120 protein-coding genes, 7 tRNA genes, 3 pseudogenes and 1 riboswitch (1 of these 131 running past the window's edge) are annotated in these 115343 nt (G+C 46.9%); of the genes and pseudogenes, 95 read left to right on the top strand and 35 right to left on the bottom strand.

From position 1 onward, the window contains the following. Window positions 1-676, top strand: partial view of a M20 peptidase aminoacylase family protein gene (locus V7728_RS11225; protein WP_007410263.1) — the 3' portion only. It extends 476 nt beyond the left edge of the window; only the last 676 of its 1152 coding nucleotides appear in the window; its start codon lies off the left edge, out of view; the stop codon is at window positions 674-676. Beyond that, the gene (locus tag V7728_RS11230) at window positions 673-2019 is read left to right on the top strand and encodes an MmgE/PrpD family protein (protein ID WP_099566392.1); all 1347 of its coding nucleotides are present in this window, start codon (window positions 673-675) and stop codon (window positions 2017-2019) included. Before V7728_RS11225 ends, V7728_RS11230 begins: the two co-directional genes overlap by 4 nt. Before the next feature lie 103 nt (window positions 2020-2122). Here the strand turns inward: V7728_RS11230 and V7728_RS11235 are convergent, their stop codons facing one another. Continuing rightward, window positions 2123-2806 (bottom strand): ABC transporter ATP-binding protein, encoded by a 684-nt coding sequence (locus V7728_RS11235; RefSeq protein ID WP_099566393.1) that lies wholly within the window; start codon window positions 2804-2806, stop codon window positions 2123-2125. Between the two features lie 14 nt (window positions 2807-2820). Next, window positions 2821-4257, bottom strand: coding sequence for an ABC transporter permease (locus tag V7728_RS11240; protein ID WP_099566394.1), 1437 nt, complete (start codon window positions 4255-4257; stop codon window positions 2821-2823). A 212-nt stretch (window positions 4258-4469) separates the two neighbouring features. Here V7728_RS11240 and V7728_RS11245 point away from each other — a divergent pair, with 212 nt between their 5' ends. The 4 genes from V7728_RS11245 (at window position 4470) to V7728_RS11260 (ending at window position 7977) form a co-directional block, all read left to right on the top strand. Continuing rightward, window positions 4470-5153, top strand: a complete 684-nt coding sequence (locus V7728_RS11245) for a response regulator transcription factor (protein WP_007410267.1) — start codon at window positions 4470-4472, stop codon at window positions 5151-5153. Continuing rightward, window positions 5140-6573: a sensor histidine kinase gene (locus V7728_RS11250; protein ID WP_162992601.1), complete on the top strand. Its 1434-nt coding sequence runs from the start codon at window positions 5140-5142 to the stop codon at window positions 6571-6573. The genes V7728_RS11245 and V7728_RS11250 overlap by 14 nt, the downstream gene beginning before the upstream one ends. Window positions 6574-6725: 152 nt before the next feature. Continuing rightward, window positions 6726-7874, top strand: a complete 1149-nt coding sequence (locus V7728_RS11255) for a Rap family tetratricopeptide repeat protein (RefSeq protein WP_007410270.1) — start codon at window positions 6726-6728, stop codon at window positions 7872-7874. After that, the gene (locus V7728_RS11260) at window positions 7858-7977 is read left to right on the top strand and encodes a PhrC/PhrF family phosphatase-inhibitory pheromone (RefSeq protein ID WP_033575081.1); all 120 of its coding nucleotides are present in this window, start codon (window positions 7858-7860) and stop codon (window positions 7975-7977) included. The genes V7728_RS11255 and V7728_RS11260 overlap by 17 nt, the downstream gene beginning before the upstream one ends. A gap of 148 nt (window positions 7978-8125) precedes the next feature. Here the strand turns inward: V7728_RS11260 and V7728_RS11265 are convergent, their stop codons facing one another. Together V7728_RS11265 and V7728_RS11270 are read right to left on the bottom strand one after the other, a co-directional pair. Continuing rightward, entirely contained in the window at window positions 8126-8236 is a 111-nt protein-coding gene (locus tag V7728_RS11265) for a YjcZ family sporulation protein (RefSeq protein WP_369719092.1), read from the bottom strand. 79 nt (window positions 8237-8315) lie between these two features. Then, window positions 8316-9680 carry an aspartate kinase gene (locus V7728_RS11270; protein WP_020955323.1) on the bottom strand — a complete coding sequence of 455 codons (1365 nt, stop codon included), beginning with the start codon at window positions 9678-9680 and terminating at the stop codon, window positions 8316-8318. Between the two features lie 413 nt (window positions 9681-10093). On the opposite strand from V7728_RS11270, the gene V7728_RS11275 reads away from it, so the two are divergent. Genes V7728_RS11275 through V7728_RS11290 form a run of 4 tightly spaced genes read left to right on the top strand, consistent with a single transcriptional unit; the run spans window position 10094 to window position 13702 of the window. After that, entirely contained in the window at window positions 10094-11047 is a 954-nt protein-coding gene (locus tag V7728_RS11275) for an ABC transporter permease (protein ID WP_059366593.1), read from the top strand. Then, the gene (locus V7728_RS11280; RefSeq protein WP_014416905.1) at window positions 11037-11984 is read left to right on the top strand and encodes an iron chelate uptake ABC transporter family permease subunit; all 948 of its coding nucleotides are present in this window, start codon (window positions 11037-11039) and stop codon (window positions 11982-11984) included. Before V7728_RS11275 ends, V7728_RS11280 begins: the two co-directional genes overlap by 11 nt. Continuing rightward, entirely contained in the window at window positions 11978-12736 is a 759-nt protein-coding gene (locus tag V7728_RS11285; RefSeq protein WP_012116804.1) for an iron ABC transporter ATP-binding protein, read from the top strand. The genes V7728_RS11280 and V7728_RS11285 overlap by 7 nt, the downstream gene beginning before the upstream one ends. A 21-nt stretch (window positions 12737-12757) precedes the next feature. Next, window positions 12758-13702 carry a siderophore ABC transporter substrate-binding protein gene (locus V7728_RS11290; protein WP_095352402.1) on the top strand — a complete coding sequence of 315 codons (945 nt, stop codon included), beginning with the start codon at window positions 12758-12760 and terminating at the stop codon, window positions 13700-13702. 41 nt (window positions 13703-13743) lie between these two features. On the opposite strand, the gene V7728_RS11295 is transcribed toward V7728_RS11290, so the two are convergent. From V7728_RS11295 to V7728_RS11310, 4 genes are all read right to left on the bottom strand, one after another. Then, window positions 13744-15168: an MDR family MFS transporter gene (locus V7728_RS11295; RefSeq protein ID WP_025284231.1), complete on the bottom strand. Its 1425-nt coding sequence runs from the start codon at window positions 15166-15168 to the stop codon at window positions 13744-13746. Between the two features lie 17 nt (window positions 15169-15185). Beyond that, on the bottom strand, window positions 15186-16061 hold the full coding sequence (locus V7728_RS11300) for a TetR/AcrR family transcriptional regulator (protein ID WP_099566395.1): 876 nt from the start codon (window positions 16059-16061) through the stop codon (window positions 15186-15188). Between the two features lie 160 nt (window positions 16062-16221). Further along, the gene (nfsA, locus tag V7728_RS11305) at window positions 16222-16968 is read right to left on the bottom strand and encodes an oxygen-insensitive NADPH nitroreductase (protein ID WP_025284232.1); all 747 of its coding nucleotides are present in this window, start codon (window positions 16966-16968) and stop codon (window positions 16222-16224) included. Between the two features lie 16 nt (window positions 16969-16984). Continuing rightward, window positions 16985-17272: a putative quinol monooxygenase gene (locus V7728_RS11310; protein ID WP_003156323.1), complete on the bottom strand. Its 288-nt coding sequence runs from the start codon at window positions 17270-17272 to the stop codon at window positions 16985-16987. Window positions 17273-17413: 141 nt separating this feature from the next. Between V7728_RS11310 and V7728_RS11315 the strand changes: the two genes are divergently transcribed. Next, window positions 17414-17728 carry an ArsR/SmtB family transcription factor gene (locus tag V7728_RS11315; protein WP_012116810.1) on the top strand — a complete coding sequence of 105 codons (315 nt, stop codon included), beginning with the start codon at window positions 17414-17416 and terminating at the stop codon, window positions 17726-17728. Between the two features lie 27 nt (window positions 17729-17755). On the opposite strand, the gene gabR is transcribed toward V7728_RS11315, so the two are convergent. Further along, a complete protein-coding gene (gene gabR / locus V7728_RS11320; protein ID WP_099566396.1) occupies window positions 17756-19165 on the bottom strand; it encodes a MocR-like transcriptional regulator GabR in 1410 nt (469 codons plus the stop codon). 107 nt (window positions 19166-19272) lie between these two features. On the opposite strand from gabR, the gene gabT reads away from it, so the two are divergent. The 4 genes from gabT (at window position 19273) to gdh (ending at window position 23898) form a co-directional block, all read left to right on the top strand. Next, the gene (gabT, locus tag V7728_RS11325) at window positions 19273-20580 is read left to right on the top strand and encodes a 4-aminobutyrate--2-oxoglutarate transaminase (RefSeq protein WP_023356706.1); all 1308 of its coding nucleotides are present in this window, start codon (window positions 19273-19275) and stop codon (window positions 20578-20580) included. Window positions 20581-20685: 105 nt separating this feature from the next. Continuing rightward, window positions 20686-22074 carry a succinate-semialdehyde dehydrogenase gene (gabD, locus tag V7728_RS11330; protein WP_007410282.1) on the top strand — a complete coding sequence of 463 codons (1389 nt, stop codon included), beginning with the start codon at window positions 20686-20688 and terminating at the stop codon, window positions 22072-22074. A 154-nt stretch (window positions 22075-22228) separates the two neighbouring features. Next, complete coding sequence (locus V7728_RS11335) at window positions 22229-23092, top strand: RhaT/GlcU family sugar-proton symporter (RefSeq protein ID WP_003156317.1); 864 nt, start codon at window positions 22229-22231, stop codon at window positions 23090-23092. A gap of 20 nt (window positions 23093-23112) precedes the next feature. Then, the gene (gdh, locus tag V7728_RS11340; RefSeq protein ID WP_003156315.1) at window positions 23113-23898 is read left to right on the top strand and encodes a glucose 1-dehydrogenase; all 786 of its coding nucleotides are present in this window, start codon (window positions 23113-23115) and stop codon (window positions 23896-23898) included. A 45-nt stretch (window positions 23899-23943) separates the two neighbouring features. Here the strand turns inward: gdh and V7728_RS11345 are convergent, their stop codons facing one another. From V7728_RS11345 to V7728_RS11355, 3 genes are read right to left on the bottom strand one after another with little or no spacing between them, the layout of a single operon-like run. Continuing rightward, on the bottom strand, window positions 23944-24555 hold the full coding sequence (locus tag V7728_RS11345) for a YcnI family copper-binding membrane protein (RefSeq protein WP_099566397.1): 612 nt from the start codon (window positions 24553-24555) through the stop codon (window positions 23944-23946). 12 nt (window positions 24556-24567) lie between these two features. Continuing rightward, window positions 24568-26196: a copper resistance CopC/CopD family protein gene (locus tag V7728_RS11350; protein WP_099567257.1), complete on the bottom strand. Its 1629-nt coding sequence runs from the start codon at window positions 26194-26196 to the stop codon at window positions 24568-24570. 32 nt (window positions 26197-26228) lie between these two features. Beyond that, on the bottom strand, window positions 26229-26801 hold the full coding sequence (locus V7728_RS11355; RefSeq protein ID WP_076425699.1) for a DeoR family transcriptional regulator: 573 nt from the start codon (window positions 26799-26801) through the stop codon (window positions 26229-26231). A gap of 179 nt (window positions 26802-26980) precedes the next feature. Here V7728_RS11355 and V7728_RS11360 point away from each other — a divergent pair, with 179 nt between their 5' ends. The 5 genes from V7728_RS11360 (at window position 26981) to V7728_RS11380 (ending at window position 30983) form a co-directional block, all read left to right on the top strand. Then, the gene (locus V7728_RS11360) at window positions 26981-27322 is read left to right on the top strand and encodes a hypothetical protein (protein ID WP_014416915.1); all 342 of its coding nucleotides are present in this window, start codon (window positions 26981-26983) and stop codon (window positions 27320-27322) included. A 177-nt stretch (window positions 27323-27499) separates the two neighbouring features. Beyond that, window positions 27500-28939, top strand: coding sequence for a PTS mannitol transporter subunit IICB (locus V7728_RS11365; RefSeq protein WP_007609434.1), 1440 nt, complete (start codon window positions 27500-27502; stop codon window positions 28937-28939). Window positions 28940-28964: 25 nt separating this feature from the next. Further along, on the top strand, window positions 28965-29396 hold the full coding sequence (locus tag V7728_RS11370; RefSeq protein WP_012116817.1) for a PTS sugar transporter subunit IIA: 432 nt from the start codon (window positions 28965-28967) through the stop codon (window positions 29394-29396). A 1-nt stretch (window position 29397) separates the two neighbouring features. Next, window positions 29398-30519, top strand: coding sequence for a mannitol-1-phosphate 5-dehydrogenase (locus tag V7728_RS11375; RefSeq protein WP_099566398.1), 1122 nt, complete (start codon window positions 29398-29400; stop codon window positions 30517-30519). 68 nt (window positions 30520-30587) lie between these two features. Continuing rightward, entirely contained in the window at window positions 30588-30983 is a 396-nt protein-coding gene (locus tag V7728_RS11380; RefSeq protein ID WP_003156298.1) for a 3-hydroxyacyl-ACP dehydratase FabZ family protein, read from the top strand. Window positions 30984-31021: 38 nt separating this feature from the next. Here V7728_RS11380 and V7728_RS11385 read toward each other — a convergent pair whose 3' ends face one another. Continuing rightward, complete coding sequence (locus V7728_RS11385) at window positions 31022-31186, bottom strand: hypothetical protein (RefSeq protein WP_003156294.1); 165 nt, start codon at window positions 31184-31186, stop codon at window positions 31022-31024. 127 nt (window positions 31187-31313) lie between these two features. Here V7728_RS11385 and V7728_RS11390 point away from each other — a divergent pair, with 127 nt between their 5' ends. The 9 genes from V7728_RS11390 (at window position 31314) to V7728_RS11430 (ending at window position 38726) form a co-directional block, all read left to right on the top strand. Further along, on the top strand, window positions 31314-32063 hold the full coding sequence (locus tag V7728_RS11390) for a Cof-type HAD-IIB family hydrolase (protein WP_099566399.1): 750 nt from the start codon (window positions 31314-31316) through the stop codon (window positions 32061-32063). Window positions 32064-32270: 207 nt separating this feature from the next. Further along, window positions 32271-33035 carry a 5-oxoprolinase subunit PxpA gene (locus V7728_RS11395; RefSeq protein WP_007410294.1) on the top strand — a complete coding sequence of 255 codons (765 nt, stop codon included), beginning with the start codon at window positions 32271-32273 and terminating at the stop codon, window positions 33033-33035. A gap of 22 nt (window positions 33036-33057) precedes the next feature. Beyond that, the gene (locus V7728_RS11400) at window positions 33058-34272 is read left to right on the top strand and encodes an NRAMP family divalent metal transporter (RefSeq protein ID WP_099566400.1); all 1215 of its coding nucleotides are present in this window, start codon (window positions 33058-33060) and stop codon (window positions 34270-34272) included. Between the two features lie 4 nt (window positions 34273-34276). After that, window positions 34277-35071, top strand: coding sequence for a putative hydro-lyase (locus tag V7728_RS11405; RefSeq protein WP_099566401.1), 795 nt, complete (start codon window positions 34277-34279; stop codon window positions 35069-35071). 29 nt (window positions 35072-35100) lie between these two features. Continuing rightward, window positions 35101-35832, top strand: a complete 732-nt coding sequence (gene pxpB / locus V7728_RS11410) for a 5-oxoprolinase subunit PxpB (protein WP_043021409.1) — start codon at window positions 35101-35103, stop codon at window positions 35830-35832. Between the two features lie 2 nt (window positions 35833-35834). Next, window positions 35835-36842: a biotin-dependent carboxyltransferase family protein gene (locus tag V7728_RS11415; RefSeq protein WP_099567258.1), complete on the top strand. Its 1008-nt coding sequence runs from the start codon at window positions 35835-35837 to the stop codon at window positions 36840-36842. Window positions 36843-36859: 17 nt separating this feature from the next. Beyond that, complete coding sequence (locus V7728_RS11420) at window positions 36860-37609, top strand: IclR family transcriptional regulator (protein ID WP_099566402.1); 750 nt, start codon at window positions 36860-36862, stop codon at window positions 37607-37609. A gap of 64 nt (window positions 37610-37673) precedes the next feature. Next, entirely contained in the window at window positions 37674-38315 is a 642-nt protein-coding gene (locus tag V7728_RS11425) for a GDSL-type esterase/lipase family protein (RefSeq protein ID WP_007609458.1), read from the top strand. Window positions 38316-38510: 195 nt separating this feature from the next. Next, window positions 38511-38726 (top strand): YczI family protein, encoded by a 216-nt coding sequence (locus V7728_RS11430; protein ID WP_369719110.1) that lies wholly within the window; start codon window positions 38511-38513, stop codon window positions 38724-38726. Here V7728_RS11430 and V7728_RS11435 read toward each other — a convergent pair. Further along, the gene (locus V7728_RS11435; protein ID WP_003156282.1) at window positions 38697-39017 is read right to left on the bottom strand and encodes an antibiotic biosynthesis monooxygenase family protein; all 321 of its coding nucleotides are present in this window, start codon (window positions 39015-39017) and stop codon (window positions 38697-38699) included. The two genes, V7728_RS11430 and V7728_RS11435, sit on opposite strands and share 30 nt — an antisense overlap. Window positions 39018-39173: 156 nt before the next feature. Between V7728_RS11435 and V7728_RS11440 the strand changes: the two genes are divergently transcribed. The 9 genes from V7728_RS11440 to V7728_RS11480 all read left to right on the top strand — a co-directional run bounded on the left by V7728_RS11440 (window position 39174) and on the right by V7728_RS11480 (window position 50295). After that, the gene (locus V7728_RS11440) at window positions 39174-41177 is read left to right on the top strand and encodes a penicillin-binding transpeptidase domain-containing protein (RefSeq protein ID WP_099566403.1); all 2004 of its coding nucleotides are present in this window, start codon (window positions 39174-39176) and stop codon (window positions 41175-41177) included. Window positions 41178-41290: 113 nt separating this feature from the next. Then, window positions 41291-42193 carry an aldo/keto reductase gene (locus V7728_RS11445; protein WP_014416927.1) on the top strand — a complete coding sequence of 301 codons (903 nt, stop codon included), beginning with the start codon at window positions 41291-41293 and terminating at the stop codon, window positions 42191-42193. Between the two features lie 299 nt (window positions 42194-42492). Beyond that, the gene (locus tag V7728_RS11450; RefSeq protein ID WP_099566404.1) at window positions 42493-44577 is read left to right on the top strand and encodes a BglG family transcription antiterminator; all 2085 of its coding nucleotides are present in this window, start codon (window positions 42493-42495) and stop codon (window positions 44575-44577) included. 222 nt (window positions 44578-44799) lie between these two features. After that, the gene (locus V7728_RS11455) at window positions 44800-46314 is read left to right on the top strand and encodes a class I adenylate-forming enzyme family protein (protein WP_099566405.1); all 1515 of its coding nucleotides are present in this window, start codon (window positions 44800-44802) and stop codon (window positions 46312-46314) included. Between the two features lie 158 nt (window positions 46315-46472). After that, window positions 46473-47333, top strand: coding sequence for an SDR family oxidoreductase (locus tag V7728_RS11460; protein WP_007410307.1), 861 nt, complete (start codon window positions 46473-46475; stop codon window positions 47331-47333). Window positions 47334-47345: 12 nt separating this feature from the next. Further along, window positions 47346-47849: a D-lyxose/D-mannose family sugar isomerase gene (locus V7728_RS11465; RefSeq protein WP_007410308.1), complete on the top strand. Its 504-nt coding sequence runs from the start codon at window positions 47346-47348 to the stop codon at window positions 47847-47849. A gap of 86 nt (window positions 47850-47935) precedes the next feature. Next, on the top strand, window positions 47936-48559 hold the full coding sequence (locus V7728_RS11470) for a GNAT family N-acetyltransferase (protein WP_099566406.1): 624 nt from the start codon (window positions 47936-47938) through the stop codon (window positions 48557-48559). 6 nt (window positions 48560-48565) lie between these two features. Further along, window positions 48566-48988 (top strand): pyridoxamine 5'-phosphate oxidase family protein, encoded by a 423-nt coding sequence (locus V7728_RS11475; RefSeq protein WP_003156270.1) that lies wholly within the window; start codon window positions 48566-48568, stop codon window positions 48986-48988. Between the two features lie 497 nt (window positions 48989-49485). Further along, window positions 49486-50295, top strand: a complete 810-nt coding sequence (locus V7728_RS11480) for a lipid II flippase Amj family protein (protein WP_012116831.1) — start codon at window positions 49486-49488, stop codon at window positions 50293-50295. Window positions 50296-50332: 37 nt separating this feature from the next. Here V7728_RS11480 and V7728_RS11485 read toward each other — a convergent pair whose 3' ends face one another. Further along, window positions 50333-50623, bottom strand: a complete 291-nt coding sequence (locus tag V7728_RS11485) for a DUF3817 domain-containing protein (protein WP_076425682.1) — start codon at window positions 50621-50623, stop codon at window positions 50333-50335. A 175-nt stretch (window positions 50624-50798) separates the two neighbouring features. Here V7728_RS11485 and V7728_RS11490 point away from each other — a divergent pair, with 175 nt between their 5' ends. The 10 genes from V7728_RS11490 (at window position 50799) to V7728_RS11535 (ending at window position 65250) form a co-directional block, all read left to right on the top strand. Continuing rightward, entirely contained in the window at window positions 50799-51233 is a 435-nt protein-coding gene (locus V7728_RS11490; protein ID WP_007410180.1) for an Lrp/AsnC family transcriptional regulator, read from the top strand. 63 nt (window positions 51234-51296) lie between these two features. Next, entirely contained in the window at window positions 51297-53483 is a 2187-nt protein-coding gene (locus V7728_RS11495; RefSeq protein ID WP_012116832.1) for a DNA topoisomerase III, read from the top strand. A gap of 233 nt (window positions 53484-53716) precedes the next feature. Beyond that, complete coding sequence (locus V7728_RS11500; protein ID WP_099566407.1) at window positions 53717-54802, top strand: lipoprotein YdaJ; 1086 nt, start codon at window positions 53717-53719, stop codon at window positions 54800-54802. Beyond that, window positions 54783-55631, top strand: a complete 849-nt coding sequence (locus tag V7728_RS11505; protein WP_052827063.1) for a diguanylate cyclase domain-containing protein — start codon at window positions 54783-54785, stop codon at window positions 55629-55631. Before V7728_RS11500 ends, V7728_RS11505 begins: the two co-directional genes overlap by 20 nt. After that, window positions 55621-57348 carry a DUF2334 domain-containing protein gene (locus V7728_RS11510; RefSeq protein WP_099566408.1) on the top strand — a complete coding sequence of 576 codons (1728 nt, stop codon included), beginning with the start codon at window positions 55621-55623 and terminating at the stop codon, window positions 57346-57348. The genes V7728_RS11505 and V7728_RS11510 overlap by 11 nt, the downstream gene beginning before the upstream one ends. Next, window positions 57341-58603 carry a glycosyltransferase family 2 protein gene (locus V7728_RS11515; protein ID WP_015239174.1) on the top strand — a complete coding sequence of 421 codons (1263 nt, stop codon included), beginning with the start codon at window positions 57341-57343 and terminating at the stop codon, window positions 58601-58603. The genes V7728_RS11510 and V7728_RS11515 overlap by 8 nt, the downstream gene beginning before the upstream one ends. A gap of 5 nt (window positions 58604-58608) precedes the next feature. Next, window positions 58609-60714, top strand: coding sequence for a cellulose biosynthesis cyclic di-GMP-binding regulatory protein BcsB (locus V7728_RS11520; protein WP_082998990.1), 2106 nt, complete (start codon window positions 58609-58611; stop codon window positions 60712-60714). 134 nt (window positions 60715-60848) lie between these two features. Further along, window positions 60849-60995: riboswitch (cyclic di-AMP (ydaO/yuaA leader) on the top strand. A 156-nt stretch (window positions 60996-61151) separates the two neighbouring features. Then, on the top strand, window positions 61152-62972 hold the full coding sequence (locus tag V7728_RS11525; protein ID WP_072588804.1) for an APC family permease: 1821 nt from the start codon (window positions 61152-61154) through the stop codon (window positions 62970-62972). Window positions 62973-63024: 52 nt separating this feature from the next. Continuing rightward, window positions 63025-63471 carry an NUDIX hydrolase gene (locus V7728_RS11530; protein WP_015239176.1) on the top strand — a complete coding sequence of 149 codons (447 nt, stop codon included), beginning with the start codon at window positions 63025-63027 and terminating at the stop codon, window positions 63469-63471. Window positions 63472-63528: 57 nt separating this feature from the next. Beyond that, a complete protein-coding gene (locus tag V7728_RS11535; RefSeq protein ID WP_014304370.1) occupies window positions 63529-65250 on the top strand; it encodes a pyruvate oxidase in 1722 nt (573 codons plus the stop codon). A 166-nt stretch (window positions 65251-65416) separates the two neighbouring features. Here the strand turns inward: V7728_RS11535 and V7728_RS11540 are convergent, their stop codons facing one another. From V7728_RS11540 to V7728_RS11565, 5 genes are all read right to left on the bottom strand, one after another. Beyond that, complete coding sequence (locus V7728_RS11540; protein ID WP_061581778.1) at window positions 65417-65647, bottom strand: hypothetical protein; 231 nt, start codon at window positions 65645-65647, stop codon at window positions 65417-65419. Window positions 65648-66027: 380 nt separating this feature from the next. Continuing rightward, window positions 66028-66585 carry a hypothetical protein gene (locus V7728_RS11550; RefSeq protein WP_099566411.1) on the bottom strand — a complete coding sequence of 186 codons (558 nt, stop codon included), beginning with the start codon at window positions 66583-66585 and terminating at the stop codon, window positions 66028-66030. A 96-nt stretch (window positions 66586-66681) separates the two neighbouring features. Next, window positions 66682-67260 carry a hypothetical protein gene (locus tag V7728_RS11555; RefSeq protein WP_189318608.1) on the bottom strand — a complete coding sequence of 193 codons (579 nt, stop codon included), beginning with the start codon at window positions 67258-67260 and terminating at the stop codon, window positions 66682-66684. Window positions 67261-67485: 225 nt separating this feature from the next. Further along, entirely contained in the window at window positions 67486-67752 is a 267-nt protein-coding gene (locus tag V7728_RS11560; RefSeq protein ID WP_014416946.1) for a hypothetical protein, read from the bottom strand. Between the two features lie 105 nt (window positions 67753-67857). Further along, complete coding sequence (locus tag V7728_RS11565) at window positions 67858-69135, bottom strand: Nramp family divalent metal transporter (RefSeq protein ID WP_094032124.1); 1278 nt, start codon at window positions 69133-69135, stop codon at window positions 67858-67860. A gap of 654 nt (window positions 69136-69789) precedes the next feature. Here V7728_RS11565 and V7728_RS11570 point away from each other — a divergent pair. After that, window positions 69790-70143, top strand: coding sequence for a hypothetical protein (locus tag V7728_RS11570; RefSeq protein WP_015239180.1), 354 nt, complete (start codon window positions 69790-69792; stop codon window positions 70141-70143). Between the two features lie 58 nt (window positions 70144-70201). Here V7728_RS11570 and V7728_RS11575 read toward each other — a convergent pair. The 3 genes and pseudogenes from V7728_RS11575 to V7728_RS11585 form a co-directional block, all read right to left on the bottom strand. Beyond that, a pseudogene (locus V7728_RS11575) lies at window positions 70202-70417 on the bottom strand (DUF2188 domain-containing protein); the annotation flags it as partial. A 57-nt stretch (window positions 70418-70474) separates the two neighbouring features. Then, on the bottom strand, window positions 70475-70882 hold the full coding sequence (locus V7728_RS11580) for a DUF5360 family protein (RefSeq protein WP_012116851.1): 408 nt from the start codon (window positions 70880-70882) through the stop codon (window positions 70475-70477). After that, window positions 70879-71244, bottom strand: coding sequence for a DMT family transporter (locus tag V7728_RS11585; protein WP_007410206.1), 366 nt, complete (start codon window positions 71242-71244; stop codon window positions 70879-70881). The genes V7728_RS11580 and V7728_RS11585 overlap by 4 nt, the downstream gene beginning before the upstream one ends. A 167-nt stretch (window positions 71245-71411) precedes the next feature. Here V7728_RS11585 and V7728_RS11590 point away from each other — a divergent pair, with 167 nt between their 5' ends. From V7728_RS11590 to V7728_RS11605, 4 genes are all read left to right on the top strand, one after another. Then, window positions 71412-72218: an EcsC family protein gene (locus V7728_RS11590; protein ID WP_015239183.1), complete on the top strand. Its 807-nt coding sequence runs from the start codon at window positions 71412-71414 to the stop codon at window positions 72216-72218. Window positions 72219-72317: 99 nt separating this feature from the next. Next, window positions 72318-72689, top strand: a complete 372-nt coding sequence (gsiB, locus tag V7728_RS11595) for a glucose starvation-inducible protein GsiB (protein WP_015416859.1) — start codon at window positions 72318-72320, stop codon at window positions 72687-72689. Window positions 72690-72822: 133 nt separating this feature from the next. Beyond that, the gene (locus V7728_RS11600; RefSeq protein ID WP_099566413.1) at window positions 72823-73182 is read left to right on the top strand and encodes a cupin domain-containing protein; all 360 of its coding nucleotides are present in this window, start codon (window positions 72823-72825) and stop codon (window positions 73180-73182) included. Next, complete coding sequence (locus V7728_RS11605; protein WP_099566414.1) at window positions 73157-73516, top strand: DUF4937 domain-containing protein; 360 nt, start codon at window positions 73157-73159, stop codon at window positions 73514-73516. Before V7728_RS11600 ends, V7728_RS11605 begins: the two co-directional genes overlap by 26 nt. Window positions 73517-73552: 36 nt before the next feature. On the opposite strand, the gene V7728_RS11610 is transcribed toward V7728_RS11605, so the two are convergent. Continuing rightward, window positions 73553-74374, bottom strand: coding sequence for a manganese catalase family protein (locus V7728_RS11610; protein ID WP_099566415.1), 822 nt, complete (start codon window positions 74372-74374; stop codon window positions 73553-73555). A gap of 84 nt (window positions 74375-74458) precedes the next feature. Next, window positions 74459-75511, bottom strand: coding sequence for a TRAP transporter substrate-binding protein (locus V7728_RS11615; protein ID WP_094031515.1), 1053 nt, complete (start codon window positions 75509-75511; stop codon window positions 74459-74461). 80 nt (window positions 75512-75591) lie between these two features. Here V7728_RS11615 and V7728_RS11620 point away from each other — a divergent pair, with 80 nt between their 5' ends. From V7728_RS11620 to V7728_RS11655, 8 genes are all read left to right on the top strand, one after another. Continuing rightward, the gene (locus V7728_RS11620; protein ID WP_014416956.1) at window positions 75592-77214 is read left to right on the top strand and encodes an ATP-binding protein; all 1623 of its coding nucleotides are present in this window, start codon (window positions 75592-75594) and stop codon (window positions 77212-77214) included. Further along, a complete protein-coding gene (locus V7728_RS11625; RefSeq protein WP_003156219.1) occupies window positions 77189-77860 on the top strand; it encodes a response regulator in 672 nt (223 codons plus the stop codon). Before V7728_RS11620 ends, V7728_RS11625 begins: the two co-directional genes overlap by 26 nt. Window positions 77861-77967: 107 nt before the next feature. Then, window positions 77968-79224 (top strand): C4-dicarboxylate transporter DctP, encoded by a 1257-nt coding sequence (dctP, locus tag V7728_RS11630; protein WP_099566416.1) that lies wholly within the window; start codon window positions 77968-77970, stop codon window positions 79222-79224. A 185-nt stretch (window positions 79225-79409) separates the two neighbouring features. Beyond that, on the top strand, window positions 79410-80459 hold the full coding sequence (locus tag V7728_RS11635) for an AI-2E family transporter (RefSeq protein WP_007410215.1): 1050 nt from the start codon (window positions 79410-79412) through the stop codon (window positions 80457-80459). A gap of 101 nt (window positions 80460-80560) precedes the next feature. Then, window positions 80561-81487 (top strand): ABC transporter ATP-binding protein, encoded by a 927-nt coding sequence (locus V7728_RS11640; protein WP_012116860.1) that lies wholly within the window; start codon window positions 80561-80563, stop codon window positions 81485-81487. Further along, the gene (locus V7728_RS11645) at window positions 81480-82247 is read left to right on the top strand and encodes an ABC transporter permease (RefSeq protein ID WP_007410217.1); all 768 of its coding nucleotides are present in this window, start codon (window positions 81480-81482) and stop codon (window positions 82245-82247) included. Before V7728_RS11640 ends, V7728_RS11645 begins: the two co-directional genes overlap by 8 nt. Window positions 82248-82341: 94 nt before the next feature. Further along, window positions 82342-82677 (top strand): hypothetical protein, encoded by a 336-nt coding sequence (locus V7728_RS11650; RefSeq protein WP_007410218.1) that lies wholly within the window; start codon window positions 82342-82344, stop codon window positions 82675-82677. A 115-nt stretch (window positions 82678-82792) separates the two neighbouring features. Then, entirely contained in the window at window positions 82793-83938 is a 1146-nt protein-coding gene (locus V7728_RS11655; protein WP_094031517.1) for an acyl-CoA dehydrogenase family protein, read from the top strand. Window positions 83939-83963: 25 nt separating this feature from the next. On the opposite strand, the gene fbpB is transcribed toward V7728_RS11655, so the two are convergent. Continuing rightward, window positions 83964-84110, bottom strand: coding sequence for a Fur-regulated basic protein FbpB (gene fbpB / locus V7728_RS11660; protein WP_003156206.1), 147 nt, complete (start codon window positions 84108-84110; stop codon window positions 83964-83966). Continuing rightward, window positions 84097-84276 carry a Fur-regulated basic protein FbpA gene (locus V7728_RS11665; protein ID WP_003156203.1) on the bottom strand — a complete coding sequence of 60 codons (180 nt, stop codon included), beginning with the start codon at window positions 84274-84276 and terminating at the stop codon, window positions 84097-84099. The genes fbpB and V7728_RS11665 overlap by 14 nt, the downstream gene beginning before the upstream one ends. Window positions 84277-84489: 213 nt before the next feature. Between V7728_RS11665 and V7728_RS11670 the strand changes: the two genes are divergently transcribed. Beyond that, window positions 84490-85383 (top strand): cation diffusion facilitator family transporter, encoded by an 894-nt coding sequence (locus V7728_RS11670; protein ID WP_099566417.1) that lies wholly within the window; start codon window positions 84490-84492, stop codon window positions 85381-85383. Here V7728_RS11670 and V7728_RS11675 read toward each other — a convergent pair. Next, window positions 85380-85697 (bottom strand): thioredoxin family protein, encoded by a 318-nt coding sequence (locus V7728_RS11675; RefSeq protein WP_003156200.1) that lies wholly within the window; start codon window positions 85695-85697, stop codon window positions 85380-85382. The two genes, V7728_RS11670 and V7728_RS11675, sit on opposite strands and share 4 nt — an antisense overlap. Before the next feature lie 153 nt (window positions 85698-85850). On the opposite strand from V7728_RS11675, the gene V7728_RS11680 reads away from it, so the two are divergent. The 5 genes from V7728_RS11680 (at window position 85851) to V7728_RS11700 (ending at window position 92250) form a co-directional block, all read left to right on the top strand. Beyond that, on the top strand, window positions 85851-86936 hold the full coding sequence (locus tag V7728_RS11680) for a D-alanine--D-alanine ligase (RefSeq protein ID WP_003156199.1): 1086 nt from the start codon (window positions 85851-85853) through the stop codon (window positions 86934-86936). A 76-nt stretch (window positions 86937-87012) separates the two neighbouring features. Then, the gene (locus V7728_RS11685; protein ID WP_060563115.1) at window positions 87013-88383 is read left to right on the top strand and encodes a UDP-N-acetylmuramoyl-tripeptide--D-alanyl-D-alanine ligase; all 1371 of its coding nucleotides are present in this window, start codon (window positions 87013-87015) and stop codon (window positions 88381-88383) included. Between the two features lie 330 nt (window positions 88384-88713). After that, entirely contained in the window at window positions 88714-90198 is a 1485-nt protein-coding gene (gene cshA, locus V7728_RS11690; RefSeq protein ID WP_015239193.1) for a degradosome RNA helicase CshA, read from the top strand. A 116-nt stretch (window positions 90199-90314) separates the two neighbouring features. Continuing rightward, window positions 90315-90794: a PH domain-containing protein gene (locus tag V7728_RS11695; RefSeq protein ID WP_007410226.1), complete on the top strand. Its 480-nt coding sequence runs from the start codon at window positions 90315-90317 to the stop codon at window positions 90792-90794. After that, window positions 90784-92250, top strand: coding sequence for a PH domain-containing protein (locus tag V7728_RS11700; RefSeq protein WP_099566418.1), 1467 nt, complete (start codon window positions 90784-90786; stop codon window positions 92248-92250). Before V7728_RS11695 ends, V7728_RS11700 begins: the two co-directional genes overlap by 11 nt. On the opposite strand, the gene V7728_RS11705 is transcribed toward V7728_RS11700, so the two are convergent. Then, window positions 92247-92846 carry a rhomboid family intramembrane serine protease gene (locus tag V7728_RS11705; RefSeq protein WP_003156193.1) on the bottom strand — a complete coding sequence of 200 codons (600 nt, stop codon included), beginning with the start codon at window positions 92844-92846 and terminating at the stop codon, window positions 92247-92249. The two genes, V7728_RS11700 and V7728_RS11705, sit on opposite strands and share 4 nt — an antisense overlap. A 92-nt stretch (window positions 92847-92938) precedes the next feature. Here V7728_RS11705 and acpS point away from each other — a divergent pair, with 92 nt between their 5' ends. The 14 genes from acpS (at window position 92939) to V7728_RS11775 (ending at window position 103711) form a co-directional block, all read left to right on the top strand. Beyond that, the gene (acpS, locus tag V7728_RS11710) at window positions 92939-93304 is read left to right on the top strand and encodes a holo-ACP synthase (RefSeq protein ID WP_094031521.1); all 366 of its coding nucleotides are present in this window, start codon (window positions 92939-92941) and stop codon (window positions 93302-93304) included. 164 nt (window positions 93305-93468) lie between these two features. Further along, entirely contained in the window at window positions 93469-94476 is a 1008-nt protein-coding gene (locus V7728_RS11715) for a LolA family protein (RefSeq protein ID WP_007410230.1), read from the top strand. A gap of 116 nt (window positions 94477-94592) precedes the next feature. Continuing rightward, window positions 94593-95762: an alanine racemase gene (gene alr, locus V7728_RS11720; protein ID WP_025284272.1), complete on the top strand. Its 1170-nt coding sequence runs from the start codon at window positions 94593-94595 to the stop codon at window positions 95760-95762. A 119-nt stretch (window positions 95763-95881) separates the two neighbouring features. Then, window positions 95882-96163: a type II toxin-antitoxin system antitoxin EndoAI gene (endB, locus tag V7728_RS11725; protein ID WP_003156188.1), complete on the top strand. Its 282-nt coding sequence runs from the start codon at window positions 95882-95884 to the stop codon at window positions 96161-96163. Window positions 96164-96168: 5 nt separating this feature from the next. Next, the gene (gene ndoA, locus V7728_RS11730) at window positions 96169-96519 is read left to right on the top strand and encodes a type II toxin-antitoxin system endoribonuclease NdoA (RefSeq protein WP_003156187.1); all 351 of its coding nucleotides are present in this window, start codon (window positions 96169-96171) and stop codon (window positions 96517-96519) included. A 117-nt stretch (window positions 96520-96636) separates the two neighbouring features. Then, the gene (locus tag V7728_RS11735; RefSeq protein ID WP_003156182.1) at window positions 96637-97458 is read left to right on the top strand and encodes an STAS domain-containing protein; all 822 of its coding nucleotides are present in this window, start codon (window positions 96637-96639) and stop codon (window positions 97456-97458) included. A gap of 4 nt (window positions 97459-97462) precedes the next feature. Next, the gene (gene rsbS, locus V7728_RS11740) at window positions 97463-97828 is read left to right on the top strand and encodes an RsbT antagonist protein RsbS (protein WP_003156180.1); all 366 of its coding nucleotides are present in this window, start codon (window positions 97463-97465) and stop codon (window positions 97826-97828) included. A gap of 2 nt (window positions 97829-97830) precedes the next feature. After that, on the top strand, window positions 97831-98232 hold the full coding sequence (locus V7728_RS11745; RefSeq protein WP_003156178.1) for an anti-sigma regulatory factor: 402 nt from the start codon (window positions 97831-97833) through the stop codon (window positions 98230-98232). Window positions 98233-98243: 11 nt separating this feature from the next. Continuing rightward, window positions 98244-99251, top strand: coding sequence for a PP2C family protein-serine/threonine phosphatase (locus tag V7728_RS11750; RefSeq protein WP_007410233.1), 1008 nt, complete (start codon window positions 98244-98246; stop codon window positions 99249-99251). Window positions 99252-99314: 63 nt separating this feature from the next. Next, complete coding sequence (rsbV, locus tag V7728_RS11755) at window positions 99315-99644, top strand: anti-sigma factor antagonist RsbV (protein WP_003156176.1); 330 nt, start codon at window positions 99315-99317, stop codon at window positions 99642-99644. Then, on the top strand, window positions 99641-100123 hold the full coding sequence (gene rsbW / locus V7728_RS11760) for an anti-sigma B factor RsbW (protein ID WP_007609591.1): 483 nt from the start codon (window positions 99641-99643) through the stop codon (window positions 100121-100123). The genes rsbV and rsbW overlap by 4 nt, the downstream gene beginning before the upstream one ends. Further along, window positions 100089-100877, top strand: a complete 789-nt coding sequence (sigB, locus tag V7728_RS11765) for an RNA polymerase sigma factor SigB (protein WP_003156171.1) — start codon at window positions 100089-100091, stop codon at window positions 100875-100877. The genes rsbW and sigB overlap by 35 nt, the downstream gene beginning before the upstream one ends. Continuing rightward, entirely contained in the window at window positions 100877-101479 is a 603-nt protein-coding gene (locus tag V7728_RS11770) for a PP2C family serine/threonine-protein phosphatase (RefSeq protein ID WP_007410234.1), read from the top strand. Before sigB ends, V7728_RS11770 begins: the two co-directional genes overlap by 1 nt. A gap of 72 nt (window positions 101480-101551) precedes the next feature. After that, window positions 101552-103711: a Tex family protein gene (locus V7728_RS11775; protein ID WP_099566420.1), complete on the top strand. Its 2160-nt coding sequence runs from the start codon at window positions 101552-101554 to the stop codon at window positions 103709-103711. Between the two features lie 9 nt (window positions 103712-103720). Here the strand turns inward: V7728_RS11775 and cmpA are convergent, their stop codons facing one another. Then, complete coding sequence (cmpA, locus tag V7728_RS11780; protein WP_003156164.1) at window positions 103721-103834, bottom strand: cortex morphogenetic protein CmpA; 114 nt, start codon at window positions 103832-103834, stop codon at window positions 103721-103723. 99 nt (window positions 103835-103933) lie between these two features. Here cmpA and V7728_RS11785 point away from each other — a divergent pair, with 99 nt between their 5' ends. From V7728_RS11785 to V7728_RS11820, 8 genes are all read left to right on the top strand, one after another. Next, entirely contained in the window at window positions 103934-104383 is a 450-nt protein-coding gene (locus tag V7728_RS11785; RefSeq protein WP_060563118.1) for a SprT family protein, read from the top strand. Window positions 104384-104518: 135 nt separating this feature from the next. Then, window positions 104519-104593 (top strand) — tRNA-Asn (locus V7728_RS11790). Window positions 104594-104596: 3 nt separating this feature from the next. Then, window positions 104597-104687: transfer RNA gene (locus tag V7728_RS11795), tRNA-Ser, on the top strand. Between the two features lie 19 nt (window positions 104688-104706). Next, window positions 104707-104781: transfer RNA gene (locus V7728_RS11800), tRNA-Glu, on the top strand. An 11-nt stretch (window positions 104782-104792) separates the two neighbouring features. Continuing rightward, window positions 104793-104867 (top strand) — tRNA-Gln (locus tag V7728_RS11805). A gap of 33 nt (window positions 104868-104900) precedes the next feature. Next, window positions 104901-104976: transfer RNA gene (locus V7728_RS11810), tRNA-Lys, on the top strand. A gap of 8 nt (window positions 104977-104984) precedes the next feature. Continuing rightward, window positions 104985-105066, top strand: a tRNA-Leu gene (locus V7728_RS11815). A 68-nt stretch (window positions 105067-105134) separates the two neighbouring features. Continuing rightward, window positions 105135-105218 (top strand) — tRNA-Leu (locus V7728_RS11820). 645 nt (window positions 105219-105863) lie between these two features. On the opposite strand, the gene V7728_RS11825 is transcribed toward V7728_RS11820, so the two are convergent. The 4 genes and pseudogenes from V7728_RS11825 to V7728_RS11840 form a co-directional block, all read right to left on the bottom strand. After that, the gene (locus tag V7728_RS11825) at window positions 105864-106196 is read right to left on the bottom strand and encodes a hypothetical protein (RefSeq protein ID WP_223252770.1); all 333 of its coding nucleotides are present in this window, start codon (window positions 106194-106196) and stop codon (window positions 105864-105866) included. An 11-nt stretch (window positions 106197-106207) separates the two neighbouring features. Then, window positions 106208-107931: pseudogene (locus V7728_RS11830) on the bottom strand (ribonuclease YeeF family protein). Between the two features lie 557 nt (window positions 107932-108488). Then, entirely contained in the window at window positions 108489-108716 is a 228-nt protein-coding gene (locus V7728_RS11835) for a zinc-binding dehydrogenase (RefSeq protein WP_082187769.1), read from the bottom strand. A 355-nt stretch (window positions 108717-109071) separates the two neighbouring features. Next, window positions 109072-110067: an NADPH:quinone oxidoreductase family protein gene (locus tag V7728_RS11840; protein WP_025284276.1), complete on the bottom strand. Its 996-nt coding sequence runs from the start codon at window positions 110065-110067 to the stop codon at window positions 109072-109074. Between the two features lie 158 nt (window positions 110068-110225). Here V7728_RS11840 and V7728_RS11845 point away from each other — a divergent pair, with 158 nt between their 5' ends. Then, window positions 110226-110819, top strand: coding sequence for a TetR/AcrR family transcriptional regulator (locus V7728_RS11845; protein WP_025284277.1), 594 nt, complete (start codon window positions 110226-110228; stop codon window positions 110817-110819). 579 nt (window positions 110820-111398) lie between these two features. Here V7728_RS11845 and V7728_RS11850 read toward each other — a convergent pair. Further along, window positions 111399-111902, bottom strand: a complete 504-nt coding sequence (locus tag V7728_RS11850) for an RrF2 family transcriptional regulator (RefSeq protein WP_004393007.1) — start codon at window positions 111900-111902, stop codon at window positions 111399-111401. Between the two features lie 196 nt (window positions 111903-112098). On the opposite strand from V7728_RS11850, the gene V7728_RS11855 reads away from it, so the two are divergent. From V7728_RS11855 to V7728_RS11875, 5 genes and pseudogenes are all read left to right on the top strand, one after another. Further along, on the top strand, window positions 112099-112740 hold the full coding sequence (locus tag V7728_RS11855) for an FMN-dependent NADH-azoreductase (protein WP_007409582.1): 642 nt from the start codon (window positions 112099-112101) through the stop codon (window positions 112738-112740). A gap of 8 nt (window positions 112741-112748) precedes the next feature. Further along, window positions 112749-113603 carry an NAD-dependent epimerase/dehydratase family protein gene (locus V7728_RS11860; RefSeq protein ID WP_099566421.1) on the top strand — a complete coding sequence of 285 codons (855 nt, stop codon included), beginning with the start codon at window positions 112749-112751 and terminating at the stop codon, window positions 113601-113603. A gap of 85 nt (window positions 113604-113688) precedes the next feature. Continuing rightward, window positions 113689-114318, top strand: a complete 630-nt coding sequence (locus V7728_RS11865; protein WP_099566422.1) for an FMN-dependent NADH-azoreductase — start codon at window positions 113689-113691, stop codon at window positions 114316-114318. A gap of 48 nt (window positions 114319-114366) precedes the next feature. After that, entirely contained in the window at window positions 114367-114816 is a 450-nt protein-coding gene (locus tag V7728_RS11870) for a GNAT family N-acetyltransferase (RefSeq protein WP_025284279.1), read from the top strand. A gap of 78 nt (window positions 114817-114894) precedes the next feature. After that, window positions 114895-115189: pseudogene (locus tag V7728_RS11875) on the top strand (NAD(P)H-dependent oxidoreductase); the annotation flags it as partial. Window positions 115190-115343 lie beyond the last annotated feature (154 nt).

Raw genomic sequence — 115343 nt, forward strand, 5'->3', positions numbered from 1 at the left:
CATGCATAACAAACCTGACCTCCCCGTCGGCACGGTCGGTCTGAAAGAAGGCCCGCTGATGGCGAGTGTCGACCGCTTTGAAATCACTGTTAAAGGAAAAGGCGGCCACGCCGGAATCCCTGATAACAGCATTGATCCGATTCAGGCGGCAGGGCAGATTATCGGCGGCCTGCAATCGGTTGTCAGCAGAAATATCAGCTCGCTTTATAATGCCGTCGTCAGCATCACAAGAGTTCAAGGCGGCAGCTCTTGGAATGTCATCCCGGACCATGTTGAAATGGAAGGCACCGTCCGGACGTTTCAAAAAGAAGCGCGTGACGCTGTTCCGAAACATATGAAGCGGGTTGCCGAAGGAATCGCAGCCGGATTCGGGGCAGAGGCTGATTTCCGCTGGTATCCTTACCTTCCGTCAGTGATGAACGACGCCCGTTTCATACAGGCGGCGGAACAAACGGCTGAAAGCCTCGGGCTTCAGACCGTTCGGGCAGAACAGTCGCCCGGCGGTGAAGACTTTGCATTATATCAAGAAAAAATCCCCGGCTTCTTCGTCTGGATGGGAACAAACGGAACAGAAGAATGGCACCATCCCGCCTTCACACTCGACGAAAAAGCGCTCCCGGCAGCGGCTGAGTTTTTCGCCCGGCTTGCCGTCAATGTATTGGAGCAGACGGAATGAATACGGAAAATCTGACGGCCGGACTTGCTCAGGCCGTCATGTCGTCTGTGCCGGAAACATCCGCTGAAGCGATGAAAGAAGCGCGCAAAGGACTGCTTGATTTTACAGCGGCAGCTTTTGCGGGGAGACGGGATAAAGGAGTTGAAAAGCTGGTAAAACTGGCCGAAGAAGAAGGCGGGGTGCCGATAGCGCCGCTTATCGGCAGAAATCAAAAAACCACGCCGTCCCAATCCGCGCTCATTAACGGATTCATCGCACATGCGCTTGATTTTGACGACGTTCATTCTGATGTAAGAGGACATCCGAGCGCAGTCATCCTTCCGGCTTTGATTGCAGCCGCATCAGCCGGCCGTATAGACAAAAGCCGTTTTCTCGGTGCTTATGTGACGGGAATTGAAGTGATGGCGCGGCTCGGCGAGTCAGCTGGAAGGCATCATTACGAGAAAGGCTGGCACAATACAGGAACGTTAGGTGCCATTGCGGCCGCATGCGCCGTCGGATTCGCGGAGAATCTGAATCAAACCCAATTGCAGAAAGCAATCGGGTTTGCGGCTGCCCGTTCCGGAGGCATGAGAGTGCAATTCGGGACAGAAATGAAGCCGCTCCACGCCGGACTGGCCGCTCAAGCCGGATTGTTCGCCGTGCAGCTTGCCAAGGCCGGTTTCGGCGGCTCAGTTCATGCGCTCGACGGGGAGAAAGGTTTTTTCGGACTGTACGGCGATCTTGAACGGGCAGAAACCCTGCTTGTAAACGGGTGGGGAACACCTTGGCGGATTGTGAGCCCGGGACTTTGGTTTAAGGTTTATCCGTTTTGCTCGGCGGCTCATCATGCGGCGGACGCCATTCTCAAGCTGAAGGCCGAACATGGTCTCACTTTCGGCCAAACGGAACGGATCGACGTGATTTATCCGCCGGGCGGTGACGCTGCATTGACAGAACGGCGTCCGAAAACAGGCGAAGCGGGAAGATTCAGCGTGGAATATGTGATCACCTTAGCTTTGCACGGTAAGGATTTTTCAGTTGAACATTTCACATCCGAGCCGATTCCGGAATCCCTTCAAAAAGGATTTGAGCGGATTCACCGCAGCTGCGATGATCAAATTCAGCCGGCTGACAACGCCGTTCCGAAGGGCCGTTTTACAATTGTACGGGTCACGGCTTCCAGCGGTCATGTTTATGAAACACGTATCGACTGTCCGAAGGGAGCGCCGGGAAACGGTCTTTCTGAAAAAGACATTGAAGACAAACTCCGGCTCGCTTTACCGGGAGAAGAGAAAAAGGCGGAAGAATTGATCAAAGCAGCCGGACAATCAAATATGGACCGTTATTTACAGCTGATATAAATAAAAAGAGCGGGGGGATGCAGCCCTCGCTCTTTTTACGTTCACTTCTATTGAATAGGGGGATATAGGGTGCGCCCCTGTCTGCGCTGGCAGGGGCGCGGTATCAGGAAACGGCCGTGCCGTTTTCTTTAACCGTGAAACTTCCTCTTGATAAGCGGATGTTGATATCCGAAACTTTGGCAATTTGTTCGTCGTGCGTAACCATGATGACGCATTTGCCGTCTTTATGCGCCAGATCCTGAAAGAGCCGGACGATTTCCTTTGACGTATCCTCGTCGAGATTTCCCGTCGGCTCGTCCGCGCAAATCAAATCCGTGTTACAGCAGAAAGCCCGCGCAATTGAAACGCGCTGCTGCTGTCCGCCGCTTAATGTCAGCACCCGCTGACGGGCCTGCTGTTCGGTGATGCCGACTTTTTTCAGCATGCTGAGCGCGAACGCATCTTTGTTGTTCTCCTTAGAGTCGGTGATCTCCATCGCCGTTGTGACATTCTGGAGCGCCGTCATATACGGGATCAGATGATAAGATTGAAAGACGATAGAGACATATTGATTTCTGAATTTGGTTAATCCGATTTTGGAGATGTCTTTTCCGTTATAAAGGATGCTTCCCTCTTTAGGTGTGTCAAGGCCGCCCGCCAGAGACAGAAACGTTGTTTTCCCCGTTCCGGAGGCGCCGACAATTGTATAAAACTTCCCTTTTTCAAAGCTGATTGTTATATCCTGAAACAGCGGCTGTGATTTCTCTTGGTACCAGTAGCCGGTCTGTTGAAAGGTTAATAGGCTCATTATGCTGCCTCCTCTTACTCCTGCTTGGTCAGGATCGTTTTAGGGTGAAGCCGCATGACTGATACAGACGGCAGTAATGTGGCGATGACGGCAATTGCGACGCCGATCCCGCCAAGAATCAGAAGGTCATTCAGTGAGACGTTTACCTGCATTGTACTGATGACATCCGCGCCGGATGAATGCTGACCGAACAAGCCGCCTCCCCGCGGCATTTCTCCGCCGCCCCAGCCGCTTGTTTGCTGCTGTGAATCATTGGCTGAGCTGACCTGCTGGGAAAGAAGCTGATTTCCGAGCTGATTCGCCACAAGGCTGCCCGTGACGGATGCGATCCCGATGGCAATAACGGCGACAACCAGAATTTCCGTTAAGAATTGTCCGATGAGCTTCCAGCGCTTTTCGCCGATCGCCATCAAGACACCCATTTCATACTTGCGTTCCCTGATCGACATCATCACGATCAACCCGAGAATGACCGCGCCCGCGATGGATACAAGGTATACCACGTTTTTAGAAAATGACGCGACATTTTCAATCGGGCCGGCCATTTGCTGATACACCTGATCATTTGTCGTCAGCGTGTAGGTTTTATCAACTATGGATGTTTTTTTCGCAGCCGCAACGAATGAGTCAATATATTTGGCATCATCCATATAATAAACGGCTGAGCTGATTTTGTTTTTGTAATCAGACCCTTTTAACGCCGCCGCGGCGGTGTAAGGCGTATAGATTTTATTGTCAGGATTTAAGAATGAAAAATGCTGTGCCTGATCGTCTCCTGATGATGTTGTTTTATAGATTCCCACAATTTTAAGCTTCGTTTTCACAGAATCATCCGCTGCTGAGGATACGGTAATGGAGCCGCCGACCTTCAGCTTGTTTTGATCTGCCAGCGTTTCATTAATCACGGCGACTTTTGCGTCCGCATCTGTCTTTGTGATGGCGCGTCCGTCAGTGATTTTTGAGCTCCCGCCTGTGAAATCATCAAGCAATGCCGTAGAGAGCACGCCTTCGATCGAAATATCCGCTGAAATTATCTGTCTTCCGCCGCCTTGAAAACGGCCGTCGCCGGAACTGTTATCGGCTGATTCGCCTGAGCTTTTTATCGCATCAAAGCTTTCTGCATTTGCTGACGCTGTCGTGAGGAAGTTGTAATTTTTAACATGCTGTAAAGATGTAAGCTTCTTGGCATCTGAGACGGAAATCGGCGTTGATTCAAACGTCCTCTTTTCACCGTCTTTTTGCTGCTGCGCCATTTGCTTTTGGCGGTCAGCCTGGAGTGTGACGCTCCCGCCGAGCTGCTGCCTTGCCAGTTCGCTTGATTTCTTTGCTGCTGACTGGATCGTAAGACCGGACAGGACAAAAATGCAAATCACTGAAAACACAACCAGCTGCAAAAATGTTTTTCCCTTTTTTGCCTTCATGCTCCAAAAGGCTCTTTTTATAAAGTTCATGTCTGTTCCTCCGTGTGGGTGTCAGATCTTGTAAAACCGGCCTTCTTTAGCACCGGCCATCCGATATGTATATAGTAGGAGAAATGTATGAAAAAAATATGAACAAACTATTTCCGGATGATGAAATAAAAACTAACAATTGTGAAACCCGAAAACACCCGGGTAAAATGGTGCTATTATAAGAAAAAGCGTGAAGATAAGCGGAGGAACCAATGAAGATATTAATGATAGAAGACAATATAAGCGTATGCACCATGACGGAAATGTTCTTTTTTAAAGAAGGATTTGAAGCCGAATTTGTCCATGACGGAGTGGAAGGCTATCAGCGTTTCACGGAAGAGGACTGGGATTTGGTCATTCTGGACATTATGCTTCCATCAATGGACGGAGTGACGATCTGCCGGAAAATAAGAGAGACGAGCAGTGTGCCGATTATTATGCTGACCGCAAAGGACACGGAGTCTGATCAGGTGATCGGGTTTGAAATGGGAGCCGACGACTATGTCACCAAGCCGTTCAGCCCGCTGACACTAGTAGCGCGGATTAAAGCGGTGATCAGAAGATACCGGGCGACGGGGCAGGCCGTTAAAAGCGACGACTTGATCGAAACGGCGTGTTTTTCAATCAATAAGAAGACGCGGGAAGTGTTTCTGCACGGAAAACCTGTCGAGAATCTGACGCCGAAGGAATTCGATCTGCTCTTTTATCTCGCACAAAACCCGCGCCAGGTTTTTTCGAGAGAGCAGCTGCTTGAGCAGGTGTGGGGCTATCAATTTTACGGCGATGAACGTACGGTTGATGTTCATATTAAACGGCTGCGCAAAAAACTGTCCAGTGAGGAAAAACCGTTTTTATACACGGTGTGGGGGGTAGGATACAAATTTGATGAGGATTAAATACTTATATCAGCTGCTGTTAAGTCATGTCAGCATTTTGATTTTGGCCTTTTTCATCATCATTTCCCTGTTTTCGCACTTTGTGAAAGATTTTGCGTATCAAAATAAAGTGGATGAGCTGTCTTCTTACGCGCAGCAGATCACAAGTGAGCTGAACGGCCGCGATCTTGATCTGCGCCGCCTGTATCCGTATCAGGACATGTTAAAAACGCGCGAGACCAGGTTTATTATTTTTGATGAACATCAGCGGCCTTACTTTTTTCCTGACGATATGCCGCCGCGCGAGAAGCTGAAAAGTAAAGAGTGGCACATGCTGAAGCAAGGGAAAACCGTTCAGATCAGAGCGGAGATGAACCGTTTTAATACAGAAGGTTTAGAAGTATCGCTTGTCGCAAAACCGCTTTTTATCAACGATCAATTTAAAGGCGCGGTGCTGCTCGTGTCTCCCGTCAGAGGGGTCGAGCAGATGATCAGCCAGGTCAACCGCTATATGATTTACGCGATCATCAGCACCCTTATCATCACGATTCTGCTGAGCTGGCTTTTATCTAAATTTCACGTCAAGCGGATTCAGACATTGCGGGATGCGACCGGAAAAGTGGCATCCGGTGATTACGATATTTCGCTCAAGAACAGCGGCGGCGATGAAATCGGCATGCTGGCGTCCGATTTCAACATCATGGCCAAAAATCTGAAGCAATCGAGAGAGCAGATTGACCGCCTTGAAAAACGGAGGCGCCAATTTATCGCCGATGTCTCCCATGAGCTGAGAACGCCTTTGACGACCATTAACGGACTTGTGGAGGGGCTTAACAGCAACACCATCCCGGAAAAAGATAAAGAGAAATGCTTCTCGCTGATCAGCGAAGAAACGAAGCGGATGCTCAGGCTCGTGAAAGAAAACCTGGATTATGAAAAAATCAGATCCCAGCAAATCAAACTGGACAAGCTCAGTCTGCCGCTCATCGAGGTGTTTGAAATTATTAAAGAGCATCTCAATCAGCAGGCGGAGGAAAAACAAAATCAGCTGCGGATTCAAGTGGAGGACGGCGTCAAAGTGTTCGCCGATTATGACAGGCTGATCCAGATTCTCGTCAACATCACGAAAAACAGCATTCAATTTACGCAAAAGGGAGACATCACGCTGCGCGGGTATGAAGGCTATAAAGAAACGGTGATTGAAATCGAAGACACCGGGATCGGCATCTCCAAAGAGGAAATTGAACATATATGGGAGCGGTTTTATAAGGCGGACGTGTCCCGGACGAATACGGCATACGGCGAATACGGACTCGGCCTTTCCATCGTCAGGCAGCTCGTCGAAATGCACAAGGGTACGATAGATATTGACAGCGAAAAAGGAAAAGGCACGACCTTTACAATCCGCCTTCCGCTGAATACGAAAAATGAATCATCTTGAAACCGGCGGTCCCGTCTGGCCGCCGTCTGTTTTATCTCCGCTCGGAAAATTGCGCTCTGCCGAAACAAAGTTTGCGTGTTTTTCGGGATGGAAAGAGACGGAAACGTGATAAAATAACTGGTAAACAGGTCTTGGATGGGGAGGGTGAAGGAATGAAGAGCGGGTTAATTCCTTCTTCAGCAGTCGGGCAGAAAATTAACGAGTGGTATCGATACATCAGAACATTCAGCGTGCCGGATGCGGAGATCTTGAAGGCCGAGATCAAACAAGAGCTTGACCATATGGAGCCTGATTCGAACTTAGTGCTTTATTATTCCCTCATGGAATTTCGCCATCAGCTGATGCTGGATTACTTGGAGCCGCTGGAAAAACTGAAGATAGAAGACCAGCCGACCCTGTCGGAAATTCTTGATAACATTGATAACAGCCAGGCCGGCCTCAAAGGGCTTCTCGATTATTACGTCAACTTTTTCAAAGGCATGTTTGAATTTGATAAAAGAGAATTTATCTCAGCGATTACATATTATAAACAAGCTGAGAAAAAACTGGCCTTCGTATCGGACCACGTGGAACGGGCGGAGTTTTATTTTAAAGTGGCCGAAGCTTATTATCATATGAAACAAACGTATTTTTCTTTGATACATATAAAAAACGCTTATGAAATTTACGTAGAGCAGGACACATATAACGTCCGGATCATTCAATGCCATTTTGTATTCGGCGTCAATTTAATGGATGAAAGGCGCTTTGAACAGGCGGCCAAACATTTTCAGCACGCTCTGCAAATGGCCGAAAAAGAACAAAAAGCGCAGCTTGTCGGGAGGGCGCTGTATAACCTCGGACTGTGCTACTACAATCAGGACCGCATCGGCGAAGCGATTCCGTACTTTGAACGGGCGGTCGATACATTTGAATCACAAAGAATCGTCAATTCTCTTCCTCAAGCATATTTTCTAATCACACTCATTTACTTTAAACTCGGAAAAAAAGAAAAAGCGTCGGAATATCACAAGCGGGGATATGAATATGCTAAAGAAACAGACGATCCCGTTTACACGGTAAAATTCGAATGGCTGCAGGCTCTGTATCAGGCGAAACCGGATGAGGAAACAATCAGCGCGTGTTTCCGTTACCTGGAAGATAAAAATTTATACGCCGATATAGAGGATTTAGCACTAGAAGCAGCTAAATATTACTATGAACAAAATTGCTTTAAAATTTCTTCTGACTATTTTCTGAAAGTCGAAGAGGCAAGGAAACAAATACAAAGGAGTGAGGGTTTGTATGAAATTGAAATCTAAATGGTTTGTTATTTGTTTAGCAGCCGCCGCGATTTTTACAGTGACAGGTGCAGGCCAGACAGATCAGGCTGACTTCCATGTAGCTGAAAGAGGAATGACGTGAGAAGAAAATAGCCTGAACAAAGGAAAAGACTGCATGGGAATGTTCCCGGCAGTCTTTTTTTGCGCGGCCGGACTCGGACAGCGGCGGAAAACAAAAGAAAACGCCGCAGGTCAAAACCCGCAGCGTCCTCATATAGACGGAGTGATGCTTAGAAGCCGCCAACATAGGCAGTACCTACAATAACCAACAGGATAAATAAAACAACGATCAAAGCGAAAGAGCTGATTCCAGAATATCCTGACATGAGCTTCACCTCCATATTGTCTATACCATACAATATGTAAAAGAAGCTGCTTTGTAAGGGATATTAGTGGACAAGAGAAAAAAGAGGCGGTGTCCTATGAGAGTAAGACTCCGGCGAAAAATTCGTCATACAGTGCCCGCACCGCGTGTTTTTCCTGTTCTTCTTTCACTCCGAACATCATGCTGACTTCCGATGACCCTTGATTGATCATCTCGATGTTGACGCCGGCTTCCGACAGTGCTTTGGATGCCCTGGCGGTTGTGCCGACATTATGGCGCATCGCTTCCCCGACGACCATAATCAGCGCCAGATTGTGCCTGACTGTGACTTCATCTGCTTGAAGTTCCTGCTTCAGACGGGTGACGAGCCTGTGTTCCAGTTCTGAGTCCATCTGATTGTGCCGAAGGATGATCGTGATGTCGTCAATGCCGGATGGAACGTGTTCATACGTCAATCCTTCTTCCTCCAAAATGTGAAGGGCTTTGCGGCCGAAACCGATTTCCCGGTTCATTAAATATTTGCTTATGTAAATGCTGCAAAAGCCCGTGTCGCTTGCGATGCCGATGACTGGCCCGTTCGTATTGTCACGGCTGCTGACGACGCGTGTTCCTTTCGCATCCGGATTATTCGTATTCTTAATTTGAACGGGGATGCCGGCCCGAAATGCGGGAATCAGCGCTTCATCATGAAAAACGGAAAATCCGGCATAGGAGAGCTCACGCATTTCCCGATACGTCAGTTCGTTAATTTCTTTCGGATGCCGCACGATTGACGGGTTGACGGAATAGACGGCGTCCACATCAGTAAAGTTTTCGTACAGGTCGGCTTTTAAGCCGCTGGCGAGAATGGAGCCGGTAATATCAGAACCGCTCCGGGAAAACGTCACAATCTCATGCTCCTTCGTGTAACCGAAAAATCCCGGAAAAATGATCAAGCCTTCACGGTTTCTTAGACGGTACAAATGACCATAAGACTCAGGGAGCACCTGCGCGCTTCCGGGTTCATTCGTCACAAACAGCCCCGCTTCTTTCGGACTTACGTATTCCGCTTTCACGCCCTGCCGTCGGAAGTAGGCTGCGATCAGCTTCGCGTTGTTGTCCTCGCCGCTCGCCTTCACCGCATCCATATATTGTTCGGGATTGGTTTTACAGCTGTTTAAAAGAGCGAATAGGTCACTGCGGATTCTTTCTATAATAGAGAAATCCAGGTTCAGCTCACGCGCGATGGCGGCGTACCGTTCAATGACCGTTTCGGCAAGCTCGGGCGCTGCACCTTTTTGCAAATAATGCTCCGCACAGCGGATTAACAGATCCGTCACCTTTGTATCGTCCGAGAAGCGTTTTCCCGGTGCCGATACGACGACGGCTTTCCGCGCGGGATCAGCCGTCACGATTTGAAACACTTTCTCAAGCTGGGCTCCTGACGCAAGAGAGCTGCCTCCGAATTTTACAACTTTCATGATTTACATCCCCTAATATTTAAATTTTCTCACAAATTTAATTTTTATTATCTCTCTTTCAAACATGTAAATCAAGGATTTTTTCTACTTGGGAAGAACATTTGTATTTTCGTGGAGGAATTTTGCCGCTGTTTGTCAGATTTGTTTCCCTCAAGCGTGTCATCATGTGCAAAAAATGATAAGCAGCCAAATGTAGGTTATAGAAAATCCTGCAAATTCTTGATAGACTGATTGTAAGACAATTTAGTGTACGGCCCGCGGATGACCGCTTTTGAAAGCAAAACTGTATTGACTGCGCTTGGAAAGATGATAAGATTATAATTGTCGTTGATAATGATAATCATTACGAGTGGGATATATGGGAGTTGTTTGGCAATCAGTCATACCGTTTGTGATGGGTGCAGGGAGGCAGCATGAAGCTACGTTACTTACTTTTGCTACTGGCGGTTTTGGCGTGTACTTCTATATTTATCGGTGTAGAAGATTTGTCGCCGCTGGATATTTTTCATTTAAATAAAGAACAGGCGGGTACATTGTTTGACAGCCGGCTGCCGCGTTTGGTGAGCATTATCATCGCCGGCATGAGCCTGAGCATCTGCGGATTAATCATGCAGCAGATCAGCCGGAATAAATTTGTATCGCCGACGACTGCGGGAACGATGGATTGGGCAAGGCTCGGAATCTTGATTTCATTAATGCTTTTTACGTCAGCGAGTCCGCTTGTGAAAATGTCTATCGCTTTCGTTTTCGCGTTGGCGGGAAATTTCCTTTTCATGAAAATCCTCGAGAGAATCAAGTTCAATGATGCGATTTTTATTCCTCTCGTCGGTTTAATGCTTGGGAACATCGTCAGCTCAATCGCCACGTTTATCGCATATAAATATGACCTGATCCAAAACCTGTCGTCTTGGCTGCAGGGAGATTTCTCACTGGTCGTCAAAGGCCGGTATGAGCTTTTATATCTGAGTATCCCGCTTTTGATCATCGCTTATGTGTATGCGGATAAATTTACGGTGGCGGGAATGGGAGAGAGCTTTTCCGTCAATCTCGGCCTGAAATACAAACGCGTCGTCAATATCGGTCTGATTATCGTGTCGCTCATCGCTTCACTGGTGATCCTGACCGTCGGGATGCTGCCGTTTCTCGGTTTGATCATTCCCAATATGGTGTCGATTTACAAAGGGGACAACCTGAGGAGCAGCCTGCCTCACACCGCTCTGCTGGGCGCTGTTTTTGTGCTGTTTTGCGACATTTTGGGAAGGGTGATCATCTTCCCGTACGAAATTTCCATCGGCCTGATGGTCGGTGTTATCGGCAGCGGCATCTTCCTGTATATGCTGTTAAGGAGAAAAGCATATGAGTCATAATAAAAAAATTACGCTGCTGGCGGCGCTCGCCATGATATGTATCGGATTCTTCCTGTTCTACGGACTGGGCAATTGGGAATACTCCCTGCCGAGACGATGCTTCAAAGTGCTTGCCATGATGCTCACCGGAGGAGCGATCGCGTTTTCGACGGTCATCTTCCAGACGATTACAAATAACCGCATACTGACACCGGGCATTTTAGGCCTCGATTCCCTGTATATGCTCATTCAGACCGTCATCGTGTTCCTGTTCGGTTCAATGAATATCGTCATGATGAACAAAAATCTTAATTTCGTCATCTCCGTCGGGCTGATGGTGCTCTTGTCACTCGTTTTGTATCAGCTCATGTTTAAAGGCGAGGGGCGGAACGTGTTTTTCCTTCTGCTTGTCGGCGTCGTGTTCGGCACGCTGTTCAACAGTCTGTCATCCTTTATGCAGATGCTGATTGATCCGAATGAGTTCCAGGTTGTTCAGGACAAAATGTTTGCCAGCTTTAACAATATCAACACCGATCTTTTATGGTTTGCCGGTGCTGTCTTTCTTCTGACGGGCATTTATGTCTGGCGGTTCACGCGGTTTTTTGATGTGCTGTCGCTCGGCAGGGAGCACGCCGTCAACCTGGGGATTGATTACGATAAGCTTGTGAAACAGATGCTCATTGTCGTCGCCATTCTTGTGTCTGTCTCTACGGCTCTTGTCGGGCCGATTATGTTTTTAGGACTGCTTGTCGTCAATCTGGCGAGAGAGTTTTTAAAAACCTACAGGCACACGTATTTAATCGCGGGTTCTGTCCTGATCAGCATCGTCGCGCTCGTCGGGGGCCAGTTCGTCGTGGAGAAAGTGTTCACGTTTTCCACGACGCTGAGCGTCATCATTAATTTTGCCGGCGGGATTTATTTTATCTATCTGCTGTTAAAGGAGAATAAATCATGGTAGAGGTCAAAAATGTAAGCAAACAATACGGAGGGAAAACCGTCCTTGAGAAAACGTCTCTATCCATTCAAAAGGGCAGGCTCACCTCATTTATCGGTCCGAACGGCGCGGGAAAAAGCACGCTGCTGTCTATCATGAGCCGGCTGATTAAGACGGATTCCGGGGAAATTACGGTCGACGGGCAAGAGATCGGGGCCTGCAAAAGCAACGATCTGGCAAAAAAAATCAGCATCCTGAAGCAGACGAACCAAATCAATATCAGGCTGACGATTAAAGACCTGGTCAGCTTCGGCAGATTTCCGTATTCCCAGGGGAAACTGACGGATGAAGATTGGGTGCATATCAACCAGGCCCTCAGTTATATGAAGCTGGATGAATTAAAGGATAAATACCTCGATCAGCTCAGCGGAGGCCAGTGCCAGAGGGCGTTTATCGCGATGATCATCGCTCAGGATACGGACTATATTTTTCTCGATGAGCCGCTGAACAATTTAGATATGAAGCATTCCGTTGAAATGATGAAGCTGTTGAAGCGGCTTGTGGAAGACTTCGGAAAAACGGTCGTCGTAGTGATTCACGATATCAACTTCGCATCCGTATATTCAGACCATATCGTCGCACTGAAAAACGGCCGGATCGTCAAAGAAGGGCCTGCGGAGGAGATCATTGAAACCTCCGTGCTTGAAGATATTTATGATATGACCATCCCGATTCAAGAGATTGACAGTCAGCGGATCGGTGTGTACTTTTCTTAAAAACCAGATGAGGTGAAAGTCATGAAAAAATTCGCATTGCTAATCATTGCACTCGTTACGATTTTTGTTGTTTCTGCATGCGGAAACGGGGACAAAACATCAGGCAAATCAAAAGAAACAATCACAATCAAAGATGACCTGAACAAAGAAGGCGTCAAAGTGCCGAAGAATCCGAAAAAAGTCGTCGTATTCAACTTCGGAATGCTGGATACGATGGATGAACTCGGTTTACAGGATCACGTGGCGGGACTTCCGAAACAAAACCTTCCAAAATACTTATCTTCATATAAAAGTGATAAATACGCCAATACCGGCGGTTTAAAAGAACCGGATTTTGAAAAAGTCGCGGATATTGATCCGGATTTAATCATTATCGCCCACAGACAATCTGATTCTTTTAAAGAGTTCTCAAAAATCGCGCCCACGATTTATCTTGATGATGACTATACAAACTACGTTGACAGATTCAAGCACAACACCGAAGTGATTGGCAAAATCTTCAACAAAGAAAATGAAGTGAAAGATAAGCTTGCGAAAATTGACAAATCCATTGCGGATCTGAAGAAAAAGACAAGCAGCACGGATAAAAACGGGTTAGTGGTGATGGCGAACGACGGCAAAATCAGCGCGTTCGGATCTAAATCAAGATACGGCTTCATTCATGATGTGTTCGGCGTCAAACCGGCTGACAAAAACATCGAAGCCTCATTGCACGGACAAAGCATTTCCTATGAATATATCGCCAAAACAAACCCTGATTACATGTTTGTCGTTGACCGCGGAACAGCGATCGGCACAAAATCTTCAACAAAACAAGTGGTTGAAAATGATTATGTAAAATCGGTGAAAGCCGTGAAAAACAACCATGTTGTCTACCTTGATTCAGCTACATGGTATTTATCAGGAGGCGGCCTGGAATCCATGGCGCAAATGGTGAAAGAAGTAAAAGACGGAATCGAGAAGTAAAAAAAGAACCCGGTCACATACGTGATCGGGTTCTTTTTGGTTTACCGCGTAACGGCCTGCTGCTGCTCGGGCTGACGCGGTTTTTTCTTCAATATAAAAGATAGGAGGAAGCCGGCCAGCGCGATGCAGGCGGCTACGACAAATGCCGCATTCATGCCGTGCAGGGCGGCGTTTGCCGGAGTTGTCGCATTTGCGTGCGCGGCCTGGCTGCTCATCACGGAAACTAGCAGCGCCGTACCGATAGAACCGCCGACTTGGCGGACGGTATTGTTCATGGCTGTGCCGTGCGGAATTAAGTGGCGCGGCAGGGCGTTGATTCCCGCTGTCGTCACCGGCATCATAATCATGGCTGTTCCCAAAAGCCGCGCGGTATAAACGACGACAATCCAAATGAGAGACGTCGAGTCCGTCAGATTCATAAACGGCAGGGACGTGAGCAGGATGATGAAGAATCCGGTCATCGCAAGGCCCTTTCCGCCGATTTTGTCAAACACCCGGCCGATAAACGGAGACATCATCCCCATCACAATCGCGCCCGGCAAAAGCATTAATCCGGTATCAAACGCGGATACGCCCCGGACTTTTTGCGTGTAAAGCGGGAGAATAGTTTCCGTTCCGATCAGCAGCGCGAAAACAAGCGTTCCGAGCAGGGTGGTCAGGCTGAAAATCCCGAAAGAAAACACGCGGAATTCCAGCATCGGTTTTTTGAGCTTCATCTGTCTTGCGATAAAGAAAATCAGCGCGACCGCTCCGACAAGCAGCGAAGTCAGCACTTCAGCACTGGTCCACCCTGATGAACCGGCGCTTGAGAAGCCGTAAAGCAGACCGCCGAATCCGAGGGTCGATAAGACCACGGATAAAATATCAATCTGTGTTTCTCGTAATGTCGTGACGTTTTTCATCAGAATAATCGCTAAAAGCAAATCGATGACTGCGATCGGGAAGATGATATAAAACAAAGACCGCCAAGAGAATGCTTCGACCGCCCATCCGGAAAGCGTCGGGCCGATCGCCGGCGCGAACGAAATAACTAAGCCGACCATACCCATGGCGCGGCCGCGCTTTTCCATCGGGAAAATCGTGAGAAATACCGTCTGCATGAGCGGCAGCATAATTCCGGCACCGGCCGCCTGGATAATCCGGGCCGTCAAGAGCACCGGAAAGTTCGGTGCGAATGCGCCGACAATGGTGCCCGCCGTGAAAATACTCATGGCGGAAATCAAGAGGGTGCGGCTTGTGAATTTCTCTATTAAAAACGCGGTAATCGGAATCAAAATCCCGTTCGTCAGCATAAACGATGTTGTCAGCCATTGCGCTTTGTTGGCGTCTATATTGAAGTCATTCATAATGTGCGGCAGCGCCGTGATAAGCAGTGTCTGGTTCAAAATGGCGACGAACGCTCCCGCCAAAAGAATCCCGACAATGACAGAGCGGTTGTATGGTGCAGTTTTAATACTCTTATTCAAGCTGATTCCTTCTTTCTTTATAGTTTGAGCAATGTTTTAATGGCTGCAAGCGGCTGGTGCAGCGGTCCGGCCTGCTCCAAATAACCGATGAGCGCTTTGATGAGAAAATCCCGCGGCTGTTTGTCCGCTGATTCTTTCTCCAGCATAGCCGCCGCGGAAGCGAGTCCTGCGGCGTCATATTTTTCCTCCGGAAGGGCTGAGACGGCTTCTTTCAGTTCCTTCAGGCTTTCAGCCAGCAATACGGTTTTGTCTTTCGGCTCAAATGAGGTAGCGGAGGCGATATAAAGGTCAATCATCTCCTGAGGCAAAGCGGTCTCGGTTGTCCTGTTTTCGACGATGAGATTGAGGTGGCGGATGATAAACTCCGTGAGCGGCTCCAGGGCGAGCGGTTCTTTTTCCAGCTTAATCAGCGTGATGCATTCTCTCAGGAGCCCCTGCAGGACGATCACCAGCTCCCATACATAAGGAATAATGTCTTCGCCGTACGTCTGAATCAGTGAATCGCGATGCCAGCAGATAAAGGTGGAGCGGGCCCTGTGAATATGCCGTTTTACCCGCTCATTAATGGAAGAGGGGCTTCCGTACATCAGCATATTAAAAAACTGCTGATTGCGCCTGAAGCCTTCAAGCTCAGCCATCAGTTTTTTGGCAAACCGTTCCTCAGGGGAGAGGCTTGTTTCTTCATTCAATAATGAAGCGGCGGCTACCATCTGTTTCTGGTTAAAGTCGAGCAGCTCCAACAGCAGGTCTTCCTTTGATTCAAACAGCTTATATAAAGATGCTTTGGAGACTTTGCACTCCTCTGCGATCGCCTGCATCGAAACCGACGAAAAGCTTTTCCCGGAAAAAAGCTTTCTTGCCGCCAGCAGAATATCCGTTTTCTTATCATTCATAAGCCCAGATTCCTTCTTTCGTCACAATAGAAAACCCATCGGTTCACAGAAAACCAATGAGTATATGATGAAAATATTAACAAAAATTTTTACACAGTGTCAACGCTTTTGTTTGAGAAACAGAAAAAACCTGCCGGAGTGTTCCGGCAGGCTGATCCGCTTATTTATCCGTCTTAAACCCTTGTTTTTCAAGCATTTCACGAATGTGAGGATAATAAAGCTGCTTATAGTAGGAGGTGATGCCTTGTGACCAGTTTCTCGTTTCCTGTCCGTCGGTGCGTTTTTTCATGTATTCGGACATCTGCTTGTCATAGGCCTCGATATGTGTTCTTAAATCTTCTTCTTGATACGTTTCATGATGCAGAACGGCTGCTTGCGGCAGACGCGGTTTTTTCGCGGAGCGGTCTGCCGGATGGCCGATGACGAGACCGGAAACCGGGAAAACGTATTTCGGGAGTTTCAGCAATTCAATGAGTTCGTCCGGCTTGCCGCGCACGGCGCCGATCGGCACAGTGCCGAGTCCCATTGATTCAGCCGCAGCCGTTGCCGTACCCAGCGCAATCCCGACATCTACGGCTCCGACTAAGACGGACTCTAAACCGTTCGTGATCTCAAGCGGTGTATCATTATACTCTTCAAGCGCAATTTTGGCACGGTTAAAATCAGCGCAGAATAAAAGGAAAACCGGCGCTTGGTCAATCCACGGCTGGCCGCCCGCCAATTCGGATATTTTTTTCTTCCGTTCCTTATCTTTCACCGCAATAACGGTAAATTGCTGGCCGTTAATGGAAGTCGGCGCTGCCTGAGCGGCTTGGATGATAAGGTCCAGCTGTTCATCCGATACGGGTTCATCTGTGTAGCTGCGGATGGAACGGTGGTCTGTTAATAATTGAAGGACTTCGTTCATGTCATTCATCCTTTCGTTACTCTGACAGTTCTGTGCGGACGACGTCAAGCGGCGCACTCAGCACTTCTTTTGCTTTTGCCACGAATCCTTGGAAATGGTCAGTTGCGTTGTGGAATTTCATCGCTTCTTCATCTTTCCATTGTTCAAGCATGACGAATGTATTTTCCTCACCGACTTTTTCGAAAAGGTCGTATTGCACATTTCCTTCTTCCGCGCGTGAATGCTGAACAAGTGATTGCGCTTCTCCTAAAAATTCCTCGCGTTTATCCGCTTTTACTTTCATGTAAGCCTGTAAGACGATCATGGTTATTCCTCCTGATTGGGTTAATTTGTTATAGTTCGAATATTATCGAACTAACTGTAACATGTTTCGCTGCGAATGGTAAAGGAAAAACCCTCACCGCCTAAATTGTCACCCGCCGATGATCTGTGTTACATTTGACTCATGAACATTCCAAACCATCCTGAAACCGAACGCTTACAGCTGACAAAGGTTCTTCATGCTCTGAGTGATCCGCTCCGCTTAGAGCTGGTCAAACAATTGGCGGAAACAACAGAAAAAACGTGCGGAACCTGCGCTGATGTCCGGGTCGCTAAATCAACGCTGTCCCATCACTTCAAAGTGCTGCGGGAAGCGGGGATCGCCCAGGTGCGCATAGACGGGAAGCACCGCTATTATTCCCTGCGCAAAGATGATTTACAAGCGGCGTTTCCCGGCCTGCTGGAGGCGATTTTGCAGACAGAGCCGGACCGCTGGTAAATAAGTCCCCGAATTCCGGGGGTTTTTTTATGCGCCGAAAACCGCCCGGTAAAGCCTGTAGACGCCTTCTTGAATATCGCTCTCCTTCAGGCGGGCGAACCCCAGGATAAGCTGCGGTTTGTTTGAATCGCCTCCCGCTCTCAGACGGAACCGGCTCATCGCAAACAGATCGAGCTGTTCTGCATCCGCCCGTGCCAATATCTCTTTTTCTGAACGGGCGCAGTCAAACTCAGTGACAAAATGAAGCCCCGCATTGGCGCCCTTTACACTGATTCTTTCACCGAATGTTTCTTCCAAAGCCGAAATGAGGCGTTCCCGCATGTTCTTATAATGCTGCTTCATCTTTTTAATATGTTTCTGATATTCACCTGATTCGATAAATTCTTTCAGCGCGAGCTGGGCAAGCGTGCTGCACGTATGCAGGTCATACGTTCTCTCTTTGAAAGTCCGCAAAAGCCCGGGCGGCAGAACCATATAGCTGATGCGCAGACCTGGGAAAAGGGATTTTGAAAAGGTCCCCATGTAGATGACATTTTGAAACCGGTCAAGGCTTTGAAGCGCCGGTATCGTATCGGCGTCATATTTAAATTCACTGTCATAATCATCTTCAATGATGAAGCGGCCGTTCTGTTCGGCGGCCCAGTTTAAAAGCTGAATCCGCCGGGAAGCCGGCATGATCACGCCTGAGGGGAATTGATGGGAAGGCGTGGTGATCAATACAGAGGGCCGGCGTTTTTCGATTTCGTTCATGGACATGCCTTTTTCATCAAGGCTGATCGTCGCCGTCTTTTTCCCGAGGTTTTGCAGCAGCCGGTACATCCTCATATATCCCGGGTTCTCCATGGCGTAGAGCGCGTCTTTTGGCAACAGTTCCGTCAGCAGCTGCACCAGCAATTGCGTGCCCGCTCCGAGCACGATTTGTTCCGGGCGGCATGTAACGCCCCTTGTCAGGGAAATAAGCCGCGAAATTGTTTCACGGACTTCATATAAACCTTGCGGATGGACGAGTTCTCCGAGTGTATGAAATGAACGGGCGGCTGCTTTCTGCTCACAGCGGAACCAGCTTTTCAGGGGGAAATGCGCCGTATCCACGCTCATATGAGAAAACGAAATCCAGCCGCTTTTATCCGTCTCCCGCTCTTTCAAATTATCAGGCAATGAGAGCGAAGGCGTTTCTTCATGATAAACCGTATCAATTTCCTCCACGAAAAAGCCTTTTCTTTCAACCGCATATAAATAACCTTCTGAAAGCAGCTGCTGATAAGCTGAATTCACTGAATTCACGCTGACCTTCAGCGTCTCGGCAAGCTCCCGTTTAGACGGCACCTTTGTATGAGGCATCAGGCTGCGCTTCAAAACGGCCGCTTTTATGTGCTGATAGATCTGCTGATAGATATAATCCGCCGTTTCCGAATGGTCAATGGAAATCGTCAGCATCCAGACTCTGCCCCTTTCTGATACCATGGATAAATTGATTTTGGTACTTTTCATCATACCAAAAAGAAGTCAGAATGATAAGAAAACAATGCAGGGGGATGGAATCTATGAGTCGAACAGCATCATCGGAAGTGACAACTGCCCAGTGGCAGCAAAAACGGGATCAATTCGTTTCCAAGGGGGTCGGCAACGGAAACCGCAGCATGGCGGTAAAAGGGGAAGGGGCGCTTTTGTACGATTTGGACGGCAGACGATTCATTGATTTTGCCGGAGCGATCGGAACGCTGAATGTCGGCCATTCCCATCCGAAAGTGGTGGAGGCCGTGAAGAAACAGGCGGAGGATCTGATTCACCCGGGATTTAACGTCATGATGTATCCGTCTTATATTGAGCTGGCCGAAAAACTTTGCGCCCTTGCGCCGGGAGATCATGCGAAAAAAGCGATTTTTCTCAATTCGGGGGCGGAAGCGGTGGAAAACGCCGTGAAAATCGCCAGAAAATACACGAAGCGCCAGGCTGTCGTGTCATTTACAAGAGGGTTCCACGGCCGCACGAACATGACGATGAGCATGACGAGCAAGGTGAAGCCTTATAAATTCGGTTTCGGCCCGTTTGCCTCAGAGGTGTATCAGGCGCCGTTTCCTTACTATTATCAAAAGCCGGCCGGCATGAGCGACGAGCAGTATGACGACTTTATCATCAGCGCTTTTGAGGATTTCTTTATCGCCGCAGTTGCACCGGAAACCGTCGCCTGTGTCGTCATGGAGCCGGTTCAGGGAGAAGGCGGCTTCATCATTCCGTCAAAACGTTTCGTCCAGCACGTCGCCGCTTTTTGTCAAAAACACGGCATCGTTTTTGTGGCGGATGAGATTCAGACCGGTTTTGCCAGAACGGGAACGTATTTTGCGATTGAGCATTTCGGAGCCGTTCCGGATTTGATCACCGTATCCAAATCACTTGCGGCCGGATTGCCGCTGAGCGGCGTCATCGGCCGGGCGGAAATGCTTGATGCCGCCGCGCCGGGGGAACTCGGGGGCACATATGCGGGAAGCCCGCTCGGCTGTGCGGCTGCGCTTGCGGTCTTGGATATTATTGAAGAAGAAGGGCTGAATCAGCGTTCCGAGGAGATCGGCCGGATCATCGAGCATCAAGCGCTCGAGTGGAAAAAAGAGCATGCCTGTATCGGAGAAGTGCGCAGACTCGGCGCGATGGCGGCCATCGAAATTGTCAAAGATCCGGACACGCGGGAACCGGACAAAGCAAAAGCCGCGGCGATCGCCAAAACGGCGAACGAGAACGGACTGCTGCTGCTGACGGCCGGCATTAACGGCAACATTATCAGATTCCTGACGCCGCTTGTCGTGACGGATGAGCAGCTCAAAGAAGGCCTTTCCATTATCGAAGCAGCTCTGTGAGTTCAATTATTGGAATGCCGGCGGATGTGTCTGCTATCATGAAAGTGTGAGATACATCAACCAGCATTCAATGGCTTTACTATAGCAGAGAAAGGAATGTTCAATATGCCAGAACAATTAACAGTGTACAACCCGGCAACGGGAGAGGCGATCGAAAGCATCCCCCAGCAGACGGCCGAAGATGTTGAAAAAGCGATTGAACGTTCACATCAAGCGTTTCAATCATGGTCCAAAACATCAGCGGGAGAACGTGCCTCACTTTTGAGAAAATGGTATGAGCTGATTGTTGAAAATAAAGAAGAACTTGCGGAATTAATTACGAAAGAAAACGGCAAACCGTACGAAGAAGCGGTCGGAGAAGTTTTATACGGCGCCGGCTATATTGAATGGTTCGCCGAAGAAGCAAAACGGATTTACGGCAGAACAGTACCTGCGCCGACAACGGGCAAACGGATTGTCGTCACCCGTCAGGCGGTCGGCCCGGTAGCCGCGATCACGCCGTGGAATTTCCCGAATGCGATGATTACAAGAAAAGCCGCGCCCGCTTTGGCGGCAGGCTGTACGTTCATCATCAAACCGGCGGAGGATACGCCGCTTTCCGCTTACGCCCTTGCGCGTCTCGCATATGAAGCGGGAATTCCGAAGGACGTGCTGCAAGTGGTAATCGGTGACGGAGCCGAAATCGGAAACGTCTTCACCAGCAGCCCGAAAATCCGCAAAATTACCTTTACCGGCTCAACGCCTGTCGGCAAAATCCTGATGAAAAACAGCGCCGACACCGTAAAACATATGTCAATGGAGCTTGGCGGACATGCGCCGCTGATCGTGGATGAAGACGCTGATCTTGATCTGGCAGTAGCCCAAACAATGGCCTCTAAATTCAGAAATGCCGGCCAAACCTGCGTCTGTGCGAACCGGCTGATCGTACACGAATCCGTAAAAGACGAGTTTGCGAAAAAACTGAGTGAAGAAGCTGCGAAACTCAAAGTCGGAAACGGTCTTGAAAAAGGCGTAAACGTCGGCCCTGTCATCAACAAAAAAGGCTTCGATAAAATCGTCGGCCAAATTAATGACGCCGTGGAAAAAGGCGCAAAAGTGCTCACGGGCGGAACGTATGACCAAAACGATGAAAAAGGATGCTATTTCGTGACACCGACCGTGCTGTCAAATGTAGATACATCCATGAACATCATGCATGAAGAAACATTCGGCCCGGTTGCGCCGATCGTTACGTTCTCAGATATTGATGAAGCGATCAAGCTTGCGAACGATACGCCGTTCGGGCTTGCGGCTTATTTCTTCACAGAAAACTACCGCCGCGGCATCTATATTTCTGAACAGCTTGAATACGGCATCATCGGCTGGAATGACGGCGGTCCGTCCGCGGTTCAAGCGCCGTTCGGAGGAATGAAAGAAAGCGGCATCGGCCGTGAAGGCGGTACGGAAGGCATTGAGCCGTACCTGGAAACCAAATACATGTCTATCGGACTTTAATGAGCCGAAAAGAAAGCCCCGCTTCTAAGCGGGGCTGTTTTTATTGAGCAGTCTGCCGGTGAATATCGCCGGCAGGCTTTTTTGATCTAGCGGGAATAATCGGTTCGATTCCAGACAAAATAACAGCAAATACGATTGAAAGAAGGTCGCCATCATGGATATATTACTGGCTCTTCTCCCGGCTTTATTTTGGGGGAGCATCGTGTTATTTAACGTCAAATTAGGCGGCGGGCCTTACAGCCAGACGCTGGGAACGACAATCGGGGCGCTCATCGTTTCGTTTGTGTTGTATCTGTTTGTCCACCCGGTGCTGTCTGGGCGCATTTTTATTGTCGGCATCATCTCGGGGCTGTTTTGGTCGCTCGGCCAAAGCAATCAGCTTAAAAGCATACAGCTGATGGGCGTTTCAAAAACGATGCCGATATCAACGGGAATGCAGCTCGTCTCGACTTCTTTGTTCGGTGTGATCGTATTCAAAGAATGGTCAACCCCGATCGCGATTACGCTGGGTATTCTCGCCCTTATTTTTATCATCATCGGGATTGTGCTCACATCTTTAGAAGATAAAAAGGGGCGGGCGGACGGAGAACCGGGAAACTTAAAAAAAGGCATTGTCATCCTGCTGATCTCCACGCTCGGTTATTTGGTCTATGTCGTTGTGGCCCGGCTGTTCGGCGTATCCGGATGGTCAGCGCTCCTGCCGCAGGCGATCGGGATGGTCATCGGCGGACTGCTCCTGACGTACAAGCATAAACCGTTTAATAAGTACGCCCTCAAGAACATTCTGCCGGGAATCATCTGGGCGCTCGGGAATATGTTTCTGTTCATCTCACAGCCGCGCGTTGGAGTTGCGACAAGTTTTTCCCTCTCTCAAATGGGGATCGTCATCAGCACGCTCGGCGGAATCTTTATTCTCCGTGAGAGCAAAACGAAGCGTCAGCTGGTCGCCATTGCCATCGGGATTATCCTGATCATTGTGGCCGCGGTATTCTTAGGCGTTGCGAAATCAAATTCATAACAAATGCAGGAGGTTTGAACATGTACACGGATTTAAAAGGAAAAGTCGTTGCCATTACGGGAGCTTCATCAGGATTAGGAAAAGCGATGGCGATCCGCTTCGGACAGGAGCAGGCGAAAGTCGTGGTTAACTACTATAGTAATGAAAAAGACGCCCAAACCGTTAAAGAAGAGATTCAAAAAGCGGGAGGCGAAGCGGTCATCGTTCAAGGAGACGTCACAAAAGAAGAAGATGTCAAAAACATCGTGCAGACCGCGGTGAAGGAATTCGGGACATTGGATGTCATGATCAATAACGCCGGCATGGAAAATCCGGTTCAGTCACATGAAATGCCGCTTAAAGACTGGAACAAAGTCATCAATACCAATCTGACCGGCGCTTTCTTAGGAAGCCGCGAAGCCATTAAATATTACGTAGAGAATGATATTCAAGGAAACGTCATTAACATGTCAAGCGTACATGAAATGATTCCATGGCCTCTGTTTGTTCACTACGCGGCGAGTAAAGGCGGCATCAAATTGATGACGGAAACGCTGGCGCTTGAGTACGCGCCGAAGCGCATCCGTGTCAACAATATCGGACCGGGAGCCATCAATACGCCGATCAACGCGGAAAAATTTGCGGATCCCGTTCAGAAAAAAGATGTGGAAAGCATGATTCCGATGGGATATATCGGTGAGCCGGAAGAAATCGCGGCTGTCGCCGTCTGGCTTGCTTCAAAGGAATCAAGCTACGTAACCGGCATTACGCTGTTTGCTGACGGGGGAATGACCAAATATCCGTCATTCCAGGCAGGCCGCGGATAAGAAAAAAAGCGATCGCAGGCTCTTTAGAGCCGGATCGCTTTTTGCTTACGCGCGTTTTTTCTTTACAAGCGCCGCGATGGAAAGGATAATCGCCGCAGCTGACAGAACGATTGCTGCAATATCAAGCGCTGATACGCCGGATTTGCTTTCTTCGTTTGACTGTTCAGCTCCGTGCGCATCCGTCACGCTGGCCGATTTCGTGATTTTCGTAATCGAGTGAGGCGTGTCGGCTTTCTCATCACCCGTCCATTCTACAATGCTGCCGTCTTTGTAATATTGGTAAGCGTCCCAAGCGGCATCTCCGCTCTTTTCAGGATTTTTCGCAACGAACGTGAACTGCTGGAATTGGCCGGGCTGGATGCCGCCGTCCTTTGCTTCCCAAGTGACGGAGACCGCTTTGTCATCATGTTTGGATACGGATGTTTTCCAGCCCGGAATCGGCTGATATTGCTGAAATTCAACGCCGGCGGGCACTTTCAGCACGACTTTCGTTGTCGGCTCATTCTTTTCCACAGGCACTTTCATCGTGTACGTTTCCCAAGAACCAGCGGCGGATTCCGCCGGTTTGACTGAGACGTGGGCGCTTGCTGCCGCCGTAAAACCGACGAGTGACAGGGTCACGGCGGATATGAATAATAAAGCCTTTTTTTTCAACATGAGATACACTCCTTAGTTTGTCGTTGAGAATATTTGGTTGATTTCATTAAAATCGTTTGTCAGCCCGTGGACTTTGATCTTCCAGTTTCCCTTTTCGGTGATGGACAGGTTGGCGGCTTCGAATGTGCCTTCCTTCGTCTTCTTCAAATCAAAGGTGCTTTCATGCTGTTTGCCGCTGAAGCCCGTCTGGTAAACAGTGACCGTAAATTGCTGAATGTCTTTTACCAAGCTGCCGTTGTGATCGGTGACAATGACTTGAAATTCATTTTTACCCGGCTGGTTCGGCGTAATGTGCAAGGACAGGGTTTCCCCGTTTCCGATCGTTTCTGAGCCGTTAAAAGGCAATGGCGCAGGCGGCGGCGGGCTGGGCAGGCTTGTGAAGACGGCGGTTGTAAATAATACCGCGATGCCTAGTGCCCATTCAGCCTTTATCGTTGCGCTGATGCTCCTTTTTCTGCTGAACTTCGTCATCCATACGTGAACAGCGCCGAGCGCAAGCATGATGACAAACAGTCCGATTTTCAAAAGGAGCGTCTTACCGTAAGCGGTGTGAAAGAGTGAATCAAACGTGCGGATAATGAAAAATCCGTTCAGCACACCTGAAAATAACAGCACACCGACAGAGGCGAACGCCCAAGGAGAAAACCGTCTGACCGTTTCCCAAGCGATGGTTTTATCGGGTTTTCTCCACTCTGATGAAAGAAGCAGCACAAGCGCGGCGATACCGCCCATCCATACAGAAGCGGCCGATAAATGGAGAAAGTCCATCGCGATGCCGACCGCTTTTTCGTCGATAACCGCCGCATGCCCGGCGAATGCTTTTGCCAAAAGCGAAGCGAAGAAGAACAACAGCGGCGCCGTCCAGTACGCAAATGACCGGAATGCTTTCTTCTTCAACAGCGGGATCATGGACAGGGCGAGCAGGATAAATAAGCTGATCTGGATCATCCAGACGTACCCGCCTGCCGTTTTCAGAAGCGTTTCTTTTACATAGTCCGGCTGGAACGCGGCGCTCCAAGCGCCGCCCGCGTTTTCTTTCGTCTGGATCGGGAGCTGGCAGATAAGCGCGAGTCCCGTTACACATAAAGAAATCACGAGCAGCTTTACAGTTCGTTTTGCTTTTGATGAATCTTTATTATTTCTGTACCAAAACAGATGGAAAAAAGCCGTGCCGATAAACAGGGAGAGAGCGGTGTACAAAATACCGCGGTCGATGGCCGCTTCGGGATGAAGCGCCGCTTGCGATGATGTCTGCTCCTGAAGTTCTCCGCCGGCTTGTCCGATACTGAAAGGGATGACGCCGGATACCGGATGTCCGTCGGCCGATACCGCGTTCCATTCCGCTCTGTAAATATCATGCGGCAGGTTTTTTTTCAATGCCGCGGTCATGATGCGGGCATCATTTTTTTGAATCACCGTTTTGCCCGCATCGACCCGTTCGCCGGATGAATTATAGACCTTAATGGAGTGGAAGCCTTCTTCAATCTGTTCATTAAACTCAATTTCAATCTGCTTCGGCGCTTGTTTTAATTCGCTGTTCTCACCCGGATTTGAGTTTGTGATGTAGGCGTGGGCGAAGCTTGTTTTCGGAATCAAAACAAGGAACAGCAAAAAGATGAGCCAGCGTTTGTTCTGTCTCATGGATGATGACACCGCCTTCCGGTTGGTTGTTGTTATGTCTTGCTGCAGGTGCATCCCTTCTGCCTGTCGTGTAAGATGATGTCCGCCGCCTCGTCAAAGGTGCAAATGACCCCGCCGAATCCTTTTTGAAACCGTTCTGCGTAATCAAGCGTTGAGAAGGGAATCGCCTGAGGCCGGCAGCAGTGAAGGTCAATATCGGCATGGGCTAAAAAGTATGCGGAAGCGGCCGTCAGCGTCGTCTGGAGAAGAAAATCTTTACAAATGACGTGGGACACTTCTTCCTTTTTATCCTCATACCGCAAAATCGCGCAATGAATGCAGCACATCTGCTCAACGGCTTGTGAAACGGTAATAAGCTGAACAGAATACGAATGCTGAATCGGCCGCAGGCAATAGCCGCATTGATTGGCGCTTCGTTCTGAAACGGGAGGGAGCGTAATGCCGCCGGGTGTCCGGATAATCCGGTTTGCATCCGCCAGCTGATTGACGTCTCTGTACACGGTCATCTCGGAGACGCCGAATCTCTCGCTTATGTCAGAGATTTTCAGCGCGCCCTCTTCTTTCAGCCATTCAAGCAAGGTTTGCTGTCTGTGAATCGGAAGCAATTCTGCATCCTCCTTTTTATGATGCGAATGAGTGATGAACCTCCCTCTAAGAGTAGATGTTTTCACAAATGCACACAAGAGCCTGATGATAAAATATGTGAAAAAATGTTGAACAATCACAAATGTAAAAGACGTAGTCAGACTCTGTTATAATAGAAGGGTTGAATGGAGGAATAAACATGAAAGAAACGACCTGCCCGAACTGCGGCAAGCCGATTACAGGCGACATGGTCAGATCATCCATGATCCCGTGCCAGTTTCAGTGCGGGCATTGCCATGTGAAATTGCGTGAATATAAAGTATCAGCTCCGATTATGGCTGCGGCCATTGCGATCACGGTGCTTTTGATTTATCTTGTGCAGATGGCCAGAACCGCCGTCATGCCGATGTTTCCGGCAGCGCGGTATGTGCCGGCCGCCATTTTCGCGCTCGTATGTGCGTATCCGGTGTTTATTATCAGTGAGCGGCTCATTGCCAAACTCGTCGTCACAAAAGGACACATTATATACAGAAAGCGGTAAGACACCTTTGATGAGGTGTCTTTTTTTTGTTAAGGAGTTGTCACAGTCTCTGTGCCAAACTCCTCTTTACTTTTCATTGAATGGGGATTGTAAGCGTTTTATGATGAAGACACAGGGGAGAGAGAGAAACCCCGTGTCTTATTTATTTTCATCTGAAGGCAAGCAAACAGGGAGGGAATGAACATGCAGCAAGAACAGCAAGCTGGCATGAAAGTGAAGATACAGCGGTTCGGCAGTTATTTAAGCGGTATGATCATGCCGAATATCGGCGCATTTATCGCATGGGGAATTATCACCGCGCTGTTTATACCTAAGGGGTGGTTTCCGAATCCGCAGCTGAATACATTGGTAAGCCCGATGATTACGTATCTTCTGCCGCTTTTAATCGCATATACGGGCGGAAAAATGATTTACGATCACCGCGGGGGAGTCGTCGGAGCGACGGCGGCCATCGGAGTCATTGTCGGAGCGGACATTCCGATGTTCTTAGGGGCAATGATTATGGGGCCTTTGGGCGGTTATCTCATTAAACAATTAGACCGTGTGTTTAAAGATAAAGTCAGACAGGGTTTTGAAATGCTGATCAACAACTTCACGGCGGGAATTATCGGAGCTGTGCTCACGATTATCGCGTTTTATGCGATCGGCCCGGTTGTCCTGTCTCTAAACAAATTGCTGGCGGCGGGTGTGGAAGTCATTGTCCACGCGAATTTGCTGCCGATTGCAAGCGTTTTCGTAGAACCGGCGAAAGTCCTGTTCCTGAATAACGCGATCAACCACGGCATTTTAAGTCCGATCGGAATCGAGCAGGCCGCCAAAGCGGGTAAATCCATTCTGTTCTTAGTGGAAGCGAACCCCGGGCCGGGACTCGGTATTTTACTGGCATATATGTTCTTTGGGAAAGGCTCTTCAAGATCGACGGCCCCGGGAGCGGCGATCATTCATTTCTTCGGGGGGATTCATGAAATCTATTTCCCTTACATTTTAATGAAACCGATGCTGATCCTCGCGGCGATCGCCGGGGGAGCGAGCGGACTGCTTACATTCTCGATCTTTAACGCGGGTCTTGTCGCGGCATCATCTCCGGGAAGCATCATCGCCATTTTGGCGCTGACGCCGAAAGGAAGCTACCTCGGCGTGCTGGCGGGCGTCATCGTTGCCGCGGCCGTATCGTTTATCGTCTCGGCGCTTATTCTGAAATCGTCTAAAGCGGGCGAAGAAGATTTGACAGCCGCGGCGGAAAAAATGCAGGAAATGAAAGGCAGGAAAAGTGAAGCGGCGGCCGCGTTGGCAGACAAAGAGGAAGAGCCGGAAAACAGCGCCGCTGATATTTCCGCCGACCAAGTCAGCCGCATTATCTTCGCGTGTGACGCGGGTATGGGATCGAGCGCAATGGGCGCCTCCATTTTAAGAAACAAAGTGAAAAAAGCAGACCTGGATATTGATGTGACAAATACGTCGATCAATAATCTGCCGAATGACGCGGATATCGTCATTACGCATAAGGACCTGACTGACCGCGCGAAAGCGAAGCTGCCGCAGGCGGTGCACATTTCGGTTGATAATTTCTTGAACAGCCCGAAATACGATGAACTGATTGAAAAGCTTAAAAACTAATCAAACAGAAAGAGGGATTTTCATCATGGAAGTATTGGCTAAAGCGAACATCAAACTGAACCAGACGGTGAACTCAAAGGAGGATGCCATCCGCCTCGCGGGACAGACATTGATTGATAACGGCTACGTGAAGAACGGCTATGTGGAAAAAATGTTCGAACGTGAAGAAACATCATCCACGTTTATGGGGAATTTCATCGCGATCCCGCACGGCACGGAAGATGCAAAGGATGAGGTGCTTCATTCAGGCATTTCCGTCATCCAGATTCCGGACGGTGTGGAATACGGTGAAGGCAATACGGCAAAGGTCGTTTTCGGTATCGCCGGAAAAAACAATGAACACTTAGACATTCTGTCAAACATCGCCATCATCTGCTCAGAGGAAGAAAACATCGAACGGCTGATCAGTGCAAAGACGGAAGAAGAACTGGCCGCTATTTTCAGCGAGGTGAACTGACATGATTGCCCTTCATTTCGGAGCGGGAAACATCGGGCGGGGCTTTATCGGCGCCCTGCTCCATCATTCCGGCTATGAGGTAGTTTTCGCTGATGTGAATGAAACGATGGTCAGCCTTCTCAATGAAAAGAAGGAATATACCGTGGAGCTTGCCGACGGCGGCCGGCAGACAGAAATCATCGGCCCCGTTTCAGCCATCAACAGCGCGGTGCAAGAACAAGAGCTGTACAGGCTGATCAATGAAGCGGCGATCATTACGACGGCGGTGGGCCCGAACGTTCTCAGACTCATCGCCCCGTCCATCGCGGAAGGGCTGAAGCGCAAAACGTCCTCTGAGCCTCTCAATATCATTGCCTGTGAAAATATGATCGGCGGCAGCAGTTTTCTGAAAAAAGAAGTTTTCGGACATTTGACGGAAGCGGAGCGGGAACTCGTGAACCGGACGGTCGGCTTCCCGGATTCTGCGGTGGATCGGATCGTGCCGATTCACCACCATGAAGATCCGCTGAAAGTATCCGTAGAACCGTTTTTTGAATGGGTCATAGACAGAACCGGCTTTGCCGGCGGCCAGCCGGTACTGGAAGGCGCGTTGTTTACGGATGATCTTACGCCTTTCATCGAGAGAAAGCTGTTTACCGTCAATACCGGTCATGCCGTTACGGCGTACGTCGGCTATCAGCGCGGATTAAAAACCGTCAAAGAGGCCATCGGCCATCCGGAAATCCGGCGTGTCGTGTACGATGCACTTTCAGAAACGGGCGAGTACTTAGTGAAAGCGTACGGCTTTAAGCAATCCGAACACGAGCAGTACATGAAAAAAATCATCGGCCGCTTTGAAAATGAATACATCACGGATGATGTGACGAGGGTCGCCAGATCACCGCTCAGAAAACTCGGAGCGAATGACAGATTAGTAGGGCCGGCCAAAAAAATAAAAGAACCGAACGCGCTGGCAGAAGGCATCGCCGCCGCCCTGCGCTTTGACTATCAGGATGATCCGGAAGCGGTTGAGCTGCAAAAGCTTATCGCGGAAAAAGGCACGAGCCGCGTTCTTCAAGACATTTGCGGTATTCAGCCGCATGAACCGCTGCACGGCATCGTGCTCAAAAAGCTCAATCAATAAAAATGAACCCGCGTCGGGGGACGCGGGTTTTTTCTTGCGTTATAATGAGAGGGAAGGGAGGCTGCGTGATGAATCAGAAGCTATTGCCCCATCGTTTTCCGTTTCTTTTGATTGACGGCACGACGAACAGTGAAGCCGGAAAATGGGCGGCTGCTTACAAAAACATCAGTGAAAATGACTGGTTTATAACTGAATCCCAAAGAGAGATGCCATTTTCGCTCGTCGTTGAAGCAATGGCCCAAACGGCGGCTTGCGCGGGAATTACCGGCGGTGACGGCCTCGGTCTCTTATCCGCGGTGAAGAAAGCGGAAAGGTTAGGTGCCGCTTTGCCGGGAGACCGTCTGGATCTTTTTTTTGAGGTCACGCGAATCAGACGCGGTTTTGTGTTCGGCCGGGCGAAAGCGTCCGTTGCCGGGAAGCCTGTGGCGGAAGCTGAGCTCAGCATATTTATCCAGCCATCGTAAAAAAAGCCGCCTCCATCGGCGGCTTTCGGACAAGCGTGTTATTTTGTATCATAATCTCTTTCACTTTGTGAATTGTCCCTTTGGTCATGTTTGTGTTTTTCGTCATTGGCGTTTTCCTTCAGCTCTTCCAGCGGAATCGGATCGGTTAAATCATGATGTTCAGGATTTTCATTCGGTTTGTTCTTTTGTTTTCTTTCTTTCATCCTCCATCACCTCAATATTTCTTTTCCTCAACGTTCTCCCCGCCAAACGCAGGAAGCGGTTTTTTGTTCCTGCGGGTCATATGTATTAAAATAGAGACGACTACATTATAAAAAGTGAGGTACATATATGCCGATACAAAGAGAAGACGCAGATATTAAACTGATCGCGATTGATATGGACGGAACCCTGCTCAATGACGAGCAGCTCATCCCGGAGGAAAACCGGCGGGCGATCAAGGAAGCGGAGGCGAAAGGAATTCACGTCGTCATCAGCACAGGACGCACGCTGATGACCTGCCGCGAACTGGCTGAGTCTCTCGAGCTGTCATCCTTTTTAATCACGGCAAACGGCAGCGAAATCTGGGATTCCAACTTTGAGCTGGTTGAGCGCAAGCTTCTTCATACCGATCATATTCAAAAATTATGGGATCTGAGGAATAAGCACAACACGAATTTCTGGGCCTCTACCGTCGATAGAGTGTGGAGAGGGGAATTCCCGGAAACGATTACGGATCATCAGTGGCTCAAGTTCGGATTCGAAATCGAGGATGACGAAGTGCGGAATGAGGTGCTGAAAGAGCTCAAGGAATACAAGGAGCTCGAGATCACAAACTCCAGTCCGATCAACATCGAAGTCAATGCCCTCGGTATCAACAAAGCGGCTGCGCTGGCGAAGGTATCGGATAAACTCGGCTTCACGATGGAAAATGTGATGGCCATGGGTGACAGTCTGAATGACATTGCCATGATTGAAAAAGCGGGTGTCGGCGTCGCCATGGGGAATGCGCAGGACATTGTGAAAGAAACAGCTGACTGGGTGACTGATGTCAACACGGAAAACGGGGTCGCCAAAGCGATCCGCCACTGGGTGTTATAATAGAAAAAAGAGAGAGTCTCAGTATGAGACTCTCTTTTTTTTGTTTTGTCAGATTTGTGACTAGGTCCCATGGTAGGTTTTCTGACAAAAGGATGTTCAAACCTGTCAGAAATAAATATAATGAAGAGAAATCCAACAATTCGGAATAGTCATTCCGAATAGCGGAATGATAATCATATAAAACGTTTACAATACAGGAGGGATCTTATGTTTCAGATTGACATCAATTGTGATTTAGGAGAGAGTTTCGGTGCTTATAAAATCGGACTGGATGAAGAGATTTTGGATTATGTGACATCTGCAAACATCGCCTGCGGCTTTCATGCGGGTGATCCCAGCGTGATGCGCAAAACGGTTGCGCTTGCGGCGGAAAAAGGCGTGAAAATCGGCGCTCATCCCGGGCTGTTCGATCTGCAGGGATTCGGGCGGCGGCAGATCGCGATTACGCCCGAGGAAGCGTATGATCTGACGCTGTATCAAATCGGCGCGCTGTCAGGGTTTTTAAAAGCAGAAGGTGTCGAGATGCAGCATGTGAAGCCGCACGGCGCTTTATATAATATGGCCGCCGTCAATCCCGGCCTGTCAGAAGCCATCGCTCAGGCGGTCTGTCATTTTGATCCCGGGCTTATTCTTTTCGGGCTTTCCGGAAGCGAGCTGATTAAAGCGGGAGATCGAATCGGACTGAGGACGGCAAGCGAAGTGTTTGCGGACCGCACCTATCAGGAAGATGGCACGCTGACGCCGCGTTCAGAGCCGGATGCGCTGATTCAGGATGACAAAAAAGCGGTCGGTCAAGTGATTCAAATGGTGAAAGACAGCACGGTGACATCACGTAAGGGACAAGCTGTAAGCCTGAAAGCGGACACGGTCTGCATTCACGGAGACGGAGCCCACGCCCTCACATTCGCAAAAACAATCAAAAAAGAATTAAAAGCGGCAGACATTCAAATCAGCGCGCTTTCAAAAGACTGAGCAGCAGAGGGAGGAAGACAGCATGGAGCAAAAGAAAAAAACAGCCGGAAAGGCTTCCGGCAAATGGTCGCTTCTTTTAGGCGCGACATTTTTGATGGCGACATCATCAATCGGGCCCGGCTTTCTGACGCAAACGGCCACGTTTACCAATACATTGGCGGCAAGCTTCGGATTTATCATTTTAATTTCTATTATTTTGGACGTTTTCGCGCAAACCAATGTATGGCGGATTATCGCGGTTTCCGGAAAGCGCGGCCAAGAGATTGCCAATATGGTGCTTCCGGGCGCCGGTTATGCCATTGCTTTTCTGGTCGTGCTCGGCGGACTTGCGTTTAATATCGGAAACATCGGCGGCGCGGGTCTCGGTCTTCAAGTATTATTCGGGATCAAACCGGAGATCGGCGCTTTAATCAGCGCAGCGGTCGCGGTGCTGATTTTTGTCATAAAGGAAGCCGGAAAAGTCATGGACCGTTTTATGCAGATCGCCGGAATCGTCATGATCGTATTGACTGTGTATGTTGCCGTAACGACGGCTCCGCCGGTCGGACACGCCGTTGTGAAAACTTTTATGCCTGATCATATCAGTGTGCTGGCGATCGTGACGCTTGTCGGCGGCACGGTCGGCGGATACATTACATTTGCCGGCGGCCACCGTTTGCTTGATTCAGGCATCCAAGGGAAGGAAGTCCTCCCTCAGGTTACGAAAAGCTCCATCACAGGCGTTCTGATTACATCGATTATGCGGATTGCCCTGTTTCTCGCCGTGCTCGGCGTCGTCTCAAAGGGCCTGAGCATTGATCCTGATAATCCGGCGGCTTCTGTATTCCGGCTTGCGGCGGGAAATGTAGGCTATAAAATTTTCGGCGTCATCATGTGGTCTGCCGCTATCACGTCTGTCATCGGCGCCGCCTATACATCGGTATCATTTTTCAAATCATTTTCAACAAAAATAGAAAAGCACTCACATGGCGTCATTATCGGTTTTATCATCGTATCCACTCTTATTTTTGTTACGATCGGCCAGCCTGCCAAAATTCTGGTCGCGGTCGGTTCGCTTAACGGCTTAATTCTGCCGCTTGCATTAGCGATGATTCTGTTGGGCGCTTATAAGAAAAAAATCGTCGGCGATTACAAGCATCCGATCTGGCTCACGATTGCAGGGGCGATCGTAGTGGTTGTCATGGCGGTTATGGGCATCTATACATTATTTACGCAAATGCCGCAGCTATGGAGCTGATGATATGAAAAACCATATGAGTGACATGAGCCCCGAAGAAGTCAGACAGCTGGTCAGGAAGGGGCAGATGACCGGGCCGACGGCGGGGATGGCCGCTTCTTACGCACAAGCCAATCTCGTCGTTTTGCAAAAGGATCTGGCCTTTGATTTTCTCTTATTCTGCCAGCGCAATCAAAAGCCTTGTCCGGTGCTGGATGTGACGGATGCGGGTTCACCCGTTCCGGCAATAGCTGCGCCGGGAGCTGATATCCGGACGGACTTTCCGAAATACAGGATTTATCGGCATGGCGTGCTTACTGAAGAGGTAACGGATATTACGCCGTATTGGAAGGATGATTATGTCGGGTTTTTAATCGGCTGCAGTTTTTCATTCGAGCAAGCCCTTATTAATCAGCACATTCCAATCAGGCACATCGATGAGGGTGTGAATGTCCCCATGTATAAAACAGACATTGACTGTGTTCCCGCCGGCCCGTTTTCTGGAAAGATGGTCGTCAGCATGAGACCGATTCCGGAAAGGCTTGCAGTCCGCGCGGCGCAGGTCACGTCACGTTTTCCCGCCGTGCACGGCGCCCCCGTCCGCATCGGAAATCCGCAAAGCATCGGTATCAGCGATTTGCATCAGCCGGATTTCGGAGATGCCGTAACGGTGCGGGAAGGTGAAGTTCCCGTATTCTGGGCTTGCGGCGTTACGCCCCAGGCGGTGATCATGGAAGCAAAGCCTGACATCGTAATAACACATTCACCGGGGCACATGCTGATCACCGATATACGAAATGAATCGCTTGCTGTCCTGTAAGTGAGAAAGAATACAACGAGGTGATGACAATGATGCAGTATAGCGGAAATACAGCGCTTGATATACAGCCGTACGGTGATTCCGCCGTTATCATCCGCTTTGGCGGGCACATCAGCGAAGAGGTCAACAGCCGGGTGCATGCGGCGGCAGCCTGTATGGAAGAACGGCCGTTTCCGGGCTTCGTTGAATGTATTCCGGCATTCACAAGCTTAACGATCTTTTATGATGTGTATGCCGTCTCAAACATAAAAAAAGGCGTCTCTCCTTTTGCCCTGGTCAAGAAAGAAGTGACAGAACGTCTCAGCCATATAATGACCGGCCGCAAAGAAGAGCGCCGGGTGATGGAAATCCCCGTTTGCTACGGCGGTGATTTCGGTCCCGATTTAGAAGAGGTCGCTGAGATGAACGATCTGACCTCGGAAGACGTCATCCGCATTCATACTGAAGGCGAATATCTCGTTTATATGCTCGGATTTGCGCCGGGATTTCCGTTTTTAGGAGGAATGTCTGAGCGGATCAGAGCGCCGAGAAAGGCGTCGCCAAGGCCGTCCATCCCGGCCGGTTCAGTAGGAATCGCGGGAATGCAGACCGGTGTGTATCCGATATCCACTCCCGGCGGCTGGCAGCTGATCGGCAGCACCCCGCTCCGTCTTTTCAGGCCGGAAGAACATCCGCCGAGTCTTTTGAGAGCGGGCGATACGGTGAAATTCGTCCGGATCACGGCAGAGGAGTACAGCCGCATCAAGGAGGGAGCCGAATGAGTATGAAAGTGGTAAAGCCCGGTCTCTTGACGACGGTTCAGGACACGGGGCGGACGGGATATCAGAAATACGGTGTGCTGGGAAGCGGGGCAATGGATACGATCTCACTGCGCATCGCCAATCTTCTTGCCGGAAATCAAGAAAAAGAGGCGGGACTGGAAATTACGCTCATGGGGCCCGGGCCTTCCTTTGAATTTTCAGAACCTGCGGTTATTGCCGTCACGGGAGCTGATTTCGCCCTTCATATTAATGGGGAGCCCGCCCCTCTATGGAAACCGGTTTTGATAAAGGAAAACAGCGTCGTCTCATTCGGGCCGTGCAAGATGGGGAGCCGCGCTTATCTCGCCGTCGCGGGGGGATTTGACGTGCCCGCCGTCATGGAAAGCAAAAGCACGTATGTCAGAGCGGGGATCGGCGGTTTTTGCGGAAGAGCGCTGCAAAAAGATGATGAGCTGCCGCTCGGCCGTATGACGCCATGTTCGGAATCAATCGCGTACCGTCTGAGCGATTCTTTCGGACAGCATGGTTTCTCAGCGCCTGATTGGTCTGTCAGCAGCAGAGGATTTCTGCCGCTGAAAAAAAATCCGGTCATACGAGTGCTTGAAGGCGCTCAATTTCACGCTTTTACAGAAGAAGCAAAATTGCGTTTTCATCAAGAGTCATATACGGTCACGCCTCAATCCGACCGAATGGGCTACCGGCTGAAGGGCGCTCCGCTTGAATTGCGGGAGCCGCTGGAGATGGTATCTGAGGCCGTGACGTTCGGAACAGTGCAGGTGCCGCCGGACGGCAATCCGATTATTCTGCTGGCTGACAGACAGACGACGGGGGGCTATCCGCGGATGGCGCATATCATATCCGCTGATCTTCCTCTCGTCGCCCAAACGATGCCGGGGGAACATATCACGTTCCGGGCCGTTTCGCTGGAGGAAGCGGAACTGCTGCTTTTAGAGAAGGAACAGCAGCTGAAGGAGCTGAAAGCAAGGCTCAAAATGGAATGGCTGATCTGACAAAGGGGCTAAAGACCATGGAAAACAAAAACAAAACTGTCATCAAATCAATGGAACTGCTTCATTTGTTTCTGACTGAACCGAGCCTGAGCTTAAATGAGCTGGTTTCTCTATCGGAAATGCCGAAGACCTCGGTTCACCGGATGGCAAGCTCGCTGGAGGAAACGGGATTTCTCACCCGGGCAGCGGACGGCCGTTATCAGCTTGGTCTGATCTTTCTACAGTTCGGCCAGCTCGTCTCTGAACGTCTGGACATCAGGAAAATAGCCAAACCGATTATGGAAGAGCTGTGCGGCGAAGTGGATGAGGCCGTTCAGCTGATCATGAGGGACGGAGATGAAGCCATTTACGTCGAAAAAATTGAAGGCACCCAAACCGTCCGCCTGTATACGGCAATCGGCCGCCGGTCGCCGCTGTACGCGGGAGCGTGCGCCAGAAGCATTCTATCGTTTCTGCCAAAAGAGGAGATTGACACATACATTCAGAAGACAAAGCCTGCCGCAATCGCCTCAGGCACGATGACGGATCGGGCTGAACTGCTTCAATCCATTGAAAGATCCTTACAATCAGGTTATACGATCAGCTATTCGGAATTAGAAGATTACACGGCGGCGATCGGGGCGCCGATTTTCAATCACGAAGGTAAGGTGGCTGCCGGAATCAGCATCGCCGGCTTCGAAGCCCGTTTTTCAGAGGACAGGCTGCCGTATTTAACCGAAAAGGTCAAAACCGCCGCACAGCATATTTCTGAGAAATTGGGTTATTGACCGAGCCAATTTTTCTTCACGCGCGTACATTACAATATCGATAGTAACGAGTGGAGGAAAGTAAATGGGACTTGTTTATACGGCGCTGGGGGATTCTTTGACGACGGGGAGGGGATCCGGGCCGTTTTCCGCCGGTTTTGTACAGCGGTTCGGGCGGATGATGGCAGAAGATTTACAGACAAGAACCGACGTATCCATCTTTGCCAAATCAGGCCTTGAGACGGGAGAAATTCTCGGGCTTATGTCCTTGCCGTACATTCAGAGGCGGATTCAGGCTGCTGATATGATTACGATTACAGGCTGCGGCAACGATTTGATCGATTCGGTTCAGGCATATCAGCAAACATCGGACGCTTCGGTGTTCACCAGCGTGTCCAGTCACTGCCATGAGAACTTTGAAAAGATGATTGCCAAGATCGCTGCCTTAAAAGGGCCGCACCCGTCTCCTTATGAGATCCGCGTCTTCAATTTATACAATCCTTTCCCGGGCATCTCCATTGCAGAAAAATGGATATCCTCTTATAATGCGCACCTCAGCACACTCGCATCGGCGCCGCACGTCAAAATTGCCGACGTCCACAGCGCTTTCAAAGGAAAAATGAATGAATATCTCTCTCATGACCGCGTACACCCCAACAGCAAGGGGTATGAAGTCATGGCATGCGTCCTGCGGGGGCTCGGATACGGAAGCCTTGCCCGCTCATAACCGCGCGCTCCTTTTCATCGGGAGCGCGCTTTTCGTGCTCCTTAAAACAAACTTAAAATTGTCCGACTTTCGTTCTATCCGCGCAAAAAATACGCTAGAATAATGGGGGATAAAGACAGAAATAGAATTGTGTTCAAAAAATGATAACAGAAAGGATGGATTGCTTTGCTGCGCGCCTTAAAACTGTCACTCGCGATGCTGATTATTATACTTGCGGCCGCCGCATTTACGTATGCGGAACATACCTCTGTCATACAGCCGGTTATGCTCGTGTTTCTCGGTGCGGTCATGTTCATTCAGGGGCTGGAGGAAAAACGGAAAGAAAACGACGGCTCCGGGAAATTCAATATCTATACCGCCGTTTTTGTATGGTCAATCTCCTTAATCGGTTTTACGCTTCACGCGATCTGAGTCTGATAGATCCTGAAAATGCTCCACAACGGGAAATGGTGAATAAAAACGGTGCAGTAAGGCTTTCCATTCCTGATATTCCGGCGATCCGCGAAAGCCTTTTGTATGATCTTCTAATGTCTCCCATTCCACAAGCAGCAAATATTTATGCGTCTTTTCCATACATTTGGACAAGGAATGGGACAGATAACCTTTCATGCCCGCAATAATCGGCTCCGCCCGGCGGAATGCCTCTTCGAATTCCCCCTCAAGACCTTCTTTTACATACAGCATGGCTGCTTCTCTGATCATCTGAAATTCCCCCTTTTTTTAATAGATACATTGTATAAGAATATGGCCCGTGACGGCAGGAGAAACAAAAAAATTTTAAATAATATGAGAAAAAAATCCTTGCCAGCCTGATTTGGTTTAGGAGAAAATAACAGTTGGAAGGCAGGGGAATAGACAGTGAAAAAAGGGTTATACCTATTACTTTTACTCGCAGGAATCATAGGTTTGATCGGCTGCTCGAAAACGGAATCGGCCGAAGACAGAATGAAAGATTTCGTAAAAGACTGGAACGGCGGTCATTACGATAAGATGTACCAAAGCCTCACCCAGGATGAAAAGAAAAAACGATCCAAAAAGGATTTTATAAAGCGATATGAAACCGTTTATGAACAAGCAGGGGTCAAAAATCTGAAAGTCACTGCCGAAAAACAGGACGAAGACGACAAGAAAAAAGATGACCTCCAGCACATCGATTATAAAGTCAGCATGGATACAAAAGCAGGGAAGGTCGCTTTTGAAAACACGGCAGTCCTGAAAAAAGAAAAAACAGACGATGGAGAATCGTGGAACATCGACTGGAATCCTTCTTTTATTTTCAAACAGCTTTCCGATGACAAAACCGTGCAGATCGCAAATGAAGAACCGAAGCGCGGACAAATTTACGACAAAGACGGAAAAGGTCTCGCCGTGAATACCGAGGTGCCGGAAATCGGCATTATCCCTGGAAAACTCGGCAAGGATAAAGACAGCGTGATCAAAAAACTGTCTGAAAAACTGGACCTTTCTGAAGACGATATCAAAAGCAAATTGAACCAAGGCTGGGTAAAAGACGACTCCTATGTCCCGCTTCAAAAAATCAGACCGGATGATGAAAGCAAGGTCAAAAGCCTGCTCGCATTAGACGGCGTGACGAAAACGAAAGTCAGCTCCCGCTACTATCCGTACGGCGAAAAAGCGGCTCATCTGACCGGCTATATTAAAACCATCACAGCGGAGCAGCTGAAAAAAGCGAAAGACGGCCAATACAGCGATACTTCCAAAATCGGCATCGCCGGCCTTGAGAATGTATATGAAGACAAGCTGCGCGGCACGACCGGCTGGAAAATTTACGTCCCGCAAACAGGTGAGGTCATTGCTGAAAAGAAAGCCGAAAGCGGGCAGGATATTCATGTAACGATTGATATGAAAACGCAGACGAAGCTGTATGATTCTATGAAAGATGACAGCGGAGCGGCAGTCGCCCTCGAACCGCAAACGGGAGAGACCCTCGCGCTCGTCAGCGCACCGTCTTATGACCCGAACGGCTTTATTTTCGGCTGGGGCGGAAAAGAATGGAAAAAGCTGAATGAAGATAAAAACAATCCGTTTTCAGCGAAATTCAACAAACTTTATGCGCCGGGATCAACGATTAAACCGATTGCCGCGGCAGTCGGCCTGACAAACGGCACATTGAAAGCGTCGAAAAAGAAAAAAATCACCGGAAAAGAGTGGCAGAAAGATTCAAGCTGGGGCGGTTACCATGTCACACGCGTATCAGAGCGCCTGAATGAAGTGGATCTCGAAAACGCGCTGATCACATCGGACAACATCTACTTTGCGCAAAATGCCATAGATGCCGGAGCGGACGCGTTTACAAAAGGATTAAAAACATTTGGCTTTGATGAAGAGATTCCGTACCAATTTCCGATTGAAAAGTCTTCAATCGCTAACGGCAAGCTTGATTCCGAGATCCTTCTCGGAGATACGGGCTACGGCCAGGGGCAGATGCTGATGTCTCCGCTGCACTTAGCTGCTGACTATACCGCATTTGTAACAGACGGAAATCTCGTCAAACCGACATTGATCAAAGACGGAGAAAAAACACCGCAAATCTGGCATAAGCAAGTGGTGTCGAAAGCCAATGCCGAAGAAATCACAAAAGGGCTGAGAGGCGTCGTTGAAGATCCGCGCGGCTCTGCATATCAGCCGGCCGTAAGCGGCATTACCGTAGCCGGAAAAACCGGTACAGCCGAGCTGAAAACGTCTAAAGAAGATAAAGACGGCAAAGAAAACGGCTGGTTTGTCGGTTACGATTATAAAAAGAAAGACCTCTTGATCGCGATGATGATTCAAGACGTCAAAAAACGCGGCGGAAGCCATTACGTCGTTGAAAAAGCGAAAAAGCAGTTTCAGAATCATTAAATGACGATTTTTGCGGGCTGAAAGGAAAATCGGCCGCCGAAGCAGAATGAAACAGCATGGGCAATTCCTGAAAACAGAGATACAAGAGGCTCTAAGAAAAAGGGGGATTTCACATGCAGCGCATTCAATTGGCTGAAGACCTGGAATTTTCAAGAGTGATACACGGGCTTTGGCGTCTGAACGAATGGAATGTTTCAGACGGAGAGCTGCTGAATTTGATTGAATGGTGTATCAGCCAAGGCATCACCACCTTCGACCATGCCGATATATACGGCGGTTATACGTGTGAAAAGCTGTTCGGCGGCGCTTTGTCCCTTTCGCCTTCAATAAGGGAGCGAATCGAAATCGTCACAAAATGCGGGATTGTCATTGAATCACCGGAACGGCCCGGAAACAAGTCGCATCATTATAATACGTCGAAGTCTCACATTTTAGCGTCGGCGGAGCAGTCGCTCTTGAATCTGAATACGGATTATCTGGATGTGCTGCTCATTCACAGACCGGACCCGCTTATGGACCCGGAGGCGGTGGCTGAAGCGTTTCATGCGCTGAAAAGCTCGGGAAAGGTCAGATATTTCGGAGTATCGAACTTTAAAGCGCACCAGTACAGAATGCTCGAATCCTATTTGGATGATCCGCTCATCACAAACCAAATTGAAATCTCGGCGTACGAGCTGGAAAATATTCATGACGGCACGCTGGATTTCTGTCAGGAAAAACGCATTCCGCCGATGGCGTGGTCACCGCTTGCGGGCGGGAGCGTCTTTACCGGACAATCAGATAAGGACGTCCGTATCCGTGCCGCGCTTCGTTCCGTACAGGAAGAAATCGGCGCCGCTTCCATTGACGAAGTCATGTACGCATGGCTGTTCACCCACCCGGCAGACATCATGCCGATTGTCGGCAGCGGAAAAGAGAACCGCATTTCCGCCGCGGTGCGTGCATCCGCGTACAAACTCAGCCATGATCAGTGGTTCCGGATTTATACCGGTGTCCAAGGCTGCGATATTCCATAAACAGAACAAACGCCCGGAAGCTATCTTCCGGGCGTTTGTTTATGTGGTGTGCAATGTCTAAAAACAAGTAAGGTCACTTTGAAGTATAGCCGTGCGGATCAAGAGTAACAAGCGTCATGGCATATTATCTGACACATTTTTCTTTTTCAATACTGTCACACGGCCCAGTGCCAAATTGCCATTTGAAAATGGTTGAATAATCATTGAAAGCGTTTTATATTATAACTTACACCACTTTCCCCGGCAGCACTCCCCATATGACATACTTCTCACAACTAGAAAATCTGGAGGCGCGTTTCATGTATATGACAGCGAGAGAACAAAAATTAATGAAACATCTATTACTGCAGAACCGGTACGAGACAGTGCATGAACTGGCGGAAGCTTTACAAGTCAGCACAAGAACCGTTCACCGCGAGTTAAAAACAATCAAACCGATAATGGAATCATTCGGTCTGGCACTTGATAAACAGCCCGGAAAAGGACTGAAAGCGGTAGGAAACCCGGAGGACAAACAAAAACTCCTGTCAGACCTGTCCTATGAACAGCATGAATACAGCGCTGAGGAGCGGAAACTTTTAATTCTATGTTCACTATTAGAGTCTCAAGAGCCGATCAAGCTCTACAGTCTGGCGAACGAACTGCAAGTGACAAACGCGACGATCAGCTATGACCTGGATGAGCTGGAGACTTGGATTGCGCCCTTCGGCTTGACGCTGATCCGAAAAAGGGGCTTCGGCATTCAGCTGACGGGGCCGGAAAATGCGAAACGGAAAATCGTCGGCAATCTCATCGTCAACCGCCTTGATATTCAAAGCTTTTTGGAAGCGGTTGAATTGAATATTAAAGGAAAACCGGACGATGCTGAAAAAATGTTCGGCGTCGTAAATAAAGCGGAACTTTTGAAAATGGACCGGCTCTTAATTCAGCTCAAGGAAAAAATCGCGATCGCCTTATCTGACAGCTCATACATGGCGCTTGCGGTTCATTTAACCTTTGCGATGGACCGGATCAGGCTCGGAGAAACCATCACGATGGAGGCTTCGGAACTAAAAGCGCTGCAGCAGACGAAGGAGTACGGCTCTGCGCTGGAAATGGCAAAAGAGCTTGAAAAAGCGTTCGGCGTTTCAATTCCGGAAGCTGAGATCGGATATATCACCATTCATTTGCGGAGCGCCAACCGCAAATACAAAACGGAATTCAAACCGGAAGACATAGAGGTTGAAACGGCCTTGCAAACGAAGCAGCTGATCGGCTTCATTTCTGAAAAAATTAAAATTGATCTGACGGAAAACGGTTCTTTATACGACGGTTTAATCGCCCATCTGGAGCCTGCGATCAACCGGGTAAAAGAAAATATCGACATGTACAACCCGATGACCGAGCAAATTAAACGCGACTACTTTCTGCTGTACATGGCCGTAGAAGAAGGAATGGAAAAATTCTTTCCGGGGCTTCTTTTCTCTGATAATGAGATCGCTTTCATCGTTCTTCACTTCGGCTCCGCTTTGGAAATCAAACGGGAAGAGGCGAAGATCAAAGCGCTGATCGTCTGTTCAAGCGGCATCGGGTCGTCCAAAATGCTCGCATCCAGGCTGAAAAAAGAGCTTTCGGAAATCCGTTCCTTTGATATGTCTTCCCTCATCGAACTGAAGGATCGAGACATCACCGCGTATGACATGATCGTATCCACCGTTCCGATCCCGTATGAAAATATTGATTACGTCATGGTCAGTCCGCTTTTAAACGAAGAAGACGCTGATCAGGTCAAGCAGTACATCAAAAGAAAAATTCCGCTGATTCTTGACAAAAAAAGAAACGGTAAAAGAGAAGAGAAGCAGCCGGAGACGCCTGATATGCTGGAAGCGGCCGGCCGTATGGCGCATTACGCGGCGGTTATCCAAAGCGTGCTGCGGAACTTTTCGGTCAAATCCATTGATTCAAACACGGCGTATGAGCTGTTTTTGAACCGTATGTTTGACATGCTGGAGCAAGAAGGATTGGTTCATAATGCCCAAAAAACCGCACAGCGCCTTGCTGAGCGTGAACGACAGGGCGGACTCGGCATTCCGGGAACGGCGATGGCCCTGTACCATCTCAAAAATGAAGAAATTGTCACGCCTTTTTTCAAAATTTATGATTTGACGGCTCCATGCAGTGTCAAAGGCATGGACGGAAATTCCCTGACCGTCGACCGCGCTTTGGTGATGATGGCGCCGGCTGATATGCCCGCTGAAGGGGCGGAAATACTAAGTGCGGTCAGCTCGGCCATCATCGAGTCCGAAGACAGTATAAAAGCCTTCCAGACGGAGGATGAGGCCGATTTATACAAACGTTTAAACAAGCTGTTTTATCATTTCATTCAGGAGAAAGGACAGCGGTAAACAGGAAGCGCACACCTCATGTGGGGTGTGTTTTTTTGTGCATGTATGAGGGTAAGGGGAAGGGAAGAAACTAAAAACACGGGACTATTGTATCATTCACTGATGGAATAGTTCTAAAACAAAATAGTTTTACAAGTTATATTTTTTGGTTTAAAATGGGTTGCGTGAGAAAGAAAATCTGACAGAGTTTTTTTGTGATTTATCATTATGGGAGATGAAAATATGGAGACATTACAGCATCTGATTCTGCATGACATTTCAAATAGCGAAGAGATCGAAGCTGTAAAAAGCGGTGCGCATACCCTGACCTACGCGGAATATCGAAAACGAATCAACCAGCTTGCACAAGCGCTTCTTGATAAAGGAATAAAAAAAGGCGACAGAGTGGCGATGCTTTGCAAAAACGGCCACGCGGCATCCATTGTCATGTTTGCGGCACTCGAAATCGGCGCGGTGGTTGTGCCGGTCAGCTGGCAATTAACACCTTACGAAATGAAAGGCATTTTAGCAGCCTGTGAACCGAAAGCTGTTTTTTACGGCACTGAATTTAAAGAGATCATGGAAGAAGTGCTTCCTGCGCTGGTATCTTCTCTTAAACTGAAGGTCGAGACCGGAACAGCTGCGGAGACAACGCTTCAGTTTGACGCTTTATTGACAGGCTCCGGTGATACACCGGATGTCGAAACGGTGTCTGAAAACGATACGGCATTGCTGATGTTTACCTCAGGTACAACCGGCAATCCGAAACGCTGCATGATCACTCACGGCGGCATATACAACTACGTAAACGCGACATTGGCATACACGGGGAGAATGCAGCATGTCCGCTTCTTAGCATGCCATCCGAATTACCATACGAGCGCGATTATCTGCCAGATGGTCGGCACGATGAGCGGAACGACATTCATTATGACAGACAATCAGGACCCTGTGGAAAACCTGAAGCTCATCGAAAAAGAAAAAATTCAAACCATCATGGCGCTGCCAGTCTATTTCACATACCTGCTGAAAGCATGGGAAACGCACCAGACTGACATGTCTTCTATCGTTTATATGATGACGGGAGGCACAAAGGTGCCAAGCAGCCTGATCCAGCAGTATCTCGACATCGGCATTCCGCTCATGCACGGATACGGAAGCACGGAAGCGTGGGGCATCAGCTCTTGGAATCCGCAAATGGGAATGGATAAAGCCGCTTCCGCGGGTAAACCGATGGAAGAAGTGGATGTCCGCGTTGTAGATCCGGAAACAGGTGAAGTCCTTCCGCAAGGCTCAATCGGAGAAGTCGTTGTGACAAGTCCGTTTTTATTCAAAGGCTACGAAGGTAACGAAGAAGCGACACGAAAAGTGCTGAAAGACGGTTGGTTCCATACCGGCGATTCCGGATATGTGGATGAAGACGGATTTATCTTTATCACCGGACGTTATAAAGATGTCATCATCTACGGCGGCGACAATATTTATCCCGACCAGATTGAAGAGGTCATTCAGCAAGTGCCGGGCATTCTCGAAACGGCGGTTGTCGGTATCCCTGATCCGCTTTACGGTGAAAAGCCGAAAGCGTTCATCGTGACAAACGGCAGAGAAGACCTGACAGAAGAAGAAGTGACCCGATTCCTTCAAGAACGTCTTGCCGCCTTTAAAATTCCGGAAATTGAGTTCGTCAGCGAACTTCCGAAAAACAACCTTGGAAAAGTGAGAAAAGACGTGCTCCGCAAACAAGCGGTACGTTCATAATTGAAAACAAAAACCCGGCTTCCAGCCGGGTTTTTTTCTTGCGTTCCATGTGAAACATTTTTCTCCGAAAACGTTTTGAACTGTCTCAATCATGTTTATCCGGAGGACTGCCGAGGTAGACAAGAAATATGAGATCGAACAAGAAGGAGGAACTTGACATGGAAAACTATCCGAAGGAATTCCCGGCGGAATCACAAAACCGCCAGCCGGGCATTGAAAGCGAAATGAATCCGGCGCCTGTTTATGAATACAAAGAATATAAAGGCGCTGATAAATTAAAAGGGAAAACCGCACTTATCACAGGGGGCGACAGCGGTATCGGACGCGCCGTAGCGGTTGCTTACGCGAAGGAAGGCGCAAATGTCGCGATCGTCTATTTTGATGAACACGGTGATGCGGAAGATACAAAAAAACGAGTGGAAGAAGAAGGCGTAAAATGTCTGTTAATCCCCGGCGATGTCGGTGAGGAAGACTTTTGCAATGAAGCGGTTGAAAAAACGGTTGAAGAATTCGGGCGTCTTGATATTCTCGTGAATAACGCCGCGGAACAGCATCCGAAAGAAAGCATTAAAGACATCACAAGCGAGCAGCTTCACAGAACCTTTAAAACAAACTTTTACTCACAATTTTATTTGACTAAAAAAGCGATTGATTACATGAAGCCGGGCAGCGCGATCATCAATACGACATCCATTAATCCTTACACAGGCAATCCGCAGCTGATTGACTACACGGCTACAAAAGGCGCGATTAACGGTTTTACGAGATCCATGGCGCAAGCGCTCGTCAACGACGGTATCCGTGTCAACGCCGTGGCACCGGGGCCGATCTGGACACCGCTTATTCCGGCGACATTCTCAGAAGAAACAGTCGCTTCCTTCGGTCAGACTACTCCGATGGGGCGGGCAGGCCAGCCTGTTGAGCATGTCGGCTGCTATGTGCTCTTGGCCTCAGATGAATCATCTTATATGACCGGGCAGACGCTGCATGTCAACGGCGGCAAATTTGTAACCACATAAGGGGGCTGAAGCATGACGATATCGAAACATGATGTGAATGCATACTATCAAAAAGCGGGAATCGTTCTGACTGATAATGAAGTCGAAGACATTCAAATCATGGATTACGGCTTAGGCAAGCTTGAGGAAACCGGGCTTCAGCTGTTTATTTACGTGAATACCGACCGCTACTGTTCGAAAGAATTGGTGCTCTTCCCGCGCCAGACGTGTCCGGAACACCGCCATCCGCCGGTCGGCGGCGAGAAGGGAAAACAAGAGACATTCCGCTGCCGCTGGGGGAAGGTGTATCTCTACGTGGAAGGCGAAAAGACAGAGAACCCAAGCGTCCTCCCGCCGGAAGAAGACAAGGAATACTACACCGTCTGGCATGAGATTGTGCTTGAGCCGGGCGGACAATACACCATTCCGCCGGATACGAAGCATTGGTTTCAAGCGGGAGAAGAAGGGGCGGTCGTCACGGAAATGTCATCGACAAGCACGGATGATCACGACATTTTCACCGACCCGCGCATTTAAGGATGAGGCTGCACGCCTCATCTTTTTTGTATGGAAAAAAATGAATTTACCTGTATAATGGCTAATAAAGGAAAGAAGGTGCGGTCGTGTTTTCCTGTCAAATCCGGGAACATCTGACGATCAGATTGCTTGCCAAAGAAGATACGGACGAATTGTATTCTGTTATGAAGCGAAATCAAAACCATCTCAGCGAATGGCTCAGCTGGGCGGAAGACCTGGCTGATATCGATACGTACCGCGATGTGATCATCCCCGAATGGCGCTATAAATACGCGGAAGAAAATGGGTTTGACGCCGGAATTTTTGTGAAGGGCCGGTTTTGCGGCATGATCAGCATCCATAATGCCGATACAGCCAATCAAAAAGCAGAGATCGGCTACTGGCTGGATCGAGAGCATGAAGGATTCGGCATTATCACCGCAAGCTGCCGGGCGGTCATCACCCATGCATTTCAGGATCTCGGCCTGAACCGCATTATGATCAGCGCGGCTGAAAAAAACACGAAAAGCAGGGCAGTGGCGGAACGGCTCGGATTTCAGAAAGAAGGACTGACGAGAGAAGGCATTTTCGTACAGGGCGCCTATCATGACACGGTGAACTACAGCATGCTGAAGCGGGAATGGAGCGAAGATCGGCAGAATAGCACATTTCTTGGTTTAAATGTCTCCCCAATGTGGAAAAGTAACAGTGGAGACGTTAAAAAGGAGTGATTCTTCATGAATCAAAATGAAATCAAAGAAAAAGTGCTTGAAGTACTGGATCATCATAAAGTCGGTTCGCTTGCGACGGTAGAGCAAGGCAAACCGCATTCACGCTACATGACATTTTTCCATGACGGCTTAACGATTTACACGCCGACGAGCAAAGACACTCATAAAGCGGAAGAAATTGAAAACAATCCGAATGTTCATATTCTGTTAGGGTATGACTGTGAAGGATTCGGAGACGCTTATGTGGAAGTGGCCGGAACCGCCAAACTGAACAACTCAGCCGATTTAAAAGAAAAGCTGTGGGATCCGAAACTGGAACGCTGGTTTGACGGAAAAGACGATCCGAACCTGGTGATTCTTGAAATTGAACCGAAGCAGATCAAGCTCATGAACGCGGGTGAAAAAACGCCGGCCGAGCTGGAACTTTAATAAATCATTTGATTATTCAGGGGCAATCTGTTATACTTAATTGCTAAGTGACAACATGCAAATAAAAAAGAAAGTAAACTTCTTTTTTCTGTTTTGATATAGAAGCTTCAGGCTTCAACGGACAGCTTGAAAAAAAGCTGAGCTTATTCTTTTCCTTCTGACATTCGCCCCTAACGAAGAGATGGAAAAAAGACTTTTTGTTTTACAATTCACACCGGCGCGGCTTCGGAGCCGCAGTGACGATTGAGAGGTAGGGCTTTCGTTGTCTTGTGTTCAAGAACTTCCATGGTGTTTACTTTCGAAGAATGATTCTGTCGGAACTGTTAATACGAATCACCCGCGGGCTAAGGCGGGCAACCATATATTATTTATTTGCGTAAGAAAAGAATAAGACAAAACCGCTCCGGACATCCGGGCGGTTTTTTTATGTAAACGGCCGAAACCTCGCCGCAGTCTGCAGAGTCTAATCAGTAGAAAAGATTTGGAGGAATCATACATTGCACGTTATTACTTCACAAGTACTGTTTATCTTCTGTTTTCTGCTGCTGATACATTCGATTGAAACGCTTGCCTATGCAACACGGCTTTCCGGCGCGAGAGTCGGATTTATCGCGTCCGCACTGTCATTATTTAATGTCATGGTCATCGTGTCTCGCATGTCAAACATGGTTCAGCAGCCGTTTACCGGACATCTGATTGATGCCGCCGGATCAAACGCCCTGTCTCTTGTGGGCGCCCAGTTTCGATTTTTAATATTCGGCTCCACGGTCGGAACGATGCTCGGCATCTGTCTTTTGCCGACATTCGTCGCGTTATTCTCCAGGGCGATTATACACTTGGCGGACGGAGGAGGCTCCGTCATGCAGGTATTTAAAAAAGGATTTTCACTGAACGGGCTGAAGCATGCGCGTTCTTATATCAGACTGCCGTCAGTCTCCTATTTAAAAGGGCTTCAATTCCGAATGATTCCGAAACGCTTGTTTGTCATTAATATGGTCATTACGTCTATTTACACGATCGGTGTTCTGTCCGCTCTGTACGCCGGCCTTCTGGCGCCTGAGCACAGCACGACCGCCGTGATGGCATCAGGCTTAATCAACGGAGTTGCGACTATGCTGTTGGCTGTGTTTGTTGACCCGAAAGTATCCGTACTGGCAGACGATGTGGCGAAGGGCAAGCGCAGCTACGTCTCCTTAAAATGGACATCATTGACGATGGTGACATCAAGGGTGGCGGGCACGCTTCTCGCCCAGCTCGTATTCATCCCCGGCGCTTATTATATCGCCTGGGTGACGAAATGGATGTAACGCATGAAAAAAGCTCCTCTGCAGAAGAGGAGCTTTTTTATTGATAATGTCTCAGGACGCGATCATAAATAAAATTACCGAACGGAATAAAGGCCGCGATAAAACCGGCGGCTGACCATTTCACATGCCATTTGACAGTAAACGCCGCATACGCCAGCACCGCCAGATAAATGATAAACAAACCGCCGTGAATGGAACCGGCAATGGTGACGGCGAGCGGATGATGAGCCCAATACTTCAGCGGCATCGCGATAAACAGCAGCACCAAAAGCGACATTCCTTCAATAAACCCCATCGTGCGAAGTCTGCCGATCGGCGTGTGTAACATACAGCTCCCTCCTGTCGGACATCTTTTTTCCTCTATACTATAAGCAAAGGGCAGTCCTAATATGACCATTTCGCGTCAGTTCCTAAAAAACCTTTATTAATTCAGCCTGTTGTTCTTGTCATTTTTCGGATTTCTCTTGATAATATAGCCAAAAGGGTAAGGAAGGACTACAGTCATGAAACTAGATAATGTTGATCTGAGCATCATTAAAGAGCTGCAGCGGGACAGCCGCCTGTCCATGCGGGAACTGGGCAGAAAAATCAAATTGTCAGCTCCGTCCGTCACAGAGCGTGTCAGACAGCTTGAATCCTTCGGCGTCATTAAGCGCTATACATTGGACATTGATCAAAAAAAGATCGGGCTTCCTGTTTCCTGCATTGTCGAAGCGACGGTGAAAAACGGAAAATACGATCAATTTAAAACCTACATTCAATCCATTCCCAACATTGAATTTTGTTTTCGGGTCGCCGGGGCGGCGTGTTATATGCTGAAGATGAACGCGGACAGCCTGGAAACGATCGAACACTTCATCAACCGCACCTCTCCGTATGCCCAAACCGTGACCCACGTCATTTTCTCAGAAATTGACACAAAAAACGTCCTCGATTAGAGAGAGCGTGAGGAAGTCTGTTATAATAACAGGATGATTGTGAAAGAAAGAGAAGTGAAAAGCATGTCAAAAACAGTTGTATTAGCTGAAAAACCTTCAGTCGGCCGGGACTTGGCCCGCGTTCTGAAGTGTCATAAAAAAGGAAACGGATATCTTGAAGGCGACCGCTACATCGTCACATGGGCGCTCGGGCATCTGGTAACGCTCGCTGACCCTGAAGGATACGGCAAAGAATTTCAATCATGGCGGCTTGAGGATCTGCCGATTATTCCGGAGCCTTTGAAGCTCGTCGTCATTAAAAAAACAGGAAAACAGTTCAATGCGGTCAAAGCTCAGCTTGTCCGGAAAGACGTCACCCAGATCGTAATCGCTACAGACGCAGGACGGGAAGGGGAGCTTGTGGCCCGCTGGATTATCGAAAAGGCAAACGTCCGCAAACCTATTAAGCGGCTGTGGATTTCCTCTGTGACGGATAAGGCGATTAAAGAAGGATTTCAAAAGCTCCGCAGCGGCAAAGAGTACGAAAACCTGTATCATTCCGCCGTTGCCAGAGCGGAAGCGGATTGGATCGTCGGCATCAACGCGACCCGCGCGCTGACCACAAAATTTAACGCGCAGCTGTCATGCGGACGCGTCCAGACTCCGACATTGGCGATGATCGCCAAGCGTGAAGCGGATATTCAGGCGTTCAAACCCGTTCCTTATTACGGTCTCCGCGCGGCGGCTGATCAGATGACGCTGACATGGCAGGATAAAAAAACAAAGCAGACAAGAACATTCGATCAGACGGTGACCGGCCGTTTGGCAAAAGATCTCCAAGGAAAGCCGGCGGTCATTTCAGAATTGAAAAAAACGGCGAAGAAAAGCTTCGCTCCCGGTCTTTACGACTTGACGGAATTGCAGCGGGACGCTCATAAGCGCTTCGGTTTCTCCGCAAAAGAGACGCTGTCCGTGCTTCAAAAGCTGTATGAACAGCATAAGCTTGTCACTTACCCGCGGACGGATTCCAGATTCCTTTCCGCAGACATCGTGCCGACTTTAAAAGACCGTTTAAACGGCATGGAAGTTAAGCCGTACGCACAGTACGTCAATCAAATACTGAAGCGGGGCGTCAAAGCACATAAAGGATTCGTCAATGATGCGAAAGTATCGGATCACCATGCCATTATTCCGACAGAGGAGCCACTGATCCTTTCAAGCCTCAGCGACAAAGAACGAAAGCTTTACGATCTGATCGCCAAACGTTTTCTCGCCGTGTTAATGCCGGCGTTCGAATACGAGGAAACAAAGGTCACAGCCGATATCGGCGGCGAAACATTTACCGCAAAAGGGAAAACGGTTCAATCGCCTGGCTGGAAAGCCGTGTATGATATGTACGAGGATGACGACGATCATGAGGAAGACAAAGACCAGACGCTCCCGGATCTTCAGCAGGGTCAGCGCCTCACTGTCTCATCATTGAAAGAAACGAGCGGACAGACGAAACCGCCGGCGCGCTTTAATGAAGGCACGCTGTTATCCGCGATGGAGAACCCAAGCGCCTTTATGCAGGGAGAAGAGAAGAACCTTGTAAAAACATTGGGTGAAACCGGCGGACTCGGAACAGTGGCCACCCGCGCTGATATCATTGAAAAACTGTTCAACAGTTTCTTGATCGAGAAAAAAGAAAAAGATATTTTCATCACGTCAAAAGGGAAGCAGCTCTTACAGCTCGTCCCGGAAGATTTAAAATCACCGGCCTTAACCGCTGAGTGGGAGCAAAAGCTCTCCGCCATCGCAGCGGGCAAACTGAAATCCGCCGTCTTCATTAAAGACATGAAAACATATGCGGGCAAAACGGTGAAGGAAATAAAAAACAGCAGCCAGACTTTCAGACATGACAACATTTCAGGCACCGCCTGCCCTGATTGCGGCAAAATGATGCTTAAAGTCAACGGCAAACGCGGCACGATGCTCGTATGTCAGGATCGTGAGTGCGGCAGCCGGAAAACGCTGGCAAGAAAAACAAACGCCCGCTGTCCGAACTGTCATAAGAAAATGGAGCTTCGCGGCCAGGGCGAAGGCCAAACCTTCGCATGTGTATGCGGCCACCGGGAGAAACTGTCCGTCTTTGAAAAGCGCAAGGCGAAAGATAAATCCGGACGCGCATCCAAGCGGGACATCAACTCTTATATGAAAAGCCAAAACAAAGAGGAGCCGATGAACAACGCGCTGGCAGAACAGCTGAAAAAACTCGGACTGGATAAATAGATCAGAGAAAGGCAGCATTTGTAAAGAAATGCTGCCTTTTGTTGTGTTTTTAACTGTAATGGGAATACGATCCAGACGAAGAGGGAAAAGGTGAGCAGACGGCGCTCCCATTTAAAATTTCCCAATGTGAAAAAATGCTAGTATTCTTTTATCGTTTCCTATATAGTAAAAATACTTTGTGAAAAAATAAGATATGGGTCTAAAAAAGGATTTATAAAATAGGAGGATGGACTGTGAAGCAATTCGTTTTTCGTCTGATGATCCTTTTGATTTCGATCGTTCTGACGGCGGGGTGCGCGGAGGCCGGCACTGAAAAACAGGCGGCGGCCGAACCGTCCGGACCGCTTCAGCCCGCAGAGCATTTTATTTATCATAAATTGATGAACGGGCGGGGGATGATCCGGACGAACATATCCGGTGAGCCGGAATATTTATCAGAGTCTCTCGGACTATGGATGGCATTTTTGCTGAACAGGAAAGATGAACGGCAGTTTCAAGCGCAATATCAGCTTCTCACCGATTCGTTTCTGACGAAAAACGAGCTCGTGTCGTGGAAGATTGACGGGAATAAAGCGAGCGGCACCAATGCCTTAATTGACGATTTCAGAATCATGAACTGTCTGAATGAGGCCGGAACCCTATGGGGAAACAGTGAATACGGGAAAACAGCGGTACAGATCGGGAAAGCGCTGGAAAAATACAATACGAATGACGGGTATTTTACGGATTATTATGATGCCGCTTCAAATGCCGCGTCAAAGACCGTGACGTTGTCCTATGTCGACCCCGGCGCCTTACAGATGCTCAGAGAAAAGGGGATTATCGATGAGAAAACGGAAAACCGGAACCTCGATGTTCTCAATCTTGCGCCCCTGAAAAATGGTTTTCTGCCGAAATCGTTCAATACCGAAACTAAGGAATACAAATATGACAGCGAAGTCAATGTCATCGACCAGCTGTACGCCGCCGTGAATCTGAAGCGGGGAGATGGCAAAGCCGCTGTGCTGTCGAAATGGATGATAAAGGAATTTAAGACGCGCGGACAGCTGTACGGACGATACAGCGCAGACACGAAGGAGCCGGCGGTTCAATACGAATCACCGTCCGTTTACGCCCTGGCCGTTCTTTTTTTAGCAGAACAAAAAGCTGATCCGGCTGTCATCAAGCCGCTTTATGAAAGAATGACTTCATTTGAAACACTGGACACGCTGAAACCTGATTACGGCGGCTATATGAGCGGGGGCGATACACATTCTTTCGATAACCTGCTGCCGCTTCTGGCTGAAAGGAAATTGTTTAATGAAAATATCATTCAATGAATCACAAAAACTGTGCAGCTACACAGCAGTTATGCTGGTGCTGCTGTCTTTTTTTATTTACTATGCGTCTCAGCAATCCGCAGGGCTTCTGATAACCTGCATCACATTGCTTGTCACGGGAGCCGGCATATGGTTCGGGGCAATCTACGCGCTCGTCATCACCTTACTCGTCTTATTTGTTCTCGGCAGCCTGCTCCTGTGGTTTCAGACCGGGAGCTTTATGGCGTCTGCCGTTGCCGAAAGTCTGCAGGTGCTGGTCATTTGGGGGATTGCGCTGCTGCTCTTTTCTTACATAGCGGGAAGGATTCACGAGTTGGCGAAGGGGCTTGAGCGCTCAGTGAAACAGCTGCGTGAAGAGATTACGAGCTTTGTTGCCATCGACAGGGTGACCGGCTTTGACAACCATCTGCGGATGAAGCTGGAGCTTTCTGAGGAAATCAAGCGGGCGGAACGCTACGGCAATTCCTTCGTCTTTTTGCTGCTGCACATGCATTATTTCAAGGAATTCAAATCCCTCTACGGAGAAAAAGAGACCGACCGCCTGCTGGCATTTATCAGCCGCCAAATCCGGTCAAGCGTTCGGGAAACAGACAAAAAATTCAGGCCGTCCGCCGAACGGTTCGGCATCGTGCTGACCCATACGCCAGAAGAACACATGCCGGCCGTTCTGGCGAAGCTGAAAAAGGAATTGGATACGTACCGGCTGCAAAACGGTAAATACGTCTCCATCACCTTCCGTGTATGTTACTTGGCGTACCGAAAGGATTTACAAACGGCTGAGCAATTTTTAAATGAACTGGAAAACGAGATGATGATGAATGAACTCTAAATGGATACGTCTCTTACTCTCGGCGCTCTTCATGATTTCGGCGGTTTATGTTCCCCTTACGGCGGAAGCAAAAGACAAAAAGGACGGCATTCTCATTATTTATACAAGCACGGACGGCAAAGAAACCGCTGAGGTCAAAATGCTTGATCTGACCGCGGGCCATTTCTCATCCGCCGTCACCGTGAAAAGCGACGGAGACATCACGGCCGCGGACCTCAAAAAGAATCGGCGCGTCATCTATTACGGCGTCACGAAAAAAAAGCTCAGCACATCATTCGTGTCTCTGATCAGCAGCATGCCGCAGCAGCTTATCAGCATCGGCTATAACGCCGGACAGTTCCGCCAATTTGCGGGTTTGTCCCTGACAGAGAAAGAAACGGTATACCGCATTTACGGCAAAGAAGAAAAAACAGACATGCCGCTTGAAAAAGGGATGTCCGTGCTCGGCGTATCGGGAGTAAAAGGAAAGTCCCTTTATACATACCGGTCCGGTGACGGCAGCACCCGCCCTTTTATGTGGAAAACGGCGCGCTCTGACTATTATTTCGGTGTGACGAGCCTGTTAAATGATTCGTTTCTGACGGCGAAAGCGCTGCGCAGCGCTTTCGGAGAATCAGCGGGCGGCACCCTCCTTTATTTACGGCTTGAAGACATCAGTCCGATGTCAGATGAAACATTGCTTTACGAAGCGGGCGCTTACCTGCATAAAAGACACATTCCGTTTATTCTGGCGGTCATTCCGGTCTATCTCAATCCGGAAAACGGAGAAAAAGTATACTTGGCGGACAAGCCGAAAATGGTCAGCGTCCTGAAAAAACTTCAGCAAATGGGCGGCAGCATCATTATTCACGGCTACACGCACGCATACCGATACAGCGAAACGGGAGAAGGCTTTGAATTTTGGGATGCCAAAGCGGATCAGCCGATCACGTCAGAAAATGCGGATGATACTCCGGTCAAGCTTGAAAAGGAACAGGATTTTCCGAATGAAAAAGCGTACCGGGCGTATGTGAAGCCTTTCCGTGAAAAAGAAAAAATCTACACGAGAACGAAGCTGGAGCAGGCGATTGACGATCTGACAGAGCTCGGCCTTTACCCGCTGTCATTCGAAGCGCCGCACTATACGATGTCTGAAGAAGGCTATAAAATCGCATCTTCTTATTTCTCCAGCATTTTCGGACAAGTACAGCTCAGCGGCACGACGTGGAAAACCTCGGGCGCCCCTCCGTTCGTCTCAAAGCCGGCTATGCTGGACGGGATGACGCTGTACCCGGAAACAATCGGTTATGCCGATAACTCAAAGGAAAATCCGCTCGGAGATATGGAGAATCATATTTCGCAGATGATTGATTTCGGCGGCGGAGTGGCGGGCGGTTTCTACCATCCGTATCTCGGCATGAAGTACCTCCCCGAGCTCGTCAATCAGATGGAGCGGATTCCCGGCGGCGAGTGGCTCGATCTGAAGAAAACGAAGCAAACGGTAACGTCGGACAGCGTCAGGATCAAGACGGACGGAGACGGAACCATTCATGTGGAAAACAAGATTCATCCGATAACGGCCTTTTTCAATCACCATCAGCAGACGCCTCTGGAAAAAGCGCTTTGGATTCTCTCCGGCGTGGTGTTATTGTTTATCATCATGTTCGCCTGCTACGTTCTTTATTTGCGCGCCACATTAAAAAAACGAATCTTTAAGGAGAGAAGAAGCCTTGAGTAACATTCTGTTTTTTATCTCATTAAGTTTAATATGGGTGATGCTTCTCTATCACATGTTTCTGATGCAGGGCGGATTCAGGCATTATATGACCTACGAACGGAACATTCCGAAATGGCGCGCAAAGATGGGGGAGCTCCCGAAGGTCAGCGTGCTCATTCCCGCGCATAATGAGGAGGTCGTCATCAGGCAGACGCTGAAGGCGATGGTGAACCTGTATTATCCGAAAGACAGGCTTGAGATCATCGTCGTTAATGATAATTCCTCCGACCGGACGGGAGACATCGTCAATGAATTTTCCCGTCAGTATGACTTCATTAAAATGGTCATCACAAAGCCCCCGAACGCCGGAAAAGGAAAATCTTCGGCGCTGAACTCAGGGTTCGCGGAATCGAACGGAGACGTGATCTGCGTGTATGATGCGGACAACACGCCGGAAAAAATGGCGGTGTACTACCTGGTTCTCGGTCTGATGAATGATGAGAAAGCGGGAGCGGTTGTCGGGAAATTCCGTGTCATCAACGCGGCCAAAACGATCCTGACGAAGTTTATCAATATTGAAACCATCTGCTTTCAGTGGATGGCGCAGGGCGGCAGATGGAAATGGTTCAAAATCGCCACCATCCCGGGGACGAACTTCGCGATCAGGCGGAGCATTATCGAACAGCTCGGCGGCTGGGATGATAAGGCGCTGGCGGAGGATACCGAGCTGACCATCCGCGTCTATAATCTCGGCTACCATATCCGCTTTTTCCCGGCGGCTGTGACATGGGAGCAGGAGCCTGAGACATGGAAGGTGTGGTGGCGCCAGCGGACAAGATGGGCGCGCGGCAATCAATACGTCGTTCTCAAGTTTTTATCCCAATTTTTCAAGCTGAAACGGAAGCGGATCATCTTCGATCTGTTTTATTTCTTTTTTACGTATTTTTTGTTTTTCTTCGGTGTGATCATGTCAAACACGATTTTTATCATCAATCTTTTTTACGACCTGCATCTGGCTGTCGGGTTTTTGGCGATGATTTTGTGGATACTGGCCTTTTTCCTGTTTATGACTGAGGTCATGATTACTTTAAGCATTGAAAAAACAGAAATGAACAAACAAAACTTCTTTATCGTATTTCTGATGTACTTTACATACTCCCAGGCTTGGATCGTGCTCGTCATCTGGTCATTATTCACAGAGATCAAGCACCGCTTGTTCAAGCAGGAAGTCAAGTGGTACAAAACGGAGCGATACAATCAAAATAAAAGCGGGTGACCTTTTTGAAAAAAGCGATCATATTGATAACTGGCCTTTTGCTATTGATGTATAACGGGCAGGCGGCCGCGGCCCGGGAACTGAAAACGGACGGTTCCGCCCTCGGAACAAGCGCCGGCGCAAAAGAGCAGCAGGCGCTGACTGGCGATCTGATGACACTGTACGGGGCGAAAGACAGCGCAGAGCTGACCTATCAGATTCCTGCGGGAGCTTCGAATGCCGATCAGTCGCTTCTGATTGATTACGAGGCGTCAAACTTATTAATTGCCCCGTCTTCTTTAACCATCGCCATTGATGATGAACCCATCAAATCCATAAAGCTTGACGGCAGTTCCAAGCGGAAAACGGTGAAGCTCAACCTCAGCAAAAGCCAATCCGCCCAAGGCTTTCACAATGTATCATTACGATTTTACGGCGTATTAAAAGAGGGCGTCTGCGTCAGGCAGGATACGTCAGGCAACTGGATAAAAATTTACCCGGACAGCCGCCTTGTGCTTTCAGAAGCAAGCAAGTCAAAGGGAGCGGATCTCGGCCATTTCCCGTATCCGTTTGCTCAATCAGGCAATACGGGTGAAGAAACATATATTATCCTTCCTGACAAACCGACCTCGGCGGAAGCTGAAGCCGCAGTCAAAACAGAAGCATTTCTGAAAACGGCAGACAGCAGGCTGAAGGTATCCTATGTAAAAGAATCCGACGCCGGCAAAATCAGCAATCCGTCAATTGTCATCGGCGCTGATCAGCATTGGAACGGGAAAATAAAAGAGCTTTTCGAACGCGGGAACATCAAAGCGGAGGACAACAAACTTCTTCTCGCTGAACGGGTTCTGACATCAGGGGACAAACGGCAGCCCGTCCTGTTTGTCACGGCGCAATCAGACAAAACGCTGGCGGATAAAATCCGCGTCATTACAGACAGCGCTTATTCAAGCCAGCTGGGCGGAGATACTTTGACAATCGGCCGCCTTCAGCCTGCTGCGGAAAAGACAGGCAATAAACTGACACTAGAGGACTTCGGCGCGGGAAATGTAACGGTCGGATCAAACAAAACGGCGTCAGAGCACTTCTTTTACCCTGCGGCGGCCGCTGTTGATAAAGACGGTAAGGTCAAGCTTTCACTTACATTAAAAACGTCGGAATCGATCCGGACGAAGGCGGATTCAGCAAATGACGCCGAGAGAGCGGAGCTGAACGTCATGGTCAACGGACAGCCGAATGCGGTGCGTCTTGATGATCTCGGTAATAAAGATAAAGACGGCTTTTACCACGTCTCCATCCCGATTGATCCGAAGCTTTTGCGAAGCAGCAGGTACATTGATCTGCAATTTGTCACATCAGGTTTGAAACATAACAATCCGTGTATCGACCGTGACGAAAACAAATGGGTCTATATTGATAAAAGCAGCACGCTGACGTATCCGGTAAGCGATGCGGCGCAGAAAGCTGATTTCGGGCAATGGCCGCTCCCGTTTGCGGGCGGCGGGAAAGAGAAAACAGTGATCGTCATCCCGGATGGCGTAAACATACAGACACTGAAAGAACTTTCTCTGGTGGCGGATTCATTCGGAAACGGCTTTACCGTAAAGACGGCATCAGACATGAAGGAAGCGGATGCCAAAGGCCGGAATGTTGTGTTTATCGGAGGCCTGCCGCAAATTCCGCTTTTGAAATCAAACGCCTCTAAGCTTCTCGTGCCGTCAGACCGCAGCGGAGCTTACGATGTTTCTTCGTTTCAGATGCTGAATGAGACGACGAAACAAGTCGCGTTTACCCAGGAATCACCTTGGGACGCCGGCCGGAGCATCGCTGTTTTTGCTCCGTTATCAGGAAGCGGCGCGTCTGTCACAAAAGAGCTGATCAGCTTTTTAGACAGCACAAGCGATGCCGCAACCGTCATTAACGAAACAGCCGGCCGGCAGCTGTTTTCGAATCATCAGCAAATCAAGTCCGATGACAGCAGTCCGGCGGCTGATACGAAGAGCCGGTCCGCAGCACTGAACGTTACGTATATTGCTGTTTTCGCGGCGCTTATGATCATTGCGGCCGGTCTGATCTGGCTGACGGCAAGAAGGAAAAAAAGAAAAACGGATCATGAAAAAAGCGAAGAGTAATGAAGGAAAAAGAGGCCGTTAACAAGCCTCTTTTTTTGTATTTTTATTTCCATTTTTGGCGGTGATTTTTTTATTTTTGAAACAGCATAAAAGCCCCTTTACAACTGAACGGGACGGGAGTATGATCTCTTTTATAATCTATATCGCTTAATCTGTAATCAGAGCGGGGGAACCAATTTGCGGCGCGTGATGCCGCTTGGGGTGAATCCTTTTTCAGGTAGGGCCAACTCTCATCAGCCCGAATCCGACAGCTAACCTCGTAAGCGTTCATGAGAGGAGATGAATGAAACCTGTGCACGATTATGGCGCAGGGGCATCCGTTTGCCTCTGTGTCTTTTTGCTGTGCTGAAATATGGCATGCAATCAGCATTCGGAGACATCATAGCAGTAAGGTTTTGTAAATCAAACGGAAAATGAAAAAAAGGGGAAGACAACAAATGTACCATTCAATCAAAAGATTTTTGATTGGGAAACCGCTGAAATCACAGGCGGCCGGAGAGCAGAAACTCACGAAACTCAAGGCGCTCGCCATGCTTTCTTCAGACGCGCTGTCATCAGTTGCTTACGGAACGGAACAGATCCTGATCATTTTGGCTGCGGTAAGCGCGGCCGCGTTTTGGTATTCCATTCCGATCGCAGCGGGTGTTCTCATTTTGCTGCTTGCTTTGATTCTGTCCTACAGACAGATTATTTACGCTTATCCGCAAGGCGGAGGCGCTTATATGGTTTCTAAAGAAAATCTTGGTGAGAAGCCCGGCCTGATTGCGGGCGGCTCATTGCTTGTTGATTATATTCTGACGGTGGCGGTAAGCATTTCTGCCGGAACTGACGCGATTACATCGGCATTTCCGGCTTTGCACCCGCATCATTTGCTCATTGCTGTTTTGCTTGTGATTCTGATTATGATTTTAAATTTGAGAGGACTGTCAGAGTCGGCGTCCATTTTGGCGTATCCCGTCTATCTGTTTGTGGCGGCGCTTGTCCTTTTGATCGTCGTCGGGCTGTTTAAGCTCATGACGGGCCAGGTTCATCCGGCCGAGCATACACCAATCGGCACGCCCGTGGCGGGCATCACGCTGTTTTTGCTGCTGAAGGCCTTTTCATCCGGCTGTTCGGCGCTGACCGGTGTTGAAGCCATTTCAAACGCGATCCCGGCCTTTAAAAATCCTCCGGCAAAAAACGCGGCCCGCACTTTGGCCATGATGGGGATTCTGCTGGCGATCTTATTTACGGGGATTACGGTGCTGGCGTACGGCTACGGCACGGGTCCGAAGCCTAACGAGACCGTTATTTCACAAATCGCCGCGGAAACCTTCGGCCGCCATACGGTGTATTATTTCATTCAAGGCGTTACATCATTGATTCTCGTGCTTGCGGCGAATACGGGCTTTTCCGCATTTCCGCAGCTGGCGTTTAATTTAGCGCGCGATCAGTATATGCCGAGAATGTTTACGGTCCGAGGCGACCGGTTAGGATTTTCAAACGGAATCATCTTTCTCGGTATCGCGTCCATCCTGCTCATTCTTTTATTCGGCGGCCGCACGGAACATTTAATTCCGCTTTATGCCGTCGGCGTGTTCATTCCGTTTACGCTGTCGCAGACGGGAATGTGCATCAAGTGGATCAGGCAGAAGCCGAAGGGCTGGGCGGTAAAAATGCTGATTAACTCATGCGGCGCCGCCATTTCATTTATGGTGCTGTGTATTTTATTCGCGACGAAGTTCAATCTTGTCTGGCCGGTGCTGTTATTCATGCCTGCTGTCGTCATGCTGTTCTTCGTCATTAAAAATCACTACACCGCGGTCAGCGAACAGCTGCGGGTCGTTGATCAGCAGCCTGAGGAAATCAGGGGAACCGTCGTCATCGTGCCTGTCGCCGGTGTCACCACCGTCGTCCAAAAATCGATTCAGTATGCGAAATCATTATCAGATCAGGTCATTGCGGTTCATGTTTCCTTTGACAGAGAAAACGAAAAAAAGGTGGAAAAGCGCTGGGAAGAACTTCATAACGGCGTCCGCCTCGTCACCCTGCATTCCTCATACCGCAGTCTGGTTCATCCGTTTGATAAGTTTTTAGAAACGGTCGAACAGAAAGCGAAAAAAGAACAGTTCTCCGTGATGGTGCTGTTTCCGCAATTTATTACGAAGAAACGCTGGCAGACCATCCTTCACAACCAATCAGCCTTCTTGCTCCGCGTCCGGCTGTTTTGGAAGAAGGACATAATCGTCGCCACCCTGCCGTATCATTTTAAAAAGTAACGGAAAGACCGCAGGCTAAAATGCCGCGGTCTTTTTTGTAAAGGAGGACGACATGGCACAAGGCGCTTTTGTCATCATACAAAATGACGGGCGGGACATATTGCTCGTAAAACGAAAAGACGTTCCACTATGGGATTTGCCCGGGGGCAGGATTGAAGAAGGTGAAACACCTGAAGCCGCAGCCGTCAGAGAGGCCTTCGAAGAAACCGGGTATAACGTGACCATCCTGCAAAAATCCGGTGAGTATGAAAGGCCGGCATTTGAAGATACACAGCACGTTTTCATCGGAGCCATTACCGGAGGAACACCGCTGATGAACGGATCGGAAACCGCCGCTTTACGCTGGTTTTCCCCAAACCGGCTGCCGCTGTTCATGGTGCCGAACAGAAAACGGCAAATAAAAGACGGACTCAATGGGGCGGCAAATCGTAAGGCAGTCCTTAAAGACCGGAATCTGTTATCCATCCTTGATCTGCTAAGAAAAAAGCTGAGAGTATAGCCCGTGTTTCAACCCGTTTGAAAAAGGGCATGAATACAGGTAAAAGGAGGATGCAGTATGCCAAGTAAAACAGCAGGACACGTAATGACGGAGCTGCTTGAACAATGGGGAGTCGGTCATATATACGGCATTCCCGGAGACAGCATTAATGAATTTATCGAAGAACTGAGACATGAACGGAATAACCTGACATTCATCCAAACCCGGCACGAAGAAGTCGCAGCCCTGGCTGCCGCGGCTGAGGCAAAACTGACCGGGCAGATCGGTGTCTGCCTTTCAATCGCAGGACCGGGGGCCGTTCATCTGCTGAACGGTTTATATGACGCCAAAGCGGACGGCGTTCCGGTGCTGGCGATTGCGGGACAGGTGGCTTCCGATGAAATCGGCCGTGACAGCTTTCAGGAAATCAAATTAGAGCAAATGTTTGAGGACGTGGCGGTATTCAACCAGCAAGTACATACGGCAGAAGCGCTGCCCGATCTTCTGAATCAGGCGATCCGCACGGCTTACAGCAAAAAAGGCGTTGCCGTTTTAACCGTTTCTGATGATTTATTCGCGCAAAAAATCAAACGGGAGCCGGTTTACACATCGCCGATATACCTCAAAGCTGATATAGAGCCGAAAAAAGAACATCTCGTGACATGCGCGCAATATATTAACAACGCAAAAAAACCGGTCATTCTCGCCGGCCAAGGGTTAAAATCAGCAAAGGAGGAGCTGCTCGCATTCGCCGATAAAGCGGCCGCTCCGATTGTCATTACCCTTCCGGCAAAAGGCGTCGTGCCTGACAGCCATCCCCACTTTCTCGGGAATCTCGGGCAAATCGGCACAAAGCCCGCCTACGAAGCAATGGAGGAATGCGATCTGCTGATCATGCTCGGCACATCGTTCCCATACAGGGATTATCTCCCGGATGATACGCCCGCCATTCAGCTTGATTCGGATCCGGCGAAAATCGGCAAGCGCTATCCCGTCAATGCGGGAATCGTCAGTGATGCGGCTCTGGGGCTGAAAGAGCTGACGGAATACATTGAATATAAAGAAGACAGAAGATTTTTGGACGCCTGCACCGAGCACATGAAGCATTGGTGGAAGGAAATCGAAAAGGATGAAACCGAAGCGACTCATCCGCTCAAGCCGCAGCAGGTCATTGCCCGGCTTCAGGATGCGGCCGCAGAGGACGCCGTCCTGTCAGTGGATGTCGGAACGGTTACGGTGTGGATGGCCCGCCATTTTAAAATGAAAAAGCAGGACTTTATCGTCTCAAGCTGGCTCGCCACGATGGGATGCGGGCTTCCCGGAGCGATTGCTGCAAGCCTTGCCGAACCTGAGCGGCAGTCCATCGCCATTTGCGGAGACGGCGGATTTTCAATGGTGATGCAGGACCTGCCGACGGCTGTTAAATATAAACTGCCGATTACGGTTGTCGTTTTAAACAACGAAAATTTAGGCATGATTGAATATGAACAGCGGGTCAAAGGCAACATTGACTACGTCACCCAGCTGCAAAATATGGATTACGCCGCTTTTGCAGAAAGCTGCGGAGCAAAAGGGATCAAAGTGACGAAACACGAGGAATTGGCTCCCGCTTTTCATGAAGCGCTCAACTCAAATGAGCCGGTCGTCATCGACGCCGTTATCGGCGACGAGCCGCCGCTTCCGGGAAAAATCACTTACGGCCAAGCGAAGGGCTTCAGCAAATACATGTTGAAAAACTTCTTTGAAAACCAAAAAATCGAAATGCCGTCACTCAAGAAAAGCTTAAAACGGCTGTTTTAAAAAGCCGGCGGTTATAAAAAAATAAACAGGCAGCATGCCTGTTTATTTTTTTATTTGTTGAGCGACTTGGCTTGCATATAGCCGTCCTAAACGGAAACGGAGATTGTGAAAAGCCGCGGCTGGCGAGCGATGGCTGATCAAAAAACTTATGAAGGACCAGTGCAATTCATCTCAAGAACAGCCAGAGAGCGGTCACAACAGCGATCATAAAGTAATCTCCCTCATTCAGTGTAGTTCCATTTTTGACAAACACACGTGCCGTCCGGTTTGTCTTTGTCCCTTTCGGGGTTTTAAGCGCAATGTTCTTCCCTATATTGTAATAAACAATTTTAAACAAATAATATGCCAGCGAACAGAATAAAAAGAGCAACATGAACTTGCCAATAAACAATATCATGTTTCATTACTCCCTTTTGCAGTTTTTTCGTTTGAATATATGACGGAAAAGTCAGGATGTTATATAAAAGGAGAAGTATTTTACAGAGGCTGGTGTTAAAGATTAATGAACGGTTCGCCGCAACATCCCCAGATCCGGAATCATTTCAAAACGAAAGAGAAGCCCGAGGATTATTAAAAAACAGTCGCTAATTTGTCCGCTTTTTTTTGAACATTTGATCTAAGATGAACATAAAGAGGGTGAATAAGAAGGACACCGTAATCATATCTATCAGAAATACATTAGGAGTATCTTTTATTAATAGCAGCCATACCACCTGCAAAACTAAAGAAATAGAAAAATAGGATATATATGTCATGATTCTCATATTTGTTACCCCCTTAGCCTAATTTCTCTTTTGTGATCTTATCCAAATTAGTGAAAAGGATATCCAATCCCGAAAATAAGAGAGTGATGAACAATGAAAGAAGAATTTCTCCACCTTGAAATATAGATATGTTCTCAATGATATGATTGGAAACGTATTGGATTGAGAAGTAAACAGCAGCCCATGCAAAAATGAATTCAAGGATATAGGCTGACCAAGCAGGCAATGTCAAAACATGAGTCATTCCTTTTACAATTGCCGTAAGGATTAGCATATAAACTAAAGCTAAGATACTTACGACGACAGAAAATATGTATAAGTCTGAAAGTGAACCATAGATGATATATTCTCCGAAAAAATGATTTACAGTTATAGCTGCAAAATACATAACTAGGCTAGGTACAGTTATAGCGAAGAACAGGGAGAATCCAATAAGTACGATGAATGCTGCATGAGCTAAGCGGTTTGGCGGTGTATCCACGATCTCTTTTTTTAATAGAATCATAAAAATAAGAGATGAAATCACAAGGCAGCATAAGAAAGTGAGCAAAACAGTAAAAAAGACAGTCATTTTGACATCTCCAATGAAAAAGTGCTATTAGAGTGAATCTAACAGCACTTTGCATTACTTCATACGTATTTTCCTGACGATCATTTATGAATGATTTTAAAATGCTTTCATTGCTAAAGTTGTCAATTGAGCGAGGTTTTTAGCCTGGCTGTCAGAAAGTCCGGACTTTTTAAGTGAGAGATAAAGATTCTTTTCCACGTCAGTCCAGCTTAAGGCGACATACTCGTTCAGCATTTTCTTTAAAACCGGTTCGATGTGTTCAGTGAAAACGGACTCGAGTTCATTTCTTATTTTCTTTCCTGCTAATTTTTCAACAAGATTGAATAATTTTGTTTTATTTTTCAGCACTTCTCTGATTACATCTTTGACTGGTTTTGACACAGATGCATCGCTTTGTGCTTTAAGTCCGTAGGAAAATTGCGTATCAGTCTGATAAAAAAATGATTTGGTCGTTCCAGTGGCATTGGCAGTATTATTATGATTTTCTTTAGCTAAGGATGCGGGGACAAAAGCAGTAGTTACAAGGGCTAAAGATGCGGCAAACAGAATGCCTTTAGCTGCGTGTCTAATGGGAAATCCTCCTTTAGAAATGTAGTGTAGAGAGAAATGAAAGACTATGTATTTAGGCGGGACCGATATGATCCGCTTTGAACATTTTCCCCTCTCAGATACCATTCTATCAATAGGTATTTTTGGGGTAAATAGGATTTTAATACAGTATTTTTCTTATAATTCAAAATCTTCTTTAGCAGGATTCATTTTGGCTGCAGTTTCGATGAGATGGGACATGGGCTGGAGCCTATATAACACATGTACAGGCTGATTGAGGCGGAATCACATTATCGGAGCGGTTTTATAATTTAGGGTTAATGAATAAAAATAAACAGGCGGCATGCCTGTTTATTTTCGTTTGCGTGAAAGAGCGAAGAAAAACGGGAAGGCGGAGCCGGCCAATAACGTACCGAATAAAAACATGCCCCCGATGAACACATGATAGTTCACCCCGCCGATCCAAAGCCCCGTGATTAAGGAAACGATGCTTAATGCGATCATCAAAAAGCCGGGAATCAGACGTTTCTTACCCGTTGTCCGATAAGCAAAAAGAGAACAGAAGATGCCGATGACAATCGGCACAATCCACAGATAAAAAAGGATAAATACTGACATAAGCAAAACTCCGATTTTTCTTCTATCATACCAAAAACGCCCGGAAAAAGATACGAACGGCACCCGGCGTCAAAAGAAAAACCGGCCGCAATGGCCGGTTTTTTTCTAACGGAATGAATCGTAGATCACAAACAGATTAAGCGCGATCACCAAAACCGCAATCAGCCAGGCGAGAGCCGTCACCCATTTTCGGTTCGTCAGGGCGCCCATCAGGCGTTTGTTGCTTGTAAACATAATCAGCGGCACGAGCGCAAAGGAGATGCCGAATGAAAGAACGACCTGGCTCCATACGAGCGCTTCTGTGGCGTTGACCCCCGAGATAATGATGATCATCGGCGGAATGATGGTAATGAAACGCCGCAAATAAAGCGGGATACGGTAACGGATGAAGCCCTGCATGATAATATCGCCTGACAATGTGCCGACAGAAGAGCTTGAAAGTCCTGCGGCCAGCAGCCCGATCCCGAAGAGAATGGCTGAAGCCGGTCCGATATAGTGGCCGAATTGCTGATAAGCCACGTCTAAATCTTCTACATACAGCCCGTTCTTGAAGAAAAGCGCGGCAGCGACGATGAGCATGCTTGCGTTAATCGCCCCGGCGATCACCATCGCGATGAGAATGTCAATCGTCTCGAATCTAAAAATCTTTTTCCGCTCACTATCCGTTTTTCCGACGACACGGCGCTGTGTCAGTGCGGAATGTAAGTAAATGGCATGCGGCATCACGGTTGCGCCGAGTATCCCGGTTGCCAGAAGCACACTGTCCATTCCGTCAATTTTCGGGATAAACAGCCCTTCGAGAACGGAGGCGGCGTCAGGTTTGGCAAAGAAGGTTTGCAGAGCGAAGGCGATCACCACGACGAACAGAAGTCCGGCGATGCCCGCTTCCAGCGCCCGGTAACCCCGGCGCTGCAGCTCTAAAATCGCGAATGATCCGATCGCCGCGATAATGGCCGCTTCAACCATCGGTATGCCGAACAGCAGGTTGAGTCCGAGCGCCGCCCCGATAAATTCTGCCAGATCAGTTGCCATAATCACCAGTTCACCCTGTATCCACAGCCCGGCTGATACCCATTTCGGATACCGGTCTCTGGCGATTTCCGGAAGGTTTTTACCCGTGGCAATGCCGAGCTTCGCGGAAAGAACTTGAATTAAAAAAGCCATCAAGTTTGAAAAGAGGATGACCCACAGCAGCATATACCCATACTTCGAACCAGCTGAGATATTCGTAGCGAAGTTTCCCGGATCAATGTAGGCAATCGCCGCGATAAAGGCGGGGCCTAAAAAAGGCAGAAGCCGCTTGAATCCCTTGCTTTTGCCGTCAAGTGCATCCTGCACGGCTTTTGCTTGCAGTGATTGTGCTGAGATGTCTTTGCTCATTATGTCTCACCTAAATTCCGATAGATTTTTAGCTAAATAACAAAAAGTTTCCTAGATGCAAATTATTTTATCTACATCATAAATCCGCTATTATAAGATGTCAAGTTCTTTATGTTCAATAAACCGGCACATTGATGCCCTGTTTTATCTATGATATGTATCCCGCCGAAGAAAGGTCCGAAAATGAAAACGACATCGTTCCGGGAAAGAAGCGATGCCGTTCGCAAAGCGTGTTTCCGCGTCCGATCATGCGCGGATGCGTGGAGCGTTCTTTTAAAAAGGTGAAAAGAGGACACTTGCCTAATAACTTCACAACTTTCTGTCCGCCCAACTGATTTGAGAAAAAGACGCTGTATTTCCTCCGTTTTCCCGGGTAAATAGAATAATAATGTTTCTTTCCATTGGAAGGTAAAACCTTTCTGTACCATTCAAATGACCTCCGGAAAAACTCCGGCCGCTCTGAATAAACGTTTGAATCAACGATATATCAGTGATTCCAGTCCAATAAACCGCTGTTATCTATCAAAAAAAGAATCGGCATGGTCACTTGCGAAGAAAAGAAGTTGGAGCATTAGACTTATTTCAGTCTCCCGGGCGAAAAAGTATAATAACGTCAGGAAAGCTTTCCGGCCATATGATAAAAGAGGGGGAATTTTCTTGGTACGTCGTTTGTCGATCATGTCTTTAGCCATGATTTTTGCTGTTTCTTTATTCGCTTTTGGCGGCTCTGCATCAGCAGCAGCTTTCAAACCTAAAGCTGAACCGGACGTTTCCATTTTAGCCAGCGGGGGCACAGTCGGTATTTACGGTGCTAATATGCGCTCATGCTCTAAGGTCAGCTGTTCAACGATCACAACATTCTCAAGCGGTAAAAAAATTACAGGTTCTTGGGTAACCGGAGAATATGTTCAAGGCCACTACACCAATTCTAATAAATGGCTGAAAGTCACGTATGCAGGAGCGACAGGCTACGTTTCAGTCACCACGCTATCTTATTATTACGGTTTATAATCAGAAAAACCTCGTTCTCTTGAGAGCGGGGTTTTTCCTTTATTCCGATTCAATTTCCGCGTTTCGTTTCATCATCGTGTTTCATCAGCTGATCGATTTCTTCCTTAGAAGCGTTTTTTTTCCACTCTTTCGCCTGACTTGTCGCAATGGGAATGGCCCGTCCTTCTTCATAACCCTCATCTACCATCGCATTCGCGATTTCGATCGCTTTTTTCTTCACAGGTTCCTCGAGATTCTTCAATGATTGCGGATAATCCTTCATAGACCAAGGCATGTCTATCACTCCTTTATGAAAAGTGTTTCCCGCCTGAAGAAAAAGAAAACCGCCTCATCAAAAAGAATGACAGCTATTTTTACGAGAGACCAGCAATTTCCGAATAAAATATAAAGGATAAAGAAGCAAGTACAGATTGAATGCCCACCACATAAGATCAAAATCACCGATAAATACCCAAAAGGCAATCGCTTGCAGGCCTGAACAAAAGGTCAGTACAAGTGATATTAATGCGAAAGGGCGCCATAACGCATGTTTCCGTTTATAAAGAAACAAGCTGTACAGCCCGGTTATCGAAATGAAAATATCTAAGGGAAAGAATGACCAGTTCCAGGCCATGATCATGGCGTTATCATAATCTTTAAACACCATATTTTTTGGAATCCACTCAAAAAAAGTAACAATCCAATAAACGATAAATCCAATATCTGTAATGAGGAAGAGAACCTTTAACCCTTTCATTATCTGTTTCTGTCCGTATGAACGCTGATGCCGTTTGATGACGTTTCACTTTCAGAAATAAAGTTTAAGGAAACGACACCGATGATGATCAGAAGAACAGAGACAGCTTTTATGACAGAGAACTGTTCATGAAAGAAAAAAATTCCGATCACCGAAATCAGCACGATCCCCATTCCAGACCAGACCGCATACGCGATGGAGACACTTATATATTTCAAAGTCAAAGTAAGAAAACAAAGGCTGCCGATATAAAACAATAATAATAAAATACTTGGGACAAGTTTTGTAAATCCATTTGATAATTTCATGCTGACCGTACCCAATACTTCAAAAATGATCGCTAAACTTAAATAAATCCATTGCATTCAACATTCTCCTTCAATCGTATTACTCAAAATTATACAATAATACAGAATTTGAAGAAAATTAAACAATGGGATGTTTTCCGGATAAAAAATCCGTCCGGGTGTAAAAAGAAAACGCCATAAAGGTATACTATGAACAAAGAAATCAGAAAGGACGTGCAGGACGGGTGACAGAAGAGCGGACAGACCTGGAAAGACAACTGAGAGACATTCAAAAATGGGAAAAGGCGCAGCAGAGGGTGATGTTCTGGCAAACATTCACCCGCTTGCCGTTTCAGCTTTTGGACAAGCTGACACCGCAATTTATTCAGAGGAAAATCGGACTCATTCTCGATGAAACGGGAACGTTTATTCAGTCAGGCGGACAGTACCTGACATCAGAAAAGCGCATCATGAAAAAGTTTCAAAAACGGCTGCCGCACGGTACATGTCAAACGCTTCACGACATCCGCAATGCGCCGCTTGCCGTCATGGACGAAATCGCAGAAGCCATAGCGCGTACAAGCGTAAAGGCCGCGACGGTGCAGGGAGCCGCAACGGGAGTCGGCGGCGTATTCACGCTGGCGGCAGACATTCCGGCGATGCTCGGCCTGTCCTTAAAGACGCTGCAGGATATCGCGGTTGCTTACGGCTTTGATCCGAAAGACAAAAAAGAACGCGTGTTTATCGTCAAATTGCTCCAGCTTGCATCCAGTGACGTCATCGGAAAAAAAGCGATCCTGCAAGATTTACGGCAATATGATCAAAACGACCGCGCCTATCAGCGCGTCGCCTCGCAAATCCAAGGCTGGCGGGAAGTCGTTTACAGCTACCGCGATACGTTCGCCGCGAAAAAACTGCTGCAAATGGTTCCGGCCGCAGGCATCATCTTCGGCGCGTCCGCCAACCGTTCAGCTTTAGAAAGCATCGCGGAAACAGGCATCATGCTTTATAAAAAACGCCGGATTCTAAAACGCCTGGACGATACAGAATGATAAAAACCACCCGAAAACACATTCAATGTGTTTTCTTTGTTTAGCAGTTCTGAAATCGGGAAACCAACAACCAACACCAATTAAAGGAGGAATTCAAAAATGGCACAAGATAATAACAAAATGAGCAGAGAAGAAGCAGGTCAAAAAGGCGGAGAAGCGACAAGCAATAACCATGACAAAGAATTCTATCAGGAAATTGGTCAAAAAGGCGGAGAAGCCACTAGCAAAAATCACGACAAAGAATTCTATCAGGAAATCGGTGAAAAAGGCGGAGAAGCCACTAGCAAAAATCACGACAAAGAATTCTATCAGGAAATCGGTGAAAAAGGCGGAGAAGCCACTAGCAATAACCATGACAAGGAATTCTATCAAGAAATCGGCCAAAAAGGCGGAGAAGCCACAAGCAAAAATCATGACAAAGATTTTTATAAGGAAATCGGCCAAAAAGGCGGAAACAGACGAAGCAGCTAATAAAAGCATAAAAGGCAGACAACCTGCAGATCAAAAGCGATCCGGCGCATCAGCTGGATCGCTTTTTATTTTGGGAAAATCTTGATCTGAGCCGCCGTTGCGATACAATAAATGAAAAAGGGGTTTTTCACTCGTGTCTGACATGCTGAATTTGCTCGCTATCGCCAATAAAGTCAAAGAAAAACACGACAATTTTTCAATCGCGGAGATCAATGACCACTGTGTGCGCCTCGCAGTGTTTACGGGAGAATATGACTGGCACCATCACCCTGACTCAGATGAATGGTTCATCGTTCTGGAAGGGGAGCTGCTGATTGATTTTAAGGACAAAGAAACCGCAGTGCTCAAGGCAAATGACAGCCTGCTCATCCCGAAAGGCACGATTCACCGCACCCGCTCTTACGTCAGAACCGTCAATCTTTGTGTCGAGCATACGCATGCGAAAACAGTCATCACAGAGGAACGTCATGCTGATCAAAAAAATTGTATGTGAAACAGACGCTGCAAACGCTGAAGCATTTGCGCAAGCACAGTCAAGGTGGGGAGCATTATCATGTGTAAATGGATTCGTCAAACAGGCCGGCGGCTGGCGGAAAAACGCAGACGGCCTGTTCATCGCAGAGATCATCAGCGTTTGGGAGAACAGACAGGCCTATGATGATTTTATGGAGAACGAACATGACCGCCTATACGAAGAAATCGAGCAGAAGGCTGCGATTCTTTCAATAGAAGTGATGCTGTACGAGGAGGATGAACCTGTCATTCACGAGCTGTTACATCACCCGGACATCCGATACGAACCGGACTGGACGGTTCTGAAGGCATAATGAAAGCCCAAAACAGTTTGTTTTGGGCTTGTGTCTTTACTCGCGTCCGGGAAGCGTGTTGTGGACATACGGCGGGACGGGATCCAGCTTAGCTATTTCGCCGTGCGCTTTCGGTTCCTTTTCGTATTCAAATGGTTCTCCGTCCGGCGCTGTTTCCTTCAGCCAATTTTGTTCAGCGCTTTCTCCGCCATCAGAGAAATGAATAAGCTTATGGGAGAATGACTGTTTTTCCAGCGCCTTCGGGAATGTGGAAGGAACGATCGGGCCTTCCTGTGCTTCTAATTCTTTAATGGCCGCAAGCCATTGGTTTTGATGCATGGTATCGCGGGCCAATAAAAAGCTGAGCATATCTTTCACGCCTTTATCATCGGTCATTTCATACAGGCGTGCGACTTGAAGCCTTCCTTGTGATTCGGCGTTCAGATTGGCGCGGAAGTCTGCCAGAAGGTTTCCGCTTGCGACGATATAGCCTGCGCTCCACGGAACGCCCGTGCTGCTCTCCGGCATTGCGCCGAGTCCTGAGACGATCGCATGATGCGGATTCATCCCACCTAAAATGGACCCGATGACCGGATCATCAGCCGCTTTTTCCTGCTCTGCCAGCGGGGCGTCTTCTAACAATCTCGCAATCATCGTCGCGATCATTTCGACATGGCCGATTTCTTCCGTCGCGGTATCCATCAGAAGATCCTTATATTTTTCATTGCCCCGTGTATTCCATCCTTGGAACAAATATTGCATGGCGACGGATATTTCCCCGTATTGTCCCCCTAAAATTTCCTGCATCTGTTTGGCGAACAGCGGGTCAGGACGATCCGGTTTAGCCGGATGCTGCAGTTTTTTCGTATGTGTAAACATGTCTCCATCTCCTTTTTTTGCTCTGTCCCTATTTACTTCCCCGGCGGGAAAAGGGATGAAACGGAGATGGGCGTATTGGTCCTGCTAAGGCTCGCGGCGCAAGGATAACAAATCCTGCACAAGCCCGCGGCCGATCACCTGTTCATATTGTCCGTAAATCGGGTCGAGGCGTTTCATCCATGTGTTCTTTTCCGCTTTGCTCAGCACATGAATATGAATGGATGAATTCTTCTTTATCTCTTCAAGCTGGTCTTTATTCATTTTCTCAGCGGAGGCTTCGTTCCATTCTGTCGTTTCTCTCATCGCCTCCGTTAAGATGGCTCTCGTTTTTTCTGTCTGCGAATTCCAGAAATGCTCGTCGGTCATCACGGCATAACCGAGGTACCCGTGATTGCTGATTGTCAAATAATCTTGAACATTATAAAATTTTTTAGAATAGATATTTGAAATCGTATTTTCTTCTCCGTCTACGAGATTGCTTTCCAAGAGCTGAAACGTGGAATTAAAGGAATCCTGCCGCGGGCGGGCGCCGAGCAGGCGGTACTGGTCTTCGATCACGCTGCTCGGCATGATCCTGAGCGCCTGTCCTTTCAAATCGTCCGGAGTGAAGATCGGCCCTTTATTTGACGTAAGCTGCTTAAACCCGTTCGTCCAGTACGCCAGTCCTTTCAAATGATGCTTTTCTAATGAAGCGAACAGGCGTGTGCCGATTTTGCCGTTGAGGCCTTCTTGCACGGCTTTATAGTTTGTAAACGCGTACGGCAGATCCAAAACACCCCATTCGGGAGACAGTGATCCGAGCTTTGAGGTGGAGGGAGCGATGAATTGCACGTCCCCGTTTTGGAGGGCGTTTATTTCTTCATTATCTGAATAGAGGCTCCCGTTTGGAAACACCTCTACTTTAATGGTGCCGCCGGACTTTTGATAGACCAGGTCGGCAAACTTATTCGCCGCCCGCCCTTTTGGCGTGTTCTCAGCAACGACATGGCTGAATTTGAAAACGATTTGATCTTTCAGGCCTTCCTGTTCGTCATCATAATACGGTTCTTCCGTTGAGAAACGATCATGAAAGCCGATGAATAAAGCGGTTCCGATACCGAGTACCATCAGGCTGAGACAAGTCAGCAAGCTTTTCATCGAAAACCCCCTCCGCCATTTTCTATAACAAGCATAATCGGGCGGGCCGTTTTCGTAAAGAGACGGAAAGGAAGAGGCCAATGACGAAAAAAAAGCTCACCATCCGCTGGAAAATCACCATACTTTCGTATATCGTCGTGCTTTTTACCTTTTTGATCGTCGGCATCGTGCTGATCGGCAATATTCAGCATACAGAGGAGCGCGAGCTGAAAAAACGGCTGATGAATACCGCGCGGACGGTATCTGAGATGACCGATGTCAAACGCGCCCTCGAGCAGAAAAAACAAAGGGAAGACGTGCGCCATGCGGTCGAAGAAATAAGGATCATCAATGAAGCGGACTACATCGTCGTCATGGATATGGATCATATCCGCTATTCACATCCCGTCAGCACAATGATCGGAAAGCGTTCAAGGGGTGAGGACGAAGCCGCGGCGTTCGCCGAGCACATTTATTTTTCCGAAGCAAAGGGAGAAATCGGCACCGCCGTCCGCGCTTTTTATCCCATCAAAGACCGGGATTTGAATCAGATCGGCGTCGTTCTGGCCGGTAAAACGCTGCCCGGATTCGGTGAAATTCTTCTTCAGCTGAAACATGAAATACTGTTTATCGTTCTGCTGGCGCTCGGGTTCGGACTGGCCGGCTCCTTTTTGCTGGCCCGCCATATCAAAAAACAAATGTTTTGGCTGGAGCCCCATGAGATCGTGAGAATGTATGAGGAACGGACCGCTACGTTTCATTCAATGAATGAGGGCGTCATCGCGATCGATAATCAGCATCACATCACCATTTTTAATGAAAAAGCGAAGCAGATATTCAATGTCAGACAAGAGACCGATGGCAGGCTGATCTGGGACGTGTTAAAAGATTCGCGCCTCCCTGAGATCGTCGAGCGGAACCGAGCCGTATATAATGAAGAAATCCAAGTCAGCGGAAAGGTGATCATGAGCAGCAGAATTCCGATCGTCATGAAAAAGAAGGTCATCGGAGCCGTCGCCATTTTTCAGGACAGGACGGAAGCGGCGAAAATGGCGGAAGAACTGACAGGTGTGAAAAATTTTGTCGATGCGCTCAGAGTTCAAAATCATGAACATATGAACAAGCTTCACACCATCGCGGGACTGATTCAGCTCGGAAAATCAGAAAAAGCGCTCCAGCTTGCTTTTAAGGAATCATCAGAACAAGAAAGCGTCACCGATTTTCTTCATCAGGCCATTCAGAATGACGCTGCGGCGGGACTGCTGTTAAGCAAAATCAAAAGAGGAAAAGAGCTTGGCATTTCTGTGAAAATTGATGAAAACAGCAGTTTCTCGGCATTTCCGGAGCATGTCGACCAGCATGACATTGTCGTCCTGCTCGGCAATTTAATCGAGAATGCGTTCGGCGCATTCGAAACAGCGGACACGGAGGACAAACATATTGACATCAGTATCGAGCAAAATGATGAAGTGCTTGCTATATTAATAGAAGACAACGGAAGCGGGATTTCCGATCAGCACATCCCGCGCCTTTATGACAAAGGGTTTACCGTCAATAAAACGGGAGGAACGGGATATGGCTTGTACCTCGTCAAACAAATCGTCGACAAAGGGATGGGCGTTATTGAAGTCGACACACGGCAGGGACAGGGAACGGCATTTTCTATTTTATTTCCGATGAAGGGGGAGGAATCATTCGATGGACATCAAGGTGCTGCTTATTGAAGATGATCCGATGGTGCAGGAGGTGAATAAAGAATTTATCACCGGTGTTTCGGGGTTCAGCGTCATCGCCACAGCCGCTGACGGAGACGAGGGAATCAGGCTTATTAAAGATCTGCGGCCCGGGCTCGTGGTATTAGACGTATACATGCCGAAAAAAGACGGAATTAAAACGCTCCAGGAAATCAGAAAACAAAAGCTCGAAGTGGACGTCATCATCGTCTCGGCCGCAAAAGACAAAGAAACAATCCAGCTTATGCTGCAAAACGGTGCGGCCGACTATATTTTGAAGCCGTTTAAGCTGGAGCGGATGAGACAGGCGCTCGAAAACTATAAACAATATAAACGGAAAATTGAAGAGCATGACACCATGTCGCAAGAGCAGCTTGACATGCTGCTTAAAATTCCGCAAAATCCGTCCCGCGATCTGCCGAAGGGGTTAAATCATTTTACGATGAATGAAATTTTGACCTATATGAAACAGCAGACGGAGCCGCTTTCAGCTGAAGAAGCCGCCAAAGCGCTCGGAATCGCCAGGGTGACAGCGCGGCGTTATCTTGATTTTCTTGAAAAAGACGGCCAGATTAAGCTCGACATTCAATACGGGGGAGTGGGCCGGCCGGTTAACCGCTACAAATTCGTCCGCTAGCCGAGACCAAAAAGACCAAAATGTCCGTTATGATCATAAGCTTCCCCTCTTTGTTTGAAAACGCTATCATTTTGTATAGACGCAGCGAGAGGCAAGGGGGAGTAGGGATGAAAATTTTCAAAAATCTTACGGTGCAGGTCATCACGGCGGTTATCATCGGCGTCATTGTCGGACTCGTATGGCCTGAGGCCGGGAAGCAGATGAAGCCGCTCGGCGATACATTTATCAATGCGGTAAAAATGATTATCGCACCGATCATATTCCTGACGATCGTGCTTGGCATCGCCAAGATGGGAGACATGAAAAAAGTCGGCAAAGTCGGGGGAAAAGCATTTATTTATTTTGAAGTCGTGACCACCATCGCCCTTATTATCGGACTTCTGGTCGTCAATATCATGAAACCCGGTGAGGGGCTTGATTACAGCAAGCTTGAAAAAGGGGATGTCTCTCAGTACACGCAAAACGGGGGACAGGGGATTGACTGGATTGAATTTATCACTCACATCGTTCCGTCAAATATGGTTGACGCTTTCGCAAAAGGCGACATTCTTCAGGTCTTATTCTTTTCTGTTTTATTCGGTGTCGGCCTGGCGGCGCTCGGTGAAAGAGGCAAAAGCATTATTGATTTCTTTGATAAACTGTCGCATGTTTTTTTCAAAATCATCGGCTACATCATGCGATCGGCGCCGATCGGCGCATTCGGAGCCATGGCCTATACGATCGGGCACTTCGGCCTTGATTCCATCAAGCCGCTGGCGAGTCTGATGCTGTCTGTATACGTTACGATGTTCCTGTTTGTATTTGTCGCTTTGAATATCATTTGCAAACTATTCGGTTTCAGCTTGTGGAACTATCTCCGTTTTATTAAAGATGAACTGCTCATCGTTCTCGGCACAAGCTCTTCTGAGTCCGTCCTTCCGCGGATGATGGATAAAATGGAGCGCTACGGCTGTTCCAAATCGGTTGTCGGCCTTGTCATTCCGACGGGATATTCTTTTAACCTGGACGGCACCTCGATTTATCTGTCCATGGCGACGGTTTTTCTGGCGCAGGTGTTCGGCGTTGACCTTACCATCGGCCAGCAGGTTACGATCATTCTCGTGCTGATGCTGACATCAAAAGGCGCGGCGGGCGTAACCGGAAGCGGATTTATCGTGCTCGCCTCCACTTTATCGGCGCTTCAGGTTATTCCGCTGGAGGGACTGGCGCTGCTCCTCGGCGTCGACCGCTTTATGAGTGAAGGAAGGGCGATCGTCAACCTGATCGGAAACGGAATCGCCACCATCATCGTAGCCAAGAGCGAAAATGAGTTTGACGAAGCGAAAAGCACACAGGCCGTAAAAGAAATGAAAACGGCGGTATAAAAGGAAAGGAACGGCATGCATCGGGCATGCCGTTCTTTTTTTCGGCCGCCATGAGTAAAAAAGATAAATTTGTTTAAATTTATTAGGAGGTGGACAAAGACCTTAGCGTCATTTTGTTATATAATTTACAATTAGAGAGTGAAAGATGAAATCTAAGGGCTTTTTGTCCTAGCAGGAGTGTATAAATGGCGGCTATTTTTAAATTTTTTCAGCATCCGGGTGTCAGACGTTTTTCCGTTTTTCTTGTTTTGACTGGGGTGTTAGTTGTATTCCGAAGTATGATTAATTTGATTTTGCTTACGTTTATTTTTACTTTTCTGATGGATCGGCTGGAGACTGTCATCCGGCACGTGTTGAACCATTTTTTCCGGATCAGCCAGAGGGTGGTCATCACCGTTTTATATATTGCGCTGGCTGTCGGGGCGACTGTCGGAGGCTTTGTCTTTTACCCGATTGTTGCCAAGCAGATTGAACAGCTGATTAAGCAGATCAAGCACATCGCGTATCATCCCGATGTCATTCCGTTTTATGATGAGATATCGAGCGTGTTCGGCGATATCAATATCGGTTCCTATGTAAAAGAAGGTTTTAATGTACTGTATACATACTTGGCCGATATCAGCACTTTCGGTTTGCAGGTCGTGATGTCACTGATTCTCAGCATGTTTTTCCTGTTCGAGAAAAAGCGGCTCACGGAGTTTATGAAAAAATTTCAGCACAGCAAGCTGTCTGTTTTTTACTACGAACTTGCTTATTTCGGCAGCAAGTTTGCGAGAACATTCGGCAAAGTGCTTGAAGCCCAATTTATTATCGCGCTGGTGAACTGTATCCTCACCTTGATCGCATTGGCGATTCTGCATTTTCCGCAGCTGTTCGGCCTGTCAATCATGGTCTTTTTCCTCGGGCTCATTCCCGTTGCGGGTGTGGTGATTTCGCTCATTCCGCTCAGCATCATCGCATATACGACGGGCGGCGCAGCGTATGTCATCTACATCGTGCTGGTCATTTTCGTCATCCATGCGATTGAGACGTACTTCCTTAATCCGAAACTGATGTCAGCGAAAACGGAACTGCCGATCTTTTTTACCTTTACAGTTCTGATTTTCTCGGAACATTTCTTCGGCATTTGGGGCTTGATTATCGGAATTCCGATTTTTGTGTTCCTGCTTGATATTCTGGATGTCGTCAATAATGAAGAGAAGGAAAAAAACGGACCGGTCCCGGATAAGACATAACGTCGGCTCCGGCTCTTCACGAATATATGACTAATGTTATAATGCAGACAGTGCCTTTGTACGGGCACTGTTTATTTTTTGTGAAAAAGGAGGAAGGCTGTATGACTGAGCCGATTTTACATATTGAAGGCCTTGACAAAACAATAGGCAAAAAGCACATTTTAAAAAACATCAGCATGGATGTCAGGCAGGGCGAGATCATCGGTTTGCTCGGTCCGAACGGGTCGGGAAAAACCACACTTATCCGAATCATCGTCGGTCTTTTAAAGAAAAACAGCGGCACGATTACAATTAACGGCTTTCAGCACGATGCTGATTTCGAAAAAGCGCTTGAATCCGTCGGAGCGATCGTGGAAAATCCTGAATTCTACCCGTACCTGACGGGGTGGGAAAATCTGAAGCACTTTGCCAACATGCACAAAAACATCAAAGAGGACAGGCTTCAGGAAGTCATCGAACGGGTCGGGCTCACCAATGCCGTTCATGACAAAGTTAAAACGTATTCCCTTGGTATGCGTCAGCGTCTCGGGATTGCGCAGGCCATTCTTCACCGTCCGAATCTGCTCATTTTAGATGAACCGACAAACGGGCTTGATCCCGGCGGAATGAAGGATTTCCGCGATCACTTAAAGGAACTCGCGGAGCTTGAAGGGACGAGCATCCTTTTTGCGACGCATTTATTGCGTGAAGTGGAGGACCTTTGCGACCGTGTCATCATCATTCAAAAAGGTGAGATCAAAACAGAGGTTGTTCTGCGCGGCGCTGAGGAAAAAGAAGAAAAAGCCGTCCTCGACATTCAGCCGGCTGACGAAGCATTCGAATGGCTGTCCCAACAGCAATTTGCTCCGGAGAAAAACGGCGGGGGCATTACCGTCACCGTAGCGAAGAAGGACATCCCGGCATTAAACCGTGCGCTCGTCGGACAAGACTTTCTCGTGTATTCCATCATGCCGTATGCGGAATCGCTGGAGGATGAATTCATGAAAGTGACGACGGCGCTTCAAGAGGAGGGGGAGACGAATGTTTAAATTGACAGCGAATGAGCATATGAAACTCTTTAACCGAAAAGTCTCATTAGTGGCGCTGATTCTGATGGCCGTTCTCCAATTTATTATGGCGCTTGTCATTAAACGGCTTGTCATCAGTTCCGGAACGGATGAGAATTTCATCGGCTATATGGCGTACGCGCCCGGGCTGAATATTCTGCTTGAGGCATTAACGATCGTGATCGCGGCAACGATCATTTCCGCTGAATTTGATAAGAAAACGATCAAATTTTTGTTAATCCGCCCGGTAAAGCGGGAGCGGATTTTTGTATCTAAACTCATTACCGTATTTTTGGTCAGCTTGTACCTGTATGCGGCGTACTATATTTTGTCTCTGCTGTTCGGCATGGCTTTCTTCGGCGTGTCGGTGACATCTGAATCAGGGACGCTTCTTATGAACACCCTGAAAGTAATCGGCACGAACTGGGTCGAGGCGTTTGCGATGGCATGCTTTGGCTTGCTGTGTTCTTCTGTATTCCGAAACAGCGCAACGGCCGTCATTTTGTCATTTATCGTGCTGTATGGCGCAAAATCACTCGTGACGATTATGTCGCTCTTCCAAAACAAATGGGGAAGTTTTCTGCTGTTTGCAAATACTGACCTGACGCAATATATGAGCGGGGCGAAACCGCTGTTTGCGGGAATGACGCCGTTATTTTCCGCAGGCATTATCATTATCCATATCGTATTCTTCTTAGCCGTCGCTTGGTGGAGCTTTTGCAAACGCGATGTTCGGGTATAAAGTAAAGGAATGACATTTTTGTGAAAAAGATCACGATAAATCAATAATTTATGCTATTTTGATTTATAATAAAGGTAATGACGGAGGTGCTCACTTGAGAAATTTTATTACCGCATTACCGATTGTGTTATTGCTTGGTTTTTCCTTTGTGTCATTCATGTTCCAATTCGAACATCTTGTTTATTTCAGGCTTGCGCTGGGTTTGTTTTCTACAGTGGGGCTGTTTCTCTTATATAAAATGAAGTCGGGATTCCGTTATTTCATCATCTACCTGTATGCAAGCTGGATCGTGCTTGCGGCGGTTACCGCGTTTGAAGAGCCGATTTTTTCAAGCTTTTTCTTTGGCGGGCTTGTGATGACGATGGGTTATCTCACATATATGCTGATTTATCTCGGGCTTAAGCAGGACCGCGGCCCGGAAGCAGTCTGAACGCGCTATTCCATGGAATAGCGTGTTTTTTTTGTACAGCCTCACAGTTGCGAAACGAGACTTGAATCTCTATAATACTTATTAACTTTATCGGAATTATAATGGGGGGATTCCAGTGTCTTTATGGATACAGAATGAACGGCAGAGGGAATGGATGGAAAAAATCGGCCTGCTTGCAGACGAATTTCAAAAAACAGCCGCGCTTGATGATGAGGCGGGCCGTTTTCCCGCTGAGAAAATTCAAAGACTGCGCGACGCGGGATATACGGCGTTAACAGTACCTGAGGTATTCGGCGGTGCAGGCATTTCCGTTTATGATATGGTGCTGTTTCAGGAACGGCTGGCGCGGGGAGACGCGGCCGTTGCTCTCGGAATCGGCTGGCATTTATCCGTCATGGGTGAGCTCGGAGAAGGAAACAGCTGGGATGAAGATGTCTTTTCATTTATCACAGAAGAGGTGAAAAATGGAGCTGTCCTGAACAGGGCAGCGACGGAACGGCAGACCGGCAGTCCGACGAGGGGAGGAAGACCCGGCACCTCCGCTGTCAAAAAAGACGGAAAATGGGTGCTGAACGGCCGAAAAACCTTTACAACCCTTTCACTGACTTTGGATTATATGCTTGTGACGGCATGGATTGAAGAAAAACAAACGACCGGTGTTTTTCTCATTCATAAAGATCAGTCAGGCGTTTCAGTCGAAGAAACATGGGATATGATTGCCATGAAGGCGACCGGAAGCCATGATCTCCTTTTAGATCATGTCACGGTCAGTGACGAGCGGCTTGTGGAGCTTATCAGCGGGCCGAGAGCGGCGAAAGTGAATGGCTGGCTGCTTCACATTCCCGCTGCTTATCTGGGCATCGCTCAAGCGGCAAGGGACTATGCCGTCCGGTTTGCATCCGAATATTCGCCGAACAGCCTGAACGGACCGATTAAAGACGTGCCGGCCGTTCAGCAGCGTGTCGGGGAAATGGAGCTTGAATTGTTAAAAGCGAGACAGTTTCTCTTCACGGCGGCGCAAATGTATGATGACCCGAAACGCCGCCCTTTCATCAAAAGCGAGCTCGGCATCGCAAAACATATTGTGACAAATGCCGTCCTTTCTGTTGTTGATAAAGCAATGAGAATCACCGGCGCAAAAAGCCTGGAGCGAAATAATCCGCTTCAGCGGTATTATCGGGATGCCCGGGCCGGCCTTCACAATCCGCCGATGGACGATGCGGTCATCGGCAAATTAGCGGCGGAAGCCTTTGAGCAATAAAAAAAGAGCCTGAAAAAGGCTCTTTTTATGTATGGCTGTTGTGCCGGAGCAGTTTTTGATGCTTGCGGTCAATTCTGTCATAGATCACATTCATCAGCTTTTGATTATTCATAATGGCCGCCTTGTTTTCTTTTATCAGCTGTTCGTATGTTTTTATTTTACGTTTCGCCATGAGCCCGCACCTTCCTAACATATTTGTATTCGCTTTCTAATTCTCCGAGCGATAATTCATATAAATGCCGTTCCGACTTTTTGTATATTCCGTTATTGATCAGCAAATGGATCAGATGTTTTTTTCGTCCTTCAACTGATGATCTGAGCTGAGGAGAAGACCTCATGATTACCCTCCTAATCAAATGATATTGATAATCATTATCAGTTAATGAAAGTATACAATGGGCATATTCATATGTAAAGGGAAAATACCGCCAATTTTTCGACAAAAAGTTTCCCGGGGAATAATGCTGTCGAATATTGCATTTGCTCAGATCAAAGCTGCTATTTTTCCGCTTTTCCATCCATACTATGAATGAGAATGGAGGAGTCCTTACATGAATGATCAAACGGCAAACTTAAAACGGGGCGAGAAAGGCGCGATTCTTAATATCGCCGCGTACCTCATCCTTGCCGCCGTCAAACTGGTGATCGGTCTTATTTATCATTCCGAAGCGCTCAGAGCGGACGGGTTAAATAATGCCACGGATATTGTCGCATCACTGGCTGTGCTGATCGGGCTCCGGATTTCCCAGCGCCCCGCGGACAGTGATCATGCTTACGGACATTATCGGGCTGAAACAATTTCTTCTTTAATTGCGTCTTTTATTATGATGGCGGTCGGTATTGAAGTGCTGATCGGAGGGGCAAAGGCGATTGTCAACGGAACGGAGGCCGAGCCGAGCTTCATTGCGGCATGGACGGCGCTCGGAAGCGCGATTGTAATGTACGGCATGTATGTATATAACAGCCGTCTTGCAGATCGGGTTAAAAGTTCTGCGCTTCATGCGGCGGCGAAAGACAGCCGTTCTGACGCCTATGTCAGTATTGGGGCGTTTATAGGCGTCTTAACGGCCCGGCTTCATCTGCCGTGGATTGATCCGGTCATTGCTTTTCTGATCGGAATCATCATCTGTAAGACGGCATGGGACATCTTCAAAGATGCTTCCCACTCATTGACGGACGGGTTTGATCTGAAAGATTTGGAGCCGTATAAACACACGGTGAAAGAAATAAAAGAGGTCAGCAGGCTGAAGGATGTGAAAGCAAGGTATTTGGGGAGCACGGTTCATGTGGAAATGGTCATTACGGTAGATCCGGGACTGTCTGTGAAAGAAGGCCATGAAGTAGCCGATGAAGTCGAGTATACAATAAAACATGAACATGATGTGACTCATGTCCATGTTCATGTAGAGCCTGAAGTCATAAACAAAGATCGTGAAACGAATTAAATATGCTGTGATAAAAACTCTGTGACTTCTTCGGGCGTTTTCGCGTTTGCGCTGTGAAGATGCGCTTTCTTTTCACCGTTTTTAAAGATCAGAAGGCTCGGTATGCCCATTACCTGATATTTGTCGGCAAGCTCAGGGAGCTCGTCTCTGTTCAGTTCATACCAATCATTTTGATTATATTCTTCCAAAATATCGCCGATGAACATATTCATGCGCGTGCAGTCAGGGCACCAGTCAGCGAAAAATTTCACGATGATTTCCTTGTCGGATTGAATAAGTTCATTAAATTGTTCTGTTGTACTGATTTTTTTCATATGACACATCTCCTTTTCCATGCCATTTTAATATAAAATAAAAAGGAATTACATACAAATGCTTTCATATTCAGAATGCCCAAAAATAATTAGATCATTTTCTGAGGAAAGTGATAAGATAGTAAAGATGAATTGTTGTGGGGGGAATATCCATTGAAAACAAGTCTAGGATTGGTGTACGGCGGAAAGTCAGCCGAACACAATGTATCGCTGCAGACAGCATTAGCTGTAACAAAAGCGCTTAATACTGAGAAGTTTGATATACATCCGATTTACATCACTGAAAAAGGAGAATGGCAAAGAGGCCCGCTGCTGACTGAGCCGGTTTCCAACGTGAAAATGCTTCAGCTGGAACAAAACGGTGAAAGTTTCGCTCTATCAGCATTGAACCGGGAAATGTTTCCTGAAGCGTCGCCTGACGAAAAGGCGCCGATCGATGTCGTATTTCCGCTTCTCCACGGACCGAACGGTGAAGACGGCACCATTCAGGGTCTGCTGGAATTGCTGAACGTTCCTTATGTCGGCAACGGGGTGCTTGCATCATCAGCCGGCATGGATAAAGTCATCATGAAGCATTTGTTCGCTCAAGCGGGGCTTCCGCAGGCGAAGTACGCCGCTTTCTTAAAAAAGGACTGGAAACAGACACCGGACAGCTGCTTACAGCAGGTTGAAGAGGAGCTGGGATATCCGTGCTTCGTCAAACCGGCGAACCTCGGATCAAGCGTCGGAATCAGCAAATGCCGAAACCGTGAAGAGCTTGAAAAAGCCTTCGAACTGGCTTTTGAATATGACCGGAAAATTGTGGTGGAAGAAGGAATCGCCGGCAGAGAAATCGAAATCGGCGTACTCGGAAATGACGAACCGAAATGCTCCGCCGTCGGTGAAATCGCGCCGAAAACCGACTTTTACGATTACAAAGCGAAATATGAAGACGGCGACACGGATTTAATGATTCCCGCGCAAGTGACGGATGAACAATATGCGGAAATCAGCGAGATGGCGATTAAAGCCTTCAAAGCGATTGACGGCTCAGGCCTTGTTCGCGCCGATTTCTTCCTGACCAATGACGGTCAAGTGCTCATTAACGAAGTGAACACAATGCCGGGCTTTACGCCATTCAGCATGTTCCCGCTGCTTTGGAAAGAAGCAGGTGTAGATTACAGTGATCTGATCGAACAGCTGGTTGAGCTGGCAAAAGAACGCCATGCCGAAAAACAGCTGATTAAACATACATTTTAATGAAGACGGACACTGCCTGAAGGGGCAGTGTCTTTTCCCGTAACAGACAACATTTTCAGAAAGCGAGGTGCCACCTTTGATAAAGCGAACTGTAAAACGAATCGCAGACATGGTCAAAGGCACACTGACAAATCCCGAATTTGAACAAACAATGATTGAGGGCGCCGCAACCGATACGCGGACTTTGGAAAAAAATCAGCTGTTCATTCCTTTAAAAGGCGAGCATTTTAACGGCCATACCTTTGTGCCGCAAGCATTCGAAAAAGGCGTTTCCGCGGTGTTGTGGGACCGCTCTGAACCGAATCCGCCGGAAGGGCGTGCTGTCATCCTGGTCGATGACACGCTGGAGGCGCTGCAAACATTGGCAAAAGCTTATTTGAAAGAGCTCGGCACAAGGGTTATCGGGGTGACCGGGAGCAACGGAAAAACGACAACGAAAGACATGCTTCACGCCGTTCTCGGCACGCAGTACCGCGTTCACAAAACCGCCGGCAATTTCAACAATCATATCGGCCTGCCGCTGACTGTGCTTGCCATGCCTGAAGATACAGAAATCGCCGTTTTAGAAATGGGAATGAGCGCGAGGGGCGAAATTGATTTTCTGAGCCGTCTTGCTGAACCGGAAGCGGCCGTCATTACCAATATCGGCGAATCCCACATGCAGGATTTAGGCTCAAGAGAAGGAATTGCGGAGGCGAAACTTGAAATTATAAACGGACTTCGGGAAGACGGCGTTCTGTTTTATTTCGGGGATGAGCCGCTGCTCCGCCAAAAGACGTACACTTGCCGGACAACGACATACGGCGCAGGCGCGGACAATGATCTCCGCCTGAAAGAAATAAAACAGGCGGAAGAAGGCACGTACTTCAATATCGACGGAATCGACCGTTCTTTCTTTATTCCGGTTCTCGGCAGACATAATGTGATGAATGCCATGGCCGCATACGCCGCCGGCATCTATTTCGGCATTACGCCGGAAAATGCCGCTCTGGGACTGAGCCGCCTGAAGGTGACGGGGATGAGATTGGAACTGGTCAAAACGGACAACGGCATCTCGATCGTAAACGACGCATATAATGCGAGCCCGACGTCAATGAAAGCGGCGGTCGAATTAATCGAAACGATGAAAGGCTATCGGAAGAAAATGCTCGTTCTCGGTGATATGCTTGAACTTGGTGATGAAGAAAAAGCATTCCACGAAGAATGCGGAGCTGCGGTCAATCCGGCGGAAATCGACCATGTATTTACTTACGGCACACTCGGCGCATTCATCGCTGACGGAGCGCGCCGGCATTTTGAAGAAGGGCGCGTCAGCCATTATCTTGACAAAAAAGAACTGCTTCACGCCATACAGAAAATGGCCGCTTCCGGCGATCTCCTTCTGTTTAAAGCATCGAGAGGTATGAAGCTCGAAGAAATCGTTAAAGATTTATTAGAGAAGAACTGAAAAAATACTGATCAGCATTATAAAAATATACAAAAATGAAGAAACTAATTCAGGGTGAAATAATTCTGTCCGTATGAAAAAGAAAGACCGCCGGCTGGGAAATCCCGTCCGGCGCGGGGGCTAGCCTCGTTCGCGGGAAGAATCCGGTCAGGCCGCTTCCGGCCGCCTGACCATCTCGCCTTATTGAAAAACACATAGTGTAATGGTAAGATTAAACGTAAAGTAATTCGGGCTTTGTATACGTATGATCCTGTCCTTTGGATGAAAGGGCGGTTTTTAGTGGTAAATCACGACATTACTGAAACAGCAATCAGAAGGAGTTTGAATAATTTGACTATAACGTTTCAAGATTTCCAATTAAGTTCTGATCTCATGAAATCAATCAATCGTATGGGATTTGAAGAAGCAACACCGATCCAGGCACAAACGATTCCGCTCGGACTTTTAAATAAAGATGTCATCGGACAAGCGCAAACAGGTACAGGTAAAACAGCTGCGTTCGGTATACCCCTTGTTGAAAAAATGAACCCCGAGTCTCCTAATATTCAAGCAATCGTAATCGCGCCAACCCGTGAATTAGCCATTCAAGTATCTGAAGAGTTATATAAAATCGGACAAGATAAGCGTGCGAAAGTACTGCCTATTTACGGCGGCCAGGATATCGGACGTCAGATCCGCGCATTGAAGAAAAACCCGCATATCATCGTAGGTACGCCGGGGCGTCTTCTTGACCATATCAACCGCCGCACGATCCGTTTAAACAACGTCAATACGGTTGTCATGGATGAGGCTGATGAAATGCTGAATATGGGATTCATTGATGACATTGAATCCATTCTCTCAAACGTGCCGAGCGACCACCAAACGCTCTTATTCTCAGCAACAATGCCTGCGCCGATCAAACGGATCGCAGAGCGTTTCATGACTGAGCCGGAACACGTAAAAGTAAAAGCGAAAGAAATGACTGTGTCCAACATTCAGCAGTTCTACTTGGAAGTGCAGGAGCGCAAAAAATTCGATACGCTGACTCGTCTTCTTGACATTCAGTCTCCGGAACTTGCGATCGTATTCGGACGTACGAAACGCCGTGTCGATGAGCTTGCTGAAGCCCTGAACCTTCGCGGATATGCGGCTGAAGGAATTCACGGCGACTTAACGCAGGCGAAACGTATGGTTGCGCTTCGTAAATTTAAAGAAGGTGCGATCGAAGTGCTTGTAGCGACTGACGTTGCCGCCCGCGGACTTGATATCTCAGGCGTTACCCACGTTTACAACTTTGACGTGCCTCAAGATCCTGAAAGCTACGTTCACCGTATCGGAAGAACGGGCCGTGCAGGAAAAACGGGTATGGCGATGACGTTTATCACACCGCGTGAGAAAAGCATGCTTCGCGCGATTGAACAAACGACAAAACGCAAAATGGACCGTATGAAAGAGCCGACGCTTGACGAAGCATTAGAAGGACAGCAGCAGGTGACGGTTGACCGTCTGCGCACGGCGATCAGCGAAAACAACCTGAACTTCTACATGACGGCAGCTGCGGAATTGTTAGAAGATCATGATGCAGTGACAGTTGTGGCTGCAGCCATTAAAATGGCGACAAAAGAGCCGGACAGCACGCCTGTACGCCTCACTGATGAAGCGCCGATGGTCAGCAAACGCTATAAAAACCAGCGTACTTCTAAGCGCAGAGACGGCCAAGGCGGCGGCTACCGCGGCGGCAAAGGGAAAACCAACAACCGTTCTTCCTACGATAAAAAACGCTCAAGCGACCGCCGTTCTTCAGGTGACAGACGCCAGAAAAAATCATACTAAAACACAGGAAGCGGACCCTTTTACGGGGTCCGCTTTTTTTTGATATGCCGGAAAGTGAATCTTTTTTGCAAATCAGCCGTATTTGTATGTATGATAAAAAATGGGAGGTAGGTATGTTGAGAGCACAGCCAAAAAATCGAATCAGTCCAAGCGGCTTAAAAGTCTGGCGTCTTCAGGAAATCATCCTGTCCGCCTTCTGTCTTCTGGCCGTTATAGCAGCAGCTGTTTTAAGCCATTTCTTCCATTGGCCGTATTGGATCACCGGAGTCCTCGGCATCATTTGGATATTCGGTTCAGTGATATCCGTCTATGCCATACCGAAAATCAGGCACAGGATCTGGCGCTATGAAGTCCATGAAAATGAAATTGATATTCAATCCGGCATTTTTATTGTCAAACGGGTCATTGTGCCGATGGTGAGGGTGCAGCACGTAGATACTTCACAAGGCCCGCTCCTCAGAAGGTATCGTCTGGCCTCAGTCAAAATCTCCACGGCGGCAACCGTTCATTCCATTCCGGCGCTTGATATGGAGGAAGCTGACCGGCTGAGGGATTCCATTTCCCGTCTGGCAAGGGTGACGGAAGATGATGTCTGAGCCGAAACGTCTGCACCCGGCGGCCGTGATTTTGAACTTATTCCATACTATTATCGAAACCATTAAAAACATTATTCTGCCATTTTTTCTCGTCTATATTGTTAATTCCAACCACTTCATCCGCTTTTACGGAGGCATTGCGCTCGCCGTCCTGCTTATCTGGCTGATTACGGCAAGTGTGATCGAGTGGAGAAAATTTACATACCGGATTGAGGACGGAGAATTCAGAATTGAAGAAGGCTTGTTTTTTACGAAAAAGAGATACATCTCCATTGACCGGATTCAATCAATGAATACGAGTGCCGGCATCATTCAGCAGCTTTTTAAGCTTGTTAAGCTTCAAATCGAAACGGCCGGCGACGGGAAAAACGCCGAGGCTGTCTTATCCGCCATTACTGTGGAAGAGGCGGAACGGATCAGAGCGGCTGTTTTTCAGCAAAAAGCGGAGCAAGAAGAACGAGGGGAGACCGAAGCGGAGCAGGAGCCGATGCGCGGGGAAGATGTGCAATCCGTTTACCGACTGTCTGTAGGTGAGCTGCTTATGGCCGCCTCAACATCCGGGGGAATCGGTGTCATCATCTCAGCGGTATTCGCCCTCTTTTCTCAGATTGATGAAGTACTTCCGATGGACTGGCTCTATGACAGGTTCTCCTTTCTCAAGCATGCGAGCATCGGTATATACGCCGTGATCATTTTCATAGGATTGTTTATCGCCTGGCTGTTAAGCATCGCCGGTATGATGATCAAGCATGCCAACTTTAAGATAGAAAAAAAGGAACACGAATTGGTCATTACCAGAGGAATTATTGAAAAACATCAAGTGACAATCCCGCTCCGTAAAATCCAAGCCATTAAAATGAAAGAAAATGTGATCAGGCAATTATTCGGATACGCGACGGTTGCGATTGTCAGCGCCGGCAGTGCGGGGAATGAGAAAGAAGGAGCACAGACGATTCTGTTTCCGATCATCCGCAAATCAAAGCTCGGAGTGATGCTGAACGGTTTCACACCGGATTACGTGCTGGAAGAAAACCGAAATCATTTGCCGAAAAGGGCGCTGCGCCGGTATTTATTCCGATCCATAATCTTCTCGGTTTTCGTGATCATCCCGCTTTGTATTCTGTTTAAACCGTGGGGATATGCATCGCTCCTTGTGCTTCCCGTCGAACTGGTGCTTGGATATGCCTCGTTTAGGACAGCGTCATGGTGCATAAACGGCGGCAGGCTTCAGATTACCACGAGGCTGGTCGGGAAGACGACCACGATTATGCTGAGAAGAAGAATGCAGATGTTTGAAGTCAGCCGCTCCTTTCTGCAAAAAAGAAGGCGGCTCGCATCTGTGGCTACCGCAGTGAAATCAGCTCACCACATGGAGCATGTCATGCTGAAGGATGTCAGCGAGGAAGATGCCGAACGCATCGGGCGCTGGTATTCATATGAAAAAGCGGACGGTTAATACCGCCGCTTTTTTTGCTGCACGCATAAAAAGGAAAGCAAAAATCCGCCTGCCAGTCCGAACAAATGCGCCATAATGTTAATATTAGAGTTGATAAACGTCGACAGCACCGCGATGATAAGCAGGGTCATAATCATTTTCGACTGATCCCGGCCGATCAGCTCCTTGCGGAAAACAGTCAAAAACACATACACGCCGAAAAGTCCGAAGATCGCGCCGGATGCGCCGACATGCACATAATCAAGCGGTTCGGCAAGATACGTGCCGATATTGCCGATGATGCCCGATGCGATGTACACAATCAGAAAACGGACTTTTCCGAGCATCTGCTCAAGCGGGGGCGCGAATAAAAAGAGAGACATGGAGTTAAACAAAAGGTGAGTGAAATTCGCGTGTAAAAACATCGGTGTCACCAGCCGCCACCATTCTCCCGAGGAAACGCCGTAATTATAGCCGGTCACAGCATCTGACCACATCATGACGGAATGAAGCGGCATACTGAAAAACAGCCACAAGAACGCCTGCAGCGCCAAGATACAGCTGACGGCCGGATAACGTCTGATAAAAGTCTGGAAATTTTCCGTTCGTATAAACATCGCAAGCCCCTTTGCATCTGATTTGTTACATATATAGTAACACGTTTATGACATAAACCGTTTTTTAGTACGGACTTTTAGGAGGAATTCACATGATTTTCGGAATCGGAATCGACATCGTTGAACTGCACAGAATTGAAAACATGCTCAGCCGGCAGGCGAGGTTTCCGCAAAGAATATTGACGGAAGCTGAATACGCCCGTTTTACATTGCTGTCGGACAAAAGGAAAATTGAATTTCTCGCGGGAAGATTTGCGGTAAAAGAAGCCTTTTCGAAAGCATACGGCACAGGTATCGGCAAAGAGCTCAGCTTTCAGGATATTGAAACCGGAAACGACAAAGCGGGAAAGCCTGTGCTGGCCTGCGCCAAGCTTGACTGCGCGGCGGTTCACGTCTCCATTACCCATACAAAAGAATACGCCGCGGCACAGGTCGTGATTGAAAGGTTGTCACGCTAGTCTGCATATTAGCCGGAACCCCTTCATATATTTGATAGTGCATTAAGGGAGACAAGTTGTTTGAGGCTTTTATGGTACGCGTCCGTCCGTTCAGGGCGTACCGTTAAAGTCAAACAAGCGATTTCTTCCCTTTACATCAATTGAGAAGAAGGGGTTGAAAAAAGGTGAGAAAAAGCTTTGTTTTGCTTTTAACGGGACTGCTTGCCGTCCTTATTCTTTCGGCCTGCGGCCAAAAATCACAGGAAGATATCGTGAACGGTTTAGATAAGAAGGCGAAAGAATACACCTCGTACAAAGCGAAAGCCAAAATGACCATTGAAACGGGGAGTGATCCGCAAGTATACAATGTGGAAATCTGGCATAAAAAACCTTCCCTGTACCGGGTCTATCTGGAAAATCCGAAAAAAGACCAAAACCAAGTCATTTTACGGAACGCCAACGGAGTCTTTGTCCTCACGCCGTCGTTAAATAAGAGCTTCAGATTCCAAAGCGACTGGCCGAATAACAGCAGCCAAGTATATTTGTTTGAGTCACTTGTAAAAGACGTGCAGCATGACAAAGACGCCGTCTATTCCGCCAAAGATAAAAAGTACACGTTTGAAACAAAAACAAACTATCAGCACAACAAAATGCTGCCGACTCAGGAAATCACTTTCAACAAAAAGGACATGAGCCCGTCGCTCGTCAAAGTCATGGATACAGACCGGAAAGTGATGGTAAAAGTCGAATTCAAAAGCTTTGAATTCAACAAGCCGTTTGATAAAGACTCTTTTGACGAGAAGAAAAATATGACGCTTTCCCAGATGGACGTCGCCACAAGCGCCAAGCCGTCTGATTCATTTGCGGTCAAAACACCGCTTCAAGTGCCGGCCGGCGTCAAAAAGCTTGAAGAGAAAGATATTTCAACGGCGGACGGCAAACGGATCGTCATGACTTACGGCGGAGAAAAATCATTCACCCTTATTCAAGAAAAAGCCCATATCGCAAAAGCCGCCTCTGCCGTCACGTTGAAAGGCGAACCGGTTAATCTCGGCTTCACGGTTGCGGCATTATCTGATACGTCTTTAACGTGGACATATGACGGAGTGGATTATCTTCTTTCATCACAGGATCTTACAAAAGATGAAATGGTGGCCGCCGCCAAAAGCATGCAGGGACAGTCGTCAAAATAACGTCAAAAAAGAGGCCGCCGCTGTCGGTCTCTTTTTTGATTCCATTTCACTTTGCAGAATAATTTTAGTATGATAATAACAATATGAATTGAAAATAATGCTAGGAAGTGTATCGAATGAACACAGCATCCTTTTACAGAGAAACGTGGGCGGAAATCAACCTGTCCGCGATTAAAGAAAATGTCACGCATATGAAAAAACACATCGGGCAAAACGTCCATCTCATGGCGGTTGTAAAGGCGAACGCTTACGGCCACGGAGATTTGGAAGTTGGGAAAGCCGCGCTTGAAGCGGGTGCCTCTTGTCTTGCCGTAGCCATACTGGATGAAGCGATTTCATTGAGAAAACGGGGCATTACAGCGCCGATTCTCGTGCTTGGCGCCGTGCCGCCCGAATATGTACAAGCAGCTGCCGAGTATGACGTAACACTCACGGGGTATTCTGTTGAATGGCTTCAGGAAGCTGCGCGCCACCTCGGAAGTGCGACAGTGCCGTTTCATCTGAAAGTCGACACCGGCATGAACAGACTCGGAGTCAAAACGGAGGAAGAAATCCAAAGCGTGTTAAAAATCCTCAGCCAAAATCCCGGTTTAGTCTGTAAAGGCGTATTCACCCACTTTGCTACCGCGGATGAGAAAAACAGAGATTATTTCCTCTTCCAGTTTGACCGCTTTAAAACATTGATCGCTCCGCTTCCTTTAAAAGAATTGATGGTGCACTGCGCGAACAGCGCTGCCGGACTTCGTCTTAAAAAAGGCTTCTTTAACGCGGTTCGTTTCGGCATCAGTATGTACGGGCTTCGTCCTTCTGCTGACATCCAAAGCGAAATTCCGTTTCAATTAAAGCCGGCTTTTGCGCTGCACTCTGTTTTATCCCATGTGAAAAAGATCCGCAAAGGGGAAAGCGTCAGCTACGGCGCAACATATACGGCAGAGAAGGATCAATGGATCGGAACGGTTCCCATCGGCTATGCGGACGGGTGGCTCCGCAAGCTGAGCGGCACGTCTGTGCTGATCGGCGGCAAACGGATGAACATCGCGGGAAGAATCTGCATGGATCAATTGATGGTCGAATTAGATCAATCTTATCCGCCGGGCACCAAAGTCACCCTGATCGGCAGCCAGAAGGGAGAAACGATCACGATGGATGAAATCGCAGGGCGGCTTGAGACGATTAATTACGAGGTCCCTTGTACCATTAGTTCCCGCGTTCCCCGTATGTTTTTGGAAAATGAGAGTATAATGGAAGTAAGAAATCCTTTACTGCAAGATAATACAAACAAGTAGCCGTCATCCGGAAAAAGAGAATTTATAAAACAGCTTTGCTTGACGTTTGAATAATGGTATCATTATGTCTGGATGGATGTATTGGTCGTATCCGTAAGTTTGGTGGAGGTGTATGTTTTTTGTCTGAATCCAGCGCAAGAACCGAAATGAAAATCAGCTTGCCTGAAAACTTAGTAGCTGAATTGGATGGTGTAGCGATGCGGGAGAAACGAAGCAGAAACGAACTGATATCACAAGCAGTGAGAGCGTATGTCAGCGAACGGACAACTCGCCATAACCGTGATTTGATGAGACGCGGGTATATGGAAATGGCGAAAATCAACTTGAATATCTCTTCTGAGGCTCACTATGCTGAGTGCGAAGCAGAAACGACCGTTGAGCGCTTAGTCAGCGGAGGATAATCATTTTGATTGTAAAGCGCGGCGATGTTTATTTTGCTGATTTATCTCCTGTTGTTGGCTCAGAGCAAGGCGGCGTACGCCCGGTTTTAGTGATCCAAAATGATATCGGAAATCGCTTTAGCCCGACTGCTATTGTTGCAGCCATAACAGCCCAAATACAGAAAGCGAAATTACCAACCCACGTCGAAATTGATGCAAAACGCTACGGTTTTGAAAGAGATTCCGTTATTTTGCTGGAGCAAATTCGGACGATTGACAAGCAAAGATTAACGGATAAAATAACTCATCTGGATGATGAAATGATGGATAAGGTTGATGAAGCCCTGCAAATCAGTTTGGCACTCATTGATTTTTAGTCATATTTTGGTTGCTCATATAGAGCAACTTTTTTTGTTTTCGAAAAACATAAGCGCTATAATAAAGAGATAATCAAACAAAATTTGTTGTTTTGTGTCGGGAGGTCAGTGAAACCCATGTCGAATCAGAAAGTGTATCAGTTCATCATTGATCAGCATGATGAACTGCTTGATACTTGGACAGCCAAACTAAAAGAAGTAGGCAATCAGGAAGACTATCAGCTTACGAATCACATATGTGAAAATATTTGTAAAGACTATATAGACATTCTTTTATTATCGACTAAAAATGACGAGGCCACGGAAGAGCAGATCAGTGAACTCGCACTGCGCGCCGTTCAGCTCGGCCTGTCACTGAAACTTCTTTCAGCCACCCTGTCAGAGTTTTGGAAACTGCTTTACGAAACGATGGTCGACCTTAATATGGCCGATCAGGACAGAGCAGATTTGATTTTGGAAATAGACAGCTTTTTCAATCCGATCAACACGGAAATCTTAAATCAGTATTCTATCTCCTGGGAAAAAACGGTTACTTTGCAAAAAATCGCGCTTCAGGAATTGTCGGCTCCGCTGATCCCGGTATTTGAGCATGTAACGGTCATGCCGCTTGTCGGGACGATTGATACGGAGCGTGCAAAGCACATTATGGAAAATCTGTTAAACGGCGTCGTGAAGCACCGTTCACAGGTTGTATTAATTGATATCACGGGCGTGCCGGTCGTTGATACGATGGTGGCGCACCATATTATTCAGGCATCAGAAGCGGTGCGGCTTGTCGGCGCGAAATGCCTGCTCGTCGGAATCCGTCCGGAAATCGCGCAGACGATCGTTAATCTGGGAATTGATTTGTCGCAGGTTATTACGAAGAATACCCTTCAAAAAGGAATTCAAACAGCGCTTGAAATGACAAATCGAAAAATCGTTTCATTGGGGGAATAACATTGTGAGACATCCAAAAATCCCGATCCTGAAACTGTATAACTGCTTATTGGTATCCATCCAATGGGAACTTGACGATCAGACAGCTTTGCATTTTCAAGAAGATCTGCTGAACAAAATCTATGAAACCGGCGCAAACGGGGTCGTCATTGACCTGACATCCGTTGACATGATCGATTCATTTATCGCGAAAGTGCTCGGCGATGTCATCACCATGTCTAAATTGATGGGCGCAAAGGTCGTATTGACGGGAATTCAGCCGGCTGTGGCGGTCACATTGATTGAACTCGGAATCTCACTTGAGGAAATTGAAACGGCGCTCGATTTAGAGCAAGGGCTTGAGACATTGAAGCGGGAATTGGGGGAATAGCGATGAACGACCAATCCTGTGTGAAAATCATGACAGAATGGGATATCGTAGCCGCCAGACAGCTTGGCCGCAACGTTGCGAAGGAATTAGGCTTCGGTACGGTGGACCAGGCCAGAATCACGACGGCTATCTCAGAATTGGCCAGAAACATTTACTTATATGCAGGCAAAGGCCAGGTCAGCATAGAACAAGTAAACGACAGAGGGAAAAAAGGCCTTAAAATTATAGCAGAAGACAAAGGACCCGGAATCCCCGACATCCGTAAAGTGATGGAAGACGGCTTTTCAACGTCAGGCGGACTGGGAGCGGGACTTCCGGGCGTCAAAAGGCTGATGGACGAATTCAGCCTGCAATCTGTTGCAGAGGAAGGAACAGAGATTCAAGCCGTGAAATGGCTTCGGTAGGAGGTTAGAACGTGGATTTCAGGGAGGTTATAGAGCAGCGGTATCATCAGCTGCTTAGCCGATATATAGCCGAATTAACAGAAACATCTTTATATCAAGCCCAAAAATTCAGCCGAAAAACGATTGAACATCAGGTTCCTCCGGAGGAGATTATCAGTATCCACCGAAAAGTAGTAAAGGAACTGTATCCGGATCTGCCGGAAGATGTTTTTCATTCGCTGGATTTTTTAATAGAAGTCATGATTGGCTACGGGATGGCTTATCAGGAACATCAAAGTCTGAGAGATATCCAGCAGGAGCTTCGTTCAGAAATTGAAATTGCCGCAAATGTTCAGCAGACGCTGCTTGGCACAAAAATTCCTGAAGAAGAAGATCTGGATATCGGGGCAATCAGCGTCCCCGCCAAACAGATGAGCGGGGATTATTATCACTTTGTCAAAGACAAGGAATCGATTAACATCGCGATAGCCGATGTCATCGGAAAAGGAATACCCGCCGCATTGTGCATGTCGATGATCAAGTATGCCATGGACTCTCTTCCGGAGATCGGCATTCACCCCTCCCAAGTGCTGAAAAATCTTAACCGCGTTGTAGAACAGAACGTGGACTCAAGCATGTTTATCACTATGTTTTACGCAAACTACAATACGAAAAATCACCAATTTACATATGCCTCTGCGGGGCATGAACCGGGCTTCTACTACTCTGAAAAAGAAAAAAAGTTTTATGATCTGGAGGCAAAAGGATTGGTGCTGGGAATTTCTCAGGATTTTGATTACAGCCAATATGAACAGCACATGGACGAAGGAGACATGATCGTTCTTTTTTCTGACGGCGTCACCGAATGCCGTACCGAAAACGGTTTCTTAGAACGCAGCGACATTCAGCGCATGCTGGAAGAACATATGGACTGCTCCGCGCAGGATATGGTCAAAAACATTTACGACAGCCTGCTGAGACTCCAGGACTTTCAGCTTCATGACGATTTTACGTTAATTGTTTTGAAAAGAAAGGTTTAAAAAAACAGCAGCACGGGTAAAAAGCCATTAGCACGAGTAAGGATAACTTTCAGAGGTGATACGATGAATTTAACGGTAGATATGAAGGAGAATCTTTCAGATATACAAATCAATATCGCTGGAGAAATCGATGTATACTCAGCTCCGGTGGTTCGTGAAAAGCTGATGCCCCTGGCAAACGAGGGGAAGGACATGAGAATCTGCTTAAAAGATGTAAATTATATGGACAGTACGGGTTTAGGCGTTTTTGTAGGCGTGTTTAAAACGGTGAGCAAGGAAGGCGGCTCTCTCAAGCTTGAGAATCTTTCCGACCGGCTCGTCCGTCTGTTTGAAATTACGGGGCTTAAGGACATCATCGACATTTCGGCAAAGTCAGAAGGTGGCGTGCAATGAGTACATCAGTTGATTATATAGAGATGAAAATTCCGGCCGAACCGGAATATGTAGGAATCGTCAGGCTTACGTTATCAGGGGTCGCAAGCAGAATGGGCTATACTTATGATGACATTGAAGATTTAAAAATCGCTGTCAGCGAAGCTTGTACAAACGCTGTCCAGCATGCATACAACGATGAAAATAAGGGAGAAGTATCCGTGCGGTTCGGTGTGTTTGAGGATCGGCTGGAGGTTATTGTCGCCGATCAGGGAGACAGCTTTGATTTTGATCAGAAGCAGCAGGATCTCGGGCCGTACACACCTTCGCACACAGTCGATCAATTGTCAGAAGGAGGGCTCGGTCTGTATTTAATGGAAACGCTCATGGATGAAGTCAAAGTTCAAAGCAACTCTGGCGTAACCGTGGCGATGACAAAGTATTTAAATGGGGAGCGAGTTGATCATGGCACAACCATCAAAAACTACGAAACTAACTAAAGATGAAGTTGATCGGCTCATACGCGACTTTCAAACACATGATAATAAAGAAGCTCAGGAAACACTCGTCGAGGTGTATACCAATCTCGTCGAAATGCTGGCAAAGAAATATTCAAAAGGAAAAAGCTTTCATGAAGACCTCCGCCAGGTCGGGATGATCGGACTTCTCGGAGCCATTAAACGGTATGATCCCGAGGTCGGCAAATCCTTTGAAGCATTTGCGATTCCGACCATCATCGGCGAGATCAAACGCTTCCTCAGAGATAAAACATGGAGCGTACACGTCCCGAGACGGATTAAAGAACTCGGGCCGCGCATTAAAATGGCGGTGGATCAGCTGACGACAGAGACGCAGCGGTCGCCGAAAGTCGAAGAAATCGCAGCCTTTCTCGATGTGTCAGAAGAGGAAGTGCTTGAAACGATGGAGATGGGAAAAAGCTATCAGGCGCTGTCTGTCGATCACAGCATCGAAGCGGATGCGGACGGAAGCACCGTCACGATTTTAGATATCGTCGGGTCGCAGGAGGAAGGATACGAACGCGTCAACCAGCAGATGATGATCAAAAGCGTGCTTCATGTGCTGTCCGACCGCGAAAAACAAATTATCGATCTAACATTTGTGCAAAATAAAAGCCAAAAAGAAACAGGGGACATTCTCGGAATATCTCAAATGCACGTCTCGCGCCTGCAGCGGAAAGCGGTGAAAAAACTGAGAGAGGCCTTGATTGGAGATCCCTCCATGGAGCTAATGTAATGATTCAGGTTGAAGAAAATGAACATGTTCAAACTCTTGTATACCAATTAAATAAAGAAGGCAAGTCCATATGCGGCGACAGCTTTTTTATGAAGGCGAATGAAGAAGAATTAGTTTGCGCGGTAGCGGACGGTCTCGGCAGCGGATCTCTTGCCAACGAATCCTCGTCAGCCATTAAAGACATCGTGGAAACGTATGCGGATGAGGATGTGGAAAGCATCATTGAGCGCTGCAATCAAGCGATGAAAAACAAAAGAGGGGCGACTGCCTCCATCTTAAAAATCAATTTCATCAAAAGGGAATTGACATACTGCTCGATCGGCAATGTCCGTTTCTTCCTGCACTCCCCATCAGGCGAAGTCTTTCATCCGCTGCCGATTTCGGGTTACCTCTCAGGCAAACCGCAAAGATACAAAACGTATACGTCATCATACGAAAAAGGGGCGAGGTTCATCATCTACACGGATGGGCTTGAGGTTCCGCATATCCGCACCTGCTTAAAGCAGGGACACTCAATAGAAGATATATCAAAATCACTTCATCCGTACACAACATCCAGACGTGATGATTTGACCTATATTCTAGGGCAGCTTTTATCGTAAGGCTGCTTTTTTTATGTTCCGCCGTTTTTTGATACACTAGAGAAAGAATGAAGAGATGGAGGCTTTTGTGATATGGAAACGTTAGCCCTTTTGAAAAAACAAATCGCTGAAGAAACAGCGTTATCCCAAAAACATGTCGAAAGTGTCATCCGCCTGCTGGAAGACGGCAATACCGTCCCGTTTATTGCGCGGTACCGAAAAGAGCAGACCGGCTCAATGGACGAGGTGCAGATTCAGGCAATCTCCGAGCGGTGGCAATACATACAAAACCTGACGCAGCGGAAGGAAGAAGTCATCAGATTGATCTCTGAGCAGGACAAGCTGACGGAAGGGCTGAAGCAAAAAATCGAACAAGCGGTCAAGCTTCAGGAAGTCGAGGATTTATACCGTCCCTTCAAACAAAAACGGAAAACAAAAGCCACCGTCGCCAAAAGCAAAGGCCTTGAACCGCTTGCGGACTATATTCTTTCTCTCCCGAAAGAAAACCGCCTTCACGACATCGCTGATCAATATATCAGTGCAGAAAAAGAAGTCGCTTCAAGAGAGGAAGCCATTGAAGGCGCGAAGCACATCATAGCCGAACAAATCTCGGATGATCCTCATTTCAGAAAGTGGATCCGCCAGGAAACGTATAAAAAAGGAATTCTCACTTCCGCGGCAGGCAAGTCAGCCGCAGATGACGAGAAAAACGTCTATGAAATGTACTACGAGTACGAAGAGCCGATTCAAAAGGTCGTTCCTCACAGAGTGCTTGCGATGAACCGCGGTGAAAAAGAAGGCATTTTAAAGATTGCGATCGAACCGCCCGCCGATCAGATAAAAGCTTATTTAGAAAAGCAAATCATCAAACATCGTGAAACGCCTGTGAAAGAAACGCTGAAAGAAGCCATTGAGGACAGTTACAAACGTCTGATCCAGCCGGCTATTGAGCGCGATATCCGCAAAGAGCTGTCAGAAAAAGCAGACGCGCAGGCGATTCATATTTTCGCTGAAAACCTGCGTAAGCTCCTGCTGCAGCCGCCGATGAAGGGGAAAGTTGTGCTCGGCGTCGATCCGGCCTTCCGTACGGGGTGCAAACTGGCAGTCGTTGATGAGACGGGAAAAGTGCTGAAAATCGACGTCATTTACCCGCACGCTCCCGTAAAAAAGACAGCGGAAGCCCGGAAAAAAATCAAAGAATTGCTGGACCGGTACGAAGTCGAGGTTGTGGCGATCGGAAACGGCACGGCATCAAGAGAGACAGAGCAATTCGTCGTTGATGTGCTGAAAGAAACAGAACGTGACATTTATTATGTCATCGTCAACGAGGCCGGAGCAAGCGTGTATTCCGCGTCAGAAATCGCCCGTGAAGAATTTCCGGATTTTCAGGTCGAAGAGCGCAGCGCCGTCTCCATCGCGCGGAGGTTGCAGGACCCGCTGGCCGAGCTTGTAAAAATTGATCCTAAATCCGTCGGCGTCGGGCAATACCAGCATGATGTCAGCCAAAAGCATTTAAATGAATCACTCCGTTTTGTCGTGGAGACCGTCGTCAACCAAGTCGGGGTGAATGTCAATACAGCATCAGCCGCGCTGCTTCAATATGTAGCCGGGTTATCCAAAACCGTTGCCGGTAATATCGTTAAAAAAAGGGAAGAGCTCGGCAAATTCACAAACCGCAAAGAGCTGAAAGAAATCCCGCGTCTCGGCGCAAAAACATATGAACAGTGCATCGGCTTTTTGAGAGTGCCCGGGGGACGGGAGCCGCTCGACCGCACCGGGATACACCCGGAAAGCTATAAAGAGACAAAGGCGCTGCTCAAAAAACTGCAGCTCACTGCGGATCAGATCGGAAGCGCGGACGTAAAAGAGAAAATAAGCGCATTGCCGCTGTCTGAAACGGCTGAAGAGCTCGGTATAGGGGAAATTACGCTTGCGGATATTTGCGGGCAGCTGACAAGGCCGGAGCGCGATCCTCGTGACGAAGTGCCGAAGCCTTTGCTGAAAAAAGACGTTCTGCAGCTTGAGGATTTAAAGGAAGGAATGGAATTGCAGGGCACCGTCCGCAACGTTGTAGACTTCGGCGCTTTCGTCGATATCGGCGTCAAGCAGGACGGGCTTGTGCACATCTCAAAACTGAGCAATCAATTCGTCAAACATCCTCTCGACGTCGTATCGGTCGGAGACATCGTCACCGTATGGGTCGAAGGGGTGGACGTGCAAAAAGGCAGAGTGTCGCTGTCTATGGTAAAATAAAAGCACTGCTTACGAGCAGTGTTTTTTTCTGTAGAAATACCAGCACTGATTCAGCAGTTTGATTTGGTAATTGTCTTTTTCTAAAAACGCTTTTTGCATTTGTTTCATCAGCCAATTCGGCATGGCTCATTCCTCCTCAGCTTTTAGTTAGAGGTCGGTTTTAACTCATTGTATGCGAACGGTGAATTGTCCCGTTCAATGTTTTTAAAGCGGGGTGCACTTATGGATAACGAACAACTTCAAAAGCTGACGGAAGACATCTCTGCACAGGATTTCGGAAAACCGTTCCGTCACCGGGCCTTCTTCAATGATCGGCTGAAAACGACAGGCGGCCGGTACATGCTGTCTTCCCATAACATCGAATTAAACCGAAAATATCTGCTCGAACACGGCCGGAGCGAGCTGGAAGGCATCATCAAACACGAGCTGTGCCATTACCATCTTCACCTTGAAGGAAAAGGGTACAAGCACAGAGACAAAGACTTCAGAGACCTGCTTCAGAAAGTCGGAGCGCCGAGATTCTGCACGCCGCTGCAAACAAAAAAGACACAAAAGAAAACATATATGTATAGATGCGCGGCCTGCGGCCAACAGTATATAAAGAAGCGGGCAATGAATCCGGAAAGATATGCCTGCGGAAAGTGCAGAGGAAAAATCAAAAGAATTTTTTAAAAAGGCTTGACTCATTTTAATGTTCTATGTTAAATTATAAAAGTCGTTGAGAGACAACGACACTTTCTCAAAAAAATAAATGTTGCTTCTTGACACAATATGTCGCATCATTTATAATGAAGAAAGTCTGATTATTCCACAGTAGCTCAGTGGTAGAGCTATCGGCTGTTAACCGATCGGTCGCAGGTTCGAATCCTGCCTGTGGAGCCATATGGAGAAGTACTCAAGTGGCTGAAGAGGCGCCCCTGCTAAGGGTGTAGGTCGCGTAAGCGGCGCGAGGGTTCAAATCCCTCCTTCTCCGCCAGATAAGTTCTCAACCAGACGGCCCGTTGGTCAAGCGGTTAAGACACCGCCCTTTCACGGCGGTAACACGGGTTCGAATCCCGTACGGGTCACCATTTACCTTCGTTGGGCTATAGCCAAGCGGTAAGGCAACGGACTTTGACTCCGTCATGCGTTGGTTCGAATCCAGCTAGCCCAGCCATTTTATTTAAAAATTTTGAATCACTTTTAGAGCGAGCCATTAGCTCAGTTGGTAGAGCATCTGACTTTTAATCAGAGGGTCGAAGGTTCGAGTCCTTCATGGCTCACCACTTGTCACGCGGGTGTGGCGGAATTGGCAGACGCGCTAGACTTAGGATCTAGTGTCTTACGACGTGGGGGTTCGAGTCCCTTCACCCGCACTTTCTTTTCAAAGTGCTGATCATCATCACTAGCTTATATGCTTAGTGGAAAGACAGCTTCATAGCACGCGGTCGTGGCGGAATGGCAGACGCGCTAGGTTGAGGGCCTAGTGGGTGAATAACCCGTGGAGGTTCAAGTCCTCTCGGCCGCATCTCAATGATACCAAGGGTTTAACCACCTTTGGTATTATTTTTTTATGTATAAAATGCAACCCTGTAGAAAATTTTATCATTTACTAGAATTGGAGACCACTGGTTAGGTCGGATAAAAAGTGTTGTTGGGCAAGCTATCTGGATGTAATTTATATTGGTGAGTGGGTCGGAAAACCCAACCTCTATCTTAAATATTTCCCATTTAAAAAGAAGAGTAGGCAAGTTGCTACTCTTCATCTTTTTATCCACTATCTTGTGCTATTTGTGAGATGGCAGCTGAACAATGCCCTAAAGGGATTTTTCAGCAGGAAATTCTTGTTTTGATGGATAAAATAAGAAAATGCGTGGATACTAACCATGAAAAAGATTTGTTTGTCAGTGACGCCTCCAGTAAGAATTGAATATTCTTTATTCTCATCAAAGAATTTTTTCACTCTAGAGTAATTCACATTTAGCCTCACACACATTTGATTTTGGTTTGCAATTCATCGATCTTATTGAGTTCGTAGTCATAATCACAGTTTTCTTCTAAAACAGAAATCATAGTTTCAAAGAAACCTTTTGCATTTTTTAAGAGTGTTTCAAAAAAATCAAGTTTCGGCAGTAATACTTTTTGTTTTTCATCAATTTCAAATAACAACATATCATTCGATATTGATTTCATTTTCAATAGAAGTGGTTGATCTGGAAAATAAAGTTTCACTTTCTTCTGTTTCAATAGCTTCTTCAATTAAATTCAAAAAATAAGCCCATAATTGGTCAATCAAGTCCCACATTGTGACATCAAGTAATTCTTGTTCACCATATTTTAAAATAATCGCTCCTGATAAATAGTTTGGGTCTAACTGTGATTTCATGTTCTTAAGTTCCCCTGTATTGTTAAGTGGGACAAAGTAATCGTCAACATTCTTTTTTAAGACTGAAAGATCCTTTATCTTCTTATTTGGCTTGAGAATTAATGATTGTATATAAAACATTCTTACCTCTCCTATTTTTCCGGATAGAATTGACCGACTCTTCCTTTGTGAAAGCCTACAACATATTGCTGACCCTTATACGTTCCTCTAATTTGATAACTGAATTTTGTTCCTTTTTGTACTAACTCTTCACGGTTTTGTTTCATGATTGATTCTATCGCATCTGCAACATCGAACTAACAGTCATCTCTTTATTGAGAAAAGATTGACGAGACTTAACTGAACATCCCATAAACTAGGATGATGGCGCTCTAAAATATGCTTCATTCCACGTTTATCAATGAGAAATGATTGTCCTCCAAAAATGTATTTCCTGCTTTGAAAAGTCTCTAATTCGTTTACAACTTCATGCGGCTTTGCTTTTTTTATACCATGTGTAGCAGACTGGTTCTTAAAAACTTCAAGTGCAGAGTTTTTATAACTCTCCCCGTCAATTGTGTTGAAAGGAAAAGTTCCTGAACCGCCAGCCATTGCATATTGTTGTTCAAAAACATTTGGTATTTTAACGTATTCAATCCCTTTTTTTATTCCTGTTTTTGAAACTTCAAGTGTCTTAATTGCAGCAACTTTTGAACCGGCTTTTGCAACTTTGGATACTTTATCAATACCCTTTGGACCAACTATTGCAAGAACAACAGTGCTGCCGACATAGGACACCCATTTTGCCCTGCTGTAGCTATCTCCATTAATCATATCACGTTGGAAAGTGTCTTCTATGTCTTTTGCTATGATCTTATAAGTATCGATTGGATGTAAGACGGCGTTCACCGTTCCAGAAAGCGTTTCAATAGGGTGCATTGCAAGTTGATAGAGACCCATCACGGTATCTTTACCTGCTTCATACATTCCAACTGCAATACCTTTTCCGATTTCGGCTTTTTGTTGAAGTTCTTCGAGCTGGCGGAAATAAACTTTTTGGTCAGGCTCCAAATTCTCGTATCCAATTTTTTTAGCAATTTTTAAATACTCGTCAGGATCTGTTACATTTACAAGCTGTTTTTTCAAATCTTTAATTTCGCGTTTTTTAGCTTCCTCTTTTTTGATTTTTAAATAAGCTTTAGATTTCTTTTTGATATCGCCTTTTTTCTTATGTATGTCACTCTCACGATAAGCCTTGGCATTATAATGTATGGATGAAGCGTTTTTGCCCTTACCTTGTTGACTCCTGTAACTTTTAAAAGTCTGCTTTAATAAATTGTTCGTTAGGTTCAGTCATTGCATATTCAGTTTTTAAATTCTCGTCTGTATTGTCTATTTTCTCAATAGTCTTTTTCCGTTTGTTATCGGCGGAAGAGAGCTCTTCCTTAAAAGCCTCTGTTGAAAATAAATCAAGTGGAAGAATGTCATCAATATCACTCAGGATATCTTTCATAGCTTTCTTCTGCTCGGACATCATTGCTTGTGATTTTCTATATGCGTTTGCCAGTTCGTGTTCTAAGAAGGATTCTTCGATATATGCATCAGATAAGCTGGCATCTTCCAGAATACCGGTGATACTTGTAAAGAAAGCGATTTTCATATCAATGAAATCAATCCATTGATCAGCTACACCGGTGTGATGGTGAAAAAATGCTTTAATATTGTTTGCTCCCTTCCCAGAGAACTCACTATCATCAAGATCAGCAACAGCCTTAAATGCTTTTTTCAAATTAATCATTTGATTTTTCAACTCTTTATAATCGTTTGCTCGGTTTTCAGCTTCAGATAACAAAGACCTTGCTTCAAATACTTTCATTGGACAATCCTTTCAGTAAGTTTATATCTAAATATTACCATGGATAGGATGTGAAGTTCGAAAAAATTGTTGAAGAAGAGGTAATGAATTGAACGTAATGAGATTTCGAGAAGTGGGATTAAGGGGGTTTTTACTCACCAATTATTAACCATAATTCATTCAAACCTATAGAAATGATGTAATGTGGCGTTAGAAAGTGTAATGAAAACAAGCTTTCATAATCAGTGATACGGATTTACAATGTTGAGGGCTTAGTGAGGTTAAACTCGTGGAGGTTCGACTCCTCTAAACCGCATATACGAAATAATCCAAAAGACCAAACTCACAAGAGTATTGGTCTTTTTTGTTGATTGAAATTACAGATTTTCCACTATACCTTTTTCGGTTATTAATACTATTCTTGGTACTGGTGAAAAGACGATCTATATTATAGTGGCTAAAGTACTGAAAGCATCAGCAAATTGGGTTGATCTCAATCCATCTAAAGCCCCGCGTAATAACGCTGCAAATGGAGCAACGCCTTTTACAACGAGCTCTATTTTATCCTGAAATGATAGCTATTTTTTATCAAGTAAATTTATGATGCGTTTTCCTCGTCCACCTCCAGCTTCTAAGGAATGATGAGCTTTGGCAACATCAGATAAAAAATAAATGCTATCAATAACTGGTCTGACCTTGTTGGAATCTACATAAGATGCTAATTCTTTTAGAAGTTCATTTTTGGGATTTGCGCTGAATGTGCGAACTCTACGAGAACCGAAAGTAGTTGAAGCTAATATATATATTAAGGACGAAAACTACTTTATCATCTAATCCTGTAGACATACAATAATTATTAAGGAAGAAATAAAGTAAAGGCTCAGACCCATGGAAAGACAATGAGTTTGAGCTTTGTTTACCCAATACGAAACTACGGGGCAGGAACCACATTTTTATTTGTACAATGCTTAAATGAAAAAGCATTTTCATACCACTACGACTGTGTAAGCTGAGTGGGGAGGGCACTGCTGGCACTCCTTGTATTTTGCTAATAACATAAAGTAAGTTATAAGAAGTAAAGGAATTCCTGTTGAAAATCCCTTTACTATCCCTTTAAGACATTGTTTCATCTTTAGCAACTGGTTGAGTTCTGATGAATAATCATACGATTTTTACAATCGTTCTCCCTCTTACTTGTCCTTCCAATATTTCAGGAAGAACGTTAGGAAGTTGATCTAAAGTAATTTCTTGTGAAATAAATTCCTCTAAATTAGATGGTTTAAAATCTGTTGCTACACGATGCCATGTTTTTAACCGTGTTTCCATTGGACAATATACAGAATCAATCCCAAGTAAATTAACACCTCTTAAGATGAATGGAAAAACAGTAGTTGGCAGTTTTGTTCCAGCTGTTAATCCGCTAACAGCAACGGAACCTCCATATTGAATTTGGCTTAAGATAGAGGCAAGAGGTTCCCCGCCTACAGGATCAACAGCTGCCGCCCATTTTTGTGACCCTAAGGCTTTAACCTTCCCTCCATAGGTCATATCCCGTGAAATAATTGTACTAGCTCCAAGTTTTCGTAAGTAATCATATTCTGATTCTTTACCTGTACTAGCTTCTACTTGATAACCTAAAGAGTTAAGGAATGAAACAGCAAAACTACCAACGCCACCTGTTGCTCCTGTTACCAGAACTTTTCCTTTTTCAGGAGATAGGTTATTTTCTTCTAGACGTTGAATAGATAGTGCTGCTGTGAAGCCAGCTGTTCCTACTATCATCGCTTCTTTGAGGGTCAAATTATCAGGTAAAGGTACAATCCAGTCTCCTGGGAGGCTTGCATATTCGCTAAAACCGCCAAAATGAGAAACACCTATATCATAACTTGTAGCAATCACCTTATCCCCCTCTTTAAAGCGAGGATCATTAGAAGAAATGACTATACCTGCTAAGTCTATACCCGGTATAAATGGGTACTTTCTTACGATTTTCCCATCGGGGATCCCTGCAAGCCCATCTTTGTAATTAATTCCAGAGTAGTGTACTTGGATGTGGACATCACTTTCTGGTAAAAACGCTGGAGAAACATTCTTTACTTTAATTGAAAATTCATCATCAACTTTGTTTACAACTAGAGCCCTGAATTCGTCTTTCATTTTATAAATCCTCCAATATGCTATCTTGATGTGAAACCTCTTTTAGTATACCCAATTATTCTGACCGGTCAAACTATTTTGTCTGGTCAGAATAATTTTGTGTGGATTTTATGAACTGTTGTATACTAATTGAAGGTTTAGCTTTCTGGAGGTTTATTATGAAGAAAAAAGCAGAAGAAAGAAAGAATCAAATATTAAGGGCAGCTTTCCAAGCTGTGTCAACACAAGGTTATAATTCAGTTACACTACAAAGTATTGCAGATCACGCAGGAGTTAGTAAGGGCGTCGTGCATTATTACTTTGATAATAAGGAAGATACCCTTTCTCAACTACTTGAGTGGATTACAAATAAAATTTATAAACATGAATTGAAAGCAGTGGATTCGGAATCTACGCCACTGGATAAGTTGAAAGCTTATGTAAATTCAATATTTGTCTCTCCCGAGGAAAATGAAAAGTTTTACAAGGTTTATTTAGATTTCTTGTCTCAGGCAACCCGAAATGAAACGTACAGGAAAATTAACCATAGCTTTTATCAACAGTGCTGGGGCATCACATCTAACATTATTATTTTTGGACAGGAAACAGGCGTATTTGACCAAAGTATAGATGTTGAAAAAGCTTCAAAAACAATGCGATCTATTGTAGATGGATTGCTCATTCAATGGCTAATGAGTGAAGATATAAATTCACATGAATATTATAAAGAGATTTGTTATCAGAGCTTTTTGAAGCATATAAAGCTCACTTAATTCTATTGGTTTATCTCCATTCTTTACGTAACAGAAAAAGACATAACGAATCTAAAAACAGAAAATGTCCCTTAATTAAGAAGCATCATTGTCACATGCAATGTCATAAAAATATTCAGTGGTTTACATTTATTGAGGGTACTTGAAGAATGAGGATACCAAATGAACAGGTTGGTATCTTTATCGTTTTAGCTCACCATTTTTTAACCATAATTCATATAAACGTATATAAATGATGGAAAATGAAAATAGGAAATGTAATGAAAACAAGCTTTCATAATCAGTGATACGGATTTACTATGTTGAGGGCCCAGCGGGTGAGTAACCCGTGGAGGTACAAGTCCTCTCGTCTGTAAAATAAGAAGATTGTTTTTCTTTTTTTATAAGAGACCATATAAATCGGCGATTAATGTAGTCTTTAATATGAGTATAACATTTGCGCTTTCTTATGCAAGAGAAGCACCAATAGGTACGGCATTGTTTTTACAAATTCAAACGCCGAGATGGAAAACGAAAAAACATAATATGACTTGTAATTTAAAGGCTTCTTGAAGCACAAAAAAGCTCTGACTAATTAATTTAGTCAGAGCTTTTTTTTATGAAGTATTCCCGAGTATCTGTCCTTGTTTTTTTAGGCAATACTACGTCCAATTCTTTATTTAACCATGCGAGCGTTTTATTACGAAGATAATTACGCATCTGTTCTTCTGCTTCAAGCATGACCAAGTTAATTGTACAAGAAGAATTGCTGGATTCACAGGAGTTGCATTTGTCTCGATAAAGCAGACCATTGCTTACAATATTTTTACATTGAAAAATGGGTTTTGGTCCTTCAACAGCCTCTATTACATCCCAAAAGGAAATATCTTCTGGGGATTTTGCTAACCTGTATCCTCCCTTTACACCGGGGACAGAATTTACAATACCAGCTTTAGATAATTTACCGAAAACTTTTGAAAGAAATGTTTCTGAAAGTCCTTGGAACTCTGCAAGGTCCCGAATCCCGACACTTTCCTTGGAGGGAACATCTATTAAATAAACCAGACAATGTAAAGCATATTCAACCCCAACACTGTACTGCATATAAACTCACCTGCTTTTGATTTTAAGGGTTATCACATTGTATCTTAGGAGTATTTTTGGTGATAGTCAATCATAAAACCCTTCTTTAGTATATTATTTGTTCCGTTTGACAAAATAAACTGCAGGGTTTATATTAAAGACCGAATTGATCGTCGATTAAATTAATCTTTAATATAAAATAAAAGGAGAGTTTTAAATGAGCAAAACACTTATCATTAATGCACATCCAAAAGTGGATGATACGTTGTCATATAGTTTACGGGTAATGAAACACTTTTTGGAAACTTACAAAGAATTAATTCCAGAGAGTGAAGAGCTTGAGCAGATTAACTTGTATAGTGATGAAGTGCCTATGGTTGATAAAACAGTTTTAAGCGCATGGGATAAGGCTGGAAAGGGCGAAGAACTGACAAGCGATGAACAAAAAGTAACAGAACGCATGACAGAAGTATTGAAACAATTCAAAAGTGCAAAAACGTATGTCATCGTTTTGCCTTTGCATAATTTCAATATTCCATCAAAATTAAAAGACTATATGGACAATATCATGATCGCACGCGAAACATTTAAATATACTGACACTGGGTCAGTGGGTCTGCTTAAAGATGGACGAAGAATGCTTGTCATACAAGCCAGCGGATCAATTTATACAAATGATGACTGGTATGAAGAAGTTGAATACTCTAATAAATATTTGAAATCAATGTTCAATTTCCTCGGTATTGAGGATTATCAAATTATCCGAGTGCAAGGAACAGCTTTACTAAGTCCGGAGGATGTTTTACAAAAAGCAAATAAAGAAGTTGAAGAAGCTGCTTCAAGATTAGCAGGTAAATAAGGTATAGCATGAAGATCATTGTTGCCGGGGGGACTGGAGTAATTGGTCGGTCCCTTCTTCCTAAATTAATACAAAACGGCCATCAAGTATTTGCATTGACCCGAGGTAATCGGTCGAACACGTTCCTCAAAAGAATAGGGGTAACTCCTGTAAAAGCAGATGCAATGGATCGAGATGCTGTTCTTAATGTTTTTAGGAAAATTCAACCTGAGGTTGTTGTCCATCAGCTTACCTCTTTAACAAGTTACAATCTTATAGAAAACGCGAGAATCAGAATTATAGGTACGAGAAATATTGTTGATGCGTGTCATGAAGTTGGAGTGAAGAGGATAATTGCTCAAAGTCTTTCTATGGCCTATGAACCCGGATTAATACCTGCCAATGAAGATGTCCCTTTAGATCTCGACGCACCGAATCCAAGGAAAGTAAATGTAATTGGAGTGGCATCATTAGAATCCGCAGTTGCTGAATTACCCGAGTATGTCATCCTGCGGTATGGGCTGCTTTACGGATCAGGTACATGGTATGAAAAAAACGGAATGATTGGTCGGCAGGTATTAAAAGGAGAAACTAAAGCCGATGATAGCATCACATCATTTTTACATGTGGAAGATGCAGCACAAGCCTCAGTTGAAGCATTAAACTGGCCGAATGGACCGGTTAATATTGTGGATGATGAACCAACCTCGGGAAAAGAATGGCTCACGCTATTTGCGAGCGAGATCGGAGCACCAAAACCAATATTTATAGATGGAAGTGAACGAGGAAAACGTGGGGCCTCAAATGGAAAAGCGAAAAGAGAATATGGTTGGAAGCCCACTTATCCATCTTGGCGTATTGGTTTTAAATTATTAGCCACTTAATAATTCAGAGCGAGTGTAACTTCATAATTAAAGCCTTGGATTTTTCATTAATATGGAATTTCTTCACAAAGGAGAGAGACTTAATATGTCGAAAATTTTATATATTACCGCTAATCCAAAATCAGTTGAAAATTCAGTTGGTCATAGGGTAGGACGTGCGTTTCTGGAATCTTATCGTGAATCTCATATAGGGGATGAAATTAGGACAATTAATTTATATGAAGATGAATTCCCAATAATCGATGAAGATATCCTTAATGGCTGGGACAAATTGCGGGATGAGGGTTCAGAGTTAAGGCAAGTAGAGAAGCATAAAATTAACGCACTCAATAATTTCACTGACAGGGTAGCAAGCGCTGATAAATTTGTATTTGTATCTCCTATGTGGAACTGGGGGATTCCTCCAAAATTGAAAGCTTTCATCGATTCCTTTGTTGTAGTAGGGAAAACATTTCACTACACTGAGAATGGACCGGTTGGTCATCTAAAAGGAAAAAAAGCTATTCACATTCAGGTGAGTGGTGGGGTTTACTCGCATGAACCTTTTGCGAAAATGGATTATAGCCACCCGTATTTAAAACATGTACTTAATATCATTGGTATACAGGATGTAGCAGTATTATATGTTGAAGGACATGAATTCAATCGACACGAAGCGAAAGAAATTATTCACAAAGGTATATCAGATGCGAGAAAGTTAGCAACAACTTTTTAATACAAATCAAATAAATATAAAAACATATTAAAGGGGAGAGAATTTGTAATGGCTACGAATATTAGAAAAGCTGAAGCTAAGGATATTGACCAATTAACTGAGATAATGTATGAATATATCGTTGATTTTTATCAGAGACCGAAACCTTCAATTGAAAAAGTTCACCAACTTTTTTATACACTTCTTAATCAAAAAGAAGGTATCCAATTTGTTGCAGAACAAAATGATAAGCTAGTTGGTTTTGCTACATTATATTTCACTTACAATACACTATTTGCACAAACAACAAGTGTACTAAATGATTTATACGTTTTGGAAGATGCGAGGGGGACAGATGCTGCGAATGGCCTCTTCAAAGCATGTGAAAAATTTTCTAAAGACAATGACTATGCTGATATGTTTTGGCTAACTGCTCATGATAATAAACGAGCTCAGCGTTTTTACGAAAAGATGGGTGGAACTCCTGAAAGATGGGTCCCTTACTCAATTCAATTTTAGTAAACGACATTAAAACATTGCAAGAATATGTATCAATGGGAATCTGAAAAAATGAAATTACGAGATTTAAATTAATGGTGGGAAGATGATGTGTTAACACATGGGCTGGGCTTATGGAACTGGAGATACTAAATTGCATGGAAAAGAACTGCTCTTAGCGATCTCCTTAGGCGCACAGGAATCTGATTATCAAGCAGGCGGAGAATATAATATCACGATCAGCGAGCTTATCAGACCGTTTCAAGTCACTGCTAACTATATAGGAATGCGTTTTCTTCCTGCCTTTACACAATATGGGACACTTCACCTTTCAAAAGAAGATGTTAAGAACAGTGCGGAGAAATTGGTTGACTATCTTAAAGCTGAGCATTGATCCGGTATTCGCGAGGGAAGCTGAAATAAATGATGTGAAACTAATTACAGCAGGGCGATGAGAGTGCATATTTCTTGATGAAATGCAGATTTCCTTGGTCTCTAATAGGTGCCCGGTTTGTGCTCAGAATTCATGAAAAATAATGAAAATAAGT

The organism is Bacillus sp. JHAA, from assembly GCF_036961585.1.
Taxonomy (GTDB): Bacteria; Bacillota; Bacilli; order Bacillales; family Bacillaceae; genus Bacillus; species Bacillus velezensis.

Coding starts and splice junctions, on each gene's coding strand:
- V7728_RS11370 (WP_012116817.1), top strand. CDS start 28,965: ATGGAAGTATTGGCTAAAGCGAACATCAAACTGAACCAGACGGTGAAC.
- V7728_RS11475 (WP_003156270.1), top strand. CDS start 48,566: ATGAATCAAAATGAAATCAAAGAAAAAGTGCTTGAAGTACTGGATCAT.
- pxpB (WP_043021409.1), top strand. CDS start 35,101: ATGATGCAGTATAGCGGAAATACAGCGCTTGATATACAGCCGTACGGT.
- V7728_RS11335 (WP_003156317.1), top strand. CDS start 22,229: ATGGATATATTACTGGCTCTTCTCCCGGCTTTATTTTGGGGGAGCATC.
- V7728_RS11640 (WP_012116860.1), top strand. CDS start 80,561: ATGACTGAGCCGATTTTACATATTGAAGGCCTTGACAAAACAATAGGC.
- V7728_RS11240 (WP_099566394.1), bottom strand. CDS start 4,257: ATGAACTTTATAAAAAGAGCCTTTTGGAGCATGAAGGCAAAAAAGGGA.
- V7728_RS11610 (WP_099566415.1), bottom strand. CDS start 74,374: ATGTTTACACATACGAAAAAACTGCAGCATCCGGCTAAACCGGATCGT.
- V7728_RS11605 (WP_099566414.1), top strand. CDS start 73,157: ATGCTGATCAAAAAAATTGTATGTGAAACAGACGCTGCAAACGCTGAA.
- V7728_RS11315 (WP_012116810.1), top strand. CDS start 17,414: ATGAACATTCCAAACCATCCTGAAACCGAACGCTTACAGCTGACAAAG.
- V7728_RS11670 (WP_099566417.1), top strand. CDS start 84,490: ATGAATGATCAAACGGCAAACTTAAAACGGGGCGAGAAAGGCGCGATT.
- V7728_RS11870 (WP_025284279.1), top strand. CDS start 114,367: ATGGCTACGAATATTAGAAAAGCTGAAGCTAAGGATATTGACCAATTA.
- V7728_RS11785 (WP_060563118.1), top strand. CDS start 103,934: ATGGATAACGAACAACTTCAAAAGCTGACGGAAGACATCTCTGCACAG.
- V7728_RS11825 (WP_223252770.1), bottom strand. CDS start 106,196: ATGTTTTATATACAATCATTAATTCTCAAGCCAAATAAGAAGATAAAG.
- V7728_RS11360 (WP_014416915.1), top strand. CDS start 26,981: ATGAAAGAAACGACCTGCCCGAACTGCGGCAAGCCGATTACAGGCGAC.
- V7728_RS11535 (WP_014304370.1), top strand. CDS start 63,529: ATGCCAAGTAAAACAGCAGGACACGTAATGACGGAGCTGCTTGAACAA.
- nfsA (WP_025284232.1), bottom strand. CDS start 16,968: ATGAACGAAGTCCTTCAATTATTAACAGACCACCGTTCCATCCGCAGC.
- V7728_RS11450 (WP_099566404.1), top strand. CDS start 42,493: ATGTATATGACAGCGAGAGAACAAAAATTAATGAAACATCTATTACTG.
- gabT (WP_023356706.1), top strand. CDS start 19,273: ATGAGTCGAACAGCATCATCGGAAGTGACAACTGCCCAGTGGCAGCAA.
- V7728_RS11700 (WP_099566418.1), top strand. CDS start 90,784: ATGATGTCTGAGCCGAAACGTCTGCACCCGGCGGCCGTGATTTTGAAC.
- V7728_RS11860 (WP_099566421.1), top strand. CDS start 112,749: ATGAAGATCATTGTTGCCGGGGGGACTGGAGTAATTGGTCGGTCCCTT.
- V7728_RS11665 (WP_003156203.1), bottom strand. CDS start 84,276: ATGAGGTCTTCTCCTCAGCTCAGATCATCAGTTGAAGGACGAAAAAAA.
- V7728_RS11280 (WP_014416905.1), top strand. CDS start 11,037: ATGAGTCATAATAAAAAAATTACGCTGCTGGCGGCGCTCGCCATGATA.
- V7728_RS11855 (WP_007409582.1), top strand. CDS start 112,099: ATGAGCAAAACACTTATCATTAATGCACATCCAAAAGTGGATGATACG.
- V7728_RS11400 (WP_099566400.1), top strand. CDS start 33,058: ATGGAGCAAAAGAAAAAAACAGCCGGAAAGGCTTCCGGCAAATGGTCG.
- V7728_RS11530 (WP_015239176.1), top strand. CDS start 63,025: ATGGCACAAGGCGCTTTTGTCATCATACAAAATGACGGGCGGGACATA.
- rsbV (WP_003156176.1), top strand. CDS start 99,315: ATGAATTTAACGGTAGATATGAAGGAGAATCTTTCAGATATACAAATC.
- V7728_RS11260 (WP_033575081.1), top strand. CDS start 7,858: ATGAAATTGAAATCTAAATGGTTTGTTATTTGTTTAGCAGCCGCCGCG.
- V7728_RS11505 (WP_052827063.1), top strand. CDS start 54,783: ATGAAAATATCATTCAATGAATCACAAAAACTGTGCAGCTACACAGCA.
- dctP (WP_099566416.1), top strand. CDS start 77,968: ATGAAAATTTTCAAAAATCTTACGGTGCAGGTCATCACGGCGGTTATC.
- V7728_RS11745 (WP_003156178.1), top strand. CDS start 97,831: ATGAACGACCAATCCTGTGTGAAAATCATGACAGAATGGGATATCGTA.
- V7728_RS11445 (WP_014416927.1), top strand. CDS start 41,291: ATGCAGCGCATTCAATTGGCTGAAGACCTGGAATTTTCAAGAGTGATA.
- V7728_RS11735 (WP_003156182.1), top strand. CDS start 96,637: ATGTCGAATCAGAAAGTGTATCAGTTCATCATTGATCAGCATGATGAA.
- V7728_RS11420 (WP_099566402.1), top strand. CDS start 36,860: ATGGAAAACAAAAACAAAACTGTCATCAAATCAATGGAACTGCTTCAT.
- V7728_RS11425 (WP_007609458.1), top strand. CDS start 37,674: ATGGGACTTGTTTATACGGCGCTGGGGGATTCTTTGACGACGGGGAGG.
- sigB (WP_003156171.1), top strand. CDS start 100,089: ATGGCACAACCATCAAAAACTACGAAACTAACTAAAGATGAAGTTGAT.
- V7728_RS11405 (WP_099566401.1), top strand. CDS start 34,277: ATGAAAAACCATATGAGTGACATGAGCCCCGAAGAAGTCAGACAGCTG.
- V7728_RS11465 (WP_007410308.1), top strand. CDS start 47,346: ATGACGATATCGAAACATGATGTGAATGCATACTATCAAAAAGCGGGA.
- V7728_RS11635 (WP_007410215.1), top strand. CDS start 79,410: ATGGCGGCTATTTTTAAATTTTTTCAGCATCCGGGTGTCAGACGTTTT.
- V7728_RS11510 (WP_099566408.1), top strand. CDS start 55,621: ATGAACTCTAAATGGATACGTCTCTTACTCTCGGCGCTCTTCATGATT.
- V7728_RS11705 (WP_003156193.1), bottom strand. CDS start 92,846: ATGTTTATACGAACGGAAAATTTCCAGACTTTTATCAGACGTTATCCG.
- V7728_RS11350 (WP_099567257.1), bottom strand. CDS start 26,196: ATGAGACAGAACAAACGCTGGCTCATCTTTTTGCTGTTCCTTGTTTTG.
- V7728_RS11495 (WP_012116832.1), top strand. CDS start 51,297: ATGTCAAAAACAGTTGTATTAGCTGAAAAACCTTCAGTCGGCCGGGAC.
- V7728_RS11275 (WP_059366593.1), top strand. CDS start 10,094: ATGAAGCTACGTTACTTACTTTTGCTACTGGCGGTTTTGGCGTGTACT.
- V7728_RS11845 (WP_025284277.1), top strand. CDS start 110,226: ATGAAGAAAAAAGCAGAAGAAAGAAAGAATCAAATATTAAGGGCAGCT.
- V7728_RS11865 (WP_099566422.1), top strand. CDS start 113,689: ATGTCGAAAATTTTATATATTACCGCTAATCCAAAATCAGTTGAAAAT.
- V7728_RS11775 (WP_099566420.1), top strand. CDS start 101,552: ATGGAAACGTTAGCCCTTTTGAAAAAACAAATCGCTGAAGAAACAGCG.
- V7728_RS11265 (WP_369719092.1), bottom strand. CDS start 8,236: ATGGAGGTGAAGCTCATGTCAGGATATTCTGGAATCAGCTCTTTCGCT.
- V7728_RS11585 (WP_007410206.1), bottom strand. CDS start 71,244: ATGCAATGGATTTATTTAAGTTTAGCGATCATTTTTGAAGTATTGGGT.
- gdh (WP_003156315.1), top strand. CDS start 23,113: ATGTACACGGATTTAAAAGGAAAAGTCGTTGCCATTACGGGAGCTTCA.
- V7728_RS11435 (WP_003156282.1), bottom strand. CDS start 39,017: ATGATCAGAGAAGCAGCCATGCTGTATGTAAAAGAAGGTCTTGAGGGG.
- V7728_RS11550 (WP_099566411.1), bottom strand. CDS start 66,585: ATGACTGTCTTTTTTACTGTTTTGCTCACTTTCTTATGCTGCCTTGTG.
- V7728_RS11645 (WP_007410217.1), top strand. CDS start 81,480: ATGTTTAAATTGACAGCGAATGAGCATATGAAACTCTTTAACCGAAAA.
- V7728_RS11390 (WP_099566399.1), top strand. CDS start 31,314: ATGCCGATACAAAGAGAAGACGCAGATATTAAACTGATCGCGATTGAT.
- fbpB (WP_003156206.1), bottom strand. CDS start 84,110: ATGGCGAAACGTAAAATAAAAACATACGAACAGCTGATAAAAGAAAAC.
- V7728_RS11300 (WP_099566395.1), bottom strand. CDS start 16,061: ATGAATGATAAGAAAACGGATATTCTGCTGGCGGCAAGAAAGCTTTTT.
- V7728_RS11555 (WP_189318608.1), bottom strand. CDS start 67,260: ATGGTATCTGAGAGGGGAAAATGTTCAAAGCGGATCATATCGGTCCCG.
- V7728_RS11615 (WP_094031515.1), bottom strand. CDS start 75,511: ATGAAAAGCTTGCTGACTTGTCTCAGCCTGATGGTACTCGGTATCGGA.
- V7728_RS11620 (WP_014416956.1), top strand. CDS start 75,592: ATGACGAAAAAAAAGCTCACCATCCGCTGGAAAATCACCATACTTTCG.
- gsiB (WP_015416859.1), top strand. CDS start 72,318: ATGGCACAAGATAATAACAAAATGAGCAGAGAAGAAGCAGGTCAAAAA.
- acpS (WP_094031521.1), top strand. CDS start 92,939: ATGATTTTCGGAATCGGAATCGACATCGTTGAACTGCACAGAATTGAA.
- V7728_RS11455 (WP_099566405.1), top strand. CDS start 44,800: ATGGAGACATTACAGCATCTGATTCTGCATGACATTTCAAATAGCGAA.
- V7728_RS11285 (WP_012116804.1), top strand. CDS start 11,978: ATGGTAGAGGTCAAAAATGTAAGCAAACAATACGGAGGGAAAACCGTC.
- V7728_RS11385 (WP_003156294.1), bottom strand. CDS start 31,186: ATGAAAGAAAGAAAACAAAAGAACAAACCGAATGAAAATCCTGAACAT.
- V7728_RS11365 (WP_007609434.1), top strand. CDS start 27,500: ATGAACATGCAGCAAGAACAGCAAGCTGGCATGAAAGTGAAGATACAG.
- V7728_RS11345 (WP_099566397.1), bottom strand. CDS start 24,555: ATGTTGAAAAAAAAGGCTTTATTATTCATATCCGCCGTGACCCTGTCA.
- gabR (WP_099566396.1), bottom strand. CDS start 19,165: ATGCTGACGATTTCCATTGACCATTCGGAAACGGCGGATTATATCTAT.
- V7728_RS11625 (WP_003156219.1), top strand. CDS start 77,189: ATGGACATCAAGGTGCTGCTTATTGAAGATGATCCGATGGTGCAGGAG.
- V7728_RS11525 (WP_072588804.1), top strand. CDS start 61,152: ATGTACCATTCAATCAAAAGATTTTTGATTGGGAAACCGCTGAAATCA.
- V7728_RS11270 (WP_020955323.1), bottom strand. CDS start 9,680: ATGAAAGTTGTAAAATTCGGAGGCAGCTCTCTTGCGTCAGGAGCCCAG.
- V7728_RS11230 (WP_099566392.1), top strand. CDS start 673: ATGAATACGGAAAATCTGACGGCCGGACTTGCTCAGGCCGTCATGTCG.
- V7728_RS11430 (WP_369719110.1), top strand. CDS start 38,511: ATGCTGATTATTATACTTGCGGCCGCCGCATTTACGTATGCGGAACAT.
- V7728_RS11460 (WP_007410307.1), top strand. CDS start 46,473: ATGGAAAACTATCCGAAGGAATTCCCGGCGGAATCACAAAACCGCCAG.
- V7728_RS11290 (WP_095352402.1), top strand. CDS start 12,758: ATGAAAAAATTCGCATTGCTAATCATTGCACTCGTTACGATTTTTGTT.
- cmpA (WP_003156164.1), bottom strand. CDS start 103,834: ATGCCGAATTGGCTGATGAAACAAATGCAAAAAGCGTTTTTAGAAAAA.
- V7728_RS11395 (WP_007410294.1), top strand. CDS start 32,271: ATGTTTCAGATTGACATCAATTGTGATTTAGGAGAGAGTTTCGGTGCT.
- V7728_RS11840 (WP_025284276.1), bottom strand. CDS start 110,067: ATGAAAGACGAATTCAGGGCTCTAGTTGTAAACAAAGTTGATGATGAA.
- V7728_RS11850 (WP_004393007.1), bottom strand. CDS start 111,902: ATGCAGTACAGTGTTGGGGTTGAATATGCTTTACATTGTCTGGTTTAT.
- V7728_RS11675 (WP_003156200.1), bottom strand. CDS start 85,697: ATGAAAAAAATCAGTACAACAGAACAATTTAATGAACTTATTCAATCC.
- V7728_RS11540 (WP_061581778.1), bottom strand. CDS start 65,647: ATGATATTGTTTATTGGCAAGTTCATGTTGCTCTTTTTATTCTGTTCG.
- V7728_RS11560 (WP_014416946.1), bottom strand. CDS start 67,752: ATGTCAGTATTTATCCTTTTTTATCTGTGGATTGTGCCGATTGTCATC.
- V7728_RS11485 (WP_076425682.1), bottom strand. CDS start 50,623: ATGTTACACACGCCGATCGGCAGACTTCGCACGATGGGGTTTATTGAA.
- V7728_RS11255 (WP_007410270.1), top strand. CDS start 6,726: ATGAAGAGCGGGTTAATTCCTTCTTCAGCAGTCGGGCAGAAAATTAAC.
- gabD (WP_007410282.1), top strand. CDS start 20,686: ATGCCAGAACAATTAACAGTGTACAACCCGGCAACGGGAGAGGCGATC.
- V7728_RS11310 (WP_003156323.1), bottom strand. CDS start 17,272: ATGATCGTCTTACAGGCTTACATGAAAGTAAAAGCGGATAAACGCGAG.
- V7728_RS11490 (WP_007410180.1), top strand. CDS start 50,799: ATGAAACTAGATAATGTTGATCTGAGCATCATTAAAGAGCTGCAGCGG.
- V7728_RS11245 (WP_007410267.1), top strand. CDS start 4,470: ATGAAGATATTAATGATAGAAGACAATATAAGCGTATGCACCATGACG.
- V7728_RS11375 (WP_099566398.1), top strand. CDS start 29,398: ATGATTGCCCTTCATTTCGGAGCGGGAAACATCGGGCGGGGCTTTATC.
- V7728_RS11770 (WP_007410234.1), top strand. CDS start 100,877: ATGATTCAGGTTGAAGAAAATGAACATGTTCAAACTCTTGTATACCAA.
- V7728_RS11380 (WP_003156298.1), top strand. CDS start 30,588: ATGAATCAGAAGCTATTGCCCCATCGTTTTCCGTTTCTTTTGATTGAC.
- V7728_RS11235 (WP_099566393.1), bottom strand. CDS start 2,806: ATGAGCCTATTAACCTTTCAACAGACCGGCTACTGGTACCAAGAGAAA.
- V7728_RS11415 (WP_099567258.1), top strand. CDS start 35,835: ATGAAAGTGGTAAAGCCCGGTCTCTTGACGACGGTTCAGGACACGGGG.
- alr (WP_025284272.1), top strand. CDS start 94,593: ATGAACACAGCATCCTTTTACAGAGAAACGTGGGCGGAAATCAACCTG.
- rsbW (WP_007609591.1), top strand. CDS start 99,641: ATGAGTACATCAGTTGATTATATAGAGATGAAAATTCCGGCCGAACCG.